Raw genomic sequence first — 113,976 nt, forward strand, 5'->3', positions numbered from 1 at the left:
GCCGAGGAGGCGACGCTGCGCCGCGTGACGCCCGGTTTCTTCGCCGCGCACCCGGTGCCGGACCTCGCGAAGCGCTCCGGCTACTGGCTGGGGCAGCAGGGCCGGCTGACCCAGCCGATGTACCTGGCCGAAGGCGCCGACCGCTACGAACCGGTGCCCTGGGAACGGGCCTTCGACATCGTCGCCGAGGAGCTTCAGGCGCTGCGCTCCCCCGGCGAAGCCGTCTTCTACACGTCCGGGCGCACCAGCAACGAGGCCGCCTTCCTCTACCAGCTCTTCGCCCGCGAATTCGGCACGAACAACCTTCCGGACTGCTCCAACATGTGCCACGAGTCCTCCGGCGAGGCACTGACGGAGACTCTCGGCGTCGGCAAGGGCAGCGTGCTCCTGGACGACCTCTACCAGGCCGACCTGATCATCGTGGCCGGCCAGAACCCGGGCACCAACCACCCGCGGATGCTCTCCGCGCTGGAGAAGGCCAAAGCGGGCGGTGCGAAGATCATCACCGTCAACCCGCTTCCCGAGGCGGGCATGACGCGGTTCAAGAACCCGCAGACGGCCCGCGGCCTGGCCGGCAGCGGCACCGCGCTCACGGACCTGTTCCTGCAGATCCGGCTCGGCGGCGACCAGGCCCTCTTCCGCATGCTCAACCGTCTGATCATCGAGCGGGACGGCGCCGTCGACGCCGACTTCGTCCGTGAACACACCCACGGATACGAGGAGTTCGCGGACAAGGCCCGCACCGCCGACTGGGACACGACGCTGCGGGCCACCGGCCTGGAGCGCGACGGGATCGAACGCGCCCTGCAGATGGTCCTGGCCTCCCGCCGTACCGTCGTGTGCTGGGCGATGGGCCTCACCCAGCACAAGCACTCCGTGGCCACCATCCGCGAAGTCGTCAACTTCCTGCTGCTGCGCGGAAACGTCGGCCGTCCCGGCGCCGGCGTCTGCCCCGTACGCGGGCACAGCAACGTCCAGGGCGACCGCACCATGGGCATCTACGAGCGGCCCGCAGCCGCCTTCCTCGACGCTCTGGAGCGGGAGTTCGGCATCACCGCGCCCCGCGAACACGGCCTGGACGTCGTACGGTCGATCCGCGCCATGCGCGACGGCGAGGTGAAGGTCTTCTTCGCCATGGGCGGCAACTTCGTCGCGGCCTCCCCCGACACGGACGTCACCGAGGACGCGATGCGCCGCGCCCGGCTCACCGTCCACGTCTCCACCAAGCTGAACCGTTCGCACTGCGTCACCGGCGCCCGCGCGCTGATCCTGCCCACGCTGGGACGCACCGAGCGCGATCTGCAGGGCGGCGGCGAGCAGTTCGTGACGGTCGAGGACTCCATGGGCATGGTGCACGCCTCCCGCGGACGCCTCGAGCCCGCGAGCCCCCACCTGCTGTCGGAGCCGGCCATCGTGGCACGGCTGGCCAGGCGCGTCCTCGGCGTGGACTCCCGCACCCCCTGGGAGGACTTCGAGAAGGACTACGCGCTCGTGAGGGACCGCATCGCCCGCGTCGTGCCCGGCTTCGAGGACTTCAACGAACGCGTCGCACAGCCCGGCGGCTTCACCCTCCCCCACGCGCCCCGCGACGAGCGGCGCTTCCCCACCGCCACGGGCAAGGCCAACTTCACCGCCGCCGACGTCCACTGGCCGCGGGTCCCCGAAGGCCGGCTGCTGCTGCAGACCCTGCGCTCGCACGACCAGTACAACACCACCGTCTACGGCCTGGACGACCGCTACCGCGGCATCAGGAACGGCCGCCGCGTCGTGCTCGTCAACCCCGAGGACGCCCGCGAACTCGGCCTCGCCGACGGGTCGTACGCCGACCTCACCAGCGAATGGAGCGGGACGGGAGACGCGGGGGACGGCCCGGAGGGAACCGCCGGCGCGCTCACCGAACGGACCGCCCGCGGCTTCCGCGTCGTGCACTACCCCGTCGCCCGCGGCTGCGCGGCGGCGTACTACCCGGAGACGAACGTGCTCGTCCCGCTCGACGCGACGGCCGACCGCAGCAACACCCCGGCGTCCAAGTCCGTGGTGATCCGCGTCACTTCGGCCTGAGCGCACGCTCAGGCAGCTGATAAGACGGTCCGGAACAGACGACGACACAGCAGCGTGATCGGAGCCGCGGCCCATGGGCGAGCAGACCACGACCAAGTTCCCGCAGAAGATCCTCGACCAGTGGTCCGGCCTCGGCCTGGACCTGCCGCGCCTCTTCTCCGCCGGACATCTCGGCGAGCGCATGGGTCTGCAGATCATCGAAGCGGCCCCGGAAAGGGTCACCGGAGTCCTGCCCGTGGAAGGCAACACACAGCCCTACGGGCTCCTGCACGGCGGTGCGTCGGCAGTCCTCGCCGAAACCCTCGGCTCGGTCGGCGCCATGCTCCACGGCGGACCCACCAAGCAGGCCGTCGGCGTGGACCTCAACTGCACCCACCACCGCGGCGTACGCTCCGGGCTGGTCACCGGCACCGCCACTCCCGTGCACCAGGGGCGCTCCACCGCCACGTACGAGACCGTCGTGACCGACGAGGACGGCAAGCGCGTCTGCACGGCGCGCCTGACGTGCCTGCTGCGGGAGCTCTGACCCGAACCGGTCCCACGAACCAGTCCCACGAACCAGTCCCACGAACCGCGAGGCGGGAACGGAAGGTGCTCTGGCCGCGCGGCCGCAGCCCCGCTAGTTTGCCGGGCATGGGGGAGACACAACAGCAGAACGAGGCGGAACCGGACGTACTGACGTCCGGAAGGGACGGGCCCGGCATCCGCGAGAAGTGGGATGCCCTCCCCGCCCGCCTCCGCCACGGCATCCTCGCAGCCGCGGCCCTCGCACTGCTCGCAGCGGGCGGCTACGCGGCCGGCACGCAGTTCCAGGCGCCGCCCTCGCAGCCGCCCGCACCCCCGGCCGGCAGCCCCGGTCCGCACCCGACGGCCACCCCACGGGTCACACCGCACCCTGCGCAGGCCGCCCGCATCACCTTCCGGGACCTCGAACTGGACGACCGCGGCAGGCGCACGTTCACCATCGAACTGCACGCCGCAGCCACCTCACCGCTGAAAGTGCTGCGCGTCAGCCAGAACTACGAGGCACTCGACGTCGGCCTCGCCACCGTCCCGCCCGTGCTGATCGGTCCCGGCGACCCGAAGCGGCTGAAGGTGAACGCGAGGATCACCGACTGTGACCGCGTCCCGCTGCACGCCCGCTCACCGTTCCTCGATGTGACACTCCGTAACAGTCAAGGAGATCAAGAGCTGAGCGTGATCCCAGGTGAGCGCTACACCCGCGCGCTCACGCACGCATTCCGGACGCTGTGCGGGCCTTCCGGGCCGGATTCCAGCCACAACCCCTGATCCATCTGCTGCTTCGCGTCGCCGAAACGTGTCCGCTACCACGACGACACAGATGGGATCTTCCGGGAGAGGCCGCCACGGACACAGCACGGTGGGGCATCAATAACAAGAACGTCACACCTTGCCCTGCCCCTCTGCCCCCCGCGATCCGTCGGCCATAGAGTCACCGCCAGTCACCGCGCCGCCGGGTGCGTGAAGACGCGAGCTCTGAAGCCATATCGTGCAGGGTGCCCGGCGCGCGACACGGCCCTTCATCTCCGAAGGCCCGCCAGGGGAAAGGACTGATCGTGCGCCACCGTTCCTTGCTCATACTCACCACCGCGGTCGCGGCCGGATCGCTCACGCTGACTGCGTGCGGTTCCCGCGAGGACAACAGCGGAGGCGGCAGCAGTGGAGACTCCAAGACCCTGACCATCGGTCTCGACGCCCCGCTCACCGGAGACCTGTCCGCACTCGGCCAGGGCATCAAGAACTCCGCCGACCTCGCCGTCAAGACCGCCAACAAGAAGAAGACCGTCGAAGGCGTCACCTTCAAGCTGGAGGCGCTCGACGACGCCGGACAGCCCGCCTCCGGCCAGACGAACGCCACCAAGCTCGTCGCCGATCAGAAGGTCGTCGGAGCCGTCGGCCCGCTGAACTCCAACGTCGGCCAGTCCATGCAGAAGGTCTTCGACAAGGCCGGCATGGTCGAGGTCTCGCCCGCCAACACGGCGCCCGAGCTCACCCAGGGCAACGACTGGCGCAGCGGCAAGAAGGAACGCCCCTTCAAGACGTACTTCCGCACCTCCACCACGGACGCCATCCAGGGCCCGTACGCCGCGCAGTACATGTACAACGAGAAGAAGCTCAAGAAGGTCTACGTCATCGACGACAAGAAGACCTACGGCAAGGGCCTCGCGGCGACCTTCCGTGACGAGTTCGAGAAGCTGGGCGGCAAGGTGGTCGGCACCGACCACGTCGACCCCAAGGAGAAGGACTTCAACGCGGTGGCCAACAAGGTCGCCAAGGCCAAGCCCGACTTCGTCTACTACGGCGGCGAGTACCCGGCCGGAGCGCCCCTCGCCGACCAGGCCAAGAAGGCCGGCCTCGAAGGGCCCGTCGTCGGCGGCGACGCCCTCTTCAGCGCCGAATACGTGAAGCTGGCGAAGAAGAACTCCGAGGGTGACATCGCCTCCTCCGTGGGCGCACCGCTCGAGACCCTCGACAGCGCCAAGACCTTCATGAAGTCCTACGAGGAAGCCGGCTACAAGCTGCCCTACGAGGCGTACGGCGGCTACGCCTACGACGCCACCTGGGCGATCATCGAGGCGGTCAAGGCAGTCGCCGAGAAGAACGACGGCAAGCTGCCCGAGGACATGAACGAGACCCGCGAGCAGGTCTCCGAGGCCATGCAGGACGTCGAGTTCGAAGGCGTCAGCGGCGCGGTCGGCTTCGACGAGTACGGCGACACCACCAACAAGCAGCTCTCGCTGTACGAGGTCGAGGACGGCAAGCACAAGCCCGTCAAGACCGGCACGTTCAAAGACTGAACCGGGTAAACCCGCCCTGTTCCTTCCGCCCATCACGCCGAGCGGGGGCGCACACAGCGCCCCCGCTCGGCCTGCATCCAGACACCACACGGAGGCCCCGCGGTGAACGACCTGCCGCAGCAACTGGCCAGTGGACTCATCCTCGGCGCGATGTACGGCCTCATCGCGATCGGCTACACGATGGTCTACGGCATTGTTCAGCTCATCAACTTCGCCCACGGCGAGATCGTCATGTTCGGGGCCTTCGGCGGCCTCACCGCATGGCTGATGCTGCCCAAGGGCACGTCCGTCATGCTCGCCCTGCCGCTGATGCTCGTCCTGGCCGTCGGCGTCTCCGTGCTCGTCGGCATCGGAGCGGAACGCTTCGCCTACCGGCCCCTGCGCAACGCACCGCGGCTCGCACCGCTGATCACCGCCATCGGCCTCTCCATCATGCTCCAGCAGCTGATCTGGAGCTTCTACCCCGACGCCAAGAAGGCCCGCACCTTCCCGCAGTTCAGCGGCGACAGCATCGAACTCCTGGGCGCCAACGTCCAGCGCGGGGAACTCTTCCTCCTCATAGCCGCCCCCGTCTGCATGATCGCGCTCGGCTTCTTCGTCGCCAAGACCCGCACCGGCCGCGCCATGCAGGCCACCTCGCAGGACCCCGACACCGCGAAGCTGATGGGCATCAACACCGACCGCATCATCGTCACCGCGTTCGCCATCGGCGCCGCGTTCGGCGGTGTCGCGGCCGTCGCCTACGGCCTCAAGTACGGCCAGATCGACTTCAAGATCGGCTTCATCCTCGGCCTCAAGGCCTTCACCGCGGCCGTGCTCGGCGGCATCGGCAACATCTACGGCGCCATGGTCGGCGGACTCGTCCTCGGACTCGCCGAATCACTCGCCACCGCATACATCGAACTCATCCCCGGCATGGAACTCTTCGGCGGCGGTGCCTGGAAGAACGTATGGGCATTCGTCCTGCTGATCCTGGTACTGCTCGTACGACCGCAGGGCCTGCTCGGCGAACGCATCGCGGACAGGGCGTGATAGCGATGGCAACCACAAACACCGACACCGCACCCACCGCACCGGCCGAGCCCCTCGACGTCACCGGCGCACCCGGCGCCCTGCCACTGCCGCACAAGACCGCCCGGCTCCTCACCCTCGTCGGCGCCGTCACCACCTTCGCGAGCACGATGCTCGCCTGGACCTGGACCGCCGAGTTCCCCGGCGACCTCACCTACTACGGCTCACCCGTAGACCTCCAGACACTCACCCTCGTCGGCTCGCTGCTGACCCTCGCCCTGCTGCTCTCCGGCAGCGGCGTACGCGGCCTCCGCTGGCTCACCCCCGGCGGCAGGACCGCACCCGTCGTACTGGCCTCCCTCGGCACCCTCGGCGTCGCCTGGTTCAGCGCGGGAGCCATCGCCGTCGTCCTCGGCGGACTGGTCAACTTCGAACCGGGCATGTGGGTCGCCGTGGCAGGCAGCCTCGTCACCGTCGTCGGCGCACTCGGCCTCCGCGCCGACGAACCCTTCGACCCGGCAGACCCCACACTGCGCGACCCCGGAGCCTGGCGGCGCCTCCGCCACTCCCTCAAGGCCGCCGCACCCGCCCCCGGCAAGGAACTCCCCGGGTGGGCCGAGCTGTTGATCATCGCCGTCACCTTCGGCATCGGGCTGTACGTCTTCACGTACGGCATCGACACCCCCTACGGCGAACTGTTCATCGGCTTCCTCATCCTCGTCGGATTCGGCGCCGCCGCACTCGGCCGGGCCGGACTCAGCCAGCGGCTGGGCAAACTCACCGCAAAGCACCGCAACGTCACCTTCACCGCGGCGTTCGTGGCAGCGGCGTGCTTCCCCTTCACCCAGAGCAGCGACCAGTACACCTCCGTCGCCGCCAACATCCTCATCTTCGCCACCGTGGCCCTCGGCCTGAACGTCGTCGTCGGCCTCGCAGGCCTCCTCGACCTCGGATACGTCGCGTTCCTCGGCGTCGGCGCCTACGCCGCGGCACTCGTCTCCGGCTCCGAGACCTCCGTACTCGGCGTCCACTTCCCCTTCTGGGCCGCCGTCCTCACCGGAGCGGGCGCGTCACTCGTCTTCGGCGTCGTCATCGGCGCCCCGACACTGCGCCTCCACGGCGACTACCTCGCCATCGTCACACTCGGCTTCGGCGAGATCTTCCGCATCGGCATGGAGAACCTCGACGGCTCCTCCGGACCGTCCGTCACCAACGGCGCCAACGGCATCGCCAACATCCCCGACCTGGTGATCTTCGGATTCAACCTCGGCGAGGACCACACGATCGCGGGATTCGAACTCGGCCCGTTCGCCAACTACTACCTGCTGATGCTGTTCTTCACGATCATCATCGTGACGATCTTCCGCCGCGCCGACCGCTCCCGCATCGGCCGCGCCTGGGTCGCCGTCCGCGAGGACGAGACCGCGGCACGCGCCATGGGCATCAACGGCTTCCGCGTGAAGCTCATCGCCTTCGCCCTCGGCGCCACGCTCGCGGGCATGGCCGGCACCGTCCAGGCGCACGTCACCTCATCCGTGACACCCGAGCAGTACCAGTTCGTCGAAGTCGTGCCGCCCAACTCCGCCTTCCTGCTCGCCGCAGTCATCCTCGGCGGCATGGGCACCGTGTCCGGGCCGCTCATCGGCGCCTCACTGCTCTACCTCATCCCCGCCAAACTGCAGTTCATCGGCGAATACCAACTGCTGCTGTTCGGCCTGGCACTGATCCTGCTGATGCGCTTCCGCCCCGAAGGCCTCCTCGCGGACCGCCGCAAGAAGCTCGAATTCCACGAAACCGGCCAGCTCGACGTACCGACCGGCGGCCCCGGCCTCAGCAAGACGGAGGCATGAGACAGATGACCACCACCACAGCCACCCAGCAGCAACCCGGACAGGCAGCACGGCAGTCCGTACTGCGCGCCTCCGGAGTCACGAAACGCTTCGGAGGCCTCACCGCCGTGCGCAACGTCGACCTCACCGTCGACAGCGGCGAGATCGTCGGCCTCATCGGCCCCAACGGCGCCGGCAAGACCACCTTCTTCAACTGCCTCACCGGGCTCTACGTACCCACCGAGGGCGAAGTCGCCTACAAGGGCAAGGTGCTCCCGCACCGCTCCCACCTGGTCACCCAGGCGGGCATCGCCCGCACCTTCCAGAACATCAGGCTCTTCGCCAACATGACGGTCCTCGAGAACGTCCTCGTCGGCCGCCACACCCGCACCAAGGAAGGCCTCTTCTCCGCGCTGCTGCGCGGCCCGGGCTTCAAGAAGGCCGAACGCAGCTCCGAAGAACGCGCCATGGAACTCCTCGAGTTCACCGGACTCGCCGAGAAGCGCGACCACCTCGCGCGCAACCTCCCCTACGGCGAACAGCGCAAGCTGGAGATCGCCCGCGCACTCGCCAGCGAACCGGGACTGCTCCTCCTCGACGAACCCACCGCCGGCATGACCGCCGGAGAGACCAGCGCCACCCGCGAACTCGTCCTCGCCGTGAGGGAGAAGGGCACCGCCGTCCTCGTCATCGAGCACGACATGCGCTTCATCTTCAACCTCTGCGACCGCGTCGCCGTACTCGTCCAGGGCGAGAAACTCGTAGAAGGATCACCCGAGTTGGTGCAGGCCGACGAACGCGTCGTCGCCGCGTACCTCGGCACCCCCTTCGAAGGAGAACCCGGCGAGGCCGAAGCCGCAGAAGTACGCGAAGCCGAAACACGCGGCGGCGACGAGACCCACAAGGGAGGGCAGGCCTGATGCCACTGCTCGAAGTCGAAGACCTCCGCGTCGCCTACGGCAAGATCGAAGCCGTCAAGGGCATCTCCTTCACCGTCGAGGCCGGTCAGGTCGTCACGCTCATCGGCACCAACGGGGCGGGCAAGACCACCACGCTGCGCACCATCTCCGGCCTGCTCAAGCCCCTCGCCGGGAAGATCACCTTCGACGGCGAGGTGATCAACGACATCGGCGCGCACAAGATCGTCGCCAGGGGGATCGCACACTCCCCCGAAGGCCGGCGCATCTTCCCCCGCCTCACCATCACCGAGAACCTCCAACTCGGCGCGTTCCTCCGCAAGGACGCCGCAGGCATCCAGGAGGACATCGAACGGGCCTACACCCTCTTCCCCATCCTCGGAGAACGCCGCAGCCAGGCCGCCGGCACCCTCTCCGGCGGGGAACAGCAGATGCTCGCGATGGGCCGGGCGCTGATGTCACGCCCCAAGCTCCTCATGCTGGACGAGCCCTCCATGGGCCTCTCCCCGATCATGATGCAGAAGATCATGGAGACCATCACGGAGCTCAAGGGACAGGGCACGACGATCCTGCTCGTCGAACAGAACGCCCAGGCCGCCCTCTCCCTCGCGGACCACGGTCACGTCATGGAGATCGGCACCATCGCGCTCTCGGGCACCGGACAGGAACTGATGCACGACGAGTCCGTGCGCAAGGCCTACCTCGGCGAGGACTGACCGTACGGACACCGACCGTCCCGACACCGCACAGCACGGCACACACGAGCGGGCCCGCCCGTTGAGGGCGGGCCCGCTCGTGTGCCATTCACCTACCGGCTCTGCTTCTTCTCCTCGGCGTCCGCGATGACGGCCTCGGCGACCTGCCGCATCGACAACCGCCGGTCCATCGACGTCTTCTGTATCCAGCGGAACGCAGCCGGCTCCGTCAGCCCGTACTGCGTCTGCAGCACGCTCTTCGCCCGGTCCACGAGCTTCCGCGTCTCCAGCCGCTGCGAGAGGTCCGCGACCTCCTCCTCCAGGGCCCGCAGCTGCGTGAACCGCGACACCGCCATCTCGATGGCGGGCACCACGTCGCTCTTGCTGAACGGCTTCACCAGATACGCCATCGCACCCGCGTCCCGCGCCCGCTCCACCAGCTCGCGCTGCGAGAACGCCGTCAGCATCAGCACCGGCGCGATGCCCTCCTCCGCCACCTTCTCGGCGGCCGAGATCCCGTCCAGGACGGGCATCTTCACATCGAAGATGCACAGATCCGGACGGTGCTCGCGCGTGAGGTCGACCGCGCTCTGCCCGTCCCCCGCCTCACCGACGACGCTGTAGCCCTCCTCCTCCAGCATCTCCTTGAGGTCCATGCGGATCAGGGCCTCGTCCTCGGCGATCACGACGCGCGTGGTCACCGGAGGCACATGCGCGCCCTCGGCACCGGCGCCGGGCCGGGCGCCGGAGTTGTCGGAATTGTTGGGCTCGGGGACGTCCGCGGTGCTCACTGGGCTCCTCGTTTCCACAGGTGGGGAGGTTCGAGGGTACCGGGGTCCTGTATGGTGGTCGCACAGCAGGTGGGCCTCAACCTTCGATTGCTGTTTGCCCCGGTAGCCCAACGGCAGAGGCGATGGATTCAAAACCCATACAGTGTCGGTTCGAATCCGACCCGGGGCACTTCACCTTTGATTCCAAAACCTCAAGCGCTATTGGCGATCTTCGCTCGCCCGAAGTAACCAACCCCCCTTTTCCTGTGCGTCGAACACGGACTCGCGAAGCTCGCGAGCATGTACGACGTCGCAGTGCGTAAACAGGCTCTCGCTCTTCTGGCCCAGGGGCGCAGTCTCAATTCGGTGAGCAAGCAGACGGGTATCTCCCGCTCGGCACTCCGGTCCTGGCAGATCCGTCTGCAGCCCCTCCATCCCGAACGCGCCGGGTGCGTACGGTGCGCCAGTCCCCCGAAGGCACCCGCCGACACCGTCGCCTACGCCTACCTCCTCGGCCTCTATCTCGGGGACGGCTGCGTCAGCCGGCTCGCTCGTACTCACACCCTGCGCATCGCCTGCGCCGACGCCTGGCCCGGACTCATCGAGGAGTGCTCCCGTGCGATCAAGGCTGTCCGCCCCCACCACAGCGTCTTTCGCGTCCAGAAGCAGGGTTGTGTGATGGTCACCGCGTACAACTCCCATTGGCCTTGCCTGTTCCCCCAGCACGGCCCGGGGAGAAAGCACGAGCGGCGTATCGAACTCCAGCCGTGGCAAAGGCAGATCGTCGACGAGCACCCGTGGCAGCTCATCCGCGGTCTCGTCCACTCCGACGGGTCACGCTTCACCAACTGGACGACGCGAGTGGTCGGAGGCCGGAAGAAACGCTACGAATATCCGCGCTACTTCTTCACCAACCGGTCCGCGGACATCCTGCGACTGTATTGCGAGACCCTTGATGCGGTCGGCGTCGAATGGCGAACGGCCCGAAGCGGCGTGCACGCGTACAACGTCTCCGTCGCCCGCCGTGGCTCCGTGGCGTTGATGGACGCGCACGTCGGTCCCAAGTACTGAGCTCGGGCGCGCTTTTACCACGGTGCGCCCCGTCGAGGCGTACGGCAGCATGGCCCGCATGTCCGTACTGACGCGCGCTGAGGCGCAGCAGCGAGCCCAGATCGTCGACGTGGACCGGTACGTCGTCGACCTCGATCTGACGTGCGGCGACGAGGTGTTCGCCTCGACGACGACCGTGACGTTCTCGGTCGGGGAGGGCGCCGCCGGGAGCGCCGGCGGAGCTGAGACGTTCGTCGAGTTGCGTCCCGAGGCGCTGCTGCGGGCGGAGCTGGACGGGACGGCGTTGGATGCGTCGGCGGACTTCGCGGACGGCCGACTGTGGCTGCGGGGTCTGGCGGAGGGGCGGCATGAGCTGCGCGTCGAGGCGCGTATGCCGTATTCGCGGGTCGGTGAGGGCATGCACCGGTTCACGGATCCGGCGGACGGGCGTGTGTATCTGTATTCGATGTGCTTCCTGGCGAATGCTCCTCTGGTGTTCGCGTGTTTCGACCAGCCGGATCTGAAGGCCGTCTTCGAGGTGTCCGTGACGGCGCCGGACGAGTGGACGGTGCTGGGCAACGGGGTGGCGCGGAGGACGGGGCCGGGGCGGTGGGAGTGTGCTGCGACCCCGCCGTTGAGTACGTATCTGATGGCGGTGGCGGCCGGGCCGTACCACTCGGTGCGTACGGAGCATGCGGGGCTGCCGTTCGGGCTGCATGTGCGGCGGTCGCTGGGTGAGTTCCTGGATGCGGAGGCGGAGGAACTGCTGGACGTCACGCGGCGGTGTTTCGACCGGTACCACGAGATCTTCGACGAGCCGTATCCGTTCGACTCGTACGACCAGGCGTTCGTGCCGGAGTTCAATGCCGGGGCCATGGAGAATCCGGGGCTCGTGACGCTGCGGGACGAGTACGTGTTCCGGTCGGCGGTGACCGATGCGGAGCGCGGTACGCGCGGGGTGACGGTCGCGCACGAGATGGCGCACATGTGGTTCGGGGATCTGGTGACGCTGCGCTGGTGGGACGACATCTGGCTGAACGAGTCGTTCGCGGAGTACGTGGGATATCAGGTGCTCGGTGAGGCGACGCGCTTCTCGGGTATGTGGACGGACTTCGCCGTCGCGCGCAAGGGCTGGGGTTACGACGCGGATCAGCGTCCGTCGACGCATCCGGTCGCTCCTGATCCGGAGTCCGTTCCTGACACGGCGTCGGCGCTGCTGAACTTCGACGGGATCTCGTACGCGAAGGGGGCTTCCGCGTTGCGGCAGTTGGCGGCGTGGCTGGGTGAGCGGGGTTTCCTGGCGGGGATCAACAGGCATCTGTCGGCGCACCGTTTCGGAAACGCGACGCTTGCGGACTTCCTGGACGCGCTGGCCGGGGCGTCGGACCGTGATGTGCGGGGCTGGGCGGAGCGCTGGCTGCGTACGACGGGTGTGGACACGCTGTCGCCGCGGGTGGTGGAGGAGGGTGGCCGGTGGTCGCTGGCGTTGCGGCACGTGGGGGGTCGTCCGCACCGGGTGGGGCTGGGGCTCTACGACGTGGCGGCGGCGGACGCGGGCCGGCTTGTGCTGCGTGAGTGGTGTGAGCGTGAAGTGGCGTGGGACGAGGCGGAGTCGGTGGTGGTGGAGGGGGCGGGGCCGCGTCCTGCTCTGGTGCTGGTGAACGACGGGGATCTGACGTACGCGAAGGTGCGGCTGGACGGGGCTTCGTGGCGTGCCGTGCTGGGGGCGCTGTCCGGTCTTCCGGACGGATTGTCGCGTGCGGTGGTGTGGAACGCGGCGCGGGACATGGTGCGGGACGGCGAGCTGGCCCCGGGTGAGTTCCTCGAGGCGGTGTGTGCGCATTGTCCCGGGGAGCGGGATGTGGCGGTGCTGGAGAGTGTGCTGGGGTTCGCGCGTGGTCCGGTTGCGGATCGCTTCGTATCCGGTGCGGGGCGGCGTGCGGGAGTGCTGGGGTCGCTGTCGGGTGTGTGCCGGGCGGTGCTTTCTTCGGTGGACGCGGCGGACTCGGGTGCGGGCGCGGGTGCGGAGGCCGGTGGTGGGGACGGCGCGGGGCTGCGGTTGACGGCCGTGCGTCTGCTCATCGACTGTGCGACGGATGCGCGGGAGTTGAGCGGCTGGTGGGCTGCCGGTTCGGTGCCGGGCGGGCCGGTGCTGGATGCGGAGTTGCGGTGGCGGTTGCTGTTGCGGTTGTCGGTACTGGGGGCTGTGGGCCGCGCGGAGATCGATGCGGCGCTGGCGGCGGATCCGGGTGCGAAGGGGCGGGAGGGGGCGGCTCGTTGCCGGGCGGCGTTGCCCGATGCCGCGGCGAAGGAGGAGGCGTGGGCGGCGATGTTCGGTTCGGACGGGTTGTCGAACTACATGTGGCGGGCGACTGCGGAGGGGTTCTGGCAGCCGGAGCAGCTGGGCCTGCTGGGCGGGTATGTGGAGCGCTTCTTCGTGGATGCGGTGCCGGTGGCTGCTCGGCGTGGGGGTCCTGGGGCGGAGATGGTGGGGCGGGCCGGTTTTCCCGGTGTGTTCGTCGAGGAGCGGGTGGTGCGGCTCGGGGAGGAGTGCGTGCGGGGGGAGGGTGTGGTGCCGTCTCTGCGGCGTGCGTTGGCGGATCAGCTGGACGATGTGCGGCGGGCGTTGAGGGTGCGGGCGATGGGCGGGGTGTGACGCGTGCCGGCCCCGGGCGGGGGTCACCCCCGGTGGGAGTGACGCGGCGTTTGCGGTGAGCCCCGGCCGGTTCCCGTCGGTCCGGGGCTCTTCTTTTTCCCTCGGGGGCTCGGAGGGGGTCCGGATTTCCGGTCGGTCTTCGCCGGCGGGCCGGGCGGTGTGCCTGGTCACCCCTTCGGGCGAACCGGGCCCGTATCGAGATCGACGCCGGTCGTACGCACGTAGGTTAGGGCTACCTCACCACGTCTTCCCGGTCCGGCGGGCGCCTTGTCGTGCCTGCCGGGCTGCGGGGTTGTGGCCGATTGACCGAAAGAGTCTGGCCGATGGATGCGTTCGCCGACGATGCCCGTTCGCTCGCGGGTGGCACTGAAGGGGCGGCAGCGCTGCGCTCGTTGACGGGTGTGGTGCTCGATGCGCTGGAGGGGGGCGCGGCAAGGCGTGGCGGCCCGCTGCCACCGGGGGGTCCTGGGGCGGTGGCCGAGCGGGTCCGGGCGGTGCTGGGCGCGCCTGGAGGTGGCGTCGGCGGAGCGGGTGCGGTGCTGCCGGAGCTGGGCACGGGGGCGGTCGAGGCGCTGAGTTCGCTGGTGGGGCTGGCGGCGGAGGGGGCCGCTGATCCGGCGGATCCGTTGTGCGCGGCCCATCTGCACTGTCCGCCGCTTGCGGTCGCGGCGGCTGCGGATCTGTCGGCGAGTGTGCTGAATCCGTCGATGGACTCGTGGGATCAGGCGCCGGCGGCTTCGGAATTGGAGGCGTGGACCTGCCGGGCTCTGGCGGGACTTGTGTACGGCGAGGGGTCCGGGGGCGATGCCGGCGCGGATGCGCTGGTGACGACCGGGGGGACGGAGTCGAATCAGCTGGGGGTCCTGCTGGCACGGGAGTTGTACGGCCGCGACGTGCGTGTGGTGTACGGGGCGAACGCGCATCACAGCGTGCCGCGTGCGGCGTGGCTGCTGGGCCTGCCGGAGCCGGTGCGGGTGCCGGCTCCGCGGGGTGTGCTGGGTCCGGCCGAGCTGCGGGAGGCGCTGGGGTCGCTCGATGCCGGGAGGCCGGGTGTGCCGGTTCTGGTGGTCGCGACGGCCGGGACGACGGATACCGGCGCGATCGACCCGCTGGACGAACTGGCGGATGTGGTGGGGGGGTTCGGTCCGCGCTCTGCCCGTGGTGGCGGTGGCGGGGCACGGTTGCATGTGGACGCCGCCTACGGCGGCATGCTGCTCTTCAGCCGCGGCCGGCGTGCTCGACTCGCGGGGCTGGAGCGGGCCGACAGCGTCACCCTGGACCTGCACAAGCTGGGCTGGCAGCCCGTCGCGGCCGGTCTGTTCGTCGTCCCCGACAGGCGGGCGCTCGGGCCGCTGGATCACCGTGCGGACTATCTCAACGCCGATGACGACACCGCGGCGGGGCTGCCGGACCTGCTGGGCCGCTCGCTGCGTACGTCGCGGCGTCCGGACATCTTCAAGGTGGCCGTCACTCTTCGTGCGCTCGGGCGGGCGGGGCTGGGGGCCCTTGTGGAGCAGACGTGCGAAGTGGCGTCGCGCCTGGCGGAGTTGGTCGAGGCGGAGCCGCGGCTGGAGCTTTTCGGCCCGCCTGCGCTCTCCACGGTGCTCTTCCGTCCGGTGGGTGCGGACGCGGGGGCGGTGGCCGCGGTGCGGCGGCGTCTGCTCGTCGAGGGCCGGGCGGTGCTCGGCCGCGCCGCCGTCTCCCGGGGCGCCGCCGTCTCCCGGGGCGGCGGCGGGCAAGGGACGGGCGGGCGCGACGAGTTGTGGCTGAAGGCGACCTTGCTCAATCCGCATGCCGAGGACAGTGATCTGCGGGCTCTGCTGAAGCTGGTGCTCGAAGCGCTGCCCTCGTCGGCGGGGTGCCGGCCGGAGCGGCCCACGCCGGCGCCGCCGCTGCCCGCGTCGCGCTCCGGCTCTCCTCCCGCGCTCACCGAGTCCGCGAGCGACACCACGCCCGTCACCGCTTCCAGCGCAGCAAGGAGCCCGCGCTCATGACGACTGCCGAAGACCCCCGCTTCCACCGGCCCGCTCCGGTGCCCGGCCTGCCTCCGCACGCCGCGAACTACGGCGCCGTGAACGGCGGCAGCAGCAGTGCGGGCGGTGACGCCCCGGGTGGCGGCCGTGCCGCCGGGCAGGGCTCCCTCAGGCCGGGGGGTTCTCCGTATGCGCTGCCCGGGCAGCGGACCTCGCAGGGCCGTCCCGCTCTGACGGTCGAGACCGGACGGGGAGGCGCGGCGAAGGGCCACGACTCCGGGCACAGGCCCCTGGACCTGGCGGGTGTCGGCATCGGGCCGGCGAATCTCTCGCTCGCCGCCCTCGCGGACGGCGTGCCGGGTCTGCGGACCGCCTACTACGAGCAGCGGGCGGGCTTCGAGTGGCATCCGGGGATGCTGATCGAGGGCGCCACGCTCCAAGTGCCGTTCCTGGCGGACCTGGTGACGCTCGCCGACCCCGCTTCCCGCTGGTCGTTCCTCAGCTATCTCAAGACGCAGGACCGTCTCTTCCCGTTCTACTTCGGTGAGCGTTTCCACATCGAACGGACCGAGTACGACGCGTACTGCCGCTGGGTGTGCGAGGGGCTGGCCACCGCCGGTCCGCGAGCGGTCGGCAGGCCGGGCAGGGGCCAGGGCAAGGGTGCGGTCAGGGGCGCGGCCGCAGCGGGTCCCGGTCTGCATTTCGGGCACCGTGTCGACGCAGTGCGGTGGCATCCCGAACTGCGCCTGTTCGAACTGGACTTCACCCGCCCGGACGCCGACTCGGCTTCTCCTCCGGGACGTTCGTACGCCCGGAACCTGGTCCTGGGGGTGGGTACGGCACCGTATGTGCCGGAGCCGCTGCGGGCGCTGGCCGCTTCGACGGGTGCGGGGGCGCCGGTCGTCCATTCGGCCGGCTATCTCGACCACAGGGAGCGGCTGTTGGCGGCCGGTCACGTCACGGTCGTCGGGTCGGGCCAGTCGGGTGCCGAGGTCTTCCTCGATCTGCTGCGGCACCGTCCTGCCGGGCGGGAGAGGCTGCACTGGATCACGCGGAGCGGGGCGTTCGCGCCCATGGAGTACAGCAAGCTGGGCCTTGAGCATTTCACTCCCGACTACACCCGTTACTTCCACGGTCTGCGGCAGTCCGTGCGGGACGAACTTCTGCCCCGTCAGTGGCAGTTGCACAAGGCGGTCGACCACGGCACGCTCGCCGCGATCCATGACGAGCTGTACCACCGCACGCTGGGGGGCGGCTGGCCGGATGCGGTGATCACGCCGGGGGTCGCCGTGCGCACTGCCGGACGGGTGGGTGCGACTCGTGTGGAGCTGCACCTGGAGCAGGTCGAGCAGGAGGTGCGGACCCGGCTGGTGACGGACGCCGTCGTGCTGGCAACGGGTTACCGCGAGCGTCCGCTGGACGGGGTGCTGGCGTCGCTGGAGCCGTGGCTCGTGCGGGACGAGTCGGAGCGTGTCCGGGTCGACGAGCACTACCGCCTGGTCATGGATCCGTCGGTGCGGGGAGCCGTCTACGTGCAGAACGCGGAGCGCCACACCCACGGCGTGGGTGCCCCGGATCTCGGCCTGCTGGCCCACCGGAGTGCGGTGATTCTCAACTCCGTCACGGGCGAGGAGCATTACCGGATTCCGCGGCGGACGGCGTTCACGACGTTCGGGCTGCGGCCGGAGGGTGCGCTGGCCGCCGGTGCGCCGGGGGTGGCCGAGCAGGCCGACCGGGAGCACGAGGGTTTCCGTCCGCTGCGCACGAGTTGAGCGGGGGAACGCGCCCGGGAGATCCACATCGCGTTCGCGGCTCCCGGCAGGGAGTCCGTCGACGCGTTCCACAAGGCGGCCGTCGCCGCCGGCGCCGAAGTGCTGCACGCGCCCCGGCTGTGGCCCGAGTACCGCGAGTCGTTCTGCGGGGGCTTCGTGCGCGACCCGGACGGCAGCAACGTCGAGGCGGTGTGCCACCGGCCCGCATGATCCGTCGATCCGCCGTGCGGGGCGCCGGGGGTCTGCCAGAGTGACGACATGACGAACACGCCTGGTCACACCGCAGCCACCGGCCCCCTTCCCTACGGCACCCCGGACGAGCCGCGGGTCGCCGTCCGCGGCGAGGCGAGCCTCGAGTTCGATCCGGAGATCGCCCGTATCGCGGTGCAGGTCGCCACCCGGGGCACCGACCGCCGGGAGGCCCTGGAGTCCTTGACGCGGCGCAACTCCGAGGCGCTGGAACTGATCAAGAGCTACGGGGAGGCGGTCGAGAAGCTCTCCACCGGCTCCTTCTCCGTCGCGCCCGAACTGACGGAGAAGGGCCGCCGTGAGCGTGTACGCACCTACCACGGGCGGGTGCAGATCTCCGTGACCGTCGGCGATTTCACGGCGCTCGGCGAGATGACCACGCGCCTCGCCGACCTGGAGATGACCCGCGTCGACGGGCCCTGGTGGGCACTGCGCCCCGACTCCCCCGCACACAGGGAAGCCCGTCAGCAGGCGGTGCGTGAGGCCGTCACCAGGGCTCGGGAGTACGCGGGGGCGCTCGGCGCGGATCTGGTGGCGCTCGTGGAGCTGGCGGACCTCGGCGCGGAGAACAGCACGCCGCCTCCCGCGCCCCGGGGCATGCGGACCGCCGGTTACGGAGGAGCGGCCGCGGAGACGGCACCCGCGCTGGACCTGGAGCCCCAGCGGCAGAGGGTGCAGGCGCACGTGAACGCGCGGTTCGTGATGAGCCGTCCCGCTCTCTGAGTCCGGGCGCCGGCCGCGCCGGGGCACTCCGCGGCGGCGGGCCGCCCTTCCGACGCTCATCAGAGCGAGCGGCCGCGCACTTTACAAGTTGTCAATGCACCTCTCGGCGGCGGACGTTGGCGACTCAGCCTCGGGCCGGTTCATACCCATGGGTAAGTCGTAGGCTCGTAGCATGCGCCGCGCAAAGATCGTCAGCACACTGGGTCCCGCCACCGACTCGTACGAGCAGATCAAGGCCCTCGTCGACGCGGGTATGGATGTGGCCCGCCTCAACATGAGCCATGGCTCGCACGCCGAGCACGAGGAGCGTTACCACCGGGTGCGCAAGGCCGCGGAGGAGGCGGGCCGCAGCGTCGGCGTCCTCGCCGATCTTCAAGGTCCGAAGATTCGGCTGGGACGTTTCCGTGAAGGGCCGGTACTCCTTGAACGCGGCGACGAATTCTCCATCACGGTCGAGGCCGTCGAGGGAGACCGCTCCTGCTGCGGGACGACCTACGCCGGTCTGGCCGTGGACGTCGCGGCGGGCGAACGCATCCTCGTCGACGACGGACGCGTGACGCTGGAGGTCGTCGCCGTCGACGGACCCGTCGTACGGACGGTCGTCGTCGAGGGCGGAATGGTCTCGGACCACAAGGGCCTCAACCTGCCGGGCGTCGCCGTCTCCGTGCCGGCCCTGTCGGAGAAGGACGTCGACGACCTGCGCTGGGCGCTGCGCACGGGGGCCGACGTCATCGCGCTCTCCTTCGTACGCAGCGGGCACGACGTGAAGGAGGTCCACCGCATCATGGCGGAGGAGGACCGGTACCTCCCCGTCATCGCGAAGCTGGAGAAGCCGCAGGGCGTCACGAACCTGGAGTCCGTCGTGGACGCCTTCGACGGTGTGATGGTCGCCCGCGGAGACCTCGGGGTGGAGATGCCCCTGGAATCGGTGCCGCTGGTGCAGAAGCGCGCGATCAAGCTGTGCAGGCGCAACGCGAAGCCCGTCATCGTCGCCACGCAGATGCTGGAATCCATGATCGACTCTTCCAGGCCCACCCGTGCCGAGGTCTCCGACGTGGCCAACGCCGTGATGGACGGTACGGACGCGGTGATGCTCTCCGGCGAGACCAGCGTCGGAAAGCACCCCGTTCAGACAGTGAAGACGATGGGCCGCATCGTCGAGGCCGCGGAAGAGGACCTGCTCTCCAGGGGGCTGCCGCCGCTGACCGAACACAGCAAGCCGCGCACGCAGGGCGGTGCCGTCGCACGGGCGGCGGCGGAGATGGGCGACTTCCTCGGGGCGAAGTTCCTCGTCGCCTTCACGCAGTCCGGGGACACGGTGCGCCGCCTCTCCCGCTACCGCTCACCCGTGCCGGTGCTCGCCTTCACGCCGGACCCGGCCACGAGCGCGCAGCTCAACCTGACCTGGGGCGTGGAGTCGTTCGTGGGCCCGACGGTGCAGACCACCGACGAGATGGTCGAGCAGGTCGACGAGCAGCTCCTGAAGCTGGGCCGCTGCGAGAAGGGCGACCTGGTCGTGATCACCGCCGGGTCGCCGCCCGGTGTGCCCGGGTCGACCAACCTCGTCCGCGTCCACCACATCGGCGAGGACGACTCACCGAAGAAGTGACGCGCTGCCGGCGGGCCCGCGCATGCCCCCGCCGGCAGCGCCGCGGCCCTGCTCAGGAGCGGGCGATCGTCTCGTGGTGCCTGATCACCTCGGCGATGACGAAGTTCAGCAACTTCTCCGCGAACGCGGGGTCGAGCTTCGCGGAGACGGCCAGCTCCCGCAGCCGGGCGATCTGACGGGCCTCGCGCGCCGGGTCGGCGGGCGGGAGGTCGTGATCGGCCTTGAGCCGCCCGACGCGCTGGGTGCACTTGAAGCGTTCCGCGAGCATGTGCACCACGGCGGCGTCGATGTTGTCGATGCTGTCGCGCAGCGCGTGCAGCTCTTCCCGTACCGACTCCTCGATGCCTTCGGTCGTGCTCTCGCCGGTGCTGCCCGGGGTGTCGTGAGTCATCGCCATGCTGCCGTTCCAGATCGGGCCGTGTGGTGCCGGGCGGGGGCGTCCTGCCGCTGCCCGCCCCGACCCTATGCCGCCGGGCGGCGGCACGCGGCACGGCCCTCACGTGCGCCGACGCCCTCCGCGACGTGCGCGGGCCGCCCGGCACCGGTGCCGCCTCCGCCAGAGCTCTCCGCGAGGGTCTTCCGGCGGAGGCGGGCGCGGTGGCCGCGCACGTACAGTGACAAGTGAGCGACGGACTCCGGGGGTGGTGTCGATGGCGGCACGTGACGCGGGAGGCAGGGCCCCCGGTGACCCGGTCCAGCGCGGGTTCCCGCACCTGGGCACCGTACGGGCCGCGATCACGGCGCTCTACAAGCGGCTCCCGTGGGACGGCCTGCAGCGGTTCGGCGCGAGTGTGCTCCCCAGCGACGTGGCGTTCTCCGAGTCCGAGGACCTCCTCGACGGTGTACAGCGAGTCGCGCGTGTCATGGTGCAGCACTTCCGCCTGCCGGACGCCCGGGTGGTCGTCTCCTTCCGCGGCGGCATGCAGGACGCCGCGCACGTCGAACTCGCGGCAGGGCCCGAGTACTTCGTCGAGCTCAACGCCCGGTTCAGGACGCACCGGCGCGACATCGGTGCGGCTCTGGCCCACGAGGTGACCCACGTCTTCCTGCACCGTCTGGGGCTCTCCTTCCACGGGACCGAGGACGACGAGATCCTCACCGACACGGTCACCACGTACCTGGGAGCCGGCTGGCTGCTCCTGGACGCGTTCCGGCAGGACCAGCTCTCGTCGCAGAAGCTGGGCTACCTCACGCCCGAGGAGTACGGCTACGTCCTCGCCAAGCGGGCTGCCGTGTTCGGGGAGGACCCGGCTGTGTGGTTCACGAGTCCGCAGGCGTACGAGGCGTACGTCGCGGGACGGGCCGTGGCGCGCGGTGAGGCCGCACAGCCGCCCCTGGAAGGGGCCGGCTGGGCGGACCGCCGCCGCTACGTCAGGGACCGCCGCCGGGCGCAGTCGCACACCGCTCCTCCCCCGGCGCGGGCGGTGGACGGCGGGACGTACCTCTTCGAGAACCACTCGCCGCTGCGGGTCTCCTTCCCCTGCCCTGTCTGCAGCCAGCGCATCCGCGTGCCGGTCCGCGGCAGGGTCCGGGTCCGCTGCGGCCTCTGCCGCACGGTGCTGGAGTGCGACACCTGAGGAGCGGGCCGCGGACGGCGCCGCCGCGGCGCATCCGGGCGACGAGCCGCGTGCCGGGCACGCGGGCGGCGCGGGTTCGGCGCTCCCGTCGCATGACGTACGTTCGGCCGCATGAGCCCTTCCATCGCCACCAACACCCGTGTCGAGCTGGCCGGCCTGCTCGACTTCGTCCGTCCGCGTCACCGCGCACTGCTGATCACCCGGCGTGCCGACGGTTCGCCCCAGGCCTCGCCGCTGACGTGCGGTGTGGACGACTCGGGCCGGATCGTCGTCTCGACGTATCCCGAACGCGCCAAGACCCACAACGCCCGCCGTGATCCGCGCGTGAGCGTGGTCGTCCTCTCCGACGAGTGGAACGGCCCGTGGGTGCAGGTCGACGGGGACGCCGAGGTGATCGACAGCCCCGAGTCGGTCGAGCCGCTCGTGGAGTACTTCCGCAACATCTCCGGTGAACACCCCGACTGGGACGAGTACCGGGCCGCGATGGTGAAGCAGGGCAAGTCCCTGATCCGCGTCACTCCGCGGCACTGGGGGCCGATTGCGACCGGCGGCTTCCCGGCGAGGCTCGCCGGCTGATCGTCTTCTTCCGGCTGCGGCACGGGGCCCTGCCAGGGATGTCGTCGACGAGTGCCGGCCCGGGCCCCGGCCGCGTCCGCCGCCGGCGTCTGCGGCACCGCGTGCCGCTCTGCTCCGTCGGGCTGCGGGACGGGCTTTCGCAGGTCAGAATCGGAGTGCGGGAGCCTTACGGGGAGGCGGTCGCTACTTCGGGGCCGTACGGCCCTGCGCCCGAGTTTCACAGGGGAGTTGACGAAGAAATGACCACGGCCATCCAGTCACGGTCACCCATGGAGAGCGCCCTTCTCGGAGAGGAGCTGAGCCTGCCGCTGGAAGCGCCGCTGTGGCTGCTGGCCGGCGTCGACGACGAGGAAGAGCCCGGCTTCGAGCCCCACATCTGGCGCGGCATCGACTGAGAGTCTCCCGGCGGCCACGCTCCGGCGCGGCCGCCGCACGGACTCCGTTCTCAGCACTCGGGTCCGCGGTGCTCCTTCCGGAGAACCGCGGACCTTCCTGCTGAACGGCGCAGCCTGCCGCCCGGGGCGGGGTGCCCGGCGTTCAGCGCGTGAATTCCTTGCGCAGCTGGCTGAGATACGTGCGGGTGTCCGGCACGAGTTCGGAGGCGAGCCGCGAGATGCGGGTGTACGCCTCCAGGTGCGTCACCACGTCGGGCCGCTGGTCCAGGTAGACGGCGCTGGTGAGCCCGACCTCGGTGTAGACGATGTCCTGCAGCTCCGGCTCCCTGAACCGGAAGTAGGTGATGTGGCCGCTCGTCCCCGAGTGGGCTCCCGCGGCCAGCGGCAGGATGCGCAGCGTGATCCGCGGATCGTCGAGCACCTCCAGGACCCGCTCGATCTGGCCGCGCATCACGGCCGGGCCGCCCACCTCGCGGCGCAGCACCGCCTCCTCGAGCACCACCCACAGCTTCGGCGACCCGGGGCCGCCCAGCAGCGCCTGGCGGCGCAGGCGCAGGTCGACCCTGTGTTCCAGGGCATGTTCCGGCTCGTAGGGGAATCCGGCGCGTATGACGGCGCGGGCGTAGTCGCGCGTCTGCAACAGGCCGGTCATGTAGTGCGGTTCGTAGACACGGATGACTTCCGCGGCCGTCTCCAGGCTGACGTACGCCCGGAACCAGTCGGGCAGCGCCGTCTTGTAGTTGTGCCACCAGCCGGGCTCGTTGGCCTGCTCGGCCATGGTGGTGAAGTCCTCGGCCTCCGCCTCGGAGACGTCGTAGAGCCTCAACAGCTCTTTCACATAAGGGATCTTGAGACTGACCTGGGCGTTCTCGATGCGGCGGATCGTCAGGTGGCTGACGCTCAGCGCCTTGGCGGCGCCCTCGAGGGAGACGCCGCGGCTCTCCCGCAGTTCCTTCAGCCGCTTGCCGAGAACGATGCGCAGCACTGTGGGTGCGCTCTGGCCACTCGGCAGTGCTTCGCTCACGCACTGGCTCCTGACCGCAGCGCCCGGGGCAGCGGCACATCTGTGCGGATGCTCAACTGCCCTCGCCCGCCGCGTGGTTGTGATGGGGATGGGGATAACCATGCGGTCGGGAAGGAAAGTTATCAGAGCAGCACCCGTCCGGTTGAGGGGCAGGTCGAAGATCCCGGCGTGGAGCGGCAGCTCACACGGGTGGGGAGAGACAGGTCACACGGTCGCAGCCCCGCACCGGGTGGTGCGGGGCTGCGCCAACACGGACAGTGTGCGGGCCGGTGCGATGCGCACCGGGGCGGCGCCGGCCCGGGCGGGCGGCGGCCGGGCGGGTGTCCGTGCGCACGTGCTCCCGGCGGCCGGGGCCGCCGGGCTCAGCCCTTCAGCAGCTTCTTGCCCGTCGCCGCGTCGACGACCGTACGGTCGCCGAGTTCGCTCTTGAGCTCGACCTTCGTCTTGTCGCTGACGAGCTGCTTGGTGCAGAAGTCGGCGTCCTTCTTCTTCTTCGCCCAGCCCGCGACGATCACGAGCTTGTCCGTCTCCTGTACGTGCGCGCCGTAGCTGCTGTCGCAGCCTCCGTGGCCGACGGTCACGGTCAGCGAGTCCTCCTTGCCCTGAACGGGACGCTGGGCGGCCTGAAGTGGAAGCATGTCGTTGTGACGGTCCTTGATCCCCTTCACCTTCGGCCATTCCTGTTCGATCTGCGTGGCGCGCTTCTCGAAGCGGGACTGCTTCTTCGGTGACTCGCTGCTGACGGTCTGGCCGCTTCCTCCGCATGCCGTCGCCGTCAGCGCCATGACGGTCAGCGCCGGGACCAGAGCGAGTACGGTCTTCGTACGGGCCTTGCCTGTTGTGCCTTGTCGCATGATCTACCTCCAGCTTCACCGCTCTGACGACGGCGGTGCCGACCGGGTTCCGAGAGCCGGCCGACGGTGCTGCGTCCGGGAGGAAAAGCGCTGGTCACCGGGGTGCCGGTGAGGGATGTATGAATTCTTCACCTGTCGTTCGTGACCGCGGCACTGTGCCCATCTGTCGCATCCTCACAGAATCGTCACTCCAGTCACACTGGCTCAGCAGAGGCAGCGGGAGGACGATCGCAATGCGGCGAGGAGCATGACAAGCGGGCCGCGACCAGGGGCGGAGCCGGGACACCGGCACGGAACTCCCTCCGAGGCCGGACCGGCGGGAAGCGGGGACACCGGCCGGGCCTTCCAGGCGGCGGCAGCTTCCCGGCAGAACCGTGAACAGCCGTGGTGTACAGCGCATTTGAAATCGTCCATCGGCACCTCGGCCTTACGCGTTCTCACATATGCTCCTACCTGACAGCGCATACATGAGCGATTGCAGAGGCTGTGCACAAATGGCACTTCAGGACCGGCTCGGCGGCGCTGCCCTACCGGAGGCAGCCGGAATGGGCATTACGCCCGACCGCAGCCGGAATCTCCCGGCACCGCGATTGGCCCAGGCCATTCTCCTGGCTGCTCTGCTCAGCTATCTGACGATTACGATGCTCAACATTCTGAGCGCGCAGCTGGGCCCGGGGAAACTCGTGGCCGCCCTTCTGGGACTCGCCGCGATATTCTTGATCCAGCTCTGCCACTCCGCGCCGGGTGCGAATCGCGCCCCGGCTTGGCGGAAGTGGGTGACGCTGACCATTCAGGCGGTTCTCACCTACCTGCCCATGGTCGCCTTCCGCGCGATGTGGGGTGCGATGGCCGGCTTCCTCGCCGGTTCACTGCTCCTGCTCCTCCCCGCGAGGCTGGCCTGGACGCTGTACGGCTCGGTCGGTTTCAGCATGCTGCTGCCTCCGCTGCTGGACAACCGCTCGACGCTGGACGCCATCCACCTCTGCCAGTCCAGCCTGCTCACCGGCCTCGTGGTCTACGGCCTCTCACGCCTCTCGCAACTGGTCCGCGAAGTCCACGACACCCGTGACGAACTGGCGCGCATGGCCGTCACGCGGGAGCGTCTGCGCTTCGCACGCGACCTGCACGACCTGCTCGGCTACAGCCTCTCCTCGATCACCCTGAAGAGCGAACTGATCCACCGCCTCATCCCCGCCCACCCCAAGCGGGCCGCGGAGGAGGTCGCCGACGTGCTGCGCATCTCGCGGCAGTCGCTGGCCGACGTGCGCAGGGTGGCCAGCGGTTTCCGCGACATGTCACTGCGAGAGGAGGTCGACTCGGCCCAGTCGGTGCTCAGCGCGGCGGACATCGTCGTACAGGCGAGGCTGTCCGTCGGTGCCCTGAACCAGCAGGTCGACACGGTGCTCGCCTCCGTACTGCGCGAGGCGGTGACGAACCTGCTGCGGCACAGCCAGGCGACCGTCTGCGAGATCGAGGGGCTTCAGCAGGACGGGTTCGTACGGCTGTCGGTGTCCAACGACGGCGTCGATCCCGGATACCACGACCCCTCCCCGTACAGCGGCAGCGGACTGGGCAATCTGGAGATGCGGCTGCGGGCCGTCGGTGGCAGCCTCACCTCCGGGAGGGGGAAGGACGGCATGTACCGGCTGGTGGCCGAGGCCCCCGTCAGCGCGGTACGGCAACTCGCGGCGGTGGACACCGGCGAACTGCCGCTGAACGGCCCGGCCGCCTGACACCGGGGAAGGCCCGCCGGGCGGAACGACCTGAGGCGAACACACGCATGCAGAGAGAGCACACGGGGGCGCCGTGATACGGATACTGCTCGCCGAAGACATGCACATGGTCCGTGGGGCCCTCGTGGCGCTGCTCGATCTCGAGGACGACTTCGAAGTCGTCTGCGAACTGGAGCGTGGTGACGAGGTGGTGGCGGCCGCGCTGGACAAGCGCCCGGACGTCGCCGTCATCGACATCGACCTGCCCGGCCTCGACGGACTGAGCGCGGCGTCGATGCTGCACGAGAGGATGCCGGAGTGCCGGACGTTGATCCTCACCAGCCTCGGCCGGCCGGGCACACTGCGGCGGGCGCTGGCGGCGAGGGTCTCGGGCTATCTCCTCAAGGACGCACCGCCGAAGGAACTCGCCGCCGCCGTCCGGAGGGTGGCCGCCGGCCACCGTGCCGTCGATCCCCAACTGGCCCTGGCCGCATGGGGCGGCACGGACAGTCCGCTCACGGACCGTGAGACGGAGGTCCTCCGGCTTGCGGCGGAAGGCGCGGAGGCGCCTGAGATCGCCTCCCTGCTGCACCTGTCGACCGGGACGGTGCGCAACTATCTGACGACGGTCGTGACGAAGATGAACGCACGGAACCGGGTCGACGCGATCCGTATCGCGCGGGAGTCGGGCTGGCTGCTCTGACCACGGCCGGCTGCTCAGCCGCCGCTGCGCAGGCGGCTTCCGCCCGTCGCCGAGGTGTGCACGGGGGTGGCCATTCCGGCACCGGCGAGATAGTCGAGGATGCCTTCCGTCACCTTCGAGGGAAGGGGCAGCGCGGAGGAGACCGCGTCCGGCGTGACGGGCCAGGCAAGCATCCCGACCACCCAGACCGCCTCCGGCCGGTGCAGCACCACGCGGTGCGGTGAGTCGGGCAACTCGAGGGCCACACCTGCCGGTTCGAGGGTGAAGGAGACTCCCGGCGGCAGGCGCACCTCCAGCAGCGAGGGCAGCCGCTCCGGAGTGAACGACGCGCACCGGGAGGCGGGCTGGACCGACAGCAGCGGGCCCTTGAGGTCGTCCAGGCCGAGCGTGCGCACCACCAGGTGGGACAGGCGGCTGAGCATGAGCATCAGGAAGAGATACGCGTTCGGGTCGGAGCCCGAACCGTTGCTCCTGACACCGGCGTTCACCAGCAGCACGGGGCCGAGCACCATGCGGCGCAGCGCCTCGCGCACGACGGGGCAGCCACCCTGCACGCGTTCCCTGCCCCAGCGGCCGGTCAGGACGATCTCGCTGTCGCTCTCCCCGGGCTCGACGACCACGTCTTCGGACAGCGACCACAGGTGCACCGGGCAACTGTCGGCCGGTAGCGGCACGATGGCCCCCTTTCACACGCATGCCTGCCAGTCAAGTATGCAAGCGCCCTGCGGCGGCGCGAAAGCTTTCCGATCACCTGCGCGGGGTGAAAATTTCATATCGCATGCTTCGGATTTCGAAGAAGGCGAAAGATGATTTCCGCCGTGCACCGCCGGGTATTCATGACGCCGGTCACAGAAGGCAGAGCCCGTGACGGACGTCACCGGCGGCCCGGCGCTGAATTGAGCCTTTCGCCCCAACTGCCCCTCAGGGCTTCAGTTTTTCTTCCCTGGTGCTACAGCGGAGTAGGAAAGTGTGAAGGCGTACTACGGCTTTCAGACCTTTCTTTCCGGCAGCCGTCGGACTGCCGGACAATGCCGCAGAGCAGAGGACCCTCATGACCATCGTCCCCAGACCCTCCGCCGTTCGGACACAGCGCCCCGGCGCGCTGCCCGCCTCCCTGCTGGGACCGCACCACCTGGTGCACCGGCCGGACACCCCGGAAGCCTTCCTGCTCCAGTCGACGCCGCCCGTCCAGCAGCAGTTCGCCTTCTCCGCCGAACTGCCCGGCGACCACCCGCTGTTCTGCGACGGCACCGCGGCGTTCCACGACCTGCTCTTCGCCGTCGAATCACTGCGGCAGACAGCCGTGTTCGCAGCCCGGCGCTGTTTCCGCATCCCCGAGAGCCGCCACATGGTCCTCACCTCCGGGACCACCGACATCACCGACATCGAGCCGTGGCGTCGTACGCCGGGCAGCGCACAGATCGCGCTCGACCTCCGCATCACTCCCGCCAACGTCGTCAACGGCATCCCGCACAACCTCGTCTGCCGCGCGGCCGTGGACATCGGCGGGGAGCGCTGTGGCACCGCCGACGCCCGCATCGCCTTCCCCACTCCCCTCGTCCACCGCCACCACTGGAACAAGGGCCGGCCCGAAAGCGCACACCACAGTGCCGCCGCACACCATGGCGCGCCCTCCGCGCACCACTCCCCCGCACCGGAGCGCATCGGACGGCGCTCCTCGCGCAACGTGCTGATCGGCGTGCCTGCGGAGAGCGCCCCCGGAACTCAGAGCGACGGCCTGACCTTCCCCGTCGACCTCCTCGCCGCCCGCCGGGTCCTCCCGGACGCCGCCGACGCGTTCACGTCCGCTCTCTTCCTCGAAGTCTCGCGCCAGGCCGCGCTGTTCACCGCGACGGAACTGCACGGCTTCAAGCCCGCCCACGCCGTCTTCTCGCACTGGCAGGCGTCCTTCCGCGGATTCACCGAGCCGGGACTTCCGCTGTACTGCACTGTCCGTCCAGCCGGCGGAGCAGCCCCCGCAGGGCTCCGCCGGGACGAGCAGCAACGTCCCGTCGCCGACTTCCAGCTCGCCTACACCCAGGGCGGACGTCTCGTCTCGGAGTCGTCCGTGAGCGTGCTGCAGGACTGCTGAGCACCTGCCCCCCGCCTTCTCCCGGCGGCACCTGCCCCGCCGGCTTCCCCCGAACTCCCCTCCCCAGTCCCCCCTGCCCAGATTCCGGGCGCCCTCGAAAGGCAGCACTCCGTGCGATTCCGCATTCTGGGGCCCGTGCACATGACGCCCCGCACCCCGTCCGCGGCCAAGCCTCGGGCGGTGCTCGCCACGCTGCTCGTGCAGAGCGGCAGCGTCGTGTCGGTCCACACCCTGATCGACGAACTGTGGTGCGCGGAGCCGCCGCGCACCGCCGCGACCACCCTTCAGGTCTACGTATCGCAACTGCGCAAGGCACTGCTGGAGGGCGACCCCGACGCGCAACAGCCCCTGGTGACGCGGCCACCGGGCTACCTGATGAACGTCGGTGAAGGCGAACTGGACCTGACGGTCTTCGAATCGCTGCGCGTGCAGGGCCGCGAGGCGTACGAGCAGCAGGACTACACCCACGCGTCCTCCCTGCTGGCCCGTGCACTCGGCCTGTGGACCGGTGCGGCCCTCTCCGGTGTGCCGCACGGGCCGATGCTGGAGACGAGCGCCGTACGGCTGGAGGAGCTGCGTACGGAGGTGCTGGAACAGCGCATCTCCGCGGACCTGCGTCTGGGCAGGCACCACGAACTGGTCGGCGAACTCATGGCGTTGGCGCATTCCCACCCCATGCGGGAGACCCTCCACGCGCACCTGATGGTGGCGCTGTACCGCTCGGGCCGGCAGTCGGACGCCCTCGCGGCCTACCACCGGGCACGCCGCGCGCTCGTCGAAGAGCTCGGAGTCGAACCCGGACCGGCGCTGAAGCGGCTGCTGGAGCGGGTCCTTGCCGCAGACCCCGCTCTCGCCTGGCACGAGCAGGGCCCGCGCGGCCCGGGCGGCACGGCGTCGCCCGCGGGGCAGCCGGCGGGCGGCGGGACGCAGGGCGGGGAGAGTCGGAGTGCGGCGGACGGGGAGCGGCCGGGCGCCCCGGGCGCTCCGCAGCCGGGTCCCGTGCTGTGGCTTCCGCCCCGCGTCGCCAACTTCACCGGACGCGCGGAGCAACTGGCCCTGGGCGCACGTGTCCTGGAGGGCGAGCCGTCCCCGGAGGACGCGGCTGAGGACCGGGCCCGGGTACTGGCAGTCTCCGGCCGGGTGGGTGCGGGCAAGACCGCGCTGGCCGTTCAGCTGGCCTACGAGACGGCGGAGCAGTTCCCCGACGGACGGGTACTGCTCCGGCTCCGGGACGCCGGCGGCCGGGCTGTCGACCCCACGCGGACGCTGACCACCCTGCTGCGGCGGCTCCGGCTCGGGGCGGGCGCGGAGGAGGCCGGACAGGCGGCGCCCGCCGACCGGGACTTGGAGGAGCTGTCCGACCATGTCCGAGCCTGTCTGCGGGGTCGCCGGATGCTCCTCGTCCTCGACGACGCCGTCTCGCAGGCGCAGGTACGGGCAGTGCTCTCAGCCGTACCGGACACCACTGTGATCGTCACGAGCCGCCGGGCGCTGGGCGGCCTCGAAGGCGCCCGGCATCTCGCGCTGGACGTCCTCGCCGCCGAGGACGCCGAGCGGCTGCTGGTCTCCTCGGGCGGACCGCAGACGGCCCGCGATCCGGCCGCCGTCGCCGAGATCGCCGAGCTGTGCGGCTACTTGCCGCTGGCTCTGCGCGTCGCGGCTGCCGCTCTGGCCGCCCGGCCGCACTGGACGGCCGCCGCTCTGGCCGGCCGCCTGCGCAACGAACGCGGACGGCTCTCGGCACTCGCACTCGGCGATCTCGACGTGCGCAGCAGTCTGCTGACCGCCCATCAGGACGTCGGGCCGGAACAGCAGCACGCCTTCCGGATGCTGGCCCTGGCACCGCAGCCCCACTTCGCGCCGTGGAGCGCCGCGGCGCTGCTCGCCACGGATGTCGCCGGGGCGGAGCACGAGGCCGAGGAACTGGTGCGGGGACATCTGCTGGAGGCGCGCCGGATTCCCGGTACCCGCAGGTCCGTACGGTACGGACTCCATCCGCTGCTGCGGTCGCTCGCGGTGGAGATGCTCGCCGCGGAGGCCACGCCCGGCAGCCCGGAGACGAGGGCGGCGGTGGAGAGGCTGGGACGTGCCTGTCTGACGCTGGCCCGGCACGCGGACAGCCGGCTGGCCCCGGGCCGGGACCGGCTGGCCCCCGCTGCCACGGCCGTTCGGCTGCCGGCACCGGAGGACGGGTGGGAACTCCCGGCGGCGGAGGTGAAGCGGCTGGTCGCCGGTCCGCCGCTGCAGTGGTTCCGTGAGGAGGCCGCGGGGCTGCTGGAGGCCGTGCGGCGGACGCACGGCGCAGGGCTGTGGCAGCTGACTGCCGCCCTGGCCTCCTCCCTCAGCGGCTACTACGAGGCGTGCGCCCTGTGGGTGGAGTGGGAGTCCAGCCACGAACTCGCTCTGGACGCCGCACGTCAGGCCGGTGAGGCACGCGCCGAGGCGGTGCTGCTGCGTTCGCTGGGCGACCTGGCATGGCAGCGTCACCAGGCCGGCCGGGCCGCGGACCGCTACCGCCTGGCCCGGCACTTCTTCACCCGCTGCGGAGACCGGACGGGCGCCGCACGCTGTCTCACCGGCGAGGCCGATGTGCTGCTGGGCCGGGGGCAGACGGCGCGGGCGGAGCAGCACTACGGCCACGCGTTGGAGACCGGACGCACGGAGGGCGACGCACGCGGTGCCATGGAGGCCCTGCGGGGCCTCGCCTTCGTGGAGTTGAGCGAGGGCCGGCCGGACGCGGCGCTCTCCCGGCTCGGCGAGTGCGAGGCGGCTGCCGAACTCGCCGGCGACACGCGGTGGCTGGAGTACGCGCGGCGCACGGCGGACCAGGCGCGGGCCGCCGCGGAGCAGGGCGGGCACGAGGCCTCCGGGCCGCTGTCCCTCGAAGTGCGGCCCGGCGTGTGGCTGATCCAGCCGCCACCGGCGGCCGGGAGTGCGGCGGCCTGAGCGGAGGCGGGGCGAGCCACCGGGGCGGCGGGCCGGGCGACGTCCCGGCTGGCCGCCCCGGGGTCACGCCTGGTCGCTGCCGGTGGGCCGCCCGCCCGGGTGCCGGTGCGCGCGTTCCCTCACGGGCGGCAGCGGATTGCGCCGCGTGGAGGTCAGGTCGCTCTCGAGGACGCCGAGCGCGGCGAGGGTGTACCAGGGCCGTACGGTCGACGGCCGGGGACCGGACTGGCGGGACTTACTCATGGTTGCCTCTCAGGGAAGACGCGGACGGAGTACCGGTGTCGGCCGGCTGCTGCGCCGGGTCCTGGCCCGGCCCGGTTCCTGCCGCCGCGGGTTGCCGTCCGCGGCCGGTGAACTGCAGTCGCAGCAGCGAGGAGAGCAGCCACCTCCGGGTACCACCGAGATGGGCGGGTGAACCGTGCACGTCGTCGAAAACCTTCACACGCACGTCACCCGGGGCCTGTTGCAGCAGGGTGTGCTCCCCGGCGGGGATGATCTCGTCACGGCTGCTGGCGACGTACCGCACGGGGATGCGCAGCGCGTCGATCACGTCGCCGGTCAGGGCGAACTCGCCCAGCAGTGAGCGCAGTTCGCCGGGGTTGGGTACGCCGGTCAGCCGGTGCAGGGTCTCGACGGTGATGCGGGGCACGCGCGGCCACCACTGCGCGTCGGTGAAGAACTGCGCGACGGGTGCACCGACTGTGAGCACTCTGCGGATGCGGGCGTCCTCGGCCGCCGCGCGCAGGGCGAGGTGACCGCTGAAGCTCAGGGCCATCAGGGAGGAGTCCCCGGTGCGGGCCCGGCCGGCGAGACGGTCGAGCAGGAACGGCAGCAGCCGCCAGGAACCCGGGTGGTAGGCGCAGGTGTTCTCCCCGACGCCGGGCAGTTCGCCCACGACCGCGGCGAAGCCGAGCCGCCGCAGCTTCGGCAGCAGCGGCGCCCACTGTTCCTTGACGCTGACGATGCCGCCCATGACGAGCAGCAGGGGCCTGGGACGCTTGTCGTCCAGGCCGGTGGCCCAGCAGACGATGTCGCCGTCGGGGTGCCGGAACTCGAGACGTTCGATGTCCCGCATCTCACGCCGCCATTCGTCGAAGGCGGACACGCACAGCTCCTGCGCGCGGCGCCGGTCGCTGCCCTCGTGGTACGGGAAGCGGGCGAGCGCGTAGTGGCGGCACGCGTCGAGGAGGTCGCCCCGGCGTGCCGAGACGTCGCCCTGGGCGGTCCACACGCGGGCCCACGAACGCGGGTCGCCCGGTGTGTCGTTGGTGATCTGCTCCAGGACGTGCGCGGCGTGTGCGGGCCGCATGCCCTGTCCGCGGGCGTGCAGGCGGGCGAATTCCTTCAGCTCTTGCAGGTGGTCCATTGCCTCACCGTCCGGATCCGGGGTTCGCAGGGGGCTGGGGCGCGCGCCCAGTGTCGGGGGACGGCCTTCAGTCCGCCTTGTACGGCGCGGGGGTGCGGCTTTCGGCGCTCTGAAGGAGTCGCGCGGCAGCGGGACACGCGCCGACATGCGGCGGACCGGCGGATCGGGGGGGGCCGGCGGGCCGGGGGTCAGCCGACGGATTCCTGCGCCGCGCCCGGGGTCTCCGACACGGCGTCCAGGACGGCCTCGTCGAGTGCCATGGACGCCGCGACGTCCCGTGCGGGGCCGAACCCGGCATCCGCCACGGCGATCCCGGCCGTGTGGCCGCCGTCGACCGGGCACGTGCGGAAGGTCCAGGCGCGGTCGAATCCGGCGGCGGGAGTGCCGTCGGGGAGGCACAGGGGCACGTGGGCCGCGGCTGCGTCCACCGGGAAGCCGAACTCGGTGAATCCGGCGCCCAGTCCGAGCCCTATGGCCTTGCTGTACGCCTCCTTCAGCGTCCACAGCCGGACCAGTGCCGCGTCCCGCTCGCGGCGCGGCAGGGCTTCGACCGCTCCCGCCTCGTGCGGTGTGCACGACTGACGGCACAGGCCCGGCCCGTACAGCGGACGGTCGCTGCGTTCGGCGTCCACTCCGATCACGCCGCAGGTGGCGAGTCCCACCAGGAGCAGACTGCCGGTGTGGCTGAGGCTGATCTGCACCGCGTCGTAGCCGGGCAGGTAGGGGCGCCCCGCAGGCGTGTACGCCAACTCCACGTCCTGCGGTGCGACTTGGATCACCGCCGCGACCGCGGCCTTCAGCAGCAGCCGCGAGGCGGCGAACCGTTCCCGTACCGCCGGGACGCGCAGGCTGCGGTAGCGCTCCCAGTCGCGGCGCCCCAAACGGGCGCGGAGGAAGGCGTCCTGGGTCCGCTGCGGCTGCGCAGCGGGCGCCCAGTCCTCCGTGCGGGAGTGCACCACTGCGTGTGCGTGCCCGGCCAGGTCAGTCCGCAGCCGGTTCCAGTCCCCCTCGGGTCCGGTGATCCGTACCGGCCGTACGAAGGTGCGGCCCGCGGGCTGCCTCCGGGCTGCCGTCATGGAAGTCCTCCAGGGTGAGCCGGACATGGCTCAGCACGTCGGCGGCCTCCGCTCCGTCGATCACCCGGTGGTCGAAGGTGAGGCCGAGGCGCATCACGGGCGCCGGCACGATGCGGCCCGCGCGCACCACAGGACGTTCGGCGATCTGCCCGGCGCACAAGGTCACCGCGGTCCCGCCGGCGGAGTGGAAACCGTCGACGGGACGGTGGCCGAGTGAGCTGACGGAGACGGTGCCGAAGAGTCCGGAGCGTCTGCGTGTGCTGCGCAGGGCCGCCGCGAAGACCGTACGGCCCAGCGGGGACGGCAGCCGCCCGAGCCTCCGTACGCCCCCGAACTCGGGCAGCTCCGCGGCGTCCTGACCGCGGTAGCGGTCCACGCGCTCCTGGATCTGGTCCAGGCCCGCGCTCTCCAGGCCGGGGACGAGGGCGGAGAGCACGGCGCGTTCGGAGCCGACGTCCCGGTCGAGGGCGAGCTTTCCGGTGACCGTGCCGAAGCGCATCACGCGTGGACGGCGCAGCGGCCCCGGCCAGCCGGGTGCCATCGCGGCGTTCGCCCGGGGATGGCGGTGCAGGGCACGGCCGGCCGCGAGGAGCAGGTAACTCACCACGGAGTAGCGGACGTCGTGCTCGCGGGCGGCGGCACGGTGCTGCTGGACGCGGGTCATGTCGACCTCGGTGTCCAGGTGCACCGGCCGCTGCCGGGCGGCCCACTCCAGGAAGTACAGGGTGTGGCGGCGGCGCGTCTCCACGACGGTGTGCACGCCGTCCCGCGGCTCCGGGCCGTCCGGCGGGGGCGCGCTCAATCCGCCACCGCCAGGTCGTAGATCTCCTTCAGGCTGCGCGCCTCCAGTACCTTCCCGACCGGCACCGCGCGGCCTGCGGCCGGTTCCAGCGCGGTGACGAGCTTGAGCAGGTGCAGGGAGTCCCAGTCGGGGATCTCGTCGAAGTCGGCGGTGATCTGGCCGGGTTCGACGGGCAGACCGAGCTCTTCGCTGACGAGCCGCGTGAAGTCGGCGAGGGTGAATCCGTCGGTGGTGCTGGTGCTCATATCTTCTCCAGGGCGAAGCCGGCTTTGATCCACTTGCTGGACTCGATCGCGACCGCGAGGGCCCGCTGGCCCGCCGCCATCTCGTCGAGCAGCTTCTCGATCTGCAGGAAGGGGAGGGCGTTTCCGTTGTTGCCGGTCTCGGCCACGCAGGAGACCTCCCTCGCTGTGGGCACGTCCAGCTGCTCGGTGATGAGGCGCGTCATGCGGCCCGAGAGCTGCGGCGGCAGCAGGAAGTCCAACTCCTCGGCCTGCCAGTCGAGTTCGCCGAGCAGCTCCCAAAGGATCTCGACGGCCATCACCGGGACGGACTCCTCGATGGCCTTGTAGTCCTCGGTGAGCGCCTGCCGGTCCTCGTACCGGTCGGCGAGCCCGAACCACTCGATGACCTGGCCCGGTTCGCGGTTGAGCCCGGTGAACCGGTTGAGCACCTCGCGCAGGGCGAGACGCTGTCCGCGCGGCTCGTCGGTGAGCACGGCGGCGCCCGCTCCGTCCCCGAACAGGACGAAGTTGACGAGGTCGCCCGGGGCCGCGCCGGACAAGTCCCGCTGGAGATCGAGGTGTTTGCTGCACACGTCGCCGCCGATGACGAGACCCGTGCGGTACTCACCGGAGGTGATCATGCTGCGGGCGACGCTCAGCGCCTGCACCGCACCGGCGCAGCCGGACTGGAGCTGGAAGGTGGGAACCTGGTCGAGACCGAGCTGGTCGGCGACATGGTTGACCGTGGCCGGCATCAGGGTGTCGGGCGTTGCGGTGCCCAGCACGATGAACTCGATGTCGCCGGGGTCGCAGCCGGGGGCCGCCAGGGCACGCTGCGCCGCCTGGGCGCACAGGTCGGCAAGCGACCAGCGCACTTCGCCCGTGCCCAGGTCCCGGGCGAAGTGCCGGGTCCTCGTGCCGATGAAGACCTCGATCCACTCCTCGTTGACGCCCAGCGTCTTGGCGAGTGCCGCGTTGTCGACCGGTTCGCCGGGCAGGGCCGTGCCGACCGAGGCCAGGTACGTCTGCCTGCGGCCGCCCAGCTCTCCGCCGGCGGGCCCGCCGGGGTTCCCCGGGCCGTCGTGGTGCGTCCCGTTCATGCCGTCCTCTCCTCGATGCCTGTGCCGGTGCCTGTGCCTGTTCCCGGGCCGGTGCCGGTTGTTCCCGTGCCGGTGCCGGTTGTTCCCGTGCCGGTGCCGGTTGTTCCCGTGCCGGTGCCCGCTGCCGGGTGCTCGCGCAGGAAGCCGATGAGGTCGTCCACGGAGGAGAGCCTCAACAGCAGTTCCTGCATGTCCAGTTCGGCACCGCCCGTGAGCTCCTCCTCGATGCGGTGCTTGAGTTCCATCACCATCACGGAGTCGAAGCCGAGGTCCTCGTAGAGCCGCTGGTGAGGGCCGAGTTCGGCGAGCGGGTAGCCGCCCACCTGTCCGACCGCGCGCAGGACAGCGTCGGCGACCGGGTCGGCGACCGGGTCGCCGACCGGGTCGGCGGAGGCCGCCGCGGAGGGCTGCGCCGGCGGCAGCACGCCCCCGGCACCCGGCACCTGGACGGCGACCGGCAGCGCCGCCTGCCCCGGCACGGCCCCCGCGTCGCTCTCGGCCGTCGCCGGGTCCGCCGCGGCGGCCCGTACGGGTCCGGCCGTCCAGTAGCGGTGCTCGGTGGAGAACTCGTAGGGCGCCAGCCGTTGCAGTGTCCGCTCCCCCGGCCCGTACACCGCGTCCCAGTCGGGTTCGAGACCGTCCTGGTAGAGCGCCGCCAGCGCGGCGGCAAGGTCCCGGCCGCCGGAGCCCTCACCCTTGACGGGCACGGCGACGGCCGGACGGCCGGCGGACGCCGCCGCCCCGGCACCGAGACGGCGCGCGAGGGACGTGAGCGTGGGCTGGGGGCCGATCTCCACCAGATGCGTCGGACTGTCCGTCAGCATCGCCGCGGCGGCGTCCGCGTACAGGACCGGAGCGGCGATGTGCGCCGTCCAGTAACCGGCGTCCAGGGCCTCGCCGTCGAGCAGACGGCGGCCCAGCACCGTGGAGTAGAACGGAAGCCGGGGCGCGGCCCCGCCGACTTCGCGGGCGACCTCGGCGAACTCCTCGATCATCGGCCGCATCAGCGGCGAGTGGAAAGCGTGGGAGACCTTCAGCCAGCGGGTGCGTACGTGCTCCGCGCCGAGCTCCTTCTCGATCTGCTCCAGCGCCGGGATGTCCCCGGCCAGGACCACCGCCTGCGGCCCGTTGTCGACGGCGATGCTCACCCAGGGCTCGTCGGCGACGCGCTCCGCGAGAGCGTCCCGCCCGGCGCGTACGGCCAGCATCCCGCCACCCGCGGGGAGTTGCTGCATCAGCCGACCCCGCGCCGCGACCAGCCGGGCGGCGCCCTCCAGCGGAAGGGCACCGCTGAGACAGGCGGCGGCGAACTCGCCGACGCTGTGGCCCAGTACGAGATCCGGACGCGCCCCGAGCGCGCGGAGGGTGGAGCCGAGGGCGTATCCGGCGGCGAAGAGCGCGGGCTGCGTCCACTCGGTGCGGTGTATCTCCTCGCCGGTGCCGAACATCACCTCGCGCACGGACGTGTGCGTGTGAGGCATGAGTGCCGCGTCCGCCTCGTCGAGGAAGCGGCGGTAGAGCGCCGAGTCCCGGTGGAGGCCGGCGGTCATGCCCGCGTACTGCGAGCCCTGTCCGGTGAAGAGGAAGCCGATGCGCTGCCCGGCCGCGGTCCCCGTGTGCCTCTTCAGCGTCTCCTCGTCCTCGGCCGCGGCGCGCAGCAGACCGGAGAGCTCCCGGGTGTCGGAGGCGGCCACGGCGAAGCGGTGACGGTGCCCCTGCTTGACGCTGTTGCTGGTCCAGCACAGCGCGCCGAGGGGCGCCCGCCGGGCGGCGACGGCGTCCGCCTGCGCCCGCAGGTTGCGGCGCAGTGCCTCGGGTGTGGGGGCCGTGAGCGTGAAGACGCCGGCGCCGGCGCCGCCGGTCTCCCCGCGTTCGCCGGCGGCCGCCGGGGACGGAGCGGCCGGCGCCGACTCCAGCACGGCGTGCGCGTTCGTACCGCCCATGCCGAAACTGCTGAGCCCTGCGACGGTGGGTCCGGCGGGCAGCCGCAGCGGCGCCTTGAGCAGCCGCAGGCCCTGCTCGCGCAGGCGCAGGGCCGCGCTCTCCTTCGCGGCGAACCTGCTGGCCGGAACGGTCCGGTGGTGCAGGGCCAGCGCCACCTTGATCAGGCCGGCGACTCCGGCGGCGCCCTCGGTGTGCCCGAGGTTGCCCTTCACCGATCCCAGCGCCATGGGCTTGCCGGTGCGCCCCGCGTGGTGGTGACCGAGTGCCTTGACCTCCATCATGTCGCCGAGTGCGGTGCCGGTGCCGTGCCCCTCGGTGAACGTGACGTCCGAGGGCTCCACACCTGCCCTGCGGTAGGCGGCTTCGACGACCTCCTGCTGGGACCAGCGGTTCGGGGCCGTGATGCCGTTGCTGCGGCCGTCCTGGTTGACGGCCGTGCCGCGGATGACGGCGTACACGCGCTGCCCGTCGGCGAGGGCGTCCTCCAGCCTGCGCAGTACGACGGTGCCGACTCCTTCGCCCCGGCCGATGCCGTCCGCCTGCGAACTGAAGGGTTTGCAGCGGCCGTCGGGCGCGGAGAGACCCGCCTGCGTGTAGAAGATCGACAGTGCCGGTGTGAGCGCGAGGTTGACACCCCCGACGATCGCCTGGCCGCACTCCCCCGCCAGCAGCGCGTTGACCGCGAGGTGCGCGGCCACGAGCGACGAGGAGCAGGCGGTGTCGACGGCGAGGCTGGGGCCCTTCAGGTCGAGGTGGTAGGAGATCCGGTTGGCCGTCATGCAGTAGCCGTTGCCGGAGCCGACCTGAGCGGTGACGCGGGGGTAGTCGGTCAGGTGCAGCTGCGCCCACTCGTTGCTCATGATGCCGACGAAGACGCCGGTGTCGGAGCCCTTCAGCCGGTGGGGCGCGACGCCCGCGTCCTCCACGGCACGCCACGCGGAGTGCAGCAGCAACCGCTGCTGCGGGTCCATGGCGGCGGCCTCGCGGGGGGAGACGGTGAAGAACTCGTTGTCGAAGACGTCCGGGTCGGCGATGAAGCCGCCCTCGGTGGTGTTCGTACGTCCTTCGGCGCCGTCGGGCGAGTGGAAGTCCCCGGCGGCCCAGCGCTGCGGCGGTACGTGGCCGACCCCGTCCCCGGAACGCATCAGCATGTCCCAGAAACCGGCCGTGTCGGGCGCGCCGGGAAAGCGGCAGTCGATGCCGACGACGGCTACCCGGCCCATCAGGCCGCTCCCGGCCCGGCCGCGAACTCCTCCAGCAGATGCCCGGTCAGTGCCTCCACCGTCGGGTAGTCCCAGGCGACGGTGGGCTCCACGACGAGGTCGAAGTCCTCCTCGATGTCGCCGCAGAGGCTGAGCGCCGCCACCGAGTCGAGTCCGTACTCGGCGAGAGGCACGGTCGGGTCGATCTCCCCGGCCGGGCGCTGCAGGTAGCCCGCGATGCGCTCGATGATCCAGGTGGACAGCGACTGGGCGGTGGGTCCGGTCGTGGGTACGGACATGGTGAACTCCTCGGCGGGGATCGGTGGTCGAGCGGGAAGTGGCCGTGGCGCGGGGCGGAACCGGCCCGATCGGGGCGCTGCGCCCGGGCAGGGCCGGGCGGTCAGCCGGCCAGCGGGGTGTCGTACAGGTCGTAGCTGCGTTGCTGCTCGAATCGGCGCAGCACTTCCCGGTGGATGCTCTCCTCGCACTGCGGGGGAAGTTCCGGCGGCCGCCGGCCGAGACGCCGTGCGAGCCGGTGGAGTGCGGCGGCGAGCCACGCCGGGTCGGCGAGGAACCCGCCGTCGCGGCGGGCCTGTTGCCACACGCCGATCGCGGAGGCGGCGGCGAGCAGCACCGTGTACCGGTCGGCGAGGGCGAAGGCGGCGGGGCGGGCCAGTGCGGTGCGGTCCGTGGCCGCGAGAGCGCGGCTCTGCTCCTGGACCTTCCGCAGCTCCCCCACCATGCCGAGAGCGAGGTCCCGTACGGACTGCTCCTGCGGTGTGCCGCCGGGCAGTTCGTCGACGGCCGCGACGAGCGTGGCGCTCAGGGAGTCGCTGCCGGCGGTGAGGGTGAGCCGGCCGAAGGGGATGCCGGGCAGGTCCTCGCGGAGTGCGAACAGCTCCGGCGGCGCCGGCCGGGAGGTGAACCAGGACCGTCTGGCCAGCCGGGACAGCTGCGGGATGATCGTGGCCTGGCACGCCGCGGACCCCGCGTGTCCGAGGCTGAGCACCGGAAGGTCGCGGATGTGCTTCTGGAAGATGCCGAACTCGCCCTCGCGGACGTAGTAGCGCGCGCCCAGGACCACCGCGAGCTCGTTCATGGTCTCGCTGAGCATCCGCGGCACGAGGTACTTCACCGCCGCCGCATAGACGCTGGTCTCCTCGGGCAGCAGGTGCACCGCGCGGGAGGCCGCCAGCGAGAGGCTGTCGCAGACGAGCAGGTCGGTGAAGGCGCCGCTGAGAGTGGCCCTGGCGTGCGGGATCTCGAGCACCGTCCGGCGGTAGAGGTGACGGCGGGCTGCGAACCGTACGACGGTGCGCAGTGCCGTGTCGGCCGCGCCCAGTGCCATTCCCGGCATGGCGGTGCGGGTGATCTGGAAGGCGCGCAGGGCGACTTCGACGCCTTTGCCCGTCTCCCCCACGAGGTCGGAGGCGGGCACGGGACAGTCGTCGAAGTCGAGTCCGGTCAGGTGACAGCCGCGTACGCCGACGCTGTCGTAGCGCGGAAGCACCCGGTACCTGTGGGGGTCGCAGGAGTCGCGTGCGGTGAAGAACACGGAGTGGCTGCGGCTGCCGGGCGCGGGGTCGGTGCGGCTGAAGAGCACCCAGGCGGCGGCGCGTCCCGCGTTGTTGATGACCTGCTTCGAGCCGTGGAGCAGGTGTCCGCCGCCGGCGGAGGGCCGGGCGGTGAACTCGTTGCGCACGAAGTCGTTGCCGTGGGCGAGTTCGTGGTAGGCGACGGAGACCTTGCCGCCGCCGAGCAGCAGCTGGGCCATGCGGCGGCGTTGCTCGTCGTCCCCGGCCGCCCACACGTTGACGGCCGCCATGAAGGAGGTGACTCCGTAGCCCAGTCCGAGCGCGACGTCGCGGCGGAAGACGGGACGCAGCACCCGCACCAGGCTGTCGATCCGCTCCAGGCGTCCGCCCTGTCCGTACGGCACGAAGTCGGCGTTGAGCATCACCTCGTCGAGGAGGCGTTCGCCCGGTTCCGAGAGCTCACCGGCCTCGTCCGCCTCCAGCAGACGTGCGTACGACACCTCGTTGCGCTCGTCGGTGGGGTCGCCGAAGGCTGCCTCCAGCACGGCGACCCGGGCCTCGGCCCGCGCCTCCTGGCCGGCGGGCGCGGCGCTCTCGTCGTTGGCCCCGTGCGCGGAGGCCTGCCGCGGCCCCGCGGCCTCGATACCGGTCGGCATTGCGTCCTCTCAGCTTCCTGGGGTGGGCTCGTCCACGGACCGCTGAGGGTCCGCGGACGGCGTAGGGGCCGTTGCGGGCAGGCGCTGCGGGAACAGCGCGAACAGCTCGCCCGAGCGGCGCAGTTCACGCATCCGCTCCAGCAGGGCGTCGTAGGCGGCGGGGTCGTCGCAGCCGGGTTCGCCGAGCCGCACCAGCAGCCGGTCCAGCGCGGTGCGCAGCCACAGGCCGTCCTGCCACAACGGGTGCGGGCCGCCGTCGGACGTACGGGCACGGGCGGCGTTGTGCGTCCACAGACCCAGGCACGCCGCCGCCGCGTAGCACAGCGTGTAGCGGCGGGCCGTCTCGAACGACGCGGGCGGCACGTCGCCCACGACGAGCGGCTGGGCGGCCATCTCGGCGTGCAGCCGGCCGGCGACGGCGAGCAGCCGTTCCGCCGCGCGTGCGGCGGCGCTCAGAGCCGGATCTCCGGCGGACTGCCGCTCCAGTTCCCGTACGGAGTCCCCGAGGGTGGCGAGGACTCCGCTGCCGCGGCGCGCGACGAGCGAGAGCGCCGCGGGGTCCATCTCGGGCAGCGGCGCGGAGAGGTCGAAGGCGGCCCTCGCGCCCGCCGCGTCCCCCGTGCCGCGTTCGAAGCCGCGGGCGAGTGAACGGAACTGGCTCACCAGGGAGTTGAGGTTGACCAGGGTGTTGCCGTCGAAGAGACCGACGATGCGGTGGTCACGCTCGGCCTTCTGGAACATGCCCTGGGCGTACACGCCCTTGAGGAAGGCGCGGGCGCCGAGCAGCCTCGTCACGGCGGCGAAGACGTCCTCGGTGCCGCTGGGCAGCAGGTACTTCGTCACCGCGGAGGTCAGGCTCATCTCCGCCGTCTGCGTGTGCACCGCCCGCGAGGCCACCACTGCCAGCGCCTCGTGCGTCAGCACGTCCGCCGCCGCCTCCGCGAGCACCTGGCGTGCCTGCGGGAGCTGGACGAGCCGGCGCCCGTACAGCTCACGTTCCTCGACGAAGCCGAGTGCGAGCCGGAGCGCATGGTCCGCGGCCCCGAGGGACAGCGCGGCGCACATCGTACGGGTCAGCTGAAGTGCCTTCAGGACGGTCTCGATGCCGCCGCCCTCGGCGCCCACCAGCGCCTCGCGGGGCACTTCCGCACCGTCGAGGACGATGCCGGAGATGTCCGCGCCGCGGATGCCGTGCGTGCGCACCTTCGGCAGGTGACGGTAACCGCCCTCGTGCAGCCTGCGCTTGTCGACGAGGAGCACGCTGAAGCCGCGGGGACCGCCGCCCGGATCGGTGCGGGTCAGCAGCGAGAGCACGGACCCGCGGGTCGCGTTGTTGATGAGCCACTTCTCACCGCTGACGCTCCACCCGGCTCCGGGCGCGTCCCGCCGCCCCTGCACCTCGTTGGCCAACAGGTCGCTGCCGTGGGCCCGTTCGGTCAGCGCGAGGGAGACGGGGACGCCGGCCGTCACCTCGCGGCCGAGGCGGCGGGCCTGTTCGTCCGTGCCGGCGACCCAGACGCACACCGCGCCGAGGTAGGTCTTGCCGTGCCCGACGGCGACGGTCAGGTCACGCCTGGCGACGCTGCGCATGATCTGGAGCAGCTGCTCGTAGTCGCCCAGCCACCCGCCGTGCCGCTCGGGCACGTAGTAGCCGGGCAGGCCCCATTCGTCGAGGCGGCGGCAGATCCCGGCGGGGAACTCCTCCTTCTCGTCGAGTTCCACGCAGCGCGCGTAGGAGAAGTCCCCGGCCGGGTCCAGGGGGTCGCCCAGGAACCGGTCCAGGTCCTCCGCCAGCCGGTACGGCGGGTGTTCCATGTCAGACCACCGGCGCCGGAGAACGGTCCGCGGAACGGGCGAGCAGTTCGCGGACGGCCGGTTCCAGGACCTCGTGCAGCGGGGTGAGCGCACCCTCCAGGAAGAGCTTGCGCATCAGTGTGCGCTGGATCTTGCCGCTCGTGGTCTTGCGGACGGTTCCGGGACGTACGAGGACGACGTTGCCCGCGGGCACGTTGAACTCCCTGCTGACGCGCCGCTGGATCTCACCGGCGGCGGAGGGCAGGTCCCCGCTCAGCGCGCTGGCCCGCACCTCCTGTACGACGACGAGGTGTTCGCGGTCGCTCTCGACGGAGAAGACCGCGCCGGACCCGGCGTTCAGTGCCTTCTCGCCTGCCTGCACGACGCGTTCGACGTCCTGCGGGTACAGGTTGCGCCCGGAGAAGATGATCAGTTCCTTCAGCCGTCCGGTGACGTACAGCTCGCCGTCGTCGAGGGCGCCGAGGTCGCCGGTACGGAGCCAGCCGCCGCCGTCCTGGCCGTTCCCGCCGGAGGAGGCGCCCTCGATCACCGCGTCGAAGATCTCCTTGTTCGTCTCCGGGCTCTTCCAGTAGCCCGTCGCGACGCTCTCGCCCTTGAGCCAGATCTCGCCGACGCTCCCGCGGGGGCGTTCCCGCCGTGTCTCCGGGTCGACGATGCGGATCTCGAAGTCGTCGCAGGCGCCGCTGCTGACGAGCGTCCGGGACGTCTCGCCGGCCTGGGGCGGGGCGAGTTCGCCGCCTTCGAGTCCCGCTGCGTCGACGTCGCGGAGCACGGGCCGGGTGCCGCGCGGCGCGCCGGAGACCAGCAGCGTCGTCTCGGCCATGCCGTAGCAGGGGAAGAAGGCCTCCGGCCGGAAGCCGGCCGGGGCGAAGCGCTCCGTGAAGGCGCGTACGGTCTCGGCCCTGATCGGCTCGGCGCCGTTGACCGCCGAATGCCAGCGGCTCAGGTCGAGGGTGGCGAGCTGCTCGTCGGTGACGCGGCGCAGGCACAGCTCGTACGCGAAGTTGGGGCCGCCGCCGATCTGGATCCCGTATTCGCCGATCATCTCCAGCCACCTGTGGGGCCGCTTGAGGAAGGAGACCGGCGACATCAGCACGGACCGGGCGCCCATGTAGAGGGGCTGGAGTATGTGCCCGATCAGGCCCATGTCGTGGTAGAAGGGCAGCCAGCCGCCGATCGTGGAACCGCTGGTGGAGCGGACCACGCGGTGGATCGTCTCCTCGTTGGCCAGCAGATTGCGGTGGGAGACCATCACTCCCTTGGGGTTGCTGGTCGAGCCGGAGGTGTACTGCAGGAAGGCCAGGCTCTCCGGGGCGACGGTGGGCTCCGTGTAGGCCGCCGGGTCCGCGTACCCGGCCGAGTCGGTCGCCAGGCACAGCACGTCGGTCATGCCCTCGGCCGCCAGCCATTCGCCGATGGCGGGAGCGTTGGCCGAGTCGGTGAGAACCGCGCGGGCCTCGGAGTCCCGGAGGATCCCGGAGACGCGGCTGAAGTGCTGGCCCTGCTCCGTCGGCAGCGGCGCGGGCACGGCCACGGCGCCCGCGTAGAGGCAGCCCGTGAACGCCTTGATGAAGGCGGTGCCCGTCGGATAGAGCAGCAGCACCTGGCGTCCGGACGCGCCGTGCTCCTGAAGCCACGCGGCCGTGCGGCGGGCCTCCTGGTCGAGCAGTGCGTACGTGAGGTGCTCCGGGCCCGAACCGCCCGTGCCGTCCGGGAGAAAGACGAAGGCGTCCTCGGCGCTGTGCGCGGCTGTGCGCGCCAGGACCAGTTCCGTGAAGGTGCGGAAGCTTGTCGACATCGTTCCCAGGCCTCTCCGAGATCCGCTGGCTGAGCGCCGGCGAGGGGATGTGCGGGTGACTGATCATGCTTTCGAGCGCTAAGGGGGCGCTTGTGCCCCCGGCTCCCCGGGCGCGCCCGGGGGTCGGCGTACGGCCGTGCGACCGACGGGAGGATCCGCCGGACGTCGGCGGTCCGGTGTCCGGTGTCAGTCCCCGGGACGCTCCTCCACGAAGGACGCGGTGAGCGTCACGTGGCCCGGGGGCGGGGGCAGTTCGCAGAGGTCGTGGCGGAAGAGGACCTCCGTCTCCGACTCCTGGACCGCCGCGAATCCCATCGAGGGGTAGAAGCCGCGTACGCGGTGGTTCTTGGCCGTCGGCAGGTACCGGGCCTGCACCCCGCTGAGGCCGCTCTGCTGCGCGTGGGCCAGCAGAGCACCCAGCGCGGCCTGTTCGATGCCCCGTGCGAAGACGCGGCAGCTGAGCAGCATGTTGTCGAGGTGCAGTACGTCCTGCCGCCGTGCGGCAAGCAGCGCACCGACGACGCCGTTGTCCCCGAAACGGTCCTGCGAGCGGACGGCGAGGACCATACGGTCCGGGTCGTGCGCCTGCTCCCGTACGGCGTCCGGCTGGAGCCGCTGCGTGGTCATGTTGAACTGGTTGGTGCGCAGGGTCATCTGGGACACGCGGTTCAGTTCGTGGCCGGACGCAGGCGACACGGAGACCCGCACGTCCAGGTCCCGCAGGTAGTCCTCCATGGACCCGGCACTGTCGAGCAGCGTGCGGCGCTCGGCGTCGGAGCGGTACTGCGCGGTGCGCCCCCTGTCCTCCGCCGTCAGTTCCCGTACGTCGAACCAGCCGTCGGCCAGCAGACGTTCGATGTGCAGAGCCGGCTCCTCGTTCAGCCGCACCACCGCCACCCCGGGAAGGGAGGAGGCGACGAGACCGCACTCGAAGGGCGAGTCGTCGGCGAAGACGAAGCTGTCCGCCCCGAGGTTCAGACGTTCGGCGATCTCCCGCAGATTCCCGTCCTTGGGCTCCCAGTTGGCGCTGACGCGGACGAAGTCCTGTTCGCGCAGCACCATGTCGGGGTGGTCCCGCAGCACCTGGAGCACGGGTTCGCTGTCGTTCTTGCTGCACACCGCGAGCAGCACGCCCTGCGAGCCGAGCTGCCGGACGGTCCGCTGGAAGGCGCCGAACGCCTCGCCGCGGTAGGTCGCCGCGACGGCGATGCCCTCGGCGCCGTCGTCGCCGAGCACTCCGTCCCACAGGGTGTTGTCCAGATCCACGACGAGCACCTTCTTGGTGCGGCCCAGCAGCGTACGGGCGCAGTGGCCGGCTTCGCGGGCGTAGCGGCCCAGCAGTTCCTCGCCGAGGTGGACCTTGGCGTAGGCGGCCAGCCGGGGGTCGCGGACGGGGCCTCCCTCCGCGGCCAGTACGTCCATGTCCACGACGTGCACGCGCTGGTGCGTGAGGGCGAGCCGGAGAATCCCGGCGTTGAACTCCCGCCACAGCGCGGCCAGTTCCGTGCGGGACCGGAGGTCGACGAGCTGGTGCGTGTAGTGGCGCAGCAGCGGCAGTGTGTTGAGTACGAGCGTGCCCGCAGCCTCTCCGGCCCAGCGCCCGGCCAGCCCGTCCAGCAGTTCGAGCTTCGCCTCGACGGTCTTGTGGACGTCCTCCACCCCCCAGCGGGAGGGGAGTTCACCGAAGACGATCCCGGCGTCGAGCACGCACAGCGCGAGGTCGGTGCCGGGCGCGTACAGGGGGCTGCCCGTGTCCCGCAGGTCCCGCTGCCATGTGCCGAACTCGCCCGGAAGGCAGCGCAACGGGACGCCGTGACGGGCCAGTTGAGCCGTGAGGGCCGGGGTGAGGGCATCGACCGTGGAGGAGCCGGTGACCGCCGCGGTCACGCATCTCACGTCGGGATGGTGTTCGAGGATCTGCTCCGGCGGCACCTGGGCCAGCAGCCGCCCGGCACGGGCCAGTTCCGCGAACCGGCCGTCGCCCGGGTCGAGTTCGGCGAGGAGCGGCGCCACAGAGGGGTATTCGGCGGCGAGCAGGCCCGCCGCGTGCAGCTCCCGCAGCCGCTCCAGGGGCGGCCTCCGCCCGGTGGCCGTGGGCTCCGCCGATGCTGCTGGTGCTGTCACGGCCACTTCCTTCGCGTCACTGGTTCCGAGTCCGGCCGCCGGCACGCGTGGCCGCCGCGCACAGCCCGGTACGGCTGTCGCGCCGAGTGTGCGCGGGCGTTCTTAAGTGGGCCTTGTGCTCGCTCACGCCTGCCCTGCAAGCACTCCTTTAGGGAGGGGCCGGAGCATCGGCCGACCCCTTCCTGAAAGGCAGCACGGAGATGACAACAGAGCTGACCGCACAGGTGTGCGTCGTGGGAGGCGGCCCGGCCGGACTGACACTCGCCGTGGAACTCGCCAAGCGTTCGGTCTCCGTCGTGGTGCTGGAGCAGAGCAGGCACTTCGACCGGTCCTTCCGCGGCGAGTCGGTCTCGCCCGACTCCGTCTGGCTGCTGGACGAACTGGGGCTGCTGAAGCGGCTCGAAGGCGAGTACCAGCAGATGCACCACATGGAGATCGAGGACGCCGGCAGCACCGTGCTGCGGGCCGACTTCGCCGACTTCACCTACCCCCACCCGTATCCCGTGGAGATGCCGCAGCCCGCCCTGCTCTCGGCGCTGGCCGAAGCGGGCGGACAGCACGAGGAGTTCACACTCCTGCGCCGTGCCACCGCGATCGGCCTCGTACGCGACGGGGACGGCCCTGTCACGGGCGTGGAGGCGCGCACGCCCGACGGCACGGTGACCGTGCGCGCGGCGCTGACCGTCGCCGCCGACGGCCGTTTCAGCAAGGTGCGGGAGATGGCCGGGATGCCGTGCACCAGGGTGCCCCTGGAGCGGGACGTGATCTGGCTGAAGCTGCCCTTCCCGTCCGAGTGGGACGACCGTACGTACCGCATCCGCATCCGGGGCGACCAGCACGCGCTGTTCCTGCCGACCCGGCCGGACAGCGTGCGGGTGGGGTTCAACATCCCCAAGGGCGGCCTGAAGGAGCTGCGTTCGCAGGGGCTCCCCGCACTCTACGAACGTCTGGACCGGCTGGCGCCGGAACTCTCCGACGCCGTACGCCAGGAGGTGCGCAGCTGGTCGGACACCTCGATGCTGGACATCTTCACCACGCTGGTCCCGAAGTGGTCCGTGCCCGGTCTGACGCTCGTCGGCGACGCGGCCCACACCCTGACGCCCATCCTGGGGCAGGGCGTCAACCACGCCATCATCGACGCCGTGACACTGGCACCCCTGGTGCAGGAGGCGCTGGCGGACGGCGGCGGCGCGGACCGGCTGCTGCGCGCGGGCGAGCAGTTCCAGCAGATGCGTGAAGCGTCCGTGGCGGGGTCGCGTGGCCTCCAGCTCCGCCAGGAGCGGCTGTTCGCGCTGCACGGGCCGCTCGGCGGCCTCTTCCGCCGGACGCTCTACCGTACGGTCGGACGCAGCAGGGCGCTCACCCAGCGCGTGCTGGCTCAGGCGTACTTCCAGCTGCAGAAGCCCGGGCCGCACGTCGCCCGCAAGCAGTCCGGATCCGAGGCGCTCCCGCATCAGTGAGACGGCGCCCCCTGCGGCGCGGCCGGAACGCGACGGCGGCCCGGGACCCTTCTCAGGGGTCCCGGGCCGCCGTCGTCCCTCCCGGGTGGAGCGCAGGCCGGCATGGGGGGGGTAGCCGGCCTGCGCGGTCAGCGGGGCCGGCCGTCCGGTCGGCGCAGCCCGTGTCCGAGGACGCGGTCGACGCAGATGTGTCCGAGCCAGGCCAGCCCGAAGGTGAAGGGCGCGGCGACGGTCGTGTTCGGCGTGGGCGCGAACGACAGGGCCACCAGCAGCACCAGTGGGATCAGCGGCCGGTGCAGCAGGTTGTAGACGCCGACCATGCGGGGCGGCATCTGCCCCCGTTCACGCGGCCCGCTCCCCGCACCCAGCAGGAACGACAGGTCGGGGACGAGGATCCCCAGCACCGCCATCGGGATCGACCAGCCGCCGTGCTTGACCCCCTCGAACACCGCCCAGAACAGCAGGAAGGCACCGAGGGCCGCCCAGGCCAGCCGGGCCGGCCACGCGACGGGACGCTCGGAAGTACCGCTCCCGGAACCGCTCCCGGAATCGCTGCTCGTCACGGTTCTCTCTCCTCAACTCCAGGCGGAACGGGGGCCGTCGGCGTCGTGGCCCGGATCACCAGGTGACGGGCAGCCGCGTCAGGCCGTGCACCATCATCCCTGTGGACATGCGCAGATTCGCGACGTCCTCGGCAAGACGCAGGTCGGGGAAGCGGCGGAGCAACGACGACAGCACGATCTGGAGTTCGGCCCGTGCCAGCGCCGCCCCGAGGCAGAAGTGGGCACCGTGCCCCAGCGCCACGTGGCTCGTCGCGGAGGGCCTGGCCGGGTCGAACCGGTCCGCCGGGCCGTCGGTGAACTGCTCGGGATCGCGGTTGGCGGAGCAGATGGCCGCGAGCACCGCGCTGCCCTTCGGGATGACCGTTCCCCCGAGCTCGACGTCCTCCAGGGTGACCCGCAGCGGACCGCCGTCGCCGATGGGGTTCATCCGCAGCAGCTCCTCCACCGCGTGTTCCATCTTCTCCGGGCTCTCCCGCAGCGCGTCCAGGTGCTCCGGGTGACGCAGCAGCGTCAGCACACATGTGCCGATCATGCTGACGGTGGTCTCGTGACCGGCCACCAGCAGCGTGATGCCCATGGTGATCAGCTCGTGCTCGCTGAGGCTGCCCTGCTCGTCGTGCGCGGAGACCAGCGCCCCGAGCAGGTCGTCGGTGGGCTCCTCGCGCTTGCGCTGCACCAGCGCGGCCAGGTACTCGACCATGGACTTGCGCTGCGCCAGGGACTCTTCGGGCGTGTGGGAGGTGAGCGAGACGAACGCGTCGGACCAGGCGCGGAAGCGGTCACGGTCCTCGAACGGCACGCCCAGCAGCTCGCAGATCACCATCACCGGCAGCGGGAAGGCCAGTTCGGTGTTCAGGTCCGCCGGCGGGGAGAGCTTCTCCATCTTGTCCAGCAGGTCGTCGGTGAGCTCCTGGATACGGGGACGCAGGTTGTGCACCCGGCGGGCCGTGAACTCCCGCGAGACGAGTTTGCGCAGCCGCGTGTGCTCCGGCGGGTCCATGGTGAACAGGCCGCCCGCCAGCGGCGGGGTCTTGGACAGCTGCGGCGCACCCGGCTCGACGGTCGCGGCCCGGCTGAAGCGCAGGTCCGACAGCACGGTCCGCACGTCGTCGTAGCGGGAGACGACGTAGCCGTCGTCGCCGCTCGGCAGCCGGACGTGCGCCACCGGGCACTTGGCCCGCAACTCCTCGTACACCGGCGGTACTTCGACCGCGGAGGGCCGGTGGAAGGGGTAGGTGTACTCGGGTTCGGCGCTGGCGCCGCCGCCGGTTCCGGTGCTGGTCTCGGTCGCCATGAAGGGTCTCCTGACGCGGGATCGTGAGGTGGAAGTGGGCGTTCGGACGTGGGAGTGGGCGTGGGAGTGGGCGTGGAAAGGGCCGCGCGACGCGGTGCGGGCGGGCTCGGTCCGGGTGCCGGGAGCCCGCTCGCCATGGGGCCCTGACGGTCAGGCGGAGGTGCCTGCCGGTGCTGTCTCCGGCTGGGGGCTCCGCCCGGACGCGAGGGGGTCGGCGGCACCGTCGGCGTGAGTGACCTCCCCCGCCGACGGTTGCCGCCCCGGCGGCTCCATCCGGTCCAGGCGCAGTGCCTGATGCAGCCTGCGCAGTGGAGCGGGCGCCCACCAGTTGGTGCGGCCCAGCAGCGCCATCAGGGAAGGCACCAGCAGGGCGCGTACGAGGGTCGCGTCGATCAGCACCGCGAAGGCAGTCCCCAGACCCAGCTCCTGGACGAGGACCAGCCGGCCCAGCGCGAGCGCGCCGACGGCGACGCAGAACAGCAGCGCGGCGGAGGTGACGATCGGGCCCGTACGGGCGAGCCCGTCGGCCACCGCCGCACGGTCGCCGAGACCCGACGCCTTCGCCTCCTTGATCCGTCCGAGGAGGAAGACGTTGTAGTCCGTGGACAGTCCGAAGGCGAGCGCGAAGACGAGCACCGGTGTGGTCGTCTCGATGCCGCTCTGCGCGGCGAAGCCGAGATTGCCGTCCTGGAAGACCCACACCAGGAAGCCGAGGGCCGCGCCCGTGGAGAGGACGTTCATCAGCAGCGCCGCGAACGGCAGCAGGGCCGAGCCGGAGAAGGCGAACAGAAGCAGCAGCGTCACCAGCGACAGCACGCCGACGGCCAGGGGCAGCCGGTCCTTGATGGAGTCCTGCTGGGCGAGGAGGTCCGCGGTCAGACCCGTGTAGCGGGCCGGGTGCGGGGCGTCCAGGTCCTGCACGGAACGGGCGGCGTCCTGCGCGGTGTTGCCGAGGGGGGCTCCCGCGAGTACGGCGTCGATCTCCCAGTGGCCGTCGTCGAGCCGGAAGGGCCTGCCCACATCGCGCACGCCGGGTACGTCCGCGATCTCGTCGCGGTAGGCGGCGAGTTCGGAGCCGTCGCGCGGGGTGTCCAGAACGATCTGCAGCGGGGACGTGGTGGGCTCTTCGAAGTCCCGCTCGAGAACTGCCGCCGTGTGACCGGCACTTGTGCCCGCCGGGAGCATGCCGGCGTCGGCTCCGGTGAAGCGCGCCCCGGCCACCGGGGAGGCGATCGCCAGCAGCACCGCCGTCGCGACGACGGCGAGGACCGCCGGGCGGCGCATCACCGCGGAGGCGATCCGGTGCCAGCGGTCCCCGGCCGCCTCTCCCGCGCCGGCGGTGCGCTGCCAGCGCCGGGGAGCGAGGGAGTCGATCCTGCGGCCGAGCACCGCCAGCAGCGCGGGGAGCCCCAGCAGCGCGAACACCGCTGCGGAGATCACCGTGATGACGCCCGCCAGGCCCATCGAACGCAGATAGGGCTGGGGGAATACCATCAGCGCCGCGAGCGCCGCGGCGACGGTGAGAGCGCTGAAGAGCACCGTGCGTCCAGCCGTGGCGACGGTACGGCGTACGGCCTCCGCTCCCGGGCCGCGTTCGGCGATCTCCTCGCGGTAGCGGGAGACGATGAGCAGCCCGAAGTCGACGGACAGGCCGAGTCCGAGGGCGAAGGCGAGACTGAGCGCTCCTGTCGAGACGTCCATGAAGCCGGTGGCCAGCCGGAGCCCTGCGAGGGTGAGCAGCAGGGACACCACGGAGCCGAGCAGCGGGACGAGGGCCGCGACGACTCCGCGGAAGACGAGGAAGAGCAGCACGAGGATCACCGGGAAGGCGAGCCCCTCCGCCATGGCGAGGTCCTCGTTGGAGACCTCGGCGACCTGTACGTGCCCGGGGGTGGGACCACCCAGCCATACCTTGCCGCGCAGCACGGGATCGTCCTTGATCGCCTGCTGCAGCTCCTTCTCCGCGTCGACGGTCGCGGCGTCGGTCATGGGCCGCACCGCGCCCATGACGACCGTGCTGCGCGCGTCCTCGGAGATCAGTGCCGCGTCGCCGGCGGAGGAGTAGTCGACGACCTTCTTCACCTCGGGCCGCTCGCGCAGCAGCCGCGCTGCCGCGGTCACGGCCCGGGGGCGTGCGTCCTCGGCCGACAGCGGCGCGTCCGTGCGGACGAGGAGGGCGTAGCCCTGCTGGGCGTCGATGCCCGTGGCCGACTCGATGACTTCGCGGGCGGCGACGTTGGGACCGTGCGGATCGTCGTAGTCCGAGAGGCCGTTGGTCAGTCTGCTCTCCACGCTGCCGCCGAAGTAGCCGGCCACGAGGGCGGCCAGCACCGCCAGCAGCAGGCTGACGCGCCGACGCGCGTGCAGTACGGAGCCCAGGGCAGAGAACATGGAGAGTCACACCTTCCGTCGTTGCGCCGAATCTCGCGGAGGGTGCTTTAGCCCCGCTGTAGCGCGGCGGGACCGGCCGGCGCTCCCGGCCCTCCGGCCCGCCCCCGGACCGGCCCGTCGGACAGATCCCCCGGACGGCCTCCCGCACAGGCCCGTCGCGGGGCCCGGTGCGGGGGCCCGTCGCGGGGGCCCGGTGCGGTCCGGGTGCGGGACGCGGCGGGGCCGCAGCGCAGGCATCCCGGCGCTGCGGCCCCGCGGCCCGCCTGCCGTCCCCGGCTCCCCGGATCAGGCCCCGCCCGGCGCGCGCTGTTCACGCAGTGCCGAGACCAGGGTCCACAGGGTGCCGGGGGTGTCGAAGACTCCGGCGCTCAACTCCTCGTCGGGGATGGTGATCCCGTACTCGTTCTCGACCAGGGCGAGCACTTCGACCATGGCGAGGGAGTCGAGTCCCACGGACTTCAGGCTCGTGTCCGGCGAGACGGTCTCCTTCTCCGCCAGCCGGGGCAGCGCCCCTCTCAGCAGTTTCTCGTAGGACGCGTCCCAGCAGCGTTCGGTCATGTCAGCTCAGCTCCTTGAGGGCGGTGTGTGGTGGCCGGTGCTCCGGCCGCTTCCCGGTGCAGCGCGAGCCGGGTGGCGGTGACGACTTCGCCGCCGTCCATGACGACTTCGGCGGGCGCGGGATGCCCGAGGAAGCCCAGGAGGCTGGCCGTCAGGCCGTACGCGCCCACGTTCGGGAAGGTGATCAGCTCTCCGGCCGCCAGCCCCGGCAGCTCGACCCCGCGTCCCAGCACGTCCGCCGGGGTGCACAGCGGGCCCGCCAGCGTGGCGCGCACGGCTTCGGGCCCGGGGTCCTCACTCGGACGTACGGGCCGCGCGGCCATCGGCAGCAGACGCCCCAGCCCGGAGAGTCCGCCCAGATGGTTGATGCCGGAGTCGAGGACCGCGTACGGGGTGCCCCGGCTGTCCTTGACGTCGGTGACGGTGCACAGCAACTGGCCGCTGTCGCCCACCAGATGACGTCCCGACTCGAACGCGACGACCGGCGCGCCCTCCCGCCAGCCGGGCAGCCACTCGTCGAGGGCCTCGCTCACCGCGTCCCGCAACTCCGTGTAGCGGGGCCGCTCCCCGGGCACCGCGTACGGTGCGGCGAACCCCCCGCCGAGGTCGACGAGCCGCAGCTCGATCCCCAGCGAGGAGCGCAGCTGTGCGGCGGTCCGGATGCTCTGCACCAGCTCGGCGCGGAGGCTCTCCTCGTCGCGGGCGTTGGTCAGCGGGAAGAAGTGCAGCCCGACCGTGCGTGTCCCCGGCACCTTCAGGCGCTCCGGCGCGGCCAGCAGCGTGTCCAGGTCGAAGCCGAACTGCGAGGCGCTGCCCGTCATCCGCAGGCCCGCGCTGCCGGGGGCACCGGCCGCGTTGATCCGCAGCACGCAGTCAGCGGTCACACCGTGGGCGCTCGCGGCGGCGCCGATGCGCTCCAGGTCTCCGAAGGACTCGGCCGAGTAGGACCGCACGCCCCGGCGGAGGGCTTCGGCCAGTTCGCCCGGCGTCTTCCCCGGCCCGGAGTAGAGCAGTTCACCCGCGCGGCATCCCGCCTGCAGCGCCGAGGCCAGCTCGCCGCGCGAGGTCACCTCGGCGCGGGCCCCGCAGCGGCGCAGTTCGGCCACCAGGTCGGGGTGCGGATTGGCCTTCAGGGAGTAGTAGAGGCGGCTGGGCGACGGCAGCGCCGCGGTGAGATCCGCGTACGCCCCCCGCACCCTGGCCAGGTCGTAGACGTAGAGCGGACTGCCGTAGCGGGCGACGAGTTCCTCCGCCGCCGCCGCGGGGAGTCCGGAGTGCTCAGCGGCCACCGACGGCCTCCTTCAGATACGCCTTGAGCAGCTTGCGGTCGGTCTTGCCGTTGGGCGTGAGCGGAAGGGCCGGCAGCATGTGGCACACGTCCGGCACCTTCGCCTGTTCGACGCGCTCCGCCAGCCCGACCAGCACCTCCTCGACGGTGACCTCGCCCACGGCGAAGAGGACCATGTCGCGGCCGTCCTCGGGTACGAGCAGAGCCGCCTCCCGGACCCCTTCGATGTCGAGGACGGCGGCCTCGATCTCCACGGCGCTCATCCGCATGCCGCGCCGCTTGAACAGGTCGTCGCGGCGTCCCTGGAAGTACAGGTGCCCGTCGGCGTCCAGCCAGCCGTAGTCGCCGGTGTGCAGGGTGACGGTCCCGTCCTCGCCGGTGCGGAAGCGCTGCGCCGTGGGTTCCGGGGCCCGCCAGTAGCCGGCCATGACGTGCGGGCCGCGCACGGCGATCTCACCGACGTCCAGGGCCGGTACCGGCTCGCCGTCCCCGTCGAGGATCAGCACCTCGGTACCGGTCAGCGCGGGCCCTACGGAGCCGGGCCTGTCCAGGTCGCCGTCGGGCTCCAGGATGGTGATGCGCTTGCACTCGGTCGTGCCGTACATCGGTGCCACCCGCGCGCCGGGGAAGCGTTCCCGCAGCGAGGCGATGAGCGGCGGGTTGAGCGCCGCACCGGTGTTGGTGAACAGGCGCACACCGGTGGGCCGCGGGTCGCGGGCGGCGAGACGGACGAGCATCTCCCCCAGCGAGGGCACCAGCGGCACCACGGTCGCGTTGTTGTCGCGTGCGTAGCCGAGCAGCCGGGCGTGCCCGTCGGCGTCGGAGAGCAGCAGTTCCGCACCCGCCAGTGCACACAGCAGCACCTGGTAGAGGCCGTAGTCGAAGGACAGCGGGACGGCGGTCAGTACGACGTCGTCCGCGCGGTACTCCAGCCGTTCGGCCACCGCGCGGGCGGCGAACGCCACTTGGGCGTGCGGGCAGGCGACTCCCTTGGGCGTGGCGGTACTTCCGGAGGTGTAGATCAGCAGGGCGAGCCGGTCGGCGGGGACCGTGCCCGCCGGTCCGTCAGCGGGAGCGTCCCCGGCGGGCGCGGTCGAGAGGCCGAGTTCCTCGACGATCTGGACGGGGATTCCCCCGGGCCAGGCGAAGTCCTCGACGCCGTCACGCTCGGCGGCGGTCGCCACGATCAGCGCCGGCTCGGCGTCGGCGATCACGGAGCGCAGATGGAAGGTGCGCATCGCGAGGCCGATCGGCACGAAGACGGCTCCGTGCCGCCACGTTCCGTACAGCATCGCGGTGAACTGCCGTACGTTGCCCGCCCGTACGAGCACCCGGTCGCCCGGGCGGACGCCGAGCGCGTCGAGCCGTGCGGCGAAGTCGCGTGCTGCCGCGTCGAGTTCGGCGTACGTCCACACACCGTCGCGGTCGCGTACGGCGGGTGCCGCGGGGCACGCGGCCACCGGTCGGGAGAGGATCGCGTCGACGGCGTTCTCGACCACGCCGGACGGGCGGGAGGTCTCGAAGGCCGGCACATCGGCTGCGGTGCTCACGCCGCCACCCCCGCGTTCCCGTCCGTCGCGTCCCGGTCCGTCGCCCCGCCGGCCGCCGCCCACTGCGGATCCTCCGTCATCTCCACGACGGCGCAGGTGCAGCTGAAGCCCGAACCGCCGCCCACGAGCAGCACCTTGTCGCCCGCACGCACCTGGCCCGTCTCGACGAGGTCGTTGAATCCGGCGAACTGGTCGCCCGCGCCGAGGTGTCCGGCCCGGCGTGCGAAGTCCCACGTCGACTTCTCCAGCGGAACACCGAGCATCTGCCGCACCTGCCAGTCCATCCGGCTGCGGCCGCTCGCGGGCACCACGATCCGCGCGATGCCGTCCATTCCGGTGCCCGCCTCGTCCAGCACCGTGGCCACGACATCGCGCACGACGGCGGTGACCCGCTCGGTCGCCGTCCGGAACCCGCCGCTGCTCGTCCTGACGAAGTGCTCGACACGGCCCGGCAGATCGAGGGGCTCCTCGGTCGGACGCGGCTGGAAGCCCGTTCCGCGCAGCACGGCCTCGAGAGAGTTGTCGGCGCCTGTGACCGTGGACAGCAGCCGGGCGAACCCGCCACGCCGGGACAGGAGCAGAGCGGTGGCGCCGTCCCCGTAGACGAAGCCCGGTTCGCTGCTCCAGCGCTGGATCTGCGGCTCGCCGAACCGGTCGGCCGAGGTCACCATCGCCGCCGCGCCCGCGGGGCCCGACTGCACGTGGCGCGCGGCCAGTTCGAGCGCGCCGAGGCACGCGTTGCACTCCTGCCGCATCCCGAAGGCCGGGACGTGCCGGCCGAGGGCGTGCCCGGCGACGTACGACGCCGCCGGCCACATCTCGACGCCCTGGAACCAGATGCAGGTGTGCACCAGCAGTTCCACGTCCTCGGCGTCCAGTCCGGAACGCTTGAGTGCGGTGGTCGCGGCCTCCACGGCCATGTCCGGCGGTGCCGTGTCCTCACTCGCCACCCGCACCGAGACCAGGTCGTCCGCGGCCGCCTGCTCCGGGTCGTACAGGCCGGCCTCCACGGCTTCCCGGGCCGGGACCGGCTCGGGAAGCCGAGCTCCCGTGCCCGCCACGTAAACGCCTTCCCAGCGCATGTTCCTCCCATTTCGTCGAGGGCTCCGTCGGCCGGTACGAGTCGGATCTGCGCACGACTGCACCTGGGAACCACCCGGGGAATGTTCCGCGCCGCGGCTTTGGCCTGGCTAAAGACGCGGCCTGACGGGCTGCGGGGCGAGCCGCAAGCGGGACTTCAGCACCGGCGCCCACCATGACGCGGCGGACGCGCACACGGCCTCGGCGACGAGGTGACGCCGAGCGGTGGAGGGAACCTGTCGATGCGGACGTCGATGCAGAAGCAGGAGGCAGCCGGAGAGGCCGACCCGAGACGCTGGTGGATCCTCGGGGTGCTCTCCCTGGCCCTGTTCGTGATCATCCTCAACAACGGCCTGCTCAACGTCGCCATCCCGAAGATCATGCAGGAGCTCGGCACCGGCATCGGCGCGACGCAGTGGATCGTCGACGGCTACGCGGTCGTCTTCGCGGCGGCCCTGCTGACAGCGGGGACGCTCTCCGACCGGTACGGCCGCAAGCGTGCGACGCTGCTCGGCGCGTGCGGCTTCGGGGTGGGTTCACTGCTGGCGCTCACCGCCGACGGGACCGTTCAACTCATCCTGGCGCGGGGCGTGCTGGGGCTGGCCGCGGCGTTCGTGATGCCCGGGACCCTCGCCATCCTCGTCGACGTCTTCCCCGCCCACGAACGCCCCCGGGCCATCGCCGTGTGGGGCAGCTCCTCCGCTCTCGGCGTGGCCGCCGGGCCCGTGATCGGCGGCGTGCTGGTCGACCACTTCTGGTGGGGCTCGATCTTCCTGGTCAATCTGCCGCCCGTGCTCGTGGTCCTCGTGGCGGGCATGTGGCTCCTGCCGGAGTCGGCCGAGAAGGTGCCGCGTCCCGCCGACCCCGTCGGAGCGCTGCTGGGTTCGGCGACGATGACGACACTGGTCTACGGAGTGATCCACGCCGCGGGCCGCGGCTGGACGTCCGCACCGGTGCTCGGCGCCCTGACGGCGTGCGCGGTCTGCGCCGTCGCCTTCGTCACCTGGGAGCGCAGGCACCCCTTCCCGATGGTCAACTTCGCACTGCTGCGGACACCCGCGTTCCTCGGTGCGAGTGCGGGCAGCATGCTGCTGTTCCTCGGTCTCGCCGGCACCCTCTTCGTACTGACGCAGCAGCTCCAGTTCGCCCTGGGCTACAGCCCGTTGGCGGCAGGACTGGCCGTCGCACCGCTCGCAGTGGGCGTCGGTCTCGGCTCCACCCTCACCACGGCCCTCACCCGCCTCGCGGGCACGGACGGAGGCGTGGCCTGCGGGCTGGTGTGCGCCGCTGCCGGCATGCTGACCCTTAGTCAGTTCTCGGACGGCTATCTGCCCGTCGTGGCGGGGCTGTTGCTCAGCGGCTTCGGCATCGGCCTCGCGCTGACGCCCGTCACGGACACCGTGATGACGCTCGTGCCGCCGGAGCGATCCGGGAACGCCGCCGCCCTCAACGACACCATGCAGGAACTGGGCAACGCCCTGGGGGTCGCCGTGGTCGGCACCGTCCTGGCCCGGCAGTACGGCGCCCAGACCTCGGGCCCGCCGGCGTCGGAGGAGGCCCGCCGGTCCTTCATGGACGCCGCCTCCTCGGGATTCCTCGTCGCGGCCACCGTGGTCGCGGCGGGAGCGGCGGTGGCCGCCGTGCTGCTTCCGGGCTCCAGCCCCGTGGGCAGACACCGCCTCGTACAGGGTCCCCGGACCCCCGGCAAGCACCGGCGGCCCAGGCAGCGGTCCATCGGCCCGACGGCCTGGAGCGGGGAACAGCACGAGCCGGTGCCCGCCCTGCGGAGCCTGTCCGACGCGTGACCTGCGAGGGCTCCGTGTGACGGTCCCCTCGCAGGCCCGACGCGAAGAGGGTCCCGGCGGACGGCGGTTGAGCCGGACCGGCTCGGCCGGACGGAGTCCGGACCGGGTCAGCCGGACGAAAGGTCAGGCGGACCGGGTGCCCTCGGACGGTGCCGGGTCAGGGCTCCGGAACGGCCCCGCCACCGTTCAGACGGGCGCCCCCGCGCAGGCGACGCTCTGCGCGTACCTGCGCAGCACGGCGCTCAACTCCCCCAGGAACAGCGGCTCGTCGTCCCGCAGGAAGAAGTGCCCGCCGGGCATCGTCCGCAGTTCGCTCCCCCTGCCCGCGTGCAGCCGCCAGGCAGCCACCTCCGGTACGGACACGAGCCGGTCCCGCCGCCCCGCGAAGAGGTGCAGCGGCACCTGGAGGAGCTGGTCGTGGCCGGTCGCCTCGCTGTCCCGGCACATCAGCAGGTCGTCCCGCGCCACGGGCAGCATCGCCCTGAGGAAGTCCGGGTACTTCAGCAACGCCTTTGGGATACCCCCGAGTTCGGCGAGACGCCGCGTCAACTGCTCGTCGTCGGCCTCCGGTTCGATCACCGAGGGCGCGGGCAGATGAGGTGCCCGGTACGCGCCGAGGACGAGGGCGAGCGGCAGCGGCGCGCCGCGCTGCTGCCTGCGCAGGGTCAGCGTGAAGGCGATGAGCGCACCCATGCTGTGCCCGTAGAAGACGTGCGGCCGGGACAGTTCGTCGTCGAGCTGCTCGTCGAGGTCGTCGACGAGCGCTTTGAGAGCGGTGAACCGCTCCTCGTTGACGCGGCCTTCGCGCCCCGGGAGCTGAACGGGCAGCACGTGCACACCGGCGCCGTGCGCGTCGAGTCCCCGCTGCCAGCGCCCGTACGCGGAGGCACCGCCGCCCGCGTACGGGAAGCACAGCAGCCGGATGCCGTCTCGTGCCGCGCCGTCCTCGGGTCGTCGGGGCAGGTAGCGGGTCATGGGCTCCACCTCGGGCTCGTCCGTCACCGGTGCGCCGGCCGGGACGAGTGGGCATCGGGAAACAGCGGCCGTCCCGGCCGACGCCTCCCACCCTGCCGTGGTCCGCTAAAAGGCGGCCAAACTCGGCACCGGAGAGTCCAGCATCGGGTCGGCGTCCAGCACCGCCCTGTGCAGCCTCTGCAGCCGGTGCGAGGGTTCGATGCCCAGCTCCTCCACGTACTCGGCGCGCATCCGCCGGTACACGTGCAGGGCCTGTGAGGAGCGTCCGCAGCGGTAGAGCGCCACCATCAGCTGGGCGTGGAGGCTCTCCTGGAGCGGGAACCGCGCGGTCAGCATCGTCAGTTCACCGATCAGCTGGGCGTGCCGGCCCAGCTGCAGGTCCGCCGTGATCCGTCCGTCCAGCGCCGCACGCCGCGCCTCTTCGAGGCACTGCGCCTCCACTTCGAGGCCGGAGCCGGTCCGTACGTCGGCGAGGGCCGGGCCGCGCCACAGGCCCAGCGCCCGTTCCAGCGAACGGGACGCCTCCTCGCCGTCGCCCTCGACGAGGGAGCGCAGACCGCGGGTGGCGAGCCGGTCGAACTCGTGGGCGTCGGTGGTCGTGCCGGGCATGTCGAGCATGTAGCCGTGGTGGCCGCGGCGGAGCACGTCCTTCGCGGAACGTCCGGCTGCCTGTTCCTGCGGGACCGGGCCGAGGGCGGCTGAAATCGCGCGGCGCAGCTGTTTGATGTAGGTCTGCACGACGCCTGAGGGATTCGTGGGCGGACTGCTCCCCCACAGCTCCTGCGCGATCGTCGCCGTGCTCATCTGCTGCCCGGCGTTTGCCGCGAGCAGTGCCAGGACCTGCCGGGGCTTGGCCGCGCTGGGGACCACGGAAGTGCCGTCCACCCGCACGACGAGGGGCCCGAGAATTCCGATGTCCATCTCTCCCCCGCTCTCTTCCACTTGTCTAACGGCGACAGTGGCAGGAACCGGTTTCAGCCGACAGTTAGCGATGCATGAGAGTGGCGTGAACCAGGGAGGTTCCGGGGGGTGAGATTTTCACGTCGGCGATGTCTCCGACTTGTGACGCCCGGGGTGGCCCCGTAACCCCCCGCTGTTCCGCGCCGTACGCCCCGCCGCGCCGCCGCCGGCGTCGGGTGCTCCGTCGCGCAGCGCCGCGGCGCCCGCCCCCCGGTCGGGGTCGAGGCGGGCACCGCGGACGTGTGGGTGTGCGGCTCAGACCGCCAGGGCGCGGTCTGTCGGCGCGATGGGGGACGGCAGTGCGCTGGTACCCGTCAGGTAGCGGTCCACTCCCCTGGCTGCCGAGCGCCCTTCGGCGATGGCCCAGACGATGAGGGACTGACCGCGGCCCGCGTCGCCCGCGACGAACACGCCGTCGACGTTGGTGGAGTAGTCGGCGTCACGGGCGATGTTGCCGCGCTCGTCCAGCTCGACGCCGAACTGCTCGACGAGGCCGTTCTCGCGGTCGACCCCGGTGAACCCCATTGCGAGAGTGACCAGTTGGGCCGGGATCTTCCGCTCGGTGCCGGGCTTCGGCTCCGGCCTGCCGTCCTTCATCTCGACCTCGACCATGTGCAGCCACTGGACGTCGCCGACTTCCTGCCCGTCTTCGGGGGCGGAGCCCTCGAAGTGGGTGGTGTTGACGGAGTAGACCCGCTCGCCGCCCTCCTCGTGCGCGGAGGTGACCTTGTAGAGCATCGGGAAGGTCGGCCACGGCTGGTGAGGCGGACGCTCCTCGCCCGGCTTCGGCATGATCTCCAGCTGGGTGACGGACGCCGCGCCCTGCCGGTGCGCGGTACCGACGCAGTCGGCGCCGGTGTCGCCGCCGCCGATGACGACGACGTGCTTGCCCTCGGCGCTGATCGGGGAGACCGTCAGGTCCCCCTCCTGCACCTTGTTGGACAGCGGCAGGTACTCCATCGCCTGGTGCACGCCGTTCAGTTCACGTCCGGGCACCGTGAGGTCGCGGGCTGTGGTGGCGCCTGCGGCGATGACGACCGCGTCGTGCCGCTTGAGCAGCTTCTTCGCGTCGATGTCGCGGCCGATCTCCACCTCGGTACGGAACTTGGTGCCCTCCGCGCGCATCTGCTCGATACGCCGGTTGATGTGCCGCTTCTCCATCTTGAACTCGGGGATGCCGTAGCGCAGCAGCCCGCCGAGCCGGTCGGCACGCTCGTAGACGACGGCGGTGTGCCCGGCGCGTGTCAGCTGCTGGGCCGCGGCGAGTCCCGCCGGGCCGGAGCCGATGACGGCGACGGTCTTGCCCGAGAGCCGCTCGGGGGGCTGCGGCGTGACGTCCCCGTTGTCCCACGCCTTGTCGATGATGGTGACCTCGACGTTCTTGATGGTCACCGGCGGCTGGTTGATGCCCAGCACGCACGCCGACTCGCACGGCGCGGGACACAGCCGCCCGGTGAACTCGGGGAAGTTGTTCGTCGCGTGCAGCCGCTCGATCGCGGCGCCCCAGTCCTCGCGGTAGGCGTAGTCGTTCCACTCGGGGATGAGGTTGCCCAGCGGGCAGCCCTGGTGGCAGAAGGGGATGCCGCAGTCCATGCAGCGCCCGGCCTGCTTGCTGACGATCGGCAGCAGCGAGCCCGGAACGTAGACCTCGTTCCAGTCCTTCACCCGCTCCTCGACCGGACGGGACTCGGCGACCTCACGGTCGGTGTTCAGGAAGCCCTTGGGGTCAGCCATTGATCGCCGCCTCCATCATCTTCTCGTGGGTCTCGGACTCGCTGAGTCCGGCTCGCTCGGCGGCGTCCTTGGCGGCGAGCACAGCCTGGTAAGTGGCAGGGATGACCTTGCTGAAACGCGTCAGCGCGGCGTCCCAGTCGGCCAGCAGGGCCTCGGCGACCGTGGAACCGGTCTCCTGCTGGTGGCGGCGCACCACGTCGTGCAGCCACTCCTTGTCCTCGGGGTCCCACTCCTCGGGGCCGAAGACGGCGTCCCGCAGGCCCGCGTTCACATCGGCCGGGTCGAGGTCGACGACGTAGGCGACACCGCCGGACATGCCCGCGCCGAAGTTGCGCCCTGTGCCGCCGAGTACGACCGCGGCGCCGCCCGTCATGTACTCGCAGCCGTGGTCGCCGACGCCCTCGGAGACCACCAGCGCCCCGGAGTTGCGGACGCAGAAGCGCTCACCCACGCGCCCGCGCAGGAACATCTCGCCACCGGTCGCGCCGTAGGCGAGGGTGTTGCCGGCGATCGTGGAGTACTCGGCGAGGTGGTCGGCGCTCCTCTCCGGACGCACGACCAGCCGTCCGCCGGAGAGCCCCTTGCCCACGTAGTCGTTGGCGTCGCCCTCCAGCCGCAGCGTCACGCCGCGCGGCACGAACGCGCCGAAGGACTGGCCCGCGGAGCCGGTGAACGTGATGTCGACGGTGTCGTCGGGCAGCCCCGCACCGCCGAACTTCTTCGTCACCTCGTGGCCGAGCATCGTGCCCACGGTCCGGTTGATGTTGCGGATCGTCATGCGGCCGCGCACCGGCTGCGCCGCGGTGGCGCTGTCCGCGGACAGCGCGTCGGCGGCGAGCTTGATCAGCTCGTTGTCGAGCGCCTTGGCCAGTCCGTGGTCCTGCTCGACGACCTGGTGGCGCACCGCGCCGTCCGGCAGGTCCGGCACGTGCAGCAGCGGCTCCAGGTCCAGGCCCTGGGCCTTCCAGTGGTCCACGGCACGGCTGACGTCCAGCAGCTCGGCGTGCCCGACGGCCTCGTCGAGGGTGCGGAATCCCAGTTCGGCCAGGAGCTCGCGGACCTCCTCGGCGATGAACCGGAAGTAGTTCACGACGAATTCGGCCTTGCCGTTGTAGCGCTCCCGCAGCACCGGGTTCTGCGTGGCGATGCCGACCGGACAGGTGTCCAGGTGGCACACGCGCATCATGACGCAGCCGGAGACGACCAGCGGAGCGGTCGCGAAGCCGAACTCCTCGGCGCCGAGCAGCGCGGCGACGACCACGTCACGGCCGGTCTTCAGCTGCCCGTCCGTCTGTACGACGATCCTGTCGCGCAGCCCGTTCAGCAGCAGGGTCTGCTGCGTCTCGGCCAGACCCAGCTCCCAGGGGCCGCCCGCGTGCTTGAGCGAGGTGAGCGGCGAGGCGCCCGTACCGCCGTCGTGGCCGGAGATGAGCACCACGTCGGCGTGTGCCTTGGAGACTCCCGCGGCGACCGTGCCGACGCCGACCTCCGAGACCAGCTTCACGTGGATACGCGCCCGGGGGTTGGCGTTCTTCAGGTCGTGGATGAGCTGGGCGAGGTCCTCGATGGAGTAGATGTCGTGGTGCGGGGGCGGCGAGATGAGGCCGACGCCCGGCGTCGAGTGCCGCGTCCTGGCGACCCACGGGTAGACCTTGTGGCCGGGCAGCTGGCCGCCCTCACCGGGCTTGGCGCCCTGCGCCATCTTGATCTGGATGTCGTCGGAGTTGACGAGGTACTCGCTGGTGACGCCGAACCGCCCGGACGCGACCTGCTTGATCGCGCTGCGGCGCGCCGGGTCGTACAGGCGCTCGGGGTCCTCGCCGCCCTCGCCGGTGTTGGACTTGCCGCCCAGCTGGTTCATGGCGATGGCGAGCGTCTCGTGCGCCTCCTGCGAGATGGAGCCGTAGGACATGGCACCGGTCGAGAAGCGCTTGACGATCTCGCTGACGGGCTCGACCTCCTCGATGGGGATCGAGGGACGGTCGCCCTTCAGCCGGAACAGCCCGCGCAGCGTCATCAGGCGCTCGGACTGCTCGTCCACGCGCTGCGTGTACTGCTTGAAGATGTCGTAGCGGCGGGCACGCGTGGAGTGCTGGAGCCTGAAGACCGTGTCCGGGTCGAACAGGTGCGGCTCCCCTTCGCGGCGCCACTGGTACTCGCCGCCGATGTCTAGGGCACGGTGCGCCGGGGCGATGCCGGTGGCCGGGTAGGCCTTGGCGTGCCGGGCGGCGACCTCCTTGGCGATGACGTCCAGGTCCGCGCCGCCGATCTTGGTGGTCGTCCCGTGGAAGTAGGTGTCCACGAACGACTCGTCCAGACCGACCGCTTCGAAGACCTGCGCACCGCGGTACGACGCGACGGTGGAGATGCCCATCTTGGACATCACCTTCAGCACACCCTTGCCGAGTGCCTTGATGAGGTTGCGGATGGCGTCCTCGGCCGGCATGTCTCCGGGCAGGAAGGTGCCCGCCCGCACCAGGTCCTCGACGGTCTCCATGGCGAGGTACGGGTTGACGGCCGCGGCGCCGTAGCCGATGAGCAGCGCGACGTGGTGCACCTCGCGTACGTCGCCCGCCTCGATCAGCAGGCCCACCTGGGTCCGCTGCTTGGTGCGGATGAGGTGGTGGTGCACCGCGGAGGTCAGCAGCAGCGACGGGATGGGCGCGTGCTCGGCGTCGGAGTGCCGGTCGGAGAGGACGATCAGGCGTGCGCCGGCCTCGATCGCCGCGTCCGCCTCGGCGCAGATCTCCTTGAGCCGGTCGGCGAGGCCCCTGCCGCCGTCGTGGACGCGGTAGAGCCCGGACAGCGTCGTGGACTTGAAGCCGGGCAGGTCGCCGTCGGCGTTGATGTGGATGAGCTTGGCCAGCTCGTCGTTGTCGATCACCGGGAAGGGCAGGGTGACGCTGCGGCAGGACGCCGCCGTCGGGTCCAGCAGGTTGCCCTGCGGGCCGAGCGACGAGTGCAGGGAGGTGACCAGTTCCTCGCGGATGGCGTCCAGCGGCGGGTTGGTGACCTGCGCGAAGAGCTGGGTGAAGTAGTCGAAGATCAGCCGGGGCCGGTCGGAGAGCGCGGCGATCGGGGAGTCCGTACCCATCGAACCGATCGGCTCCGCGGCGCTCTTGGCCATCGGCGCGAGCAGGACGCGCAGTTCCTCCTCGGTGTAGCCGAAGGTCTGCTGGCGGCGGGTGACGGATGCGTGCGTGTGCACGATGTGCTCGCGCTCGGGCAGGTCGGCGAGGTCGATCAGACCGGCCTCCAGCCACTCCTGGTACGGCTGCTCGGAGGCGAGCTGCTCCTTGATCTCGTCGTCCTCGATGATGCGGTGCTCGGAGGTGTCCACGAGGAACATCCGGCCGGGCTGGAGCCGTCCCTTGCGCACGATCCGGGCGGGGTCGATGTCCAGGACGCCGACCTCGGAGCCGAGCACGACGAGGCCGTCGTCGGTGACCCAGTAGCGGCCCGGACGCAGCCCGTTCCGGTCGAGGACGGCGCCGACCTGGGTCCCGTCGGTGAAAGTGACGCAGGCAGGACCGTCCCAGGGCTCCATCATCGTGGAGTGGTACTGGTAGAACGCCCGGCGGGCGGGGTTCATGGCCTCCTTGGACTCGGGGCTCTCCCACGCCTCGGGCACCATCATCAGCACCGAGTGCGGCAGGGAGCGTCCGCCCAGGTGCAGCAGCTCCAGCACCTCGTCGAAGGTGGCGGAGTCGGAGGCGCCGGGGGTGTTCAGGGGGAAGATCCGCTCCAGGGCCGTCCTGCCGTCCGGGCCCGCACCGAACAGGTCCGACTTCAGCTGCGATTCCCGTGCCCGCATCCAGTTGCGGTTCCCCTGCACCGTGTTGATCTCGCCGTTGTGCGCGACGAAGCGGTACGGGTGCGCCAGCGGCCAGCTCGGGAAGGTGTTGGTGGAGAAGCGAGAGTGCACCAGGGCGATGGCGCTGGCGAAGCGCCGGTCGGACAGGTCCGGGAAGAAAGGTTCCAGCTGCCCCGTGGTCAGCATGCCCTTGTAGACGAGGGTGCGGGAGGAGAGCGAGGGGAAGTAGACCCCGGCCTCGCGCTCCGCACGCTTGCGCAGCACGAAGGCCAGCCGGTCCAGAGCGATGCCGGTACGGGCTCGGCCGCCCTCCGAGGCGTCCTTCACGAACAGCTGGCGGAACACGGGCATCGTCGAGCGGGCTCCCGGGCCGAGAAGGCCGGGGGCGACCGGGACCTCACGCCAGCCGAGCACCTGGAGTCCCTCCTCGGACGCCAGCGTCTCGATCTGCGAGACGGCGGTGGCGGCCTCGGACTCGTCGCCGGGCAGGAAGGCGATGCCCACGGCGTAGCCGCCCGCCTCGGGCAGGGTGAAGCCGGCGGTCTCCCGCAGGAAGGCGTCGGGGACCTGGACCAGCAGACCGGCGCCGTCGCCGGTGTCGGGGTCGGAACCGGTGGCGCCGCGGTGCTCCAGGTTGCGCAGTACGGTCAGCCCCTGTTCGACCAGGTCATGGCTGGGTGCCCCGGTGAGCGTCGCCACGAAGCCGACACCGCAGGCGTCGTGCTCGTGCCGGGGGTCGTACATCCCCTGCTTGGCAGGGTGGGCCGCCTGAAACGCTGCACGCATCGGCTCTCCCGTCGTCGTCGTGGCCTGTGGCTCCGCCGGACGGAGCCGGGCGGGAGCGGGTGCCGAGGGACGACGTTGGCCCTCTGCAGAGCAAATTTCCGTGAAGGTTACATGATGGACCACACCCTGAAAAAAGAGCGGACCATCTCGAAGTGTGGACCGGGTGACCACATGGCGATATACGGCAGGCCGGTCCCCAGGACCTGCGACGGGGGCGTGGGTGGCCCCTGCGCAGGGACGTCGTGCTCGTGCCCGGTGCGAGCTTCGTTGCCCGCGGGCTTCTCGCTTCTGCCCGAACCCCGGCGGATCGAAACCGCCTGGTAACAAGAAGGTCGGATGAGAGGGCTCCGCTCGGGAGCCGAGCCTCCCTCGCCATGGTCACCCCACAGCCGTCCCGAAAGCCACACCCAGGCCGTAAGTCACCGCGGCCGCGGCGGCTCCGAGGGCCAGCTGCCGCAGCCCGCTGAACCACCACGGCCGCGCTGTCACCCTCGCCACGATCGCACCGCAGGCGAAGAGCCCCGCGAGCGCCAGCACCACGGCGTACCAGAGCGACGTGGCGCCCGCCAGGTAGGGCAGGACGGGCAGGATCGCCCCGACCGAGAAGGAGAGGAAGGAGGAGACGGCCGCGACCATGGGCGACGGGAGACCGGCGGGGTCGACGCCCAGCTCCTCACGGGCATGCGTCTCCAGGGCCTGGTCCGGGTCCCGGTGGAGCTGCCGGGCCACCTCCATGGCCAGCCGGGGCTCCACGCCGCGCGACTCGTACACGTCCGCGAGCTCCCTCAGCTCGTCCTCGGGGTGGAGCCGCAGCTCACCCCGCTCCACCTCCAGTTCCGCCTGGACGAGTTCACGCTGCGAGGCGACGGAGGTGTACTCGCCCGCGGCCATCGAGAAGGCCCCGGCCACGAGGCCCGCCAGCCCGGAGACGACGATGGTCTGCGAGGAGGCCGAGCTGCCGGCCACGCCTGCGACCAGGCCGAGGTTGGAGACCAGCCCGTCCATGGCGCCGAAGACCGTCGGACGCAGCCAGCCCCCGCTCACGTCCCGGTGCGTGTGGTTCACGCGGTCGCTGTGCTTCGCGTGATCACTGCGGCGCAGGCGTCCGCCCCGCCCCTCGGCCCCCGGCGCTGACTCCTGCTCCATGACCGCCATATCCGTATCGCTTCCCGCGCAGCGGCGGAGCCGACAGCCGGCGCCACCCTCCAGGTCTTCGAAGGTATGCGCGGTCCGGCCGCGGCCGCCAGCCAGGAAGGCCGAACTTACCTGGCGAGAGCTGGGCGGCCGTACTGCGCGAAGGCACACCGGCCCCGCGTGACCGACCGGCCCGGCACCCCCGGATCCACCACCGCCGGATGTGAATCAACTGTGAGATCCAGGTCTCATGCCATTGACGGCGCGAACAGCCGCGCGCAACATTCCTGTCACTCACATCGCTCTCCCGCCCGGGACGGCCGGGGCGCGGTCTGTAAACGTTTCCAGTTCCGGGCGCCGGCCCGGCCTGCGGAGGGCGGATCTCGTGGTGACGACAGGCGGGCCACCCACCGTCGAGACGATCGCCGAGCGCGCCGGCGTCTCCATAGCCTCGGTCTCACGCGTGCTGAACGGCCACGGCGGACGGCCGGACACCGTCCGCAAGGTGGAGCGGGCGGCCGCCGAGGTGGGTTACGTGCCCAACGCCGTGGCCCGCTCGCTCAAGGGCGGCCGGTCGATGCAGCTGACCTTCGCCATGCAGGACATCGGCAACCCCGTGTACGTCGCGATGGTCAGGCAGATCCAGACGATCGCGAAGCAAGCCGGTTACCGTCTGCTCCTGCATTCGACTGACGCCGTCGTCGAGGACGAACTGGCCGTGCTGCACAGCCTGGCGGACCGTACGAGCGACGGCCTGATCCTCTGCCCCATCCGCATCACCCCCGAGCACATCGAGGCGCTGCGCACGGCGGCCAGGCCCGTCGTCGTCATCGGCTCCCTCCCCGGGGACGTCCCGGTCGACAGCGTCCGTGCCGACTCCGTCACCGGTGCCGGACTGGCCGTACGTCACCTCGTGGAGACGGGGCGCCGCCGCATCGCCTTCGTCAACGGCCCCGCCGACACCGTTCCGGGCCGCAACCGGCAGCGTGGCTACCACCAGGCCCTCGCCGAGTGCGGCCTGCCCGCCGACCCCGCGCTGGTGGAGACGACGGACTTCACCGTCGACGCGGGCTCGGCCGCCGCGCACCGGCTGCTGGACGCCGTCCCCGGCATCGACGCCGTCTTCTGCGCCAACGACCAGCTCGCGCTCGGCGCGGCGCAGGCCCTGCACAGCCGCGAGCTGCGGATACCCGGGGACGTGGCCGTGGTCGGCATGGACGACACGGCGCTGGTACGGGCCGGCTGGCCACCGCTGAGCAGTGTGGACCTCGGCTCCGCCGAACGCGGGCGGATGGCGGCGCAGATGCTGCTGGAGCGGATATCGGAGGAGTCCGCGGGCTCCGCGTCGCGGGCACCGGCGCGCGTACGGACCGTCACCCCCCGCCTCGTCGTACGCGCCTCCTCCCACCCCGCCGAGGTGACCCGATGAGCGTCACCGCCCCCGGCACGACGGAGTCGCCCAGCCGCGGCACCGCGCCTCCCAGGTCTGCGGCGGCCCGCAAGCAGGCGCTCGGCCTGGACCGGGACGCGTGGTTCCTCCTGCTGCCGGCGCTCCTGCCGATCCTGCTGCTGAGCGCGGGACCGCTCCTGTACGGGCTGTCCCTGGCCTTCACCGACGCGCAGTCGGGACGTACGGAGGTCACCAAGTTCATCGGCGCCGACAACCTCGCCGACCTCCGGTTCGACTCGCTCTTCTGGAGTTCCTTCAAGATCGGCCTGGTGTGGGCGGTGTGCGTGACCGCCCTGCAGTTCGTGCTCGCGCTCGGCCTGGCCGTGCTGCTCAACCAGAACCTCCGGTTCCGGTGGCTGGCCCGTACCCTCGCGCTCGTCCCGTGGGCGATGCCCGAGGTCGTCATCGGCATCATGTGGCGGCTGGTCTACCACCAGGACGCGGGCATCCTGAACGCCACTCTCAGCGACCTGCATCTGATCTCCCAGAACGTCGACTGGCTCGCGGGGATCTCCCTGGCGCTGCCCGCGGTGATCGTGGTGGGCGTGTGGGCGGGGATGCCGCAGACGACGGTGGTGCTGCTCGCCGGGCTCCAGAACGTGCCGCACGAGCTGCACGAGGCGGCGGCCCTCGACGGGGCCGGAGTGTGGCGGCGCTTCCGCACGGTGACGTGGCCGGCGCTCAAGCCCGTCGTGCTCTCCATCACCGCGCTCAACTTCATCTGGAACTTCAACTCCTTCGGCCTGGTGTACGTGCTGACCGGCGGAGGGCCGGGCGGCGCGACCCGGCTGCCGATGCTCTTCGCCTACGAAGAGGCTTTCCGTTACGGGCAGTTCGGCTACGCCGCCGCCATGGGTCTGGTGATGGTCGCCGTCATCGCCGTGCTGCTGACGGTCTTCCTGCGCAACCGTCTGAAGGGGGACGACCAGTGAACCCGACACGAGGGGCCCTGGCGCGCACCGGCCAGTACCTGGCTCTGGGCTGCTATCTGGTCTTCCTGGCCTTCCCGCTCTTCTGGCTGCTCTCCACCGCCCTGAAGTCCCCGCAGGAACTGGGGTCGGTGGACCCGTCGTGGCTGCCGCGGCATCCGTCCCCGGACAGCTTCACCGCCGCGTTCGGACAGCAGCCGCTCGCGCGCTCCGCGCTCAACAGCCTGATCGTGGCGGGCTGTGCGGCGGCGGTGTCGGTCGCGATCGCGGTGCCCGCGGCGTACGCGATGGTCCGGTACCGCTCACCCGTCTCGAAGGCGGCGACGGGCTGGATCCTGGTCAGCCAGATGTTCCCCTTCGTGCTGGTCATCATCCCGCTGTTCATGGTGCTGAAGGGCCTCCACCTCATCAACTCCCTCACCGGGCTCGTCCTCGTGTACGTCGTGTGGAACCTGCCCTTCGCGCTGTGGATGCTCCAGGGCTACGTACGGGCCGTACCCGCCTCGCTGGAGGAGGCCGCGGCCATCGACGGCTGCGGCCGCTTCAGGACCCTGATCAACGTGGTCCTCCCGCTTCTCACGCCGGGTCTGGTCGCCACGGTGATGTTCTCCTTCGTCACCGCCTGGAACGAGTTCTTCTTCGCCCTGGTCCTCCTCAAGTCCCCGGAGAAGCAGACGATGTCCGTGATCCTGACCCACTTCATCGGCGCGGAGGGCGCCGCGGACCTGGGGCCGCTCGCGGCCGCAGCCGTCATGGCGACGCTCCCCAGCCTCCTCTTCTTCGCCCTGCTCCAACGGCGCCTGGTCAGCGGCATCATGAGCGGGGCGGTGAAGGGCTGATGCGCAGGCGCGACTTCCTCACCACGACCGCCGCGGCCGCCGGCGCCGCCGCAGTGCTGGGCGGCTGCGGCAGCGGCTCCGGCGACGACTCCGGACCGCTTCAGTACCTGAGCCTGGCCTGGCAGAAGGAGTCCATCGAGGTCAACAAGGCGCTCGTCGCCGAGTGGAACAAGGCCAACCCGCCCTCGGCGCAAGTGCGTTACGTCCAGGGCTCGTGGGACAACGTCCACGACCAGCTCCTGACGTCCTTCGAGGGCGGTGAGGCGCCCGACATCATCCACGACGAGGCCAACGACCTCACCGACTTCGCACACGGCGGCTACCTGGCCGATCTGAGCGACCTGCTGCCCGCCGAGCTCGAGAAGCAGATACCGGAAGCCAGTTGGGACATGGCGAGCTTCGCCGGCGGTGTCTACGGGGTGCCGTTCCTGCAGGAACCGCGAGTGCTGATCGCCAACCGTGAGCTGCTGGAGAAGTCCGGCGTACGTATGCCGACGACGCAACGCCCCTGGAGCTGGGCGGAGTTCGAGGACGTGGCCAAGGAGCTGACCCGCGGGCGTACCCACGGTGTGGCCTGGTCGATGAAGGAACCGGTCAATCAGTCGGTGAACCTCGCCATGACCACCGGCGGCGCCGTCTTCCACCGCGCGAACGGCAAGAACGTCATCCGCTTCGACCGGGCCGACTCGCACGTCGTCGAGCTGATCCACCGGCAGGTGCACAAGGACCGCACGGCCTCCCGGAGCACTCTGGGGATGGCCGGTTCCGACACCCTGCCCGGCTTCTTCGCCGGCCGGTACGCGATCGTCCCGCTGAACTTCTCCTTCCGGCAGCAGGTGCAGCAGCAGGCCCCCGACGGATTCGAATGGGTGACGCTGCCCATGCCCGCCGGAAGCGGCGCCGCGGGCGGGGGACAACTCCAGGGTGTCTCTCCCCAGACCCTGTCCGTCTCGCAGGACACCGAGCGCAAGAAGACAGCCGTGGCGTTCATCGCCTTCATGACCCGGCCCCGTCACATGGCCCGTCTCGCCGAGGGCGACTGGCTGGTGCCCACGGGCCGCGAAGCACTGCGCGAACCCGCGCTGAACACCGACGAGCACGGCTGGAGCACCGGCCTGCGCATCGCCTCCGACCTGCGGGCCTCCCCCGTCCTCGGCGTGCGCGGTTACCCCGAGTGGAAGGACAAGGTCGCCACCCCCGCCCTGCAGGAGTACTACGGCGGCAGCATCAGCCTCAGCGCCCTCCGCGAAAAGCTCGTGGAGGACGGAAACCGCATCCTCGCCCGCTACCAGCGCTGAGCGACCAGCACGACAGCACAGAACGGCACGCACCATGAGCGCACTGTCCGCCTCACCCCCGGACCCTTCCCCTCTCCCCCGCCCCTCCCTCCGTCCCCGGCTCCGCACCGTCCCCCGAGCGGCCCCGCCCGCGGGCGGGGCACTGCGCGAGCGGGCGAGGGGAGGGATGCTCGGGCTCGCGGTCGGCGACGCGCTGGGCGCGCCCGCCGAGAACATGAAGCCCTCTCAGATCAGGCAGCGCTGGGGACGCATCGAAGGGTTCGTCGAGGAGGACCCGGCGGGCACCGACGACACCGAATACGCCATCTTCTCGGGCCTGTTGCTCGCCGAGCACGGCTCGGACCTGACCCTCGCCCACGTCGAGGACGCCTGGCACAGGCTGATCGCCAACCTCGACGAAGGTCCCTTCCGCGGCGCCGGGTTCAGCGAACGCGGCACGCTGGAGAACCTCCGCCGCGGCCTCGCCGCCCCCATCTCCGCCCAGCACAGGCACGCGTGGAGCGACGGGCTGGCCATGCGTGCGGCACCGTTCGGCATCTTCGCCGCGGGGCGCCCCGCCGAGGCGGCACGGCTCGTGGCCCTCGACGGCACCGTCAGCCATGAAGGCGAGGGCATCTACGGAGGCCAGGCCGTCGCGGCAGGCGTCGCGGCGGCGATGGTCGGGCGGAGCACCGACGCGGTGATCGCAGCCGCGCTGTCCGTCGTCCCCGAGGACTCCTGGACGGCACGTTCACTGCGGCGCGCCGTCTCCACGGCCCTGCGTGCCCGTCTCGACGGCAGCGCCTCACGGCTCGAACGGGAACGGGCGGTCCGTTCGGCGGTCGTCATCGGCGGCTACCCGTGGATGGACCTCGCACCGGAGGCCGTGGGGCTGGCGTTCGGCGCGTTCGCCGTCGCCCGGGGCGACTTCAGGGAGTCCGTTCTGACCGCCGTCAACATGGGACGCGACGCCGACACGACGGCAGCCGTGGCGGGCGCGCTCGCCGGAGCGCTCGGCGGTGCCGGCGCCGTACCGCGGGAGTGGTCGGCGGCCATCGGACCGGCACGGGGCAGCTGCCTGCCCTCGATGGCGGGCTACCACGTGGTGGACGTCGCCGAGCTGCTCACGCCGTCCGGCGACGGGGACCGCGCAGAGGCAGGCTCATGAGCAGGACGGACGTCACGGAGACCGTGGACGGCCCGGCCGGCCCCGCAGACCGCGCTGCCGACCGCACTGCCGACCGCACTGCCGGCACATGCACGGCCCCGTCCGCAGCCGCCGGAGCGGACGGCGGAGACAGCCGCGACCCGCGCCGCATCGAGGGCCTGCTGCTGGGCATCGCCGCCGGAGACGCCGCGGGCTGGCCCGCCGCCCGGCACCGCGCGTCCCGCATGCCGGAGTGGACGCGGCGGCTGACGCGGGAGCTCGACACCTTCGCCGAACACAACGCCACCACCACACTGCCGGTGCCCATCGCGCTCAACCAGCCGCCCGAACCGCTGCGTCTGGGCCCCTCCGACGACGCCGAATGGGCCGCCTTCACAGCCCACTCGGTACTCACCGCCGCGGGTGCGCTGCTCAGCGACCTCGGCCGGGACCGCCGGATGCGCGCGGCCATCGACCTGGCCTGGACCGAGCTGGCGAGCGAGGTCGCCGCCGCGGCCGTGCGCGCCCCCGAAGTGGAGTCGGCGGTGCTTCCGCTGCGCGCCCGCATCTCCGTACGCGCGGGGCTCGGCAACCTCGCCACGGGCCTGCGGCCGCCGGCGACCGGCCACGACAACCCGCATTTCTTCGACGACGCGGCCTGCGTCCGCGCGTCCGTCCTGGCAGCCGTCCATCCGGGCAACCCGGCCGCCGCAGCGGAGCTCGCAGAGTGCGACGCCCGCTACACGCAGGACGGCGACGGTGTGCACGGCGCCCGCGCCATGGCCGCCGCCGTCGCCGCGGCGCTGGGCGGCGCGGACATCGACGCCTGCGTGGCCTCGGCGCTCTCGCAGCTCCCCTCGGGGACAGAGATCCGCCGCAACGCGCGGCACGCCGTACGCCTCGCGCGGAACGCGGTCGCCGAACGCCCCGCCGCACCGGGCAACGCCTTCGCACTCGTGCCGGTTCTCGAACACGAGATCGTCGACCACATCTACAGCTACGGCATCGCGGCAGCCGAGACCGTCCCCGTCGCCCTCGCCGTCGCCGTCGCGGGCGGCGGCTCCATCGCGGAGGCGGTGCCCGCCGCTGCCTGTCTCTCCCGGGTCGCCGACTCCGCGCCCGCCCTCGCCGGCGCGCTGACGGGCGCGCTCACCGGCGGCGCCGGCATCCCCGGCAGCTGGCGTTCCGCCTGCCGGACCCTGTCCGGCTGCGCGCTGCCGCACTTCGCCGGGACCGATCTCGTCGAACTCGCGGAAGCCCTGGCCGGTACCGAACTGACCACGCCCGAAGGCACCTTCGGTCAAGGAGTGAGTCACACATGACGCCCACGCTCGATGCCCGCATCACCGGCTGCCTGGTCGGAGCCGCGGTCGGCGACGCACTCGGAGGCCCCGTGGAGGGCTGGACGCCGGAGCAGATCGTGGAGAGGCACGGCGGCCGCGTGCAGGGGATCGTGGGCCCCTTCCACGAGGACTGGCGCCACGCGCGTCCCATCGCCCCGTACCACAAGGGCGACGGACACGTCACCGACGACACCCTCATGACGCACGCCCTGGTGCGGGTCTACGAGAAGGTGCGCGACCACCTCGACGCCTACGCCGTCGCCGACCACCTGGTGCCCGACCTGATCTCCAACCCTCGCTGGATCCCCGAACTGGAGGCGGAGGCCCTGCCGTTGCAGCGCATCTTCCTCGCCGAGAAGTGGATCGTCGCACGGCTGCACTACGGTCACGTCGACCCGCGCGAGGCAGGCGTCGGGAACATCGTCAACTGCGGGGCCACGATGTACATGGCGCCGGTGGGTGCGGTCAACGCCGGTAATCCCGCCGGTGCTTACGCCGAGGCACTGGACGTGGCGGGCGCGCACCAGTCCTCGTACGGGCGGGAGGCCGCCGGGGTCTTCGCCGCAGCCGTCGCCGCGGCCTGCGTGCCGGACGCGACCGTACGCTCCGTCGTCGACGCGGCGCTGGCCCTGGCGAAGGACGGCACCCGCGACGCCATCGAGGCCGTGTGCGAAGTCGCCGCTCAGCACAGCGACTTCGAGAGCGCGCTGAAACCGCTGCGGGAGGCGGTCGCACCCTTCGACACCGTCGGCCCGGAATACCGCAGACCCTCGCTCGGCGCGCGCCGCCCCTCCCGGCTGCACTCCATCGAGGAACTGCCCGTCGCACTGGGGATGTTGCTCGTCGGCGACGGCGACTTCCGTCATACGGTCCTGGGTTCGGTCAACTACGGCCGCGACTGCGACTCCATCGCCACGATGAGCGGCGCGATCGTCGGCGCCCTGTACGGCGACGCGGCCGTGCCCGGCGAGTGGAGCGAAGAGGTCGCCCGCGCCAGCAGACTCGATCTGCACGCGCCCGCCGCTTCCCTCTCCGAGGTGACCCGCGAGGTCTTCGCCCGCGACCGGGAGCGGCGACGCGCCCACGAGGCCGCGTTCGCCGCGGTCGCGGAGGCGTGATGTCCGGCTCCGGCTCCCCGTCCGCAGCGGCTCACGGTGCTCCGCTGCGGCTGACCTGGGTGCAGCCCGAGGACCTCCTCGGTCACGAGCTGCGGCAGGCGGCCGAGGACGGCCGCGAGACAGCCGCCGTCGAGCGGACGTGGCTCGCAGCGGGCGGCTCCCCCGCGCCTGAGCGGGCCGGTGCCTCCGAAGCCCCGCCGGACGGGCAGCTCCGTACGCTCGCCCTGCAACTCCTGGACGAACTCGCGCTGCTCCCTTCGCCGTCGGCGGCGAAGGAGCCGGGCAGCCTGGCCGGTGTGCGGGCCGCCTGCCCGTCCTGGCCCGCTCACCCCGTGCCGGGCGGAGAGACGCCTGCCTGCGACGGGACCGATGCGTACGGGGCCGACGCGAACGGCATCGGCGCGGACCGGCCCGGGACCGGCGAGGGCCTGCTGCACCGTCTCGAAGCCGGCTGGCTCGGCCGTGCCGCCGGCTGCCTGCTGGGCAAGCCCGTCGAGAAGCTGCCGCTCGCCGGCGTCCGTGAACTCGCCCGCGCGACGGGCAACTGGCCCCTCGACGACTGGTTCACCCAGGAGGGTCTCCCCGCCGAGGTCTCCGCGCGCTGGCCCTGGAACCGCCGCAGCGGCCCCACCTCGCTGGCCGAGAACATCGACGGCATGCCCGAGGACGACGACCTCAACTACCCGCTGCTGGGACTGCTTCTGCTGCAGCGTCACGGCCACGACTTCACGACGGCCGACGTCGCGAAGCTCTGGCTGGACGAGCTGCCCGCGGGCCGTACGTTCACCGCCGAGCGTGTGGCGTACCGCAATCTCCTCGACGGCCTGGAGCCCCCGCACACCGCGACGAGGCACAACCCGTTCCGGGAGTGGATCGGTGCGCAGATCCGCGCCGACGTATTCGGCTGGACGAACCCGGGCGACCCCGCGAGAGCGGCCGAACAGGCTTGGCGTGACGCCACGTTGAGCCACACGGCCAACGGCGTGTACGGAGCGGTGTTCGTCGCCGCGACCGTCGCCGCGGCGGCAGGCGGCACCCCCGACGTGCTCGGCTGCCTGCGCACCGGGCTGCGCGTCGTGCCGGAACACTCGCGCCTGGCCCGCGCCGTCACCTTCGGGATCGAGACGGCTCTGGCCGAACCCTCCGGCACCGCCGCCGGTTTCGAGACCGTCGTCGACCGTCTCCACGAGGTCTACGGCCACCACCACTGGGTGCACGTACTGCCCAACGCGGCACTGCTGGCCGCCGCCCTCACCCACGCCGACGGCGACTTCACGGGCTCCATCTGCCGTGCGGTCAGCGGCGGTTGGGACACCGACTCCAACGGTGCGACGGCCGGCTCCATCGCCGGCCTGCTCGCCGGCTCGCCCGGCGCGCTGCCCGCCCGCTGGACCGAGCCGCTGAAGAACCGGCTGTCCACGACCGTCGGCACCTTCGACGGCGTCGGCTTCGACACCCTCGCCCGGCTCACCGCCGGCCTGGTCCGGAGCCCCTACAGGGACCCGGCCGCAGCCGCACCCCCGGGCCCGTCCCCCGCACCCGAGAACCCGCCGGCAGCCCCCGACCGACAGGAGACTTCAGCACCGTGACTCCAACGACTCCAGCACGTCCGGCCATCGCGGTACTGGGCAGCACCAACATGGACCTCGTCGCCTACGTCGCCACCGCCCCGCGCCGCGGCGAGACCGTCACCGGCCACGCCTTCCGCACGGTCCCCGGCGGAAAGGGCGCCAACCAGGCTGTCGCCGCGGCCCGTTCGGGTGCGGACGTGACGATGCTCGGTGCCGTCGGCGAGGACGACTTCGGCGTCCGGCTGCGCGCGGCACTGGACGACGCGGGAGTGAGGACCGACGGCCTGCGGACCGTCCGCGGGGAGAGCGGCACGGCGCACATCGTCGTCGACGACGAAGGCGGCAACGCCATCGTCGTCGTGCCCGGCGCCAACGGCAGCGTCAGTGCACTCGCCGAGGGCGACGCAGCGCGCATCGCCTCCGCCGGCGTACTGCTGCTCCAGCTGGAGATCCCGCTGCCGGGCGTGCTCGCGGGAGCACGGACCGCCCACGAGCACGGCGTGCGTGTGGTGCTCACCCCGGCCCCGGCGCAGCCGCTGCCCGGCGAACTCCTCGCCGTCACCGACCTGTTGGTGCCCAACGAGCACGAAGCCGAAGTGCTCACCGGCAAGGCCGACCCGTACGACGCCGCGAGCGCGCTGCTCTCCCACGTCCCGGAGGTCGTCGTCACCCTCGGCTCCCGGGGCGCCCTGTACGCGGCACGGGACGCCGCCCCGGTACACGTGCCCGCACCGGCCGTGGAGGCGCTGGACACCACGGCGGCGGGCGACACCTTCGTGGGCGCGCTGGCCGTCGCCCAGGGCGAGGGACGCGCCATGCCCGACGCCCTGAGGTGGGCCTCGGCAGCGGCTGCCCTGTCCGTACAGCGTCCGGGCGCTTCGGCGTCCATGCCGCACCGCCACGAGACCGACTCCCTCGCAGCCCAGCTATCGGAAAGCCGGACGCCCTGATGAACGACTCCCTCACCCACGGACCCCCCGGCCCCGAGAGCCCGGCCCCCGAGGACGCCCGCCGCGACTCCGCCCCCGGGTACGGGACTTCGGAGCCGGGCTCCGCCCCCTGCCCCGCTCTCGGCGGACTCCGCGTTCTCGACCTCGCCACGCTCTTCGCGGGCCCGCTCGCGGCCACCGTGCTCGGCGACTTCGGCGCGGATGTGATCAAGGTCGAGCATCCGCGGAAGCCCGATCCCTCCCGGGGGCACGGCCCCGCGAAGGACGGCGTCGGCCTGTGGTGGAAGCTGCTGGGCCGCAACAAGCGCAACCTGACGCTCGACCTGTCCACGCCGGGCGGCCGGGACGTGCTGCTGCGGCTGGCAGCCGAATCCGACGTGATCATCGAGAACTTCCGCCCCGGAACCCTGGAGAAGTGGGACCTCGGCTGGGATCGTCTCTCAGCCGCCAACCCCCGCCTGGTGCTGGCCAGAGTGACCGGCTTCGGCCAGTTCGGACCGTACGCGCGGCGCCCCGGCTTCGGCACCCTCGCCGAGGCGATGAGCGGCTTCGCCGCGATCACGGGGGAGGCCGACGGGCCGCCGACGCTGCCGCCCTTCGGGCTCGCCGACTCCATCGCCGCGCTCTCCACCGCGTACGCCGTGATGGCGGCGCTCCGCAGCCGGGACCGTACGGGCCGGGGCCAGGTGATCGACATGGCGATCATCGAACCCATGCTGACGGTGCTCGGTCCGCAGCCCATCTGGTACGACCAGCTCGGCCACGTCCAGCCCCGCACCGGCAACCGGTCAGCCAACAACGCGCCGCGCAACACCTACCGGACGGCCGACGGCAGGTGGCTCGCCGTCTCCACCTCCGCCCAGTCCGTGGCGGAGCGCGTCATGCGGCTCGTCGGGCACCCCGAGTACATCGACGAGCCCTGGTTCGCGACGGGCGCGGGCCGTGCCGCACACGCCGACGAACTGGACGAGGCCGTGGGCGGCTGGATCGCCCGGCACGGGCAGGACGAGGTCGTCGCCGCGTTCGAACAGGCCGAGGCGGCGGTCGCCCCCGTCAACGACATCCGCGACGTGATGGAGGACGAGCAGTACCGGGCTCTCGGCTCGATCACCGAGGTCGAGGACGACGAACTGGGGAAGATCCGCATGCAGAACGTCCTCTTCCGGCTCTCCGAGACGCCCGGGGCCGTCAAGTGGGCCGGACGGCCGCACGGCTGCGACACCGAAGACGTCCTGACCGAACTCGGCCTCAACGACCGGGAGATCGCGGAGCTGCGGGACGGGGGCGCGTTGTGAACGCCACCCGGACCACCGGAGGGCCGGGCGCCTGGGCGTCCGACGGTCCCGAGCCCCTTCCGCTCACCTGGCTCTACGTACCGGGCGACCGCCCGGACGTCGTCGCCAAGGCGCTCGTCTCCGGCGCGGACGTGGTGCTGATCGACCTGGAGGACGCGGTCGCCCCCGAGCGGAAGGCGTACGCCCTCGACGCCACCGCCGAACTGCTCAGCACCCCGCGCCCGGGACCCGTACCGGTGCATGTGCGGGTCAACTCCCTCACCGGCCCGCTCGCCGCGGCCGAGGTGCGCCGGCTGGCCGCCCTGCCGGGGCTGGCCGGGCTGCGGCTGCCCAAGGTCGACAGCGTGGCGGACGTCGTGGCGGTCGCCCAGCAGGCCCGCAGAGCACGCGCGTCCGGGACGTCACGCACCGGCGGCGGCTCCGTTCCCGGCCTGTATCCGCTGCTCGAATCCGCCCTCGGCATCGAGCACGCCTACGCCATCGCGACCGCGCACCCGGCCGTGCGCGGCATCGCCCTCGGCGAGAGCGACCTTCGTGCCGTGCTGGGTGTGACCGGCGAGGACGGGCTGGCCTGGCCCCGCAGCCGCGCCGTGGTGGCGGCGCGGGCAGCCGGACTGGCGCCGCCACCGCAGTCGGTCTATCCGGACGTCGCGGACACCGCCGGGCTCGCCCGATCCTGTGCGCAGGGGCGCAGCCTGGGCTTCCTCGGACGGACCGCCATCCATCCCGCGCAGCTGGAGATCATCGAGCGGGCCTATCTGCCGACCAGGCAGGAGACCGAGGCCGCCGAGGAGATCATGAAGGCGGCGGCCACGGATGCGGGAGCGCTCGCGCTGCCGGACGGACGGTTCGTCGACGCGGCTGTCGTGGCGGGCGCGCAGCGGACGCTGGCCCTGGCGCGACGGCGCCACCGCCCCTGAAGCCGGGCCGGCACTCGGGCCGACCCGGACGGGCGGGCGTCAGGAGGTGCCGGCGGACTTCTTCTCGGACGTCGTCACCGGTGGCGACTGTCCCTCGTCCTCCGCGTCCCCGTCCGCACCTGAGGACGCCTGCGCTTCTCCGGAGGAGCTCGTCGAGGGCGTCTCCTGCGCGTCCTGCGCGTCCGGTGTGTCCGGTGTCTTCGCTCCGGCACCGTCACCGCCGGAGGCGGCGGAACCGTCGCCCTCAGCGGCGGGCTCGACGATCTCCTCCCGGCCCGGGGTCCTCCGTGCGGAGATCACGATGGCCGCGACGGCACCGAGGAAGACGAGGATCGACGTCCAGTTGTTCAGCCGCATGCCGGCCAGGTGGTGCGCGTCGTCGACGCGCATGTACTCGATCCAGAAGCGTCCGACGGTGTACGCGGCGACGTACAGCCAGAAGACCCGGCCGTGCCCCAGCTTGAACCGGCGGTCGGCCCAGATCACGAGGACGGCGACGCCCACGCACCACAGGGACTCGTAGAGGAACGTCGGGTGGTACGTCGCAAGGCTGGGGGTGTCCACCGGGCGGTGCTGGGCGTCGATCTCGACCGCCCAGGGCAGGTCGGTCGCCCGCCCGTACAGCTCCTGGTTGAACCAGTTGCCCCAGCGGCCGATGGCCTGTGCGAGCGCGACGCCGGGTGCGACCGCGTCCGCGTACGCGGGGAGCGGGATGCCGCGCCTGCGGCAGCCGATCCAGGCGCCCAGGGCGCCGAGGGCCACGGCTCCCCAGATCCCGAGTCCGCCGTCCCAGATCTTGAAGGCGTCGACCCAGTTCCGGCCTTCACCGAAGTAGAGCTGGTAGTCGGTGATGACGTGGTAAAGACGGCCGCCGGCCAGGCCGAACGGCACAGCCCACACAGCGATGTCGGCGACCGTGCCGGCGCGGCCGCCGCGAGCGGTCCAGCGGCGGCTGCCGAGCCACACCGCGACGAAGACGCCGAGGATGATGCAGAAGGCGTAGCCGCGCAGCGGGACCGGGCCGAGGTGGATCTCGCCGGCCGAAGGACTGGGGATGAATGCAAGGGTCTCCATGGCGGTCCCGACGCTACCTTGCCGGGCGTCATCATCGGCAATGCACTCTGTGCAACAGCTCGATAACGGCCACCCCGTGCAAGCGGCGCTCAAGGGCCGCACGGCGCCCACGGTGTGACCGTTGTCTCAGACCACGGGGGTGCGGGGCGGGCACCGGCCGCCGCCCGGCCGGGACGGTGCCTGGCCGGGCTGACCTGCGGCCGTCAGCTCTTCTCCTCGACCTTGCGCTCCAGGCTCTGCGGGGTGAGCGGCTCCGACTGGTCGCCGTAGACGTTCTCGCCGTCGAGCAGCACCGTGGGCGTCGCCTGGTATCCGGACTTCTTGAACGCCGCGGAGGTCTTCTTCACCCAGCCGTCGTGCGCGCGGTCCGTCACGCAGTCACGGAATCGCGGGGTGTCCAGACCGTCGACCTTGCCGGCGAGCTTCACCAGCGTCTTCTCGTCGGCGAAGGCGTCGTCCTGCTCCTCGGGCTGGTACTTGAACAGCACGTCGTGGTACTGGCGGAACCTCCCCTCGTCCTTGGCGCAGACCGCTGCGTTCGCGGCCGTGCTGGAGCCTGTGCCGCCCATGTTGTCGTCGATGATCGTCACGAGGTGGTACTCCGCCCGGAGCTTGCCCTGTTTCTCGAGGCCGTGGATCGTCCTGCGGAACTGCTTCTCGAACTGGCCGCACGCAGGGCAGCGGAAGTCCTCGTAGACGGTGAGCTTCGCGGGTGCGTCCGGCTTGCCCACAGCGATCGGTTTGGCGTCGGTGCCGCCGTCACCGCCGCTCTGCTGCGCGACCATGGCGCCCACACCGCCCGCCACGGCGAGCAGCGCGACGACGATGCCCGCCACCTTGAGGTTCCGGCCGCGCTTCTCGGCCGCACGCTCCCGCTCGCGCTGTTCCCGCAGCCGCTTCGTGGCGGTGCGCTTTTCCTCATGACCCGATGGGTTCTTCTGGCTCATCACACCGTGGGCCAACGAACGGAGGGGCGGAGTGCGTGCGTGCTTGTGCCCCGGTTCGCCCGAAAGAGCGAGTGTCCCTGAACAGCAGGGCGGGACGGCAGTCGAACGCTGCCGTCCCGCCCTCCGTCCGGAGTGCCCTGGCGTGCCCCGCCGTCGGCGGGCCCGCTTCAGGCGGAGCCGGTGCCCGGCAGGCCGGGCCGGCCGGTCACCTGCGGCGGCGCCGTACGCCCTCGGCGAGTTCACCGGCCAACGCCTTCACGCCCGCCAGCCCCGCCTCCAGATCGTCCGGGTGTGCCAGCAGCAGCTTGACGAACGCCGAGCCGACGATGACACCGTCGGCGAACTCCGCGACCTCCTCGGCCTGTTGGGCGTTGGAGACACCGAGGCCGACACAGACCGGCAGCTCCGTCGTCGCCTTGGTCCGTGTCACCAGGTCCTGGGCTTCCCTGCCGACGGACTCCCGCGTGCCGGTGACCCCCATCAGCGAGGCCGCGTAGACGAAGCCGCTGCCCGCCGCCGTGATCTTCGCCAGACGTTCGTCCTTGCTGCTCGGCGCGACCACGAACACCGTTGCCAGGCCGTGCTGTCGGGCCGCCCGGCGCCACCCGGCCGACTCCTCCACCGGCAGGTCGGGAAGGATGCAGCCCGCTCCCCCGGCCTCCGCCAGCTCGGCGGCGAAGCGCTCCACGCCGTAGCGGTCCACCGGATTCCAGTACGTCATGCACAGCACCGGCTTGCCCGTCGCGGCATGCGCCTCGCGCACCGTGCGTACGACGTCGGCGATCCGCACTCCACCGCGCAGTGCGATGTCGTCCGCGGTCTGGATGACCGGACCGTCCAGGACGGGGTCGCTGTGCGGCAGCCCGACCTCGACCACGTCGCAGCCGCTCTCCAGGAGCGTGACGCAGGCCCGCACACCGCCGTCGACGGTGGGGAAGCCGGCGGGCAGGTAGCCCACCAGCGCTGCACGGTTCTCCGAACGGGCTTGCGCCAGCGCGGAGTTCAGCAGCTCGATATTGCCGGTTCCGGCGGTGGTGCCGGTTCCGACGGTGGTGCCCGTGCCGCCGCCGGTACCGCTCGGCTGTCCGCTCACTTGTCCGCCCCCTCGTCGTAGAGCCCGAAGTAACGAGCCGCGCTGTCCATGTCCTTGTCACCCCGGCCGGAGAGATTCACCAGGATCAGCCCGTCGGGGCCGAGTTCGGCACCGAGATCCAGCGCGCCGGCCAGCGCGTGCGCGCTCTCGATGGCCGGGATGATGCCCTCCGTCTCGCACAGCAGCCGGAGCGCCCGCATGGCCTGGTCGTCGGTCACGGCACGGTATTCGCCGCGCCCGGACTCCTTGAGGTACGCGTGTTCGGGCCCGATCCCCGGATAGTCCAGCCCTGCCGAGATCGAGTACGGCTCGGTGATCTGCCCCTCGTCGTCCTGCAGCACGAAACTGCGCGAACCGTGCAGGATGCCCGGCTCGCCCACGGAGAGCGTCGCCGCGTGCTCGCCCGACTCGACGCCGTGTCCCGCGGCCTCGAGGCCGACGATCCGTACGTCCTCGTCCGGCAGGAACGCGTGGAAGAGCCCGATGGCGTTGGAGCCGCCGCCGACGCACGCGGCCACGGCGTCCGGCAGCCGTCCCGCACGCTCGACGATCTGACGGCGGGCCTCGACGCCGATCACGCGGTGGAAGTCGCGGACCAGACGCGGGAAGGGGTGCGGCCCGGCGACCGTGCCGAACAGGTAGTGCGTACGGTCCACGTTGGCGACCCAGTCGCGGAACGCCTCGTTGATGGCGTCCTTCAGCGTCCGGCTCCCGGAGGTGACGGGGACGACTTCGGCGCCGAGGATGCGCATGCGTGCCACGTTCAGGGCCTGCCGCTGCGTGTCGATCTCGCCCATGTAGATGGTGCATTCGAGACCGAAGAGCGCGCAGGCCGTCGCGGTCGCCACCCCGTGCTGACCCGCGCCGGTCTCGGCGATGACCCGGGTCTTGCCCATGCGCTTGGTCAGCAGGGCCTGCCCCAGCACGTTGTTGATCTTGTGTGATCCGGTGTGGTTGAGGTCCTCACGCTTGAGGAAGATCCGCGCGCCACCCGCCTGCTGGGCGAAACGCGGCACCTCGGTCAACGGGCTGGGCCTGCCCGTGTAGTGGACCAGCAGGTCCTCCAGTTCGGCGGTGAAGGCCGGGTCGTCCTTCGCCTTGTCGTACTCGACGGCCACCTCGTCCACGGCGGCGACGAGCGCCTCCGGGATGAATTTGCCGCCGAAGGCACCGAAGTAGCCCTGGGCGTCGGGGACCCTGCCCTCGGGGTCGGGGATGAAGTAGTCGGACATCCGACGTCACTCCTCGCAGAAAATTCGCAGGAAACTCGCAGAAAAAGGGGCGGGCCGGCCCCGCACGCGGGGTGCGGGACCGCGGAGTTCGTTGTTGGTGGACGCCTGCTCCCGGACGCCCGCTCCCGGACGTCTGCTCCCGGACGCCCGCTCAGGCCGCGCCCCCGCTGGGGGCGGTCACCGTGCGGTGTGCGCGGCAGGGACACGGCCCGGCCGGGGACCGTCACCGGCCGCCGCGGACGGTGCCCGCGGTCGGCGACGACGACGTCGCACGGCTCGGGCGGGATCGTCCTCAGGACGGGCGGGCCTTCGGCACCGCGGTGGCGTGCGCGCAGACGCGACGTCACATCCGCGGGACTCGCCCTCCGAAGCCCCGCCGCGACCGGAGAAGGCGTGACGGGAGGAAGGCGTGACGGGAGGAAGCGTCAGACCGCGGAGCAGGGCGCGCCGGCCGTACGCCATCGGCGTCCGTTGATCTGGCCCGGTTCGCAGCCGATGTGGTAGCGCACCCGGCGGCCGTGCACCCGCCTCGCGGGCGCGCGGCACCCGCGTGGGCGGCAGCCGCGCGCCAGGGCCGCGTACGGACCCGCCCCTGCCCGGCAGCGCCGTGCGCCGGGCGTCGGTGACGGCCCCGGGCAGGCGTTCCTGCCGGGGCTTCGACGGCGGTGGACGGCGGTCATGCGGGCTCAGTCCCTGCCGTGCCGCAGCGCCGGGTGGGCGCCGGCGGCGACCAGGTCGGAGACGGCGGTCTTCGGGTCCTTGCCGGTGACGAGGGATTCGCCGACGAGCACCGCGTCCGCGCCCTCGTTGGCGTAGGCGATCAGGTCGTGCGGACCGCGGACGCCGGACTCGGCGACCTTGACGATGTGGCCGGGAAGCTCCGGGGCGATGCGGGAGAAGTTGTCGCGGTCCACTTCGAGGGTCTTGAGATTACGCGCGTTGATCCCGACGATGCGTGCCCCGGCTTCGAGAGCACGCTGAGCCTCCTCCTCGTCGTGCGCCTCGACGAGCGGGGTCAGCCCGATCGACTCGGCCCGCTCGATCAGCGAGACGAGCGCCTCCTGCTCCAGGGCGGCGACGATCAGCAGCACCACGTCGGCGCCGTGCGCCCTCGCCTCCCAGAGCTGGTAGGCCGAGAAGACGAAGTCCTTGCGGAGCACCGGGATGTCGACCTTCGCCCGGACGGCCTCGAGGTCGGCGAGCGAGCCGCCGAAGCGCCGCTGCTCGGTGAGGACCGAGACGACGGCGGCGCCGCCCGCCTCGTAGTCCGCGGCCAGCCCGGCGGGGTCGGCGATGGCGGCAAGGGCCCCCTTCGAGGGGCTGGAGCGCTTGACCTCGCAGATGACCTTGACGCTGTCGCCCTTGAGCGCGGCGACTCCGTCCTTCGCGGGCGGGGCAGCTGCGGCGCGCTCCTTGAGTTCGTCGAGGCTGACGCGCGCCTGCCGCTCGGCAAGGTCTTCACGCACGCCTTCGATGATCTCGTCGAGCACACTCACGCGAGCGGCCTCCTTCTGGGCTGGGTCCGGCCTTCGCACAAGGCACGAAGGGTGGTCGGAACGGGCAGTGCGATGCTATCGGGCCTGAGCCGGAGGTCTCGCATCCGGTTGGCTCGAACTGCGTATTCGGGACAGAGCACCCGGTTGTACGCCCCGTCGTACGTACGCGGGTCCGCTCACGGGGCGAGGACGGCGCCCACGGGCAGATTCCGTACGACGGTGAAGATCAGCGCCGTGGTCCCCAGCACCCACCAGTGCGGGCTGCGCAACGGCACCGTCACGGGCCTGGACCGCAGAATCCGCACCACCCAGAAGACCACGAACCCAGCGAAGAGCGCGAATCCGAGCACTGCCAGGGCATTCGCGCCCAGGGCGGCCGCCACGTCCCCGTGCGCGAGGGCGTGGGCGCTGCGCAGCCCGCCGCAACCCGGGCAGTAGACGCCGGTCAGCTCCAGCAGCGGACAGACGGGATAGTGACCGGGCTCATTCGGATCGACCGACCCGACGTAGGCGAACGCCGCGCCGACAACCGCGAGGGTGGCGGCCGGCGCGACGAGCCGGGACGCCGGCGACGCAGGCCGGCGCCCCGCGGGAAGGGGCTCCCATCCGGTCAGGACGACTGCTCCTGCGGCTGGGCTCCGCGGTCGTTGCTCTTGGGGCCGGGCTTGGACTGCCCGAGGCCCGCGGCCCGCATCAGCGCGCCGACGACGCCGCCCGCGGCGATCACGGCCAGCCCGGCGACGAATCCGACCGGCTCGGCCAGGACGGTGTACATCCCTGAGATGCAGAACCCGATGAAGACGATCGTGACGCCCGTCCACGCCGCCAGGGTGTGACCGTGGCTGTTCCCCGCCATGTGTGCTCCTCGTAGTCCAACCGACTTCCAGCGAGCAGGCCGTCGGGCCCGCTCACGCCCCATTCTCCCCCTCCTCCGCGCGGCGGCATCGTCAGGGGTGTGCTCGCAGACCGCGCAGGGAATTGCGGCGCCGCTTCAGGGGGTCCCTCCGCCTGTGCCTCCGCCTGTGCCTTCGCCGCGGGTCGGGGCCGGGCCGGCGGAGCCGGGCGGAGTGCCCTCGGTGGGGTCCTCGCCGCGGTCGAGCGCCTTCCACAGGTCCTCGGGACGGTCCGGGTCCACGACGGGGGCGCTGCGCTGCCTGCGGGAGGCCCGTTCGTACCGGGCGCTCCCCGACATCGACGGCCACTGCGCCCCGTACCGCACGGCCAGCACGCCCGCGAACAGCAGCAGTGCGCCGCCCGCCGCGGAGAGGTAGGGCCAGGCAGTGACGTGCACCGCTTCGATCCCGCTCTGTGCGAGCCCGCTGGTCTTCGCCGCCTTCTCCACGAGAGGCGCACGGTCGTCCGCGCTGAGCAGCGGCGAGACGAGGGTGCCGGCACCGCACAGCGTCAGCAGCGCCGCGACCACGACGCGGGTCCTGCGCCTGACGGCGAGGACGGCGACCAGTGCGGCCAGCCCGACCAGGGCGAGCGCGCTGGGCAGACCCGTGACGTCACCGCCCTTCGCCTGCACCGGCACCTCTCCCTGCGCGAATGACGCCGTGGCCTCGCTCCACACCTGGCCGCCCGCGACCAGCGCCGCAGCCGCACCGGCCGCGCCGGACAGCAACGCGACACCGAGCGCCCGCCCGGCGGCGCGGGAACGGGGGGCGGACGGCGCCGGAGGCCGGCCGCCCCGTGGCGCGGAGGAGCCGGGCCCGTCGTGGGTGAGGGGGTCTGCCGGGTTCTCCGGAGTGCCTGGTGCGGTGCCGGTACCGGTACCGCTGTCGGATTCGGTGCCGGATTCGGTGCCGGTGCCGGATTCGGCGCCGGAGTCCTTCGCGCTGTCCGATGAGCGTGCCGGTGGTACGGAAGTCACCCGTCCACGCTACCGCCGAGCCTTTCGGCACTGTGGACCGCCCTGAGGACCGCTGCCGCCTTGTTGCGGCACTCGGTGTCCTCGGCGACGGGATCCGAATCCGCGACGACTCCGGCGCCCGCCTGCACGTAGGCCGTCCCCTGACGCAGCAGCGCCGTGCGGATCGCGATGGCCATGTCGGCGTCACCGGCGAAGTCCAGATAGCCGACGCAGCCGCCGTAGACACCGCGTCTGGTGGGCTCCAGCTCCTCGATGATCTGGAGGGCGCGCGGCTTGGGCGCTCCGGAGAGCGTGCCGGCCGGGAAGCAGGCGGCGAGTGCGTCGTATGCCGTACGTCCCTCGGCGAGGCGGCCCGTCACGGTGGAGACGATGTGCATGACGTGGCTGTAGCGCTCGATCGACATGAAGTCGACGACCTCGACGCTGCCCGGTGCGCACACCCTGCCCAGGTCGTTGCGGCCGAGGTCGACGAGCATGAGGTGCTCCGCCCGTTCCTTGGGGTCGGCCAGCAGTTCCTCGGCGAGCGCCGTGTCCTGCTGCGGCGTCTGGCCGCGCGGCCGTGTGCCGGCGATGGGGTGCATCATCGCGTGGCCGTCCTCGACCTTCACCAGCGCCTCCGGGCTCGACCCGACCACGTCGAAGCCGCTCCTGCCGTCGGCGCCGTCCGCGAAGCGGAAGAGATACATGTACGGGCTGGGGTTGGTCGCGCGCAGCACCCGGTAGACGTCGAGGGCGCTCGCCGTGCACGGCGTCTCGAACCGCTGGGACGGGACCACCTGGAAGGCCTCACCGGCGCGGATGCGTTCCTTGATGTCCTCCACCCACGCCTGGTAGGTGGCGCCCCCCGAGCGGGCCGTGAACTCCGGGAGCTGCGAGGGGGGCAGGACGGCGGAACTCGCCGGTACGGGACGGGCGAGATCCTCGGCCATCGCGTCGAGCCGCGAGACCGCGTCCGCGTACGCCTCGTCGACGCCGGTGTCGAGGTCGTTGTGGTTGATGGCGTTGGCGATGAGCGTCACCGTGCCGTCGCGGTGGTCGAGCACGGCCAGGTCGGAGGCGAGCAGCATGGTCAGCTCGGGCAGATGCAGGTCGTCGGCCGTGGTGTCGCTGTCGCCGACCTTCTCCAGTCGGCGCACGATGTCGTAGCCGAGGTAGCCGACCATTCCCCCGGTGAACGGCGGCAGGTCCGTGCCCTCGTGCAGGTCGCGGGGGGTGTGCAGAGCCTCGACCGTCTCGCGCAGCACCCGCAGGGGGTCCCCCTCCACGGGAACGCCGACGGGCGGGGCGCCGAGCCACTGGGCCGACCCGTCGCGCACCGTGAGGGTGGCGGCGCTGCGCACGCCGACGAAGGAGTAGCGGGACCACGTCCGGTTGTTCTCCGCCGACTCCAGCAGGAACGTCCCGGTCCGTTCGGCGGCGAGTTTGCGGTACAGCGCGATGGGGGTGTCGCAGTCGACGAGCAGGCGACGGGTCACGGGGATGACCCTGCGGTCCTTCGCGAGGGTTCGGAAGGCGTGGAGATCCGGAGTCGTCATGCTCGGTGACCTTAGTGGCCGTCAGCGGTCCGCGGTGACCGCTCGTCCCGTGACGGTTCCGACGCCGCAGGCAGGGCCGGAGCCAGTTCACCGGCGTCGAAGCAGGTGCGGTCACCGGTGTGGCAGGCGGCCCCGACCTGGTCGACCTTGACGAGCACCGTGTCGCCGTCGCAGTCGAGGGCGACCGACCGCACGTGCTGCACATGCCCCGACGTGTCGCCCTTGGCCCAGTACTCGCGGCGGCTGCGGCTGAAGTAGGTGGCGCGGCCGGTCGTGAGCGTCCGGTGCAGCGCCTCGTCGTCCATCCACCCGAGCATCAGCACCTCGCCGGTGTCGTACTGCTGGGCGATGGCGGGGAAGAGACCGTCGGCGTTGCGCTTGAGGCGCGCGGCGATCGCGGGGTCGAGTGCGGTGGCGGAGGGTCGTGCAGGCATGGGGCCATTGTCCCGCATCGGGGGACCCCTCGAAGCCGCACCGTGCGCCCCGCCGACTGCTCCGGGGACGGACGTGGCCGCCGGGACCCCCACGTCCGCCCCTGTCCCGATCCGCTGCCCGTTACGGGGCCCGCCTCCCCGGCCCCGGAACCCGGTGTGCCGGGTCCCGGCCGGCGCCGGTTATCGGGCAGTTGGGGGCGTGGCGCCCCAAATCGCCGCCGACGCGGGCCACCAGTCGTACCCTTGGCGGCATGTCGACCCATGCGAAGCGTGAACGTCTCATCCTGGCCGATCTGTTGGAGAGCAGCGGGCCGGAGGCCCCGACCCTGTGCGAAGGCTGGAAGGCCCGGGACCTGGCCGCGCACGTGGTCGTACGGGAGCGCCGTGCCGACGCGGCCGCCGGAGCCCTCATCAAGCCGCTCGCGCAGCGCCGGGACCGGGTGCACGGGGAGTTCACCGCCAAGCCGTACGAGGAGCTGATCCAGCTCATCCGCACCGGACCGCCCCGCTCGTCCCCCTTCGCGCTCAAGCAGATCGACGAGGCCGCGAACACCATCGAGTTCTACATCCACGCCGAGGACGTCCGCCGTGCCGCCCTCGACTGGACTCCCCGCGAGCTGGACTCCGTCTTCCAGGAGGCGCTGTGGAAGCGGCTGGAGGGGACGGCCCGCATCTTCGGCCGCAAGTCGCCGGTGGGACTGGTGCTGCGCCGTCCCAACGGGCAGACGGTCGTGGCCCGTAAGGGCACGCCGGTCGTCACCGTCACCGGGGAGCCCAACGAGCTGGTGCTGTACACCTCGGGGCGCCAGCGCGTCGCGCGGGTGGAAACGGACGGCGAGAAGGAGGCCGTCGCGCGGGCGCACGAGTCGCAGTTGGGGATCTGAGGCTCACTCAGGGCCGGGCGCCGGTACGGCGGACTCGCAGCGGACGCAGAGGTTCTGTGCCGGCGCTGAGCTCCGGTACGCGGTGGACCGCTGTGCTCCGGGCGCCTGTCGATAGGGTTCACGATCATGAGCGTCGAGGTGGAGGTCGTCCGCGAGGCGACCGACGAGGTGGTCGAAGCAGTCACGCGCCTGCTGCCCCAGCTTTCGAGTTCGGCCGGTGCGCCCGACCACGAGTCGGTGGACCGGCTGGTGCGCAGTGATGCCAACACTCTGCTGCTGGCCCGGGCCGAAGGCCGGGCGGTCGGCATGCTGACGCTGATCATGTTTCCGCTGCCGTCAGGGCTGCGGAGCCGCATCGAAGATGTCGTGGTCGACGACGCGGCCCGGGGTCACGGTGTGGGAGCGGAGCTGACCAGGGAGGCCCTGCGCCTGGCCGAAGCGGCTGGGGCCCGGACCGTCGACCTCACTTCGCATCCGTCCCGGCAGGCAGCGAATCGGCTGTACGAACGGCTGGGATTCCAGAGCCGCGATTCCCAGGTCTACCGGTTCGTCGTGCGGCCGTAGGCAGGGCCCGCTGGAGGCTGCTGAGCTTGAGGCTGCTGAGCTTGGCCACGGCGTCGAAGCCGACCCTGAGCCTCCGGCCTCCCCGAACCGTCAGCCCGGTCGTCCGCCCCGGGGCCGGGCCTGCCGCTGCACCGAACGCTCGATGATGTGCTGGAGTTCGCGTGCCGCGCGCGGCGGTGAGACGTCGCTGCGGTGCGCCACCGAGATCGTGCGGTGCAGTCCGGGGCGCGTGAACGGCGTGACGCGCAGGCCCGAGCGGTCGGCGACCATGCGGGGCACCACGGCGATGCCGAGCCCCGCCCGTACGAAGCCGAGTACGGCGTCCATCTCACCGCCCTCGACGGTGAATTCGGGCTCGAATCCCTCGGCGCGGCAGGCGGCGAGCGTGAACTCCCGCAGGTCGTAGCCGCGCCGGAACATCGCCAGCGGGTGCTCGCGGAGGTCCGTGACGCGCAGGGTGCGCCGTCGGACCGGCGGGGGCTCATCGGGGGCGGAGACGGCGACCAGCTCTTCGCGCAGCAGCTCGGCGGTGGTCAGCGCAGGGCCCTGGACGGGGAGTGGGGTGATGACGAGCGCGAGGTCGAGCTCGCCTTCCGCGAGGACGCGGACCAGGTCCTGCGAGCCGCCCTCGTGGACGTGGAGCTCGACGCCGGGGTAGCGGGCGTGGAAGTCACGCAGCACGTCGGGGACGAGGCTTGCGCAGAGGCTCGGCGGCGCCCCGAGCCGTACCCGTCCGCTGCGCAGCCGGGCGACCTCCTGCACCTCGCGGCGCGCCGTCTCGGCGTCGGCGAGGATGCGCCGGGCGAGGGGCAGCAGGGCCTCCCCTGCGTCGGTGAGGCCGATGTGACCGCGGGCCCGGTGGAACAGCTCGGCGCCCAGCTCCCGCTCCAGGGCGCGGATCTGCTGCGACAGGGACGGCTGCGCCACGTGTACGGCCTCGGCGGCACGGGTGAAGTGCCGGGCGTCGGCGACGGCGGTGAAGTAGCGGAGCTGGTGCAGCTGCATGGCACGAGCATAGGGCGCAATAGGCAGCAGCTATGGAATGCAGCTCCAGCCTCTCTTGGACTAATCGCCGGGACGTCCTTAACGTCGGCCCCATGGCAACGGCGACAGGGACCCGTCCACCGGCTCGTGAACCGTCCGGCACGCCTCGGCGGCCGAGGACGTGGCCGGGAATGCTGTGGCGCTCGACCATCGGCAAGAAGGCCGTCATGGCGGTCAGCGGCCTGATCATGCTGCTGTACCTGGTCGTGCACATGCTCGGCAATCTGAAGATCTTCTTCGGGGCGGCCGAGTTCAACGGCTACGCGCACTGGCTGCGCACCATCGGTGAACCGCTCCTCCACCACGAGTGGTTCCTGTGGCTGGTGCGGGTGGTGCTGCTGGCGGCCGTCGTCGCCCACGCCGTCTCCGCGTACCAGCTCAGCCGCCGCGACCGCGCCGCACGGCCGCAGCGGTACGTCCACAAGCGGCCCCGCGCGAGCTACGCCACGCGCACGATGCGGTGGGGCGGGGTCATCCTGGGCCTGTTCGTCGTGTGGCATCTGCTGGACCTGACCACGCTGACCGTCAACGAGAACGCGGTGCAGGGACGTCCGTACGAGAACGTCCTCGCGACCTTCTCCACCTGGTACGGCAACACGGTCTACCTCGCGGCGATGCTCGCCCTGGGGTTCCACATCCGGCACGGCTTCTGGAGCGCCGCCCAGACGCTCGGAGCCGGTCGGGCCCGCCGGGACCGGGCGCTGAAGGCCACCGCGAACGCGCTGGCGCTCGTGCTGACACTGGGCTTCGTCTCCGTACCCCTCGGCGTGATGACCGGATTGGTGGGCTGACCGGCATGAACCGTCACCTGGACTACCTCGGCTACCGCACCGGCGAGCCCGTCCGCGACACGAAGGCGCCCTCCGGCCCCGTCGCCGGGCGCTGGGACACGCGCCGCTTCGACGCGGCACTCGTCAACCCGGCCAACCGCCGCAAGTACACCGTGATCGTCGTCGGTACGGGTCTGGCGGGCGGCTCCGCCGGCGCCACGCTGGCCGAACAGGGTTACCGCGTAGTGCAGTTCTGCTATCAGGACTCCCCGCGCCGCGCGCACTCCATCGCCGCGCAGGGCGGCATCAACGCCGCGAAGAACTACCGCAACGACGGCGACTCGGTGCACCGCCTCTTCTACGACACGGTGAAGGGCGGCGACTTCCGCGCCCGCGAGTCCAACGTGCACCGCCTCGCGCAGATCTCCGTCGAGATCATCGACCAGTGCGTCGCACAGGGCGTGCCCTTCGCCCGCGAGTACGGGGGCCTGCTCGACACCCGTTCGTTCGGCGGGGTGCAGGTGTCGCGCACGTTCTACGCCCGCGGCCAGACGGGTCAGCAGCTGCTGCTCGGCGCCTACCAGGCCCTCTCCCGCCAGATCGCGTCCGGCAACGTGGAGATGCACCCGCGTACCGAGATGCTCGACCTGATCGTGATCGGCGGAAGGGCCCGCGGCATCGTCGCCCGCGACCTCGTCACCGGACGCATCGACACCTATTTCGGTGACGCCGTCGTCCTCGCCACCGGCGGATACGGCAACGTCTTCCACCTCTCCACCAACGCCAAGAACTCCAACGCCACCGCCGTCTGGCGCGCGCACCGGCGCGGCGCGTACTTCGCCAACCCCTGCTTCACCCAGATCCACCCCACCTGCATCCCGCGCTCCGGGGACCACCAGTCCAAACTCACCCTGATGAGCGAGTCGTTGCGCAACGACGGACGCATCTGGGTGCCCGGCACCCGCGGCGACGAACGCCCGCCCGAGCAGATCCCCGAGGACGAGCGGGACTACTACCTGGAGCGGACGTATCCCGCCTTCGGCAACCTCGTGCCGCGCGACATCGCCTCACGCGCCGCGAAGAAGGTCTGCGACGAGGGCCGCGGCGTCGGTCCCGGCGGCCAGGGCGTCTACCTCGACTTCGCCGACGCCATCGCCCGGATGGGCCGCGAAGCGGTCGAGGAGAAGTACGGCAACCTCTTCGAGATGTACGAGCGGATCACCGCCGAGGACCCGTACACCACCCCCATGCGCATCTACCCCGCGATCCACTACACGATGGGCGGACTGTGGGTGGACTACGACCTGCAGACCACCGTGCCGGGGCTGTTCGCGATCGGCGAGGCCAACTTCTCCGACCACGGGGCGAACCGGCTGGGCGCGTCCGCGCTGATGCAGGGCCTCGCCGACGGCTACTTCGTGCTGCCCGCCACCCTCGGTGACTTCCTGGCACGCCACCCGCACGACGAGGTGCCCGACGGACACCCGGCGGTGGCCGAAGCCGTCGGCTCCGTCACCGCACGTCTGGAGGGCCTGCTGAGCGTCGGCGGGGACCGCACCCCCGAGTCCTTCCACAAGGAGCTGGGCGAACTCCTCTGGGACGAATGCGGGATGGCCCGGACGGACACCGGCCTGCGCAAGGCCCTGGAGCGGATTCCGTCCCTGCGCGAGGAGTTCTGGCGCCGCGTCAGCGTGCCCGGCACCGGCGAAGGGCTCAACCAGTCGCTGGAGAAGGCCAACCGGATCTCCGACCATCTCGAACTCGCCGAACTCATGTGTCTGGACGCTCTGCACCGCACCGAGTCCTGCGGCGGCCACTTCCGTGAGGAGAGCCGTACACCTGACGACGAAGCACGCCGCGACGACGAGGAGTTCGCCTACGCCGCCGCCTGGGAGCACACCGGTACCGGCACTCCGCCCGTCCTGCACAAGGAGCACCTGGTCTTCGAATACGTACACCCCACGCAGCGGAGCTACGCATGAGGCTCACCCTGAACATCTGGCGCCAGGCCGACGCCGGCTCCCCCGGCGGCATGCGCACCTACCAAGTGGACGGCATCTCACCGGAGATGTCCTTCCTGGAGATGCTGGACACGCTCAACGAGGAGCTGACCGAGCGCGGCGAGGAACCCGTCGCCTTCGACCACGACTGCCGCGAAGGCATCTGCGGCGCTTGCGGAATGGTCATCAACGGGCAGGCCCACGGGCCGGAACGCACCACCGCCTGCCAGTTGCACATGCGGCACTTCGACGACGGCGACACCATCGACATCGAACCGTGGCGTGCCTCGGCCTTCCCCGTGGTGAAGGACCTCGTGGTGGACCGCGGAGCGTTCGACCGTGTCATCGGCGCGGGCGGCTACATCACGGTGCCGACCGGCTCCGCGCCGGACGCACACGCCACGCCCGTGCCGAAGCCCGCCGCGGAGACGGCGTTCGAGCACGCCGAGTGCATCGGCTGCGGCGCGTGCGTGGCCGCGTGCCCCAACGGTTCGGCCATGCTCTTCACTTCGGCCAAGGTCAACCATCTGGCCGCACTGCCGCAGGGAGCGCCCGAACGGGAGTCCCGTGTCGTGCAGATGGTGGAGCAGATGGACGAAGAGGGCTTCGGCGGCTGCACGTTGGCCGGCGAATGCGCGACGGCCTGTCCGAAGGACATCCCGCTCTTCTCCATCTCCTCGATGAACCGCGAGTACCTGCGGGCGGTGCGCCACGGCGAGGCCGGCACGGGCTGAATCGCCCACCGGTTCCACCGGTACCGGACCGCGGGCGCCGGACGCGACCGGTACCGGACCGCGGGCGCCGGACGCGCTCCGCGCTCAGACGGCCGCGGTGCCGATGAGTCCTTCGCGGGTGACCAGGCCGGCCAGTTCCTCCTCGCTCAACTCCTCTGTCCCGTCCGGGCGTCGAGGGAGCACCAGGTAGCGGCTCTCGGCACTGGAGTCCCACACCGTGATCTCGGTGGTCTCCGGTACGTCGAAGCCGAACTCCGCCAGTACGGCCCGGGGTTCGCGGACCACTCGGGAGCGGTAGGCCTCGCTCTTGTACCAGGACGGGGACGGGCCCAGCAGTGCCACCGGGTAGCAGCTGCACAGCGTGCACACCAACACGTTGTGCCGGCCCGGGGAGTTGGCGACGACCTTCAGCCGCTGTTCCTGCAGCCCGCCCGCCATGGAGAGACCGACCTCGGGCAGCGCCCCGTTGGCGTCTGCGAGCAGCCTGTCGCGGAAGCCCGCGTCGGTCCAGGCGCGGGCGACGATCCGGGCGCCGTTGAGCGGCGACGCGCCGTCCAGCACCGCCGTGAGGACGGCGTCCAGTTCGCCGTCCGTCACCAGCCCGTCCGCGATGAGCCGCTCCTCCAGGCGGCGCACCCGCGCCGCAACCGGGTTGCCGGTGTGCGTTCCGCTCATGTCAGACCTCCTCGTACGGCTCCAGATACGACTGCCACAGATCCAGCGTCACCTCGTGGTCCCCCTCGCCCCACAGGTCGCGGGCGGCGAACGCGACGGTGTAGACGGGCTCGACACGCGGCTCGACGTCCGGCTCTGCACGGCGCCGGGCCACGTCGTCGGCCAGCGGCCAGCTCCCCGTGACGGCGACGATCCGTCCCGTGCGGCCGCGTGCGTAGCGCGGCAGCCGCGTGTGCCGGTCGGGGTCGACGGCGCGGGTACGGACCCGGTCGCCCGGGGAGTAGCGAGCGGGCCGTGCCCCGCTCTCACTCATCGCCGGCCACGCCCTGCCGGCCGGTGAGCTCCTCGATCGCGTGGAGCCAGCGTTCGTAGTACGAAGCGGTCAAGTAGTCCTGCGGCGGCATGCGTTCGATGGCGTCGCGGAACTCGTCGAGGCTGTAGACGCCCCGCCGCACCAGCGCGGTGTTCAGCGCGTACACCCGCGCCTCCCAGTCCGCGTGGAAGACGGGTTCGTCCTCCTCCGGTACGACAGGTCCGAAGCCCGTCTGCCCGCCGACGTCGTTCACCCTGCTCATGCGCGGCAGCCTATGCGCCGCCGGCGGCGCCCGGAACCGTTCGTATCTCCGGCGCGCCCTCGGGGGTGTCGGCCGGCCCTGACCGCTCCGGCTGCGGCTCTCACCGCGCTCCGGGCCGAGCCGTGCGCCGATGGCCAGAGCCCTCCGGCGGGCCTCCGGACTGAGTCCGCGGCGGCGCGGAGAGGTTCGCGGATCGAAGCCGCTGGGCTGCCGCGCGTATCCCATCGACCGGAGCCCCGGCTTGGCCACCACCACCGCGAAGCGCGGATCACCCGCGTACCACAGCTCGTCCTCGAAGCCCTTCCGCACGACGCGGTTCCATCGCTTGAGGATCACCCCCGGCTCCTTCGGCGACGCCGTTCTCTCCGGGTTGTCCGGGTCGGGCAAGACCAGAGCGACCCACGCGCCCAGCCGGCCCAGTGACTTGACCACATGCTGTGCGAGCCACGCGCCGAGGGCCGTACGCGTGCCGGGGTGGTCCCATGCGACGGTGGAAGGGTCCGGTGCAGTGCGGTCGTTCATGGACGTATGCGGGTCAGCACGTTGATGTTCACGCCACAGGTGGACGACCGTCGCCGTACGTTCAGCGCACCGGGTGACCCGCGCTGCGCAGCGTGTCCTTGACCTCGCCGATGCGCAGGTCGCCGAAGTGGAAGACCGAGGCGGCGAGCACCGCGTCCGCCCCGGCGGAGACCGCCGCGGGGAAGTGCTCCAGCCGTCCGGCGCCGCCCGAGGCGATCACGGGGATCGTCACCTGCTTGCGTACCGCTTCGATCATCGCCGTGTCGTAGCCGTCCTTGGTGCCGTCGGCGTCCATGGAGTTCAGCAGGATTTCCCCGGCTCCCAACTCCCCTGCCCTGTGCGCCCATTCGACGGCGTCGATGCCCGTACCCTTCCGCCCGCCGTGCGTGGTGACCTCGAAGCCCGACGGCGTGGAGGTGCCTTCGCCGCACCGCCGCGCGTCCACGGACAGCACGAGCACCTGGCGGCCGAAGCGTTCGGCGATCTCACGGATGAGTTCGGGCCGGGCGATCGCCGCGGTGTTGACCCCGACCTTGTCGGCGCCCGCCCGCAGCAGCCTGTTCACGTCGTCGCCCGTGCGGACGCCGCCGCCGACCGTCAGCGGGATGAAGACCTGCTCGGCCGTGCGCCGCACGACGTCGTACGTGGTCTCCCGGTCCGAGGAGGACGCCGTGATGTCGAGGAAGGTCAACTCGTCGGCGCCTTCCGCGTCGTAGACCTTCGCCATCTCGACCGGGTCACCGGCGTCGCGCAGGTTCTTGAAGTTGACGCCCTTGACGACCCGGCCGGCGTCCACGTCCAGGCAGGGGATGACTCGTACGGCCACGGACATGCTGTGCTTGCTCCTTGCAGATGCGGTGACTCGGTTCGACAAGAACTTCAGGCGCGGACAAGGCAGTTGCTGCAACGCCCCGCCTCCCCGTGGCGCGCTCTACGCGCCGCCGCGGAACGCCTCCAGTTCCACTTCCACCAGCACCCGGGAGTCGACGAAGCCGGAGACGATCACCACCGTGGCGGCAGGACGTACCTCTTCGAAGATCTCCCGGTGGGCGCGGCCCGCGAACTCCACGTCGCGCGCATGCGTGAGGTACATCCGCGTGCGGATCACCGAGGAGGCGTCGAGGCCGAAGGAGGCCAGGGCCTTCAGCGCGTTGCCGAAGGCGGCCTTCGTCTGCTCGTAGGGAGAGCCTTCGCCCATCAGCTCCCCGCCCTCGGCGAGGGGAAGCGTCCCGGCCACGAGCACCCGGTCGCCCGCCGCGACCGCGCCCGAGAACCCGATCGACTCCTCCCAGGGGCTGCCGGACTGGAAACGCTCGATGTCACGCGGTTCGGGCGGGGTCATGACGAGACGGCCTCCAAAGCCTCTTCCAGGGTGAACGCCTTGGCGTAGAGGGCCTTCCCCACGATCGCCCCTTCGACGCCCTCCGGCACCAACCCGGCGATGGCGCGCAGATCGTCGAGGGAGGAGACACCGCCCGAGGCGACGACGGGACGGTCCGTCGCGGCGCAGACGTTCCGCAGCAGCTCCAGATTGGGGCCCTTGAGGGTGCCGTCCTTGTTGATGTCGGTCACCACGTAGCGGGCGCAGCCTTCCGCGTCGAGCCGCTCCAGGGTCTCGTACAGGTCGCCGCCGTCCCGCGTCCAGCCACGGCCGCGCAGCGTCGTCCCCCGGACGTCCAGGCCGACGGCGATCTTGTCGCCGTGCTCTGCGATGACCTTGGCGACCCACTCGGGCGTCTCCAGCGCGGCTGTCCCGAGGTTGACCCGGCGGCAGCCGGTGGCGAGGGCCGCGGCGAGGGTGTCGTCGTCGCGGATGCCGCCCGACAGTTCGACCTTGATCTCCATGGCGCGGGTGACCTCGGCGATGCGGGCACGGTTGTCGCCCGTGCCGAACGCGGCGTCCAGGTCCACGAGGTGCAGCCACTCGGCTCCGGCGCTCTGCCAGGCGAGGGCTGCCTGCAGCGGGTCGCCGTAGGCCGTCTCGGAGCCGGATTCGCCGTGCACGAGGCGTACGGCCTGTCCGTCACGGACGTCGACGGCGGGGAGGAGCTCCAGCGTACGGGCGGGCTCTCGGGGGGATTCGGACACGTTCGGCATCTCCGGCGTCGAAGGGACTGGTGCTGCGGGGCGGAAAGGGCGGCGCGCGACGGGCGGAACGACAGCCCTCCGCCGCCCCGGCGTCAGAGTGTGGCGGTCCAGTTGGCGAGCAGCCGGGCGCCTGCGTCACCTGACTTCTCGGGGTGGAACTGGGTCGCCCAGAGCGGACCGTTCTCCACGGCTGCGACGAACGGTGCACCGTGCTCGGCCCAGCTGACCAGGGGTGCGCGCATCGCCGGGTTCGTCGACGTCAGTTCCCAGTCGTGGACGGCGTAGGAGTGGACGAAGTAGTAGCGCGCCTCCCCGTCCAGCCCGGCGAAGAGCCGCGAACCCTCCGCGGGTTCCACCGTGTTCCAGCCCATGTGGGGCACCGTGTGGTCGGCGTCGGCCTTCAGCGGCCCGACCGTGCCGGGCCATTCGCCCAAGCCGTCCGCTTCGACTCCGTGCTCGATGCCCCGCGAGAAGAGGATCTGCATGCCCACGCAGATGCCCATCACCGGGCGTCCACCGGCCAGACGACGCTCGACGATCCAGTCGCCGCGGGCCTCCCGGAGCCCGGCCATGCAGGCGGCGAAGGCTCCGACACCGGGCACCAGCAGCCCGTCGGCCTCCATGGAGGCGTCGTAGTCGCCGGTGATCTCGACGTCCGCGCCCGCCCGTGCGAGGGCCCGTTCGGCCGAACGCACGTTGCCGAAGCCGTAGTCGAAGACCACGACGCGCTTGCGTCCGCTCATGACCACACCTCCAGTCGCAGGACACCGGCCAGCAGCGCGAGGAGCGCGCCGCTGCCGAGGACGGCGACGACGCTCTTCGGCAGCTTCTGCCGCCAGAAGGAGATGGCGCCGCCCAGCAGGAAGAGGCCGACGAAGATGAGAACCGCCGCAAGGCCCGTCACAGCGCGCCCTTCGTCGAGGGGATACCGCTCTGCCGGGGGTCGATCTCGCTCGCGTAGCGCAGAGCGCGGGCCAGCGCCTTGAACTGGCACTCCACGATGTGGTGCGCGTTGCGCCCGTACGGGACGTGCACGTGCAGGGCGACCTGCGCCTGCGCGACGAAGGACTCCAGGATGTGCCGCGTCATCGTCGTGTCGTACTCGCCGATCATGGGCGCCATGCCCTCGGGTTCGGTGTGCACCAGGTACGGACGTCCCGACAGGTCGACGGTCACCCGTGCCAGCGATTCGTCCAGCGGCACCGACGAATCGGCGAAGCGCACGATGCCCCGCTTGTCGCCGAGGGCCTGCTTGAAGGCGGCGCCGAGCGCGAGGGAGGTGTCCTCGATGGTGTGGTGGCTGTCGATGTGCAGGTCGCCCTCGGTCTTGACCGACAGGTCGAAGAGGCCGTGCCGGCCGAGCTGGTCGAGCATGTGGTCGTAGAAGCCGACGCCTGTCGCGACATCCACCTTCCCCGTGCCGTCGAGGTTGATCTCGACGAGAACCGAGGTCTCCTTGGTGGTGCGCTCGACGCGGCCCACGCGAGCCAGAGTCATCGAGGGGTCTCCTTAGTCACTGCGCGTACCGCGTCGAGGAACGCGTCGTTCTCTTCGGGCGTACCGGCCGTAACCCTCAGCCGGCCCGGTACGCCGTTGTCCCGGACGAGTACGCCGTGCTCCAGCAGGGCCTGCCACGTGGCGTGCGCGTCGTCGAAGCGGCCGAACTGGACGAAGTTGGCGTCCGACTCGGTGACTTCGCAGCCCGTCGCGCGCAACTCCCGCACCAGACGGTCCCGCTCGTCCTTGAGCCGGTTCACGTACCCGAGCAGCGTGCCGGTGTGTTCGAGGGCGGCCAGCGCGGTGGCCTGTGTGACCGCCGAGAGGTGGTACGGCAGACGGACAAGCTGCACCGCGTCGACGACGCCGGGATCCGCGGCGAGGTAGCCGAGCCTGAGCCCCGCCGCACCGAACGCCTTGGACATCGTACGGGTCACCACGAGGTTCGGGCGTCCCTCCAGCAGCGGCAGCAGCGAGGGGCGGTGCGAGAACTCGCCGTACGCCTCGTCGACGATCACCATGGACGGCTTGGCCGCCTGCGCCGCCTCGTACAGCGCGAGCACGGTCTCGCGGTCGACTGCGGTGCCCGTGGGGTTGTTCGGGGAGCAGACGAAGACCACATCGGGCCGCCGCTCCCCGATGGCACGTACCGCTGCCGGTGTGTCGATGGTGAAGTCCGCACGGCGCGGCCCCGACAGCCAGCCCGTGCCGGTGCCGCGGGCGATGAGTCCGTGCATCGAGTAGGAGGGCTCGAAGCCGATCGCCGTACGCCCCGGTCCGCCGAAGGTCTGCAGCAGCTGCTGGATGATCTCGTTGGAGCCGTTGGCGGCCCAGATCTGCTCCCGCCCCACATCGAATCCGGTGGCACGGCTCAGGTATCCGGCCAGGGCGGAGCGCAGCTCGACCGCGTCCCGGTCGGGATAGCGGTTGAGGGTGCGTGCGGCTTCGGTGACGCGTTCGCCGATGCGCTGTACGAGCTCCTCGGGCAGTGGATAGGGGTTCTCGTTCGTGTTCAGCCGTACGGGCACGTCCAGCTGAGGGGCGCCGTACGGGGACTTGCCTCGCAACTCGTCCCGGATGGGGAGCGCTTCCATGCCGGTCACTTGCTCTGCGGCACCTTCCACTCGAACCTTGCCTTCAGCGCCGTCCCGTGCGCGGGCAGGTCCTCCGCCTCCGCGAGGGCCACGACGTGGTGCGTGACCTCCGCGAGTGCGTCGCGCGTGTAGTCCACGACGTGGATGCCGCGCAGGAAGGACTGCACGGACAGACCCGAGGAGTGGCAGGCACAACCGCCCGTCGGGAGCACGTGGTTGGAGCCGGCGCAGTAGTCGCCGAGCGAGACCGGCGCGTAGGGGCCGACGAAGACGGCACCCGCGTTGCGTACGCGGGCCGCCCAGTCCGCGGCGTCCTGCGTCTGGATCTCCAGGTGTTCGGCGGCGTAGGCGTTCACCACGGCGAGGCCGTCCTCGAGGGAGTCGACGAGCACGATGCCCGACTGGCGTCCCGCCAGCGCCTCGCTGATCCGCTCGCGGTGGCGCGCGCGAGCGACCTGCTCCTTCAGCTCGCCCTCCACCGCTTCGGCCAGCTCCACGGAGGGGGTGACCAGCACGGCTGCGGCCACGGTGTCGTGCTCGGCCTGGCTGACGAGGTCCGCGGCCACGTGCGCGGGGTCGGCGGTGGAGTCGGCGAGGACGGCGATCTCGGTGGGGCCGGCCTCGGAGTCGATGCCGATACGGCCCTTGAGCAGCCGCTTGGCGGCCGCCACGTAGATGTTGCCGGGCCCGGTCACCAGCTGTGCGGGCCGGCACTCGTCGGTCCCGTAGGCGAACATCGCCACGGCCTGTGCCCCGCCCGCCGCGTACACCTCGTCGACGCCGAGCAGCTCGCACGCCGCCAGGATCGTCGGGTGCGGCAGGCCGCCGGACTCGGGCTGCGGCGGCGACGTGACCGCCAGCGAGCCGACGCCCGCCTCCTGCGCGGGCACCACGTTCATCACCACGGAGGACGGGTAGACGGCTCGGCCGCCCGGCACGTAGAGCCCCACTCGCTCGACCGGGACCCAGCGCTCGGTGACGGTGCCGCCGGGCACGACGTTCACCGTCGAGTCGCTGCGCCGCTGCTCACGGTGGACGATGCGGGCCCTGCGCACCGACTCCTCCAGCGCCGCCCGTACGTCCGGGTCCAGCTGTTCCAGCGCGTCGGCCAGCGCCTCCCGGGGAACGCGCACACGCTCCAGCGTCACGCCGTCGAACCGCTGCGCGTACTCGACGAGCGCCGCTGTGCCACGATGCCGGACGTCCTCACAGATGGGCCGCACCTTCTCCAGGGCGGCCTCGACGTCGAGCTCGGCACGGGGCAGCAGGTCACGGTCGATCCCGCCGTCTGCGGAGAGGGCGGAACCGCGCAGGTCGATTCGGGAGATCACGGATCCAGTCTCTCAGACGGCGTCCACGCACCGGGCTTCCGTATCAGTGAGTGATACGCCCTCCCAGGAGACGATCGTCGCCTCAAGCGTTCATACGGTCACGGAGAGGGAATGAAGCGGTACGGACGCCGGGGCGGGGCCCGGAGACCGTCCCGACCAGCACAGTCACAGACCGGACAACCACAGACCGGACAGTCACGGACCAAGGGGGAAGCAACCCGGTGAGCGAGGACCTGGAGTCCAGAGAACCGCCTTCATGGCTCACGAGAGCCGAGTGGGGCATGTGGCAGGCGTTCCTCAACGGCAGTGCGTACGACCTGCGCACGGGCGAGGCCGAGCTGGACGACCCCAACGGCGACCACGTATGGGGCCCGGACCGCACCGTCCGCGCACGCGTCATCTCTCTGCTCCTGCTGCACGGCCCGCCGCCGCTCCTGGGCCGCGTCGCCTCACTGCACCTGGCGGGTGCCCAGATCACGGACGTGCTGGACCTCTCGGGCGGCGCGATCGAGCCGTACTTCGAACTGCGGCAGTGCCGTTTCGACTCGGAGGTGCGGATGGCCGAGGCGCGCATCCACACCGCACGCCTCGTCGACTGCTACATACCGCGCCTGGAGGCCGCCCGGCTGACCACCGACGGCGACCTGCACCTGCCGCGCTGCTCCATACCCGAGGGCGTCAAACTCACCGACGCCACCATCGGCACCGACCTGATGCTCAACGAGGCGACGATCGGCAGCGGCCGCCGGAACCGGGCCGTCGCCGCGGACGGCATCAACGTCTCCCAGGAACTCCAGGCGAGCCTGCTGATGACCGACGGCGAATTCAGCCTCCGCGGCGCGACCATCGGCAGTTCCCTGCACATGTTCGGGACGGTGCTGCGCAACCGCAACGGCCGCTACGCGCTGTACGCCCCGCAGATGACCGTCGAGCACGTCGCCAGCTTCGCCGACGCCAACCGCAGCCGCTCGCCGCAGATCATGGGAGCCACACCCGCGGCCGGCACCCCCGTCCCCTTCACCTCCGACAGCACGAGCCGCTGGCGTACCCGGCACTTCGAGTGCACGGGCGGGATGGTGCTGGACGACGGACGGTTCGGCTCCTCGCTCGTCATCGAGAACGCCCGCTTCGAACTCCAGCGGGACCAGGAGCTCTCGCTGCGCCGCATCCAGACGCCGGAGCTGAACTTCACACCGCGCGCCCCGGAACGCGGCCTGGTCGTGCTCTCGGGCGCCGCCGTGGAGAAGTTACTGGACCGGGTCGGCAGCTGGCCCCGTGACCAGCGGCTGTGGATGGCGGGCTTCACCTACCAGCAGGCCATCCCCAAGGAGGGCCACTTCAACGTCCGCGAACGCCTCCAGTGGCTCGCGGCCGCCACCCCCGAGTATTCGCCGCTCCCATACGAGCAGTTGGCGCTGATGTACCGCAACTGCGGTGAGGACACCAACGCCCGCGCCGTGCTGCTCGCCAAGCAGCGCCGCCGCCGGGAGACCCTGCCGCTGGTGGGGAAGGTGTGGGGCTACCTCCAGGACTGGACGGTCGCCTACGGGTACCGGCCCGCGCAGGCCGCGCTGTGGATGGCCGTGCTGTGGGCGGCGAGCGCCCTGTTCTTCGGCGCGAATCGGCCCGCGCCGCTCAAGGGCGGGGAGTCGCCGCACTGGAACGCCGCTCTCTACGCGCTGGACCTGCTGCTTCCCGTCATCACCTTCGGGCAGGACACCGCCTGGAACCCGGCGGGGTTCCACCAGTGGATCGCGGCCTGCATGATCATGCTGGGCTGGGTCCTCGCAACGACGGTCGCGACGGGGGCGACCCGGCTGCTGCGCCGTCAGTGAGGCGGCGGGCTCCGGGTAAATCGTGGCGGACGGATGTCCGCCCGGAAGAACAGCGGACGGATGTACGCCCGGACAGACAGCGGACAGCGGACGGACCGGCGCAGACCGAGGCGGGCCGATCCGCGCGCATGTCACGCGGAGGCCCGCCGCAGGTCCGCCCCGGCCCCGGCGGGAAACTCCCTGATCGCCCAGGCGCCCCCGACACGCCCCGAAGGCTTTAGGCTTACTCGTTGTGACAACCGCGCTTCCGCTCTTCCCGCTCAACTCGGTGCTGTTCCCTGGCCTGGTGCTGCCGTTGAACATCTTCGAGCAGCGGTACCGCGCGCTGATGCGGGACCTGCTGGAGATCCCCGAGGACGCACCGCGCCGCTTCGGCGTCGTGGCCATCCGGGACGGCCGCGAGGTCGCCCAGACCTCGACGGGGCTGCCCGGGTCGGCTCCGTCCCCCGGTGCCGACCCGACCGCCGGTTTCGGCCCGGACCCCATGGCGTCCTTCTACGCCGTGGGCTGCATCGCCGACGCCTCGACCATCCGCGAGCGTTCGGGCGGCGCGGGCGGCACCTCTCCCGGAGCGAATCCTCCCGGAGCGGCAGGCGGAACCGGTGCGGGCGTCGACGACGCCTCGGTGGAGGACGAGCAGTCCTCGGCCGGTTCGGGGTACGAAGTGCTGGCCACCGGCACGACCCGCTTCCGGCTCCATTCGGTGAACGCCGGCGGCCCCTACCTCATGGGCGAGATCGAGGAGTTGCCGGAGGAGGAGGGCGACGGCGCCGGAGCGCTGGCCTCCGGTGTGCTGCGTGCCTTCCGCGCCTACCAGAAACGCCTCGCCAGCGCCCGGGAGCGGACACTCGCCGCGGGACAGGAACTGCCGGACGACCCGTCGGTCGTCTCCTACCTCGTGGCCGCGGCGACCATCCTGGACACCCCGACCAAGCAGCGGCTGCTCCAGGCACCGGACACGGCGACACGGCTGGCCGACGAACTGAAGCTGCTGCGCCGGGAGACGGCAGTCATCGGGAAGCTCCCCTCGCTGCCGGCGGCGGAACTCACGCGGGAGCCGACCAGCCCGAACTGAGCCCGGCCGAGCCTCTGTTGAAGGTGAGCGTCCGCCGCGCACCTCGGCGGCGAGGCCCGGCCGGGGCGGCGGGGCGGGGCCGGGACGGGCGTCCGGAACGAGCGGGGCACGGCAGGGGCAGCGGGTCACCGGTGGGATCAGAGGCCGGATCACAGGTCGCAGGCAGACCGAAGGCGGGACACGGCAGCAGATGGCGAAGAAGAAGCAACGGCAGCAGTCGTCGGCGACACCGGCGACCCTCGCCGCCACACGCGCCGGTGTGGAGTTCACCACCCACTCCTACGAGCACGATCCTGCGGCGCCCTCCTACGGCGCCGAAGCCGCGGAAGCCCTGGGCATGCCGCCCGAAAGGGTCTTCAAGACTCTGGTGGCGCAGGTCGACGGGGCGCTGACGGTGGCCGTCGTCCCCGTCTCCGCCTCGCTCGACCTCAAGGCCCTGGCTTCGGCGGCCGGCGGCAAGCGGGCCGCCATGGCCGATCCGGCGGCGGTCGAACGTACGACGGGATACGTGCTGGGTGGCGTCTCACCACTGGGACAGCGCAAGCAGCTCCCCACAGTTCTCGACGCCTCGGCTCTCGGCCACGGAACCGTCTGTGTCTCGGCGGGCCGCCGCGGGCTGGAGATCGAGCTGGCTCCGGGCGACCTGGCCGCACTCACGGGGGCGGTCACGGCACCCATCGCTCGTACGGGTGGTGCGTGAGGCACTGCGGGCCGCGGTGCGCTGCCGCCCACCCGGCCGGTCGTGTGACGCCGCCCCACCCCCGGCCGGTCGCCGGGGTGCCGCCCGCCACCGGCGGGGCTCCGTACACCCGGCGGGATTCCTCCACCGGCGGCCCGGCTCCCGCTACCAGCTGTGCGCTGAGCCGTCGGCGCCCGGCGGCGGGTAGTGCGGGTCCTCGGGCTCCGGATCGCGCTTCCCGAACAGCCCGGTCAGCGTCAGATGCACGATGAGTGCCAGCAGCGGCCACACGAGCAGCGCACTCTTCGCCTGCAGTTTCAGCGGCCCGTCGAACGTCTTTCCCGCGCCGGCGGCCTTCGCCGCCGCGACCAGGTCCGTGTCGGGGCCGAGCCACACGCCGAGCCGCCACGCCAGTACGGACCCCAGCAGGGCGCCGACCGCCAGCCCGACCACGAGACCGACGCCGCCTCCGCGGCTGCGCAGGAAGGCCAGCGCTCCCGTCACCACGCCGAAGCCGACGGCCAGGAGCACGAACGTACCGTCCGCACCGATGGCCTCCTCGCCCTCCGGGTCCTTGAGGAAGACGGCACCGTCGACGGTGACCAGCGGCACCCGCGGCGCCAGCCACAGCCACATCAGTCCGAGGCCCACGCCGAGCACGGTCACGACGAGGGCGCACAGCAGTCCATCGAAAGCCTCGCGCCGCGCCCCCGGGCCGCCTGCCTCCGCCTCTTCCGGATACGACGGGACGTGGGCGCCGTGCTCGCTCGGGCCGCCGTACGGGTCACCGCCGCGGGAGTCGTTCCCGCCGTGCGAATCACTGCCGTACGGGTCACCCCCGTACTGGCCGCCACCGTGCGGGTCACCCCCGTACTGGCCACCGCCGTACGGGTCGTTCCCGCCGTAGGAGTCGCGGAAGCCGTAGGAGCCCTGTCCCCCGTAGGAGCCGTAGGGCGCCTCAGCGCCGTACGGGCCGCCGGGAGTGCCGTGCGGGTGTGCGGGCTGTTGTCCGGCCGGCCGCGACCGCGCTCCCCCGCCGTCGTTGCGGTGGGAGCGCCCTGGGCGTGCTGGATCGGGTGATGAAGGCGTCGGTGCGTTCACGACGCCATCGTGCCAGGGACGGCCGCCTGTTCGGGCAGCGGGCGGCAGATGACATCACCTGTGGGACGGCAGTTGCTGTTCAACGCACCGCCGCCCGCCGGTACGCCCACGTCGCAAGCGCCAGGGAAGCCACACCGACGGCCGCGCACACCCCCAGGTCCAGTCCTGCGTGCCCCCAGTCGGGCCGGGCCTGGAAACCGCGGGCCAGGGCTTCGACCCCGTACGTCGACGGCAGCAGGTCCCGCAGCAGAGACACCGGCCCGGGCAGCTGCCCGCCCGGGAGCACGCCCAGCAGCAGCGCCGCCGACATGCCCAGCTGACCGCAGAGTGTGGCGAGTTCCGGTCTGGGCGCCAGCAGGCCCAGCGCCGCGCCCAGCCCTGCGAGCGCGGCACCCGCCAGCGGGACGACGGCCGCGAGCACCCACAGTCCGCTGAGCGGCAGCTGGTACAGGAGCCCGCCGGCGACCGCGGTGACGAGAACCCCCGGCACGGTGAACGACGCGTACGCCCCGGCCGCCCCCAGCACGACCGCCGCAGCGGGCACCGGCAGCGTCGCGTAGTGGTCGAGCCCGCCGCCGGCACGCAGCTGGCCGAAGTACTGCGCGAGCAGATTCAGCGCGACGAACGCCACCACGAGGACGCTCGACCCGGCGACGACCGCACGCGATTCCGGGCCGCCGTCCACGACGCCCCTCATCAGCACCATGATTCCCAGCGACTGGAACGTCGCCACGAACAGGAGCGGGATGCGGGCGACCCGGGCCCGCGACAGCTGCGCGCGGTAGACGGCACTCAGGGCGGGCCACAGCCGGACGCGGGGTGCGAGCGGTGCGGGCGGCTCGGCGAGCGCCTCCGTCCCCGGACCGGCCTGGACCGGCACCGTGCCCGGAGCGGCCGGGACCTGCCCGTCGTCCGCCGCGGCCTCGTCCCGTACGGCCCGGCCCGCCCGGGCCGCCGCCCGTGCTGCCCGGGCCGTTCGTGCCGCCTGAGATGTCGCGGCCGTGCTCACAGCTTCACCAGACCTTCCCCGCTGCCGCCCAGCGACAGGTACACGTCCTCCAGGCTGGGGGTGGCCAGCGAGAAGTCGTCCAGAGCCGCGAAGGCCGGACCGGTCGTCACGGCGGAGACCGCCTCACGCGCGGCCTCGGGCGTCATCCGCAGCGTCCAGCGACGTCCCGAGACGGTGGCGCGTGCCGCCAGTCCGGCGAGCCGGGGGTCGTCGGGCGGCGGGCTGTCCCGCCAGACCAGGTCCAGCCGTACGTCGTCGCCGACCAGCGCCTTCAGCCCGCCCGGAGTGTCGCACGCGATCACCCGGCCCCGGTCGAGCACCGCCACCCGGTCCAGCACCGTCTCGGCCTCGATGACGTTGTGCGTCACCAGCACCACGGTCGCCGCGTCCTCGGTGCGCCGCCGGTCGACGGCCGCCCACACGGCGCGCCGCGCCAGCGGGTCCATGCCGGTGGTCGGCTCGTCCAGCACGAGCAGGGGCCGCCGCCCCACGAGTGCCGCCGCGACGCACGCCAGCCGGCGCTGCCCGCCGGAGAGCTTCTTCAGGGGACGTCCGGCGATCTCCGCCAGGCCCAGCTCGTCCAGCACGGCGTCGCGTTCGCGTCGCGCGGCGGAGGCGTCGAGACCGCGGAGGCGTGCCGTCGTCTCCGCGGCGAGGGCCACCGTCAGTTCGTCCAGCGCGGTCGACTCCTGGCCGAGATAGGCCAGCAGCCTCGCCGCCCGTTCCGGATGCCGGACGAGATCGTGGCCGAGCACTTCGACGGCGCCCGCGTCCGGGCGGAGCAGGCCCGTGAGCTGTCTGACGACGGTCGACTTCCCCGCCCCGTTGGGGCCGAGCAGGCCGAAGATCTCGCCGGGCCGCACACGGAAGCTCACGCCGTCACAGGCACGTACGGGAGTGCGGGACTCACCCCGGCGGCTTCTGCCCGCCGGATAGGTCTTGACCAGACCGGCTATGCGCACGGCGGCCCGCGTCCGTGTCTCGACGCCGTCGACTTCCTGCTGCCGTGTGCCGGTTCCCACGAGCGAAGAGCCTACGCTGCGGCGCGGGCCGCCCCGACAACGGGCCTTGCGGTCAGGGCCCCGGGCGGGCGGCGGGCACTCAGTCGGAGACCGCGGTGTCCTCCGCGGGAGCCGGCTGGCCCGTCACGGGGGCGTCGATCTCACGCCAGAAGCCCGCCCGGATCGCGTACCGGTCGTGCTCGTCGATCTGGTCGTCCTTGTGCGCGAGCAGCCCGAAGCGCGCGGCGTAGCGCAGGAGCTCTCCGTCGATGCGGTGCGGGATGCGCGGGTACTCCCCTGCGAGCGTCTGGACGTTCGCGGGCGCCGAGAGCCGCTCCTGCCAGCGGCGGGCGAAGACCTGTCCGACCTCGAAGGGGTCGCCGCTGACAGCGGTGATGTCCTCCTCGCGGTCCGCCCAGCGCTGTTCTGCGGTCGTCAGCTGGGCGAGGGTGGGCAGGGCCGCGATCTCCGGGCTCTCCCCCGGTGTTCCCCGCTCCACCCAGCCCCGTTCGGAGGACCAGCGCAGCGTGGCTCCCGGCGGCGTGGACTGGGTGGCGCCCGTGGGCTGGGGGCGGCCGAGCCCCGCGAGGTCCTTCGGAGTGGGCACTCCGGTGGCGTTCCTGCCCGTACCGGCGCTCTCGTCCTGCTCGTCTTCGGTGGACGGCGTCGCGGCGGGCTCCCCGGCGGCTTCGGAGCCCTGCCCGTCCGGCGGTGTCGCCGCCGGGGCCGCCGGGCCGCCCTGGGGGGTGGGCGGGGCGGGGGTGGCACGCGCGCTTCCGTTCTTCGCGGTCTCCGGCAGCGGCGCGGAGAGGATCGCGGCGATCTCCGGGCGGGAGGCGGACTGGGGAGCGCAGACGCCGGGCGGCTCCGTGGCCCGTACGGCCTCCGTGATCCAGCTGCGGTCCAGTACGCGCCGCTCGTCGGCCTCGGCGACCAGATCCTCGGACTGGTTGTAGTCGCCGTCCGCCGCCTGAACGGCCCACAGGTGCACTGCGACGCCGTGTTCCTTCGCGGACATCAGACCGGGCAGCAGGTCCCCGTCGCCGGTGACGAGCACGATGTCGGAGCAGGCGCGGTTACGGGCCAGTTCGGTGAGCTCGGCGTGCATCGCCGCGTCGACGCCCTTCTGCGCCCATCGGCCGTCGCTTCTGGTCAGAGCGCCCAGCCGCACCGTCACGCGCGGCATCACGCGGAGCCTGCGGTGCTCGGGCTGCGGCACCCGGTCCGGGGCACCGTCGAACCAGTAGATCCGCAGAAGGTCACACTGGGTGTCGGCCTCGGCGCGTTCACGCAGCCCGCGGATCAGGGCCGCATGGTCCACGCTGATCCGGGAGCGCATCGGCTCCCCCGCCAGCAGACTCGCGGCGGCGCCCAACAGGTACCCGGCATCCACCAGGACGACGCAGCGATCCACGTTCCACCCACTCTCGGTCACGAGCACAGCCGAGGCTGCGTTTCCTTCGAGTCTGCCCGACCGTACAGGGCTATTCGGCGGGGCCCCGATCATCGGCGTGGCGACAGCGGGGTGGTGGGAACACGGAGGCGCGAAGAACCGCCTCACTCGCACCGATTGTTCGGAATGCGCGCTTCTTTCCCGCATGCCAGGCTGATTTCGGCCCAACGTTCAACGGTCCCCAGGAGGCGATCATGACCAAGGGCAGGAACCAAGACCGCAGTCAGAGAAAGGCCGAGGCAGTCGACCGCGATCAGAGCGCGAGCCAGGACGGTGCTGCAGAGGGCCGGCAGCAGCGTCCGTCGTCGGGACGGACAGCCAGTCCCGCAGACGTGGCACGCAAGCACCAGCGGCGCTTCGGCCACAACTGACCCTGCGGGGGCAGAGGTCAACGAAGTCCGACTGAAACCACCTGTGCCCTTGGGCACCGCACATCGGCGCGCACGAAGGAGAGGGCGGCCCCAGCCCCGGGGCC

The 113,976-nt window shown here is 71.6% G+C and carries 99 protein-coding genes, 1 tRNA gene and 2 pseudogenes (1 of these 102 cut by a window edge); 45 read left to right on the forward strand and 57 right to left on the reverse strand.

Features of this window, described 5'->3' with window-relative positions:
- From ACFPA8_RS24815 to ACFPA8_RS24850, 8 genes are all read left to right on the forward strand, one after another.
- On the forward strand, positions 1 to 2,061 hold the 3' portion of the coding sequence (locus tag ACFPA8_RS24815; protein WP_386452003.1) for an FdhF/YdeP family oxidoreductase. Its footprint begins 252 nt before the window's first position; only the last 2,061 of its 2,313 coding nucleotides appear in the window; its start codon lies beyond the left edge, outside the window; the stop codon is at positions 2,059 to 2,061.
- A gap of 73 nt (positions 2,062 to 2,134) precedes the next feature.
- Complete coding sequence (locus tag ACFPA8_RS24820) at positions 2,135 to 2,587, forward strand: PaaI family thioesterase (protein ID WP_386452005.1); 453 nt, start codon at positions 2,135 to 2,137, stop codon at positions 2,585 to 2,587.
- Positions 2,588 to 2,694: 107 nt separating this feature from the next.
- The gene (locus ACFPA8_RS24825) at positions 2,695 to 3,351 is read left to right on the forward strand and encodes a hypothetical protein (protein ID WP_386452006.1); all 657 of its coding nucleotides are present in this window, start codon (positions 2,695 to 2,697) and stop codon (positions 3,349 to 3,351) included.
- Between the two features lie 287 nt (positions 3,352 to 3,638).
- On the forward strand, positions 3,639 to 4,880 hold the full coding sequence (locus ACFPA8_RS24830) for a branched-chain amino acid ABC transporter substrate-binding protein (RefSeq protein ID WP_386452007.1): 1,242 nt from the start codon (positions 3,639 to 3,641) through the stop codon (positions 4,878 to 4,880).
- A gap of 102 nt (positions 4,881 to 4,982) precedes the next feature.
- A complete protein-coding gene (locus ACFPA8_RS24835) occupies positions 4,983 to 5,912 on the forward strand; it encodes a branched-chain amino acid ABC transporter permease (RefSeq protein ID WP_386452009.1) in 930 nt (309 codons plus the stop codon).
- 5 nt (positions 5,913 to 5,917) lie between these two features.
- Positions 5,918 to 7,741, forward strand: coding sequence for a branched-chain amino acid ABC transporter permease (locus tag ACFPA8_RS24840; protein WP_386452011.1), 1,824 nt, complete (start codon positions 5,918 to 5,920; stop codon positions 7,739 to 7,741).
- A gap of 5 nt (positions 7,742 to 7,746) precedes the next feature.
- Positions 7,747 to 8,640, forward strand: coding sequence for an ABC transporter ATP-binding protein (locus tag ACFPA8_RS24845; RefSeq protein WP_386452013.1), 894 nt, complete (start codon positions 7,747 to 7,749; stop codon positions 8,638 to 8,640).
- Positions 8,637 to 9,353 (forward strand): ABC transporter ATP-binding protein, encoded by a 717-nt coding sequence (locus ACFPA8_RS24850; RefSeq protein ID WP_386452352.1) that lies wholly within the window; start codon positions 8,637 to 8,639, stop codon positions 9,351 to 9,353. The genes ACFPA8_RS24845 and ACFPA8_RS24850 overlap by 4 nt, the downstream gene beginning before the upstream one ends.
- Before the next feature lie 92 nt (positions 9,354 to 9,445).
- Here the strand turns inward: ACFPA8_RS24850 and ACFPA8_RS24855 are convergent, their stop codons facing one another.
- On the reverse strand, positions 9,446 to 10,123 hold the full coding sequence (locus ACFPA8_RS24855; RefSeq protein ID WP_386452014.1) for an ANTAR domain-containing response regulator: 678 nt from the start codon (positions 10,121 to 10,123) through the stop codon (positions 9,446 to 9,448).
- Between the two features lie 96 nt (positions 10,124 to 10,219).
- On the opposite strand from ACFPA8_RS24855, the gene ACFPA8_RS24860 reads away from it, so the two are divergent.
- The 8 genes from ACFPA8_RS24860 (at position 10,220) to pyk (ending at position 20,134) form a co-directional block, all read left to right on the forward strand.
- Positions 10,220 to 10,292 (forward strand) — tRNA-Leu (locus ACFPA8_RS24860).
- Positions 10,293 to 10,402: 110 nt separating this feature from the next.
- On the forward strand, positions 10,403 to 11,173 hold the full coding sequence (locus ACFPA8_RS24865; protein ID WP_386452016.1) for a transcriptional regulator: 771 nt from the start codon (positions 10,403 to 10,405) through the stop codon (positions 11,171 to 11,173).
- Positions 11,174 to 11,231: 58 nt separating this feature from the next.
- Positions 11,232 to 13,808 carry an aminopeptidase N gene (pepN, locus tag ACFPA8_RS24870; RefSeq protein ID WP_386452017.1) on the forward strand — a complete coding sequence of 859 codons (2,577 nt, stop codon included), beginning with the start codon at positions 11,232 to 11,234 and terminating at the stop codon, positions 13,806 to 13,808.
- A gap of 323 nt (positions 13,809 to 14,131) precedes the next feature.
- Positions 14,132 to 15,802 (forward strand): pyridoxal phosphate-dependent decarboxylase family protein, encoded by a 1,671-nt coding sequence (locus ACFPA8_RS24875; protein ID WP_386452019.1) that lies wholly within the window; start codon positions 14,132 to 14,134, stop codon positions 15,800 to 15,802.
- Positions 15,799 to 17,553 (forward strand): lysine N(6)-hydroxylase/L-ornithine N(5)-oxygenase family protein, encoded by a 1,755-nt coding sequence (locus ACFPA8_RS24880; RefSeq protein ID WP_386452021.1) that lies wholly within the window; start codon positions 15,799 to 15,801, stop codon positions 17,551 to 17,553. The genes ACFPA8_RS24875 and ACFPA8_RS24880 overlap by 4 nt, the downstream gene beginning before the upstream one ends.
- 27 nt (positions 17,554 to 17,580) lie before the next feature.
- Positions 17,581 to 17,763 carry a VOC family protein gene (locus ACFPA8_RS24885; protein WP_386452354.1) on the forward strand — a complete coding sequence of 61 codons (183 nt, stop codon included), beginning with the start codon at positions 17,581 to 17,583 and terminating at the stop codon, positions 17,761 to 17,763.
- Positions 17,764 to 17,811: 48 nt separating this feature from the next.
- Positions 17,812 to 18,525, forward strand: coding sequence for an SIMPL domain-containing protein (locus ACFPA8_RS24890; RefSeq protein WP_386452023.1), 714 nt, complete (start codon positions 17,812 to 17,814; stop codon positions 18,523 to 18,525).
- Positions 18,526 to 18,697: 172 nt separating this feature from the next.
- Positions 18,698 to 20,134, forward strand: coding sequence for a pyruvate kinase (gene pyk, locus ACFPA8_RS24895; protein WP_386452025.1), 1,437 nt, complete (start codon positions 18,698 to 18,700; stop codon positions 20,132 to 20,134).
- A 52-nt stretch (positions 20,135 to 20,186) separates the two neighbouring features.
- Here the strand turns inward: pyk and ACFPA8_RS24900 are convergent, their stop codons facing one another.
- Positions 20,187 to 20,525, reverse strand: coding sequence for a chorismate mutase (locus ACFPA8_RS24900; protein ID WP_386452356.1), 339 nt, complete (start codon positions 20,523 to 20,525; stop codon positions 20,187 to 20,189).
- A gap of 259 nt (positions 20,526 to 20,784) precedes the next feature.
- Between ACFPA8_RS24900 and ACFPA8_RS24905 the strand changes: the two genes are divergently transcribed.
- The 3 genes from ACFPA8_RS24905 to ACFPA8_RS24915 all read left to right on the forward strand — a co-directional run bounded on the left by ACFPA8_RS24905 (position 20,785) and on the right by ACFPA8_RS24915 (position 22,682).
- Entirely contained in the window at positions 20,785 to 21,711 is a 927-nt protein-coding gene (locus ACFPA8_RS24905; RefSeq protein ID WP_386452026.1) for a hypothetical protein, read from the forward strand.
- A gap of 111 nt (positions 21,712 to 21,822) precedes the next feature.
- A complete protein-coding gene (locus ACFPA8_RS24910; protein WP_386452028.1) occupies positions 21,823 to 22,287 on the forward strand; it encodes a PPOX class F420-dependent oxidoreductase in 465 nt (154 codons plus the stop codon).
- A 239-nt stretch (positions 22,288 to 22,526) separates the two neighbouring features.
- A complete protein-coding gene (locus ACFPA8_RS24915) occupies positions 22,527 to 22,682 on the forward strand; it encodes a hypothetical protein (RefSeq protein ID WP_386452030.1) in 156 nt (51 codons plus the stop codon).
- Between the two features lie 142 nt (positions 22,683 to 22,824).
- Here ACFPA8_RS24915 and ACFPA8_RS24920 read toward each other — a convergent pair whose 3' ends face one another.
- Positions 22,825 to 23,706, reverse strand: a complete 882-nt coding sequence (locus ACFPA8_RS24920) for a helix-turn-helix domain-containing protein (protein WP_386452031.1) — start codon at positions 23,704 to 23,706, stop codon at positions 22,825 to 22,827.
- A 362-nt stretch (positions 23,707 to 24,068) separates the two neighbouring features.
- Complete coding sequence (locus ACFPA8_RS24925) at positions 24,069 to 24,560, reverse strand: hypothetical protein (RefSeq protein WP_386452032.1); 492 nt, start codon at positions 24,558 to 24,560, stop codon at positions 24,069 to 24,071.
- Positions 24,561 to 25,150: 590 nt separating this feature from the next.
- On the opposite strand from ACFPA8_RS24925, the gene ACFPA8_RS24930 reads away from it, so the two are divergent.
- Positions 25,151 to 26,293 (forward strand): sensor histidine kinase, encoded by a 1,143-nt coding sequence (locus ACFPA8_RS24930; RefSeq protein ID WP_386452033.1) that lies wholly within the window; start codon positions 25,151 to 25,153, stop codon positions 26,291 to 26,293.
- 73 nt (positions 26,294 to 26,366) lie between these two features.
- Entirely contained in the window at positions 26,367 to 26,975 is a 609-nt protein-coding gene (locus tag ACFPA8_RS24935; protein WP_386452035.1) for a response regulator transcription factor, read from the forward strand.
- A 14-nt stretch (positions 26,976 to 26,989) separates the two neighbouring features.
- Here ACFPA8_RS24935 and ACFPA8_RS24940 read toward each other — a convergent pair whose 3' ends face one another.
- A complete protein-coding gene (locus ACFPA8_RS24940; RefSeq protein WP_386452037.1) occupies positions 26,990 to 27,649 on the reverse strand; it encodes an NADH oxidase in 660 nt (219 codons plus the stop codon).
- A gap of 377 nt (positions 27,650 to 28,026) precedes the next feature.
- On the opposite strand from ACFPA8_RS24940, the gene ACFPA8_RS24945 reads away from it, so the two are divergent.
- The gene (locus tag ACFPA8_RS24945; RefSeq protein WP_386452039.1) at positions 28,027 to 29,067 is read left to right on the forward strand and encodes an AfsA-related hotdog domain-containing protein; all 1,041 of its coding nucleotides are present in this window, start codon (positions 28,027 to 28,029) and stop codon (positions 29,065 to 29,067) included.
- A gap of 111 nt (positions 29,068 to 29,178) precedes the next feature.
- Positions 29,179 to 32,013 (forward strand): AfsR/SARP family transcriptional regulator, encoded by a 2,835-nt coding sequence (locus ACFPA8_RS24950; RefSeq protein WP_386452041.1) that lies wholly within the window; start codon positions 29,179 to 29,181, stop codon positions 32,011 to 32,013.
- A gap of 63 nt (positions 32,014 to 32,076) precedes the next feature.
- On the opposite strand, the gene ACFPA8_RS24955 is transcribed toward ACFPA8_RS24950, so the two are convergent.
- The 12 genes from ACFPA8_RS24955 to ACFPA8_RS25010 all read right to left on the reverse strand — a co-directional run bounded on the left by ACFPA8_RS24955 (position 32,077) and on the right by ACFPA8_RS25010 (position 47,655).
- Entirely contained in the window at positions 32,077 to 32,256 is a 180-nt protein-coding gene (locus ACFPA8_RS24955; RefSeq protein ID WP_386452042.1) for a hypothetical protein, read from the reverse strand.
- The gene (locus tag ACFPA8_RS24960; protein ID WP_386452043.1) at positions 32,249 to 33,379 is read right to left on the reverse strand and encodes an alpha/beta hydrolase; all 1,131 of its coding nucleotides are present in this window, start codon (positions 33,377 to 33,379) and stop codon (positions 32,249 to 32,251) included. Before ACFPA8_RS24960 ends, ACFPA8_RS24955 begins: the two co-directional genes overlap by 8 nt.
- A 188-nt stretch (positions 33,380 to 33,567) precedes the next feature.
- The gene (locus ACFPA8_RS24965) at positions 33,568 to 34,455 is read right to left on the reverse strand and encodes a 4'-phosphopantetheinyl transferase family protein (RefSeq protein ID WP_386452045.1); all 888 of its coding nucleotides are present in this window, start codon (positions 34,453 to 34,455) and stop codon (positions 33,568 to 33,570) included.
- Entirely contained in the window at positions 34,361 to 35,257 is an 897-nt protein-coding gene (locus ACFPA8_RS24970; protein ID WP_386452047.1) for a 2-oxo acid dehydrogenase subunit E2, read from the reverse strand. The genes ACFPA8_RS24965 and ACFPA8_RS24970 overlap by 95 nt, the downstream gene beginning before the upstream one ends.
- Positions 35,254 to 35,502, reverse strand: coding sequence for an acyl carrier protein (locus tag ACFPA8_RS24975; protein WP_386452049.1), 249 nt, complete (start codon positions 35,500 to 35,502; stop codon positions 35,254 to 35,256). Before ACFPA8_RS24975 ends, ACFPA8_RS24970 begins: the two co-directional genes overlap by 4 nt.
- Positions 35,499 to 36,581, reverse strand: a complete 1,083-nt coding sequence (locus ACFPA8_RS24980) for a 3-oxoacyl-ACP synthase III family protein (RefSeq protein WP_386452051.1) — start codon at positions 36,579 to 36,581, stop codon at positions 35,499 to 35,501. The genes ACFPA8_RS24975 and ACFPA8_RS24980 overlap by 4 nt, the downstream gene beginning before the upstream one ends.
- The gene (locus ACFPA8_RS24985) at positions 36,578 to 39,748 is read right to left on the reverse strand and encodes a type I polyketide synthase (protein ID WP_386452053.1); all 3,171 of its coding nucleotides are present in this window, start codon (positions 39,746 to 39,748) and stop codon (positions 36,578 to 36,580) included. Before ACFPA8_RS24985 ends, ACFPA8_RS24980 begins: the two co-directional genes overlap by 4 nt.
- The gene (locus ACFPA8_RS24990) at positions 39,748 to 40,026 is read right to left on the reverse strand and encodes an acyl carrier protein (RefSeq protein ID WP_386452055.1); all 279 of its coding nucleotides are present in this window, start codon (positions 40,024 to 40,026) and stop codon (positions 39,748 to 39,750) included. The genes ACFPA8_RS24985 and ACFPA8_RS24990 overlap by 1 nt, the downstream gene beginning before the upstream one ends.
- A gap of 101 nt (positions 40,027 to 40,127) precedes the next feature.
- Positions 40,128 to 41,918: an acyl-CoA dehydrogenase gene (locus tag ACFPA8_RS24995; RefSeq protein WP_386452057.1), complete on the reverse strand. Its 1,791-nt coding sequence runs from the start codon at positions 41,916 to 41,918 to the stop codon at positions 40,128 to 40,130.
- Positions 41,919 to 41,927: 9 nt separating this feature from the next.
- Positions 41,928 to 43,733 (reverse strand): acyl-CoA dehydrogenase family protein, encoded by a 1,806-nt coding sequence (locus ACFPA8_RS25000; RefSeq protein WP_386452059.1) that lies wholly within the window; start codon positions 43,731 to 43,733, stop codon positions 41,928 to 41,930.
- 1 nt (position 43,734) lies between these two features.
- Complete coding sequence (locus ACFPA8_RS25005) at positions 43,735 to 45,531, reverse strand: fatty acyl-AMP ligase (RefSeq protein ID WP_386452061.1); 1,797 nt, start codon at positions 45,529 to 45,531, stop codon at positions 43,735 to 43,737.
- Between the two features lie 186 nt (positions 45,532 to 45,717).
- Entirely contained in the window at positions 45,718 to 47,655 is a 1,938-nt protein-coding gene (locus ACFPA8_RS25010) for an HAD-IIIC family phosphatase (RefSeq protein WP_386452062.1), read from the reverse strand.
- Positions 47,656 to 47,855: 200 nt separating this feature from the next.
- Between ACFPA8_RS25010 and ACFPA8_RS25015 the strand changes: the two genes are divergently transcribed.
- Positions 47,856 to 49,115, forward strand: a complete 1,260-nt coding sequence (locus ACFPA8_RS25015; RefSeq protein ID WP_386452064.1) for an FAD-dependent oxidoreductase — start codon at positions 47,856 to 47,858, stop codon at positions 49,113 to 49,115.
- A 128-nt stretch (positions 49,116 to 49,243) separates the two neighbouring features.
- Here ACFPA8_RS25015 and ACFPA8_RS25020 read toward each other — a convergent pair whose 3' ends face one another.
- The 7 genes from ACFPA8_RS25020 to ACFPA8_RS25050 form a co-directional block, all read right to left on the reverse strand.
- Positions 49,244 to 49,678 (reverse strand): DUF4260 family protein, encoded by a 435-nt coding sequence (locus ACFPA8_RS25020; RefSeq protein ID WP_386452066.1) that lies wholly within the window; start codon positions 49,676 to 49,678, stop codon positions 49,244 to 49,246.
- 55 nt (positions 49,679 to 49,733) lie between these two features.
- Entirely contained in the window at positions 49,734 to 50,972 is a 1,239-nt protein-coding gene (locus ACFPA8_RS25025) for a cytochrome P450 (protein ID WP_386452068.1), read from the reverse strand.
- Positions 50,973 to 51,122: 150 nt separating this feature from the next.
- Positions 51,123 to 53,363: an MMPL family transporter gene (locus ACFPA8_RS25030; RefSeq protein ID WP_386452070.1), complete on the reverse strand. Its 2,241-nt coding sequence runs from the start codon at positions 53,361 to 53,363 to the stop codon at positions 51,123 to 51,125.
- 285 nt (positions 53,364 to 53,648) lie between these two features.
- The gene (locus tag ACFPA8_RS25035; protein ID WP_386452072.1) at positions 53,649 to 53,921 is read right to left on the reverse strand and encodes an acyl carrier protein; all 273 of its coding nucleotides are present in this window, start codon (positions 53,919 to 53,921) and stop codon (positions 53,649 to 53,651) included.
- A complete protein-coding gene (locus ACFPA8_RS25040; protein ID WP_386452074.1) occupies positions 53,918 to 55,210 on the reverse strand; it encodes a type III PLP-dependent enzyme domain-containing protein in 1,293 nt (430 codons plus the stop codon). Before ACFPA8_RS25040 ends, ACFPA8_RS25035 begins: the two co-directional genes overlap by 4 nt.
- Positions 55,200 to 56,759 carry a class I adenylate-forming enzyme family protein gene (locus ACFPA8_RS25045; RefSeq protein WP_386452076.1) on the reverse strand — a complete coding sequence of 520 codons (1,560 nt, stop codon included), beginning with the start codon at positions 56,757 to 56,759 and terminating at the stop codon, positions 55,200 to 55,202. The genes ACFPA8_RS25040 and ACFPA8_RS25045 overlap by 11 nt, the downstream gene beginning before the upstream one ends.
- Entirely contained in the window at positions 56,756 to 57,841 is a 1,086-nt protein-coding gene (locus ACFPA8_RS25050; protein WP_386452077.1) for a ketoacyl-ACP synthase III family protein, read from the reverse strand. Before ACFPA8_RS25050 ends, ACFPA8_RS25045 begins: the two co-directional genes overlap by 4 nt.
- Positions 57,842 to 58,081: 240 nt before the next feature.
- Between ACFPA8_RS25050 and ACFPA8_RS25055 the strand changes: the two genes are divergently transcribed.
- Positions 58,082 to 59,644 carry an MFS transporter gene (locus tag ACFPA8_RS25055; protein ID WP_386452078.1) on the forward strand — a complete coding sequence of 521 codons (1,563 nt, stop codon included), beginning with the start codon at positions 58,082 to 58,084 and terminating at the stop codon, positions 59,642 to 59,644.
- Positions 59,645 to 59,830: 186 nt separating this feature from the next.
- On the opposite strand, the gene ACFPA8_RS25060 is transcribed toward ACFPA8_RS25055, so the two are convergent.
- The 5 genes from ACFPA8_RS25060 to ACFPA8_RS25080 all read right to left on the reverse strand — a co-directional run bounded on the left by ACFPA8_RS25060 (position 59,831) and on the right by ACFPA8_RS25080 (position 69,068).
- A complete protein-coding gene (locus ACFPA8_RS25060) occupies positions 59,831 to 60,619 on the reverse strand; it encodes a thioesterase II family protein (protein ID WP_386452080.1) in 789 nt (262 codons plus the stop codon).
- A 105-nt stretch (positions 60,620 to 60,724) separates the two neighbouring features.
- Entirely contained in the window at positions 60,725 to 61,540 is an 816-nt protein-coding gene (locus ACFPA8_RS25065; RefSeq protein ID WP_386452082.1) for an AfsR/SARP family transcriptional regulator, read from the reverse strand.
- 294 nt (positions 61,541 to 61,834) lie between these two features.
- Positions 61,835 to 63,313, reverse strand: coding sequence for a glutamate synthase subunit beta (locus ACFPA8_RS25070; RefSeq protein WP_386452084.1), 1,479 nt, complete (start codon positions 63,311 to 63,313; stop codon positions 61,835 to 61,837).
- Positions 63,306 to 67,913: a glutamate synthase large subunit gene (gene gltB, locus ACFPA8_RS25075; RefSeq protein ID WP_386452086.1), complete on the reverse strand. Its 4,608-nt coding sequence runs from the start codon at positions 67,911 to 67,913 to the stop codon at positions 63,306 to 63,308. The genes ACFPA8_RS25070 and gltB overlap by 8 nt, the downstream gene beginning before the upstream one ends.
- 378 nt (positions 67,914 to 68,291) lie before the next feature.
- Entirely contained in the window at positions 68,292 to 69,068 is a 777-nt protein-coding gene (locus ACFPA8_RS25080; RefSeq protein ID WP_386452087.1) for a VIT1/CCC1 transporter family protein, read from the reverse strand.
- 364 nt (positions 69,069 to 69,432) lie between these two features.
- Here ACFPA8_RS25080 and ACFPA8_RS25085 point away from each other — a divergent pair, with 364 nt between their 5' ends.
- The 11 genes from ACFPA8_RS25085 (at position 69,433) to ACFPA8_RS25135 (ending at position 81,886) form a co-directional block, all read left to right on the forward strand.
- Positions 69,433 to 70,476, forward strand: a complete 1,044-nt coding sequence (locus ACFPA8_RS25085; RefSeq protein WP_386452088.1) for a LacI family DNA-binding transcriptional regulator — start codon at positions 69,433 to 69,435, stop codon at positions 70,474 to 70,476.
- A complete protein-coding gene (locus ACFPA8_RS25090) occupies positions 70,473 to 71,429 on the forward strand; it encodes a carbohydrate ABC transporter permease (protein WP_386452090.1) in 957 nt (318 codons plus the stop codon). Before ACFPA8_RS25085 ends, ACFPA8_RS25090 begins: the two co-directional genes overlap by 4 nt.
- A complete protein-coding gene (locus tag ACFPA8_RS25095) occupies positions 71,426 to 72,265 on the forward strand; it encodes a carbohydrate ABC transporter permease (RefSeq protein ID WP_386452092.1) in 840 nt (279 codons plus the stop codon). Before ACFPA8_RS25090 ends, ACFPA8_RS25095 begins: the two co-directional genes overlap by 4 nt.
- Positions 72,265 to 73,563 (forward strand): ABC transporter substrate-binding protein, encoded by a 1,299-nt coding sequence (locus ACFPA8_RS25100; RefSeq protein ID WP_386452094.1) that lies wholly within the window; start codon positions 72,265 to 72,267, stop codon positions 73,561 to 73,563. Before ACFPA8_RS25095 ends, ACFPA8_RS25100 begins: the two co-directional genes overlap by 1 nt.
- A 166-nt stretch (positions 73,564 to 73,729) precedes the next feature.
- Positions 73,730 to 74,710: an ADP-ribosylglycohydrolase family protein gene (locus ACFPA8_RS25105; protein WP_386452095.1), complete on the forward strand. Its 981-nt coding sequence runs from the start codon at positions 73,730 to 73,732 to the stop codon at positions 74,708 to 74,710.
- Complete coding sequence (locus tag ACFPA8_RS25110; RefSeq protein ID WP_386452097.1) at positions 74,707 to 76,011, forward strand: ADP-ribosylglycohydrolase family protein; 1,305 nt, start codon at positions 74,707 to 74,709, stop codon at positions 76,009 to 76,011. Before ACFPA8_RS25105 ends, ACFPA8_RS25110 begins: the two co-directional genes overlap by 4 nt.
- Positions 76,008 to 77,150 (forward strand): ADP-ribosylglycohydrolase family protein, encoded by a 1,143-nt coding sequence (locus tag ACFPA8_RS25115; RefSeq protein ID WP_386452099.1) that lies wholly within the window; start codon positions 76,008 to 76,010, stop codon positions 77,148 to 77,150. Before ACFPA8_RS25110 ends, ACFPA8_RS25115 begins: the two co-directional genes overlap by 4 nt.
- Positions 77,150 to 78,739: an ADP-ribosylglycohydrolase family protein gene (locus tag ACFPA8_RS25120; protein ID WP_386452101.1), complete on the forward strand. Its 1,590-nt coding sequence runs from the start codon at positions 77,150 to 77,152 to the stop codon at positions 78,737 to 78,739. Before ACFPA8_RS25115 ends, ACFPA8_RS25120 begins: the two co-directional genes overlap by 1 nt.
- A complete protein-coding gene (rbsK, locus tag ACFPA8_RS25125; protein ID WP_386452103.1) occupies positions 78,736 to 79,671 on the forward strand; it encodes a ribokinase in 936 nt (311 codons plus the stop codon). Before ACFPA8_RS25120 ends, rbsK begins: the two co-directional genes overlap by 4 nt.
- Positions 79,671 to 80,966 carry a CaiB/BaiF CoA transferase family protein gene (locus ACFPA8_RS25130; protein ID WP_386452104.1) on the forward strand — a complete coding sequence of 432 codons (1,296 nt, stop codon included), beginning with the start codon at positions 79,671 to 79,673 and terminating at the stop codon, positions 80,964 to 80,966. The genes rbsK and ACFPA8_RS25130 overlap by 1 nt, the downstream gene beginning before the upstream one ends.
- The gene (locus ACFPA8_RS25135; protein ID WP_386452106.1) at positions 80,963 to 81,886 is read left to right on the forward strand and encodes an HpcH/HpaI aldolase/citrate lyase family protein; all 924 of its coding nucleotides are present in this window, start codon (positions 80,963 to 80,965) and stop codon (positions 81,884 to 81,886) included. Before ACFPA8_RS25130 ends, ACFPA8_RS25135 begins: the two co-directional genes overlap by 4 nt.
- 39 nt (positions 81,887 to 81,925) lie before the next feature.
- On the opposite strand, the gene lgt is transcribed toward ACFPA8_RS25135, so the two are convergent.
- From lgt to hisI, 12 genes and pseudogenes are all read right to left on the reverse strand, one after another.
- Positions 81,926 to 82,960, reverse strand: a complete 1,035-nt coding sequence (lgt, locus tag ACFPA8_RS25140; RefSeq protein ID WP_386452108.1) for a prolipoprotein diacylglyceryl transferase — start codon at positions 82,958 to 82,960, stop codon at positions 81,926 to 81,928.
- Between the two features lie 203 nt (positions 82,961 to 83,163).
- A complete protein-coding gene (locus tag ACFPA8_RS25145; RefSeq protein ID WP_386452110.1) occupies positions 83,164 to 83,907 on the reverse strand; it encodes a DsbA family protein in 744 nt (247 codons plus the stop codon).
- 205 nt (positions 83,908 to 84,112) lie between these two features.
- Positions 84,113 to 84,922 carry a tryptophan synthase subunit alpha gene (gene trpA / locus ACFPA8_RS25150; protein ID WP_386452358.1) on the reverse strand — a complete coding sequence of 270 codons (810 nt, stop codon included), beginning with the start codon at positions 84,920 to 84,922 and terminating at the stop codon, positions 84,113 to 84,115.
- 74 nt (positions 84,923 to 84,996) lie between these two features.
- A complete protein-coding gene (gene trpB / locus ACFPA8_RS25155) occupies positions 84,997 to 86,232 on the reverse strand; it encodes a tryptophan synthase subunit beta (protein WP_386452112.1) in 1,236 nt (411 codons plus the stop codon).
- A 425-nt stretch (positions 86,233 to 86,657) separates the two neighbouring features.
- Positions 86,658 to 86,912, reverse strand: coding sequence for a tryptophan biosynthesis modulator TrpM (trpM, locus tag ACFPA8_RS25160; protein WP_386452114.1), 255 nt, complete (start codon positions 86,910 to 86,912; stop codon positions 86,658 to 86,660).
- Positions 86,913 to 86,918: 6 nt separating this feature from the next.
- Positions 86,919 to 87,728 carry an indole-3-glycerol phosphate synthase TrpC gene (gene trpC / locus ACFPA8_RS25165; RefSeq protein ID WP_386452116.1) on the reverse strand — a complete coding sequence of 270 codons (810 nt, stop codon included), beginning with the start codon at positions 87,726 to 87,728 and terminating at the stop codon, positions 86,919 to 86,921.
- A 176-nt stretch (positions 87,729 to 87,904) separates the two neighbouring features.
- Positions 87,905 to 88,111: a hypothetical protein gene (locus ACFPA8_RS27690; RefSeq protein WP_465270243.1), complete on the reverse strand. Its 207-nt coding sequence runs from the start codon at positions 88,109 to 88,111 to the stop codon at positions 87,905 to 87,907.
- Positions 88,112 to 88,342: pseudogene (locus ACFPA8_RS27695) on the reverse strand (DUF2752 domain-containing protein); the annotation flags it as partial.
- Entirely contained in the window at positions 88,339 to 88,584 is a 246-nt protein-coding gene (locus tag ACFPA8_RS25175) for an HGxxPAAW family protein (RefSeq protein ID WP_386452117.1), read from the reverse strand. The pseudogene ACFPA8_RS27695 and the gene ACFPA8_RS25175, both read right to left, overlap by 4 nt.
- 135 nt (positions 88,585 to 88,719) lie before the next feature.
- Positions 88,720 to 89,400 (reverse strand): annotated as a pseudogene (locus ACFPA8_RS25180) (TIGR02234 family membrane protein); the annotation flags it as partial.
- A gap of 197 nt (positions 89,401 to 89,597) precedes the next feature.
- Entirely contained in the window at positions 89,598 to 91,136 is a 1,539-nt protein-coding gene (locus tag ACFPA8_RS25185) for an anthranilate synthase component I (protein ID WP_386452119.1), read from the reverse strand.
- Positions 91,137 to 91,147: 11 nt separating this feature from the next.
- Positions 91,148 to 91,570 carry a phosphoribosyl-AMP cyclohydrolase gene (hisI, locus tag ACFPA8_RS25190; protein ID WP_386452121.1) on the reverse strand — a complete coding sequence of 141 codons (423 nt, stop codon included), beginning with the start codon at positions 91,568 to 91,570 and terminating at the stop codon, positions 91,148 to 91,150.
- 251 nt (positions 91,571 to 91,821) lie between these two features.
- On the opposite strand from hisI, the gene ACFPA8_RS25195 reads away from it, so the two are divergent.
- Positions 91,822 to 92,454, forward strand: coding sequence for a TIGR03085 family metal-binding protein (locus ACFPA8_RS25195; protein WP_386452123.1), 633 nt, complete (start codon positions 91,822 to 91,824; stop codon positions 92,452 to 92,454).
- A gap of 126 nt (positions 92,455 to 92,580) precedes the next feature.
- A complete protein-coding gene (locus ACFPA8_RS25200; RefSeq protein WP_386452125.1) occupies positions 92,581 to 93,018 on the forward strand; it encodes a GNAT family N-acetyltransferase in 438 nt (145 codons plus the stop codon).
- Positions 93,019 to 93,108: 90 nt separating this feature from the next.
- Here ACFPA8_RS25200 and ACFPA8_RS25205 read toward each other — a convergent pair whose 3' ends face one another.
- Entirely contained in the window at positions 93,109 to 94,023 is a 915-nt protein-coding gene (locus ACFPA8_RS25205) for a LysR family transcriptional regulator (RefSeq protein WP_386452126.1), read from the reverse strand.
- Positions 94,024 to 94,193: 170 nt separating this feature from the next.
- On the opposite strand from ACFPA8_RS25205, the gene ACFPA8_RS25210 reads away from it, so the two are divergent.
- From ACFPA8_RS25210 to ACFPA8_RS25220, 3 genes are read left to right on the forward strand one after another with little or no spacing between them, the layout of a single operon-like run.
- Positions 94,194 to 94,853, forward strand: a complete 660-nt coding sequence (locus ACFPA8_RS25210; RefSeq protein WP_386452128.1) for a succinate dehydrogenase — start codon at positions 94,194 to 94,196, stop codon at positions 94,851 to 94,853.
- Between the two features lie 5 nt (positions 94,854 to 94,858).
- Positions 94,859 to 96,814 (forward strand): fumarate reductase/succinate dehydrogenase flavoprotein subunit, encoded by a 1,956-nt coding sequence (locus ACFPA8_RS25215; protein ID WP_386452129.1) that lies wholly within the window; start codon positions 94,859 to 94,861, stop codon positions 96,812 to 96,814.
- Positions 96,811 to 97,566 (forward strand): succinate dehydrogenase/fumarate reductase iron-sulfur subunit, encoded by a 756-nt coding sequence (locus ACFPA8_RS25220; RefSeq protein WP_386452131.1) that lies wholly within the window; start codon positions 96,811 to 96,813, stop codon positions 97,564 to 97,566. The genes ACFPA8_RS25215 and ACFPA8_RS25220 overlap by 4 nt, the downstream gene beginning before the upstream one ends.
- A gap of 84 nt (positions 97,567 to 97,650) precedes the next feature.
- Here the strand turns inward: ACFPA8_RS25220 and ACFPA8_RS25225 are convergent, their stop codons facing one another.
- The 11 genes from ACFPA8_RS25225 to hisD form a co-directional block, all read right to left on the reverse strand.
- Positions 97,651 to 98,241: a nitrile hydratase subunit alpha gene (locus tag ACFPA8_RS25225; RefSeq protein ID WP_386452132.1), complete on the reverse strand. Its 591-nt coding sequence runs from the start codon at positions 98,239 to 98,241 to the stop codon at positions 97,651 to 97,653.
- Between the two features lies 1 nt (position 98,242).
- Entirely contained in the window at positions 98,243 to 98,554 is a 312-nt protein-coding gene (locus tag ACFPA8_RS25230; RefSeq protein WP_386452134.1) for an SH3-like domain-containing protein, read from the reverse strand.
- Positions 98,547 to 99,338 carry a hypothetical protein gene (locus ACFPA8_RS25235; protein WP_386452136.1) on the reverse strand — a complete coding sequence of 264 codons (792 nt, stop codon included), beginning with the start codon at positions 99,336 to 99,338 and terminating at the stop codon, positions 98,547 to 98,549. The genes ACFPA8_RS25230 and ACFPA8_RS25235 overlap by 8 nt, the downstream gene beginning before the upstream one ends.
- Positions 99,339 to 99,399: 61 nt before the next feature.
- Positions 99,400 to 100,170: an imidazole glycerol phosphate synthase subunit HisF gene (gene hisF / locus ACFPA8_RS25240; protein WP_386452137.1), complete on the reverse strand. Its 771-nt coding sequence runs from the start codon at positions 100,168 to 100,170 to the stop codon at positions 99,400 to 99,402.
- A gap of 99 nt (positions 100,171 to 100,269) precedes the next feature.
- Positions 100,270 to 100,680: a RidA family protein gene (locus ACFPA8_RS25245; protein WP_386452139.1), complete on the reverse strand. Its 411-nt coding sequence runs from the start codon at positions 100,678 to 100,680 to the stop codon at positions 100,270 to 100,272.
- Positions 100,677 to 101,426, reverse strand: coding sequence for a bifunctional 1-(5-phosphoribosyl)-5-((5-phosphoribosylamino)methylideneamino)imidazole-4-carboxamide isomerase/phosphoribosylanthranilate isomerase PriA (gene priA, locus ACFPA8_RS25250; RefSeq protein ID WP_386452141.1), 750 nt, complete (start codon positions 101,424 to 101,426; stop codon positions 100,677 to 100,679). The genes ACFPA8_RS25245 and priA overlap by 4 nt, the downstream gene beginning before the upstream one ends.
- 92 nt (positions 101,427 to 101,518) lie before the next feature.
- Positions 101,519 to 102,169 carry an imidazole glycerol phosphate synthase subunit HisH gene (hisH, locus tag ACFPA8_RS25255; RefSeq protein ID WP_386452143.1) on the reverse strand — a complete coding sequence of 217 codons (651 nt, stop codon included), beginning with the start codon at positions 102,167 to 102,169 and terminating at the stop codon, positions 101,519 to 101,521.
- The gene (locus tag ACFPA8_RS25260; protein ID WP_045864173.1) at positions 102,166 to 102,330 is read right to left on the reverse strand and encodes a hypothetical protein; all 165 of its coding nucleotides are present in this window, start codon (positions 102,328 to 102,330) and stop codon (positions 102,166 to 102,168) included. The genes hisH and ACFPA8_RS25260 overlap by 4 nt, the downstream gene beginning before the upstream one ends.
- A complete protein-coding gene (gene hisB, locus ACFPA8_RS25265; protein WP_386452362.1) occupies positions 102,327 to 102,917 on the reverse strand; it encodes an imidazoleglycerol-phosphate dehydratase HisB in 591 nt (196 codons plus the stop codon). Before hisB ends, ACFPA8_RS25260 begins: the two co-directional genes overlap by 4 nt.
- Positions 102,918 to 102,919: 2 nt before the next feature.
- Entirely contained in the window at positions 102,920 to 104,017 is a 1,098-nt protein-coding gene (locus ACFPA8_RS25270) for a histidinol-phosphate transaminase (protein ID WP_386452363.1), read from the reverse strand.
- Between the two features lie 5 nt (positions 104,018 to 104,022).
- Positions 104,023 to 105,348 (reverse strand): histidinol dehydrogenase, encoded by a 1,326-nt coding sequence (gene hisD, locus ACFPA8_RS25275; RefSeq protein ID WP_386452145.1) that lies wholly within the window; start codon positions 105,346 to 105,348, stop codon positions 104,023 to 104,025.
- A gap of 221 nt (positions 105,349 to 105,569) precedes the next feature.
- Here hisD and ACFPA8_RS25280 point away from each other — a divergent pair, with 221 nt between their 5' ends.
- The 3 genes from ACFPA8_RS25280 (at position 105,570) to ybaK (ending at position 108,958) form a co-directional block, all read left to right on the forward strand.
- Positions 105,570 to 107,183, forward strand: coding sequence for an oxidoreductase (locus tag ACFPA8_RS25280; RefSeq protein ID WP_386452147.1), 1,614 nt, complete (start codon positions 105,570 to 105,572; stop codon positions 107,181 to 107,183).
- A 232-nt stretch (positions 107,184 to 107,415) separates the two neighbouring features.
- Entirely contained in the window at positions 107,416 to 108,258 is an 843-nt protein-coding gene (locus tag ACFPA8_RS25285) for an LON peptidase substrate-binding domain-containing protein (RefSeq protein WP_386452148.1), read from the forward strand.
- Between the two features lie 190 nt (positions 108,259 to 108,448).
- Positions 108,449 to 108,958 (forward strand): Cys-tRNA(Pro) deacylase, encoded by a 510-nt coding sequence (ybaK, locus tag ACFPA8_RS25290; RefSeq protein WP_386452150.1) that lies wholly within the window; start codon positions 108,449 to 108,451, stop codon positions 108,956 to 108,958.
- Between the two features lie 144 nt (positions 108,959 to 109,102).
- Here the strand turns inward: ybaK and ACFPA8_RS25295 are convergent, their stop codons facing one another.
- The 4 genes from ACFPA8_RS25295 to ACFPA8_RS25310 form a co-directional block, all read right to left on the reverse strand.
- The gene (locus ACFPA8_RS25295) at positions 109,103 to 110,038 is read right to left on the reverse strand and encodes a hypothetical protein (RefSeq protein ID WP_386452152.1); all 936 of its coding nucleotides are present in this window, start codon (positions 110,036 to 110,038) and stop codon (positions 109,103 to 109,105) included.
- 79 nt (positions 110,039 to 110,117) lie between these two features.
- A complete protein-coding gene (locus ACFPA8_RS25300; RefSeq protein ID WP_386452365.1) occupies positions 110,118 to 110,918 on the reverse strand; it encodes an ABC transporter permease in 801 nt (266 codons plus the stop codon).
- Between the two features lie 125 nt (positions 110,919 to 111,043).
- Positions 111,044 to 112,069: an ABC transporter ATP-binding protein gene (locus ACFPA8_RS25305; RefSeq protein ID WP_386452154.1), complete on the reverse strand. Its 1,026-nt coding sequence runs from the start codon at positions 112,067 to 112,069 to the stop codon at positions 111,044 to 111,046.
- 79 nt (positions 112,070 to 112,148) lie between these two features.
- Positions 112,149 to 113,462 (reverse strand): NYN domain-containing protein, encoded by a 1,314-nt coding sequence (locus ACFPA8_RS25310; protein WP_386452366.1) that lies wholly within the window; start codon positions 113,460 to 113,462, stop codon positions 112,149 to 112,151.
- A 233-nt stretch (positions 113,463 to 113,695) separates the two neighbouring features.
- Here ACFPA8_RS25310 and ACFPA8_RS25315 point away from each other — a divergent pair, with 233 nt between their 5' ends.
- Positions 113,696 to 113,872 (forward strand): hypothetical protein, encoded by a 177-nt coding sequence (locus ACFPA8_RS25315; protein WP_386452156.1) that lies wholly within the window; start codon positions 113,696 to 113,698, stop codon positions 113,870 to 113,872.
- The last annotated feature ends 104 nt before the right edge of the window (positions 113,873 to 113,976 follow it).

Origin of the sequence: Streptomyces ovatisporus (assembly GCF_042653885.1) — a bacterium.
GTDB classification, from domain to species: domain Bacteria; phylum Actinomycetota; class Actinomycetes; order Streptomycetales; family Streptomycetaceae; genus Streptomyces; species Streptomyces ovatisporus.

Coding starts and splice junctions, on each gene's coding strand:
- ACFPA8_RS24820 (WP_386452005.1), top strand. CDS start 2,135: ATGGGCGAGCAGACCACGACCAAGTTCCCGCAGAAGATCCTCGACCAG.
- ACFPA8_RS24825 (WP_386452006.1), top strand. CDS start 2,695: ATGGGGGAGACACAACAGCAGAACGAGGCGGAACCGGACGTACTGACG.
- ACFPA8_RS24840 (WP_386452011.1), top strand. CDS start 5,918: ATGGCAACCACAAACACCGACACCGCACCCACCGCACCGGCCGAGCCC.
- ACFPA8_RS24845 (WP_386452013.1), top strand. CDS start 7,747: ATGACCACCACCACAGCCACCCAGCAGCAACCCGGACAGGCAGCACGG.
- ACFPA8_RS24865 (WP_386452016.1), top strand. CDS start 10,403: ATGTACGACGTCGCAGTGCGTAAACAGGCTCTCGCTCTTCTGGCCCAG.
- pepN (WP_386452017.1), top strand. CDS start 11,232: ATGTCCGTACTGACGCGCGCTGAGGCGCAGCAGCGAGCCCAGATCGTC.
- ACFPA8_RS24875 (WP_386452019.1), top strand. CDS start 14,132: ATGGATGCGTTCGCCGACGATGCCCGTTCGCTCGCGGGTGGCACTGAA.
- ACFPA8_RS24880 (WP_386452021.1), top strand. CDS start 15,799: ATGACGACTGCCGAAGACCCCCGCTTCCACCGGCCCGCTCCGGTGCCC.
- ACFPA8_RS24890 (WP_386452023.1), top strand. CDS start 17,812: ATGACGAACACGCCTGGTCACACCGCAGCCACCGGCCCCCTTCCCTAC.
- pyk (WP_386452025.1), top strand. CDS start 18,698: ATGCGCCGCGCAAAGATCGTCAGCACACTGGGTCCCGCCACCGACTCG.
- ACFPA8_RS24900 (WP_386452356.1), bottom strand. CDS start 20,525: ATGACTCACGACACCCCGGGCAGCACCGGCGAGAGCACGACCGAAGGC.
- ACFPA8_RS24905 (WP_386452026.1), top strand. CDS start 20,785: ATGGCGGCACGTGACGCGGGAGGCAGGGCCCCCGGTGACCCGGTCCAG.
- ACFPA8_RS24910 (WP_386452028.1), top strand. CDS start 21,823: ATGAGCCCTTCCATCGCCACCAACACCCGTGTCGAGCTGGCCGGCCTG.
- ACFPA8_RS24915 (WP_386452030.1), top strand. CDS start 22,527: ATGACCACGGCCATCCAGTCACGGTCACCCATGGAGAGCGCCCTTCTC.
- ACFPA8_RS24925 (WP_386452032.1), bottom strand. CDS start 24,560: ATGCGACAAGGCACAACAGGCAAGGCCCGTACGAAGACCGTACTCGCT.
- ACFPA8_RS24945 (WP_386452039.1), top strand. CDS start 28,027: ATGACCATCGTCCCCAGACCCTCCGCCGTTCGGACACAGCGCCCCGGC.
- ACFPA8_RS24955 (WP_386452042.1), bottom strand. CDS start 32,256: ATGAGTAAGTCCCGCCAGTCCGGTCCCCGGCCGTCGACCGTACGGCCC.
- ACFPA8_RS24960 (WP_386452043.1), bottom strand. CDS start 33,379: ATGGACCACCTGCAAGAGCTGAAGGAATTCGCCCGCCTGCACGCCCGC.
- ACFPA8_RS24965 (WP_386452045.1), bottom strand. CDS start 34,455: ATGACGGCAGCCCGGAGGCAGCCCGCGGGCCGCACCTTCGTACGGCCG.
- ACFPA8_RS24975 (WP_386452049.1), bottom strand. CDS start 35,502: ATGAGCACCAGCACCACCGACGGATTCACCCTCGCCGACTTCACGCGG.
- ACFPA8_RS24980 (WP_386452051.1), bottom strand. CDS start 36,581: ATGAACGGGACGCACCACGACGGCCCGGGGAACCCCGGCGGGCCCGCC.
- ACFPA8_RS24985 (WP_386452053.1), bottom strand. CDS start 39,748: ATGGGCCGGGTAGCCGTCGTCGGCATCGACTGCCGCTTTCCCGGCGCG.
- ACFPA8_RS24990 (WP_386452055.1), bottom strand. CDS start 40,026: ATGTCCGTACCCACGACCGGACCCACCGCCCAGTCGCTGTCCACCTGG.
- ACFPA8_RS24995 (WP_386452057.1), bottom strand. CDS start 41,918: ATGCCGACCGGTATCGAGGCCGCGGGGCCGCGGCAGGCCTCCGCGCAC.
- ACFPA8_RS25000 (WP_386452059.1), bottom strand. CDS start 43,733: ATGGAACACCCGCCGTACCGGCTGGCGGAGGACCTGGACCGGTTCCTG.
- ACFPA8_RS25005 (WP_386452061.1), bottom strand. CDS start 45,531: ATGTCGACAAGCTTCCGCACCTTCACGGAACTGGTCCTGGCGCGCACA.
- ACFPA8_RS25015 (WP_386452064.1), top strand. CDS start 47,856: ATGACAACAGAGCTGACCGCACAGGTGTGCGTCGTGGGAGGCGGCCCG.
- ACFPA8_RS25025 (WP_386452068.1), bottom strand. CDS start 50,972: ATGGCGACCGAGACCAGCACCGGAACCGGCGGCGGCGCCAGCGCCGAA.
- ACFPA8_RS25030 (WP_386452070.1), bottom strand. CDS start 53,363: ATGTTCTCTGCCCTGGGCTCCGTACTGCACGCGCGTCGGCGCGTCAGC.
- ACFPA8_RS25035 (WP_386452072.1), bottom strand. CDS start 53,921: ATGACCGAACGCTGCTGGGACGCGTCCTACGAGAAACTGCTGAGAGGG.
- ACFPA8_RS25050 (WP_386452077.1), bottom strand. CDS start 57,841: ATGCGCTGGGAAGGCGTTTACGTGGCGGGCACGGGAGCTCGGCTTCCC.
- ACFPA8_RS25055 (WP_386452078.1), top strand. CDS start 58,082: ATGCGGACGTCGATGCAGAAGCAGGAGGCAGCCGGAGAGGCCGACCCG.
- ACFPA8_RS25060 (WP_386452080.1), bottom strand. CDS start 60,619: ATGACCCGCTACCTGCCCCGACGACCCGAGGACGGCGCGGCACGAGAC.
- ACFPA8_RS25065 (WP_386452082.1), bottom strand. CDS start 61,540: ATGGACATCGGAATTCTCGGGCCCCTCGTCGTGCGGGTGGACGGCACT.
- ACFPA8_RS25070 (WP_386452084.1), bottom strand. CDS start 63,313: ATGGCTGACCCCAAGGGCTTCCTGAACACCGACCGTGAGGTCGCCGAG.
- gltB (WP_386452086.1), bottom strand. CDS start 67,913: ATGCGTGCAGCGTTTCAGGCGGCCCACCCTGCCAAGCAGGGGATGTAC.
- ACFPA8_RS25080 (WP_386452087.1), bottom strand. CDS start 69,068: ATGGCGGTCATGGAGCAGGAGTCAGCGCCGGGGGCCGAGGGGCGGGGC.
- ACFPA8_RS25090 (WP_386452090.1), top strand. CDS start 70,473: ATGAGCGTCACCGCCCCCGGCACGACGGAGTCGCCCAGCCGCGGCACC.
- ACFPA8_RS25100 (WP_386452094.1), top strand. CDS start 72,265: ATGCGCAGGCGCGACTTCCTCACCACGACCGCCGCGGCCGCCGGCGCC.
- ACFPA8_RS25105 (WP_386452095.1), top strand. CDS start 73,730: ATGCTCGGGCTCGCGGTCGGCGACGCGCTGGGCGCGCCCGCCGAGAAC.
- ACFPA8_RS25110 (WP_386452097.1), top strand. CDS start 74,707: ATGAGCAGGACGGACGTCACGGAGACCGTGGACGGCCCGGCCGGCCCC.
- ACFPA8_RS25115 (WP_386452099.1), top strand. CDS start 76,008: ATGACGCCCACGCTCGATGCCCGCATCACCGGCTGCCTGGTCGGAGCC.
- ACFPA8_RS25120 (WP_386452101.1), top strand. CDS start 77,150: ATGTCCGGCTCCGGCTCCCCGTCCGCAGCGGCTCACGGTGCTCCGCTG.
- ACFPA8_RS25130 (WP_386452104.1), top strand. CDS start 79,671: ATGAACGACTCCCTCACCCACGGACCCCCCGGCCCCGAGAGCCCGGCC.
- lgt (WP_386452108.1), bottom strand. CDS start 82,960: ATGGAGACCCTTGCATTCATCCCCAGTCCTTCGGCCGGCGAGATCCAC.
- ACFPA8_RS25145 (WP_386452110.1), bottom strand. CDS start 83,907: ATGAGCCAGAAGAACCCATCGGGTCATGAGGAAAAGCGCACCGCCACG.
- trpB (WP_386452112.1), bottom strand. CDS start 86,232: ATGTCCGACTACTTCATCCCCGACCCCGAGGGCAGGGTCCCCGACGCC.
- trpM (WP_386452114.1), bottom strand. CDS start 86,912: ATGACCGCCGTCCACCGCCGTCGAAGCCCCGGCAGGAACGCCTGCCCG.
- ACFPA8_RS25175 (WP_386452117.1), bottom strand. CDS start 88,584: ATGGCGGGGAACAGCCACGGTCACACCCTGGCGGCGTGGACGGGCGTC.
- ACFPA8_RS25185 (WP_386452119.1), bottom strand. CDS start 91,136: ATGACGACTCCGGATCTCCACGCCTTCCGAACCCTCGCGAAGGACCGC.
- hisI (WP_386452121.1), bottom strand. CDS start 91,570: ATGCCTGCACGACCCTCCGCCACCGCACTCGACCCCGCGATCGCCGCG.
- ACFPA8_RS25195 (WP_386452123.1), top strand. CDS start 91,822: ATGTCGACCCATGCGAAGCGTGAACGTCTCATCCTGGCCGATCTGTTG.
- ACFPA8_RS25200 (WP_386452125.1), top strand. CDS start 92,581: ATGAGCGTCGAGGTGGAGGTCGTCCGCGAGGCGACCGACGAGGTGGTC.
- ACFPA8_RS25205 (WP_386452126.1), bottom strand. CDS start 94,023: ATGCAGCTGCACCAGCTCCGCTACTTCACCGCCGTCGCCGACGCCCGG.
- ACFPA8_RS25210 (WP_386452128.1), top strand. CDS start 94,194: ATGCTGTGGCGCTCGACCATCGGCAAGAAGGCCGTCATGGCGGTCAGC.
- ACFPA8_RS25215 (WP_386452129.1), top strand. CDS start 94,859: ATGAACCGTCACCTGGACTACCTCGGCTACCGCACCGGCGAGCCCGTC.
- ACFPA8_RS25220 (WP_386452131.1), top strand. CDS start 96,811: ATGAGGCTCACCCTGAACATCTGGCGCCAGGCCGACGCCGGCTCCCCC.
- ACFPA8_RS25225 (WP_386452132.1), bottom strand. CDS start 98,241: ATGAGCGGAACGCACACCGGCAACCCGGTTGCGGCGCGGGTGCGCCGC.
- ACFPA8_RS25230 (WP_386452134.1), bottom strand. CDS start 98,554: ATGAGTGAGAGCGGGGCACGGCCCGCTCGCTACTCCCCGGGCGACCGG.
- ACFPA8_RS25235 (WP_386452136.1), bottom strand. CDS start 99,338: ATGAACGACCGCACTGCACCGGACCCTTCCACCGTCGCATGGGACCAC.
- hisF (WP_386452137.1), bottom strand. CDS start 100,170: ATGTCCGTGGCCGTACGAGTCATCCCCTGCCTGGACGTGGACGCCGGC.
- ACFPA8_RS25245 (WP_386452139.1), bottom strand. CDS start 100,680: ATGACCCCGCCCGAACCGCGTGACATCGAGCGTTTCCAGTCCGGCAGC.
- hisH (WP_386452143.1), bottom strand. CDS start 102,169: ATGAGCGGACGCAAGCGCGTCGTGGTCTTCGACTACGGCTTCGGCAAC.
- ACFPA8_RS25270 (WP_386452363.1), bottom strand. CDS start 104,017: ATGGAAGCGCTCCCCATCCGGGACGAGTTGCGAGGCAAGTCCCCGTAC.
- ybaK (WP_386452150.1), top strand. CDS start 108,449: ATGGCGAAGAAGAAGCAACGGCAGCAGTCGTCGGCGACACCGGCGACC.
- ACFPA8_RS25315 (WP_386452156.1), top strand. CDS start 113,696: ATGACCAAGGGCAGGAACCAAGACCGCAGTCAGAGAAAGGCCGAGGCA.